The following is a 115,343-nucleotide window of genomic DNA, read 5'->3' as shown; positions in this document are numbered from 1 at the left end:
TTTATTTTTAAAAAAGTGTATACCCTATTATCAATGAGAAAGAATTATAATTAGAAACATCAGATGGATAATCACTAAGAACATCTCTTTTCGTTTGATATCTCAGTTCAAGTATATACTTATCATCATATTTATACCCTAAACCAAAAGCTGAATTAATTTTTGATTTGATATCTAAAGATTCTAAATCAAACCCATCTCCTCTCTCATAATCTATTGAAGAATTGAAATCAAAATCTGTTACCAAAGAAATATTGGCGAAAAATTTTGATTTATTATTCAAAAACATATAATATCTTATACCAACAGGTATTTCAATTGAGGAATAGTCCACTTTATTATTTAATTCACCACCAAAAGAATCACTAACTTCTTTAGTTTTTTCAGCTTTAAAATTTTGATACGTAGGTTCTATTATTACAGACCATTTATTTTTATTAAAAGATAAAATAAATTCAGCCTCAAGACCTAGACTCAAATTTGTTTTATTACCAAAATCAATATCTCGTAAATCAGAAAAGGTGTCTATTAATAAAGATGAGTTAACTAATCGAGGCCTAATGCTTAGATTAAATAAATCTTTATTTTTTGTTTTTTCAAAATTCGAACTTTCTTCTTCAAAACAATTATTGTTTTCAATAAATAATTTTAATAATTCCTTTTTTTTATAACTTAAATTTTTAAATCTTTTTTCAGTGAATTTTGGACATTTTAAATTATTAAGAAGTTGTTGTCTAAATGTATTATTTTCACCATAATAATTACCAGTTGAAGTAACATATGATTTAAATACTAGTTGTTCAATATTAGAATTTTCGCTACTGAAAAAAAAACGTTTTATACTACTATCAATATATTCGTATAAGGATGATTTACCTTCTATCAATACTTTTAAAAAAAGTTGTTCTTCAGAAAATATAGGGTTTTTATCAGTACTTAATTTATTCACATCAGAACTCGATCTATCAATTTTTAATTTACTTCTGATGTATTTTGAGCTATTATTAATTCCAAATTCTTTTACAGTACCTATCGTAGCTCTTTTAATATCACTTTGATCCGTTAATTTATAATCAAACTCTATTGGATTTTTTCTCCAGTCAATATTTTTAATTAAACAATCAACTTTTTCATTCGCATTATTAATAAAATATCCTTTTTCAAAAGTAATTTGAGCATAAGAATAAGTATTTAAAATTAAGGTTAAAATAATAATTAGTTTCGTTTTCATGTTTAATTTTTATTGGTTGGTTTAGATTTATAATTATACAAAATTATTTTTCAGCAATTGGCATATTTTGGTTCAGTTTATTCCCGTATGTATTTAGTTTGCTCCAAATTTCTTTAAATTGAGGAATTATGGTTTCGTCAAAATCCGAATCCGTGTTTAAAATCAAAATTCTTCCAAGTCCTGTTTTTGGATTAAAAAACATACCAGCAACAACTCCTGGGTCTCCTCCGCTATGTCCAATGGTTTCAAAATCATCTTCCATGAACCCTTTTGAAAAATCTAAGAATATACCAAAATTGGCTTCTGTATCTTTTGGCATTTGTTTTTCTGATAGTTGTTTTGCAAACAACCTTTTGTAACTGTCTTTATTCAAAAGTGTTCCGTTACCATTAAATCCTTTTATGAATTCGGTTAGAAGTTTACTCAAATCACTACTTGTTGTTAGAAGTCCGCCATCTGGATATGAAATCAAAGAATAATCTGCCAATACACTTTCATAGTTCGCATATAATTTTGAGATTTTTGTAGAATCTACTGCTCTGGTTGACCAGCCAGAATTGTTCATTTCTAAAGGTTTTAGAATATTTTCTTTTGTGAATTCATCATAGGAAGTGTTAGTTGCAGATTCTATAACAAAAGCACAAACTGTCGCACCGAGATTTGAATAACTGAATTTTTCACCGGGTTCTTCTTTTGAAAAATTATCGCCAATATATAATTCACCATTGTCAGTCAATAAACTTTTAAGAAAATCTGCTAATGGTACTTTAGAAGCAGGTGGTTTCATATAACCAAAAACGCTTACACTTTTAGGATGGTCCGTTTTTTTGAGAATGTATGTGTTTTCCCAAAAATTGTCCGAGTCCATTATGGTTGATGTATGAGTGGCCAAATGCCTAATTGTGATTGGAATGTTTGGATAAGTTGGGTTAACTATTTTGAATGGTAGATAAATGTTAATTGGATCGTCAAGGTTCAGTTTACCCATTTCTTGTGCTTTTAACAAAGAAATTCCAATTAATGTTTTTGAAATAGATGCAATATTTTGAATAGTATTTTCTGCGTATTCTTTTTGATTTTTAATATCTGAATACCCAAATTCTTGGTTGTACAGTGTTCCGTCTTTACTGACTATTGATGTTGAAAACCCAACAATGTTCTTTCTATCTTTTATTGAATTCAAATCGTCCATTAGTGAATCTTTTAAGTAAGAATAGGCTTTTGATTTCTCTGTTATCTCATTGGTTTTTTCTTTGCACGAAATAATAAATGCAAAAATTAAAATCAGAGGAAGAAAGTTTTTCATTTTATTTATTTTTTTAGGTTGTTGCCAACGGTTTGTGTATGGTTAGTTGCAAATCTTGCTCAACCAATTTAACAAGAAAACCGAACCTTAGGAAAATCCGTAGGATTTTCCTATTACACACAGACCCAAGCAATTAATTATACATTTTGTTACCAGCTTTCATTTATATTTAATTTTAGCATTTTGAAATTTAATTTGCCTGTTGTTTTTTGGGTTATTAAGCCAATAAAATTGATTGTAATATTTAATTAACAAACCAGTTAATCCATCAAACTCTGAATTAGTGTAGAATGATTCTATTCCCGTATCAGTATTCATGCTAGAGCCTCCAAGAAACTGAATCCAGTAGTCTACTGGATCTTTTAATGTATCAATCGTTAAGTCTATGCCTACAAAGAAAGGGAATCCATTATCAATAATATCTCTTTGATAAGTTCTTACTTTAGATAAAACATCAGACGCTAGTTTGCTTATATGTATTTTTGGATTTTTACAGCTATAAGAAAATAACACATGATTCTTAATTTCATTTGCAATACCTATTTCCATACTGAACAGGTTTTCATAGTTAAAAGAGTCACCTTCATTAAGAGTGTTTTGAAGAAGCCATTTCCTTATTACTTCAAATGTTATTTCTAAATCAAAGTCTAATTCCTTTTCTATTTGCTCAAGATGAACGTGATATGGTTTCTCGATCGTTTTTAAACGTTCTACTAAATCATATAATTTTCTATCGTTGGCTTTATCGAGATCGGAGATATTAAATCTTTTGACATCAAAATAAACCAAGTCTTTGGTTGTTAATTCAAATGCAAAGTCCGGTGTTTTTAGTCCAATGGTAGGTTCATATTCATAGATAAATGATTCTCTTTCCAAAAATTGAGCAAATCTAAATTCGGAAAGTAATGATAAGAAGTTCGCTTCTTGCTTTTCATTTTTAAAAAAGCGAATAAACTTCTCTTTGTTCTTGCCAGATAAGCTCTCTAATTCTGAATTGAAATCAGGATGTAGTCCAATATACTTCTCTAACAAGGTCTGTTCCATCTATTCGTTATTAAAATTGCTGGTTACGGTTTAGCTATGAATAGTACGGGAGCAAACTAGCATTTGCTTTCCGCCGAGCACATAGCGAAATTTTTTTTTTGTTTTTTTTCCTTGTTTAAAGCAAAATCCCAAAGATTTCGCGACCTCATAAAAATACGCAAACCTTTCGATTAAGCCCGAAACCCGTATTGTTTATAGGTTAAACTGGCTTTTTATTCAATCGTACCATTAAAAGTTTTTGATTCACTATATACTGTAATTCCGAAAAGATTCCATTTCAAATTTCCTTTAGCAATAAATTCTGACTTTTTATTCGTTTCAAAGTTGTTCGTAGCTATTGAATTAAATTCCCAAACGTAACCGCTTACGAGTCCAGTTAAAGAACTATTACTTTCAATTGGAATATATTGGTCTTGTTCAATCGAATATTTTACAAGCATATTTATGTCAAAAGTCCAATTATCTTCCAACACTACTTGCTTAATTTCAGAGTTGTTTTTTCTGTTATAATCTTCAGTTATTGATATTCGGTTTGAATTTTTATCAGAATCAGAAGCTGAATTTATTTGAACAATTCCGATAACCATTATAAAGATTGAAATAACTTTAAACTGTGGTTTAAATATCTTTTTCCCTTTTGTTATAAATCCAATAATCAGATAGAAAAAGTATAATACAATTATTCCGTTGATTATTGACCAAATTAAATGTATCATAGTTTTTGTTTTTCAGCTTGTTTACAACGGCTAGGCTAAGATTAGAACGGGATTAAATTAACATTTAATTTCGGATTAAGCGATTAGCCAAAACTTTTTATTTTGTTTTATTTTTTTCTTGTTCTAAAGCCAAATCAAAAGATTTGGCGGACTTAGTTTAAAGTTCCAAAATTTGGGTTAAGTACCTAAACCCGTATTAATTATAGCCATTGTTAGCATTAGTTTTGTTCAATCATTAATCCATAATTCTCCAATTTTTCTATTTCTGTTTTTTCCAAACTATTTAATTCTATAATCCCCCAGTTTCCAGAAGGGTTGAATTCAATTATTTTGAATTTATTTTTTTTTGAGGAAATATTTATTTCATTAATTAGTTTTTTCAATCCACTATCAAAGCCATTAAATGCTGAAAAATTAGAAGGGATTAATTCACTTAAATAGTTATCATAATGTGTGAAAAAATTAGAAAAAGAGTTTACGTCAAACTCTTGATTTCCTGATACAAAGGAATTAAAGTTATTTTGAATTTCTGATGGTAAATCTAAATTAGGAAAAACACATTTATGTATTTTATTTTGAATTTTAGAAGAATTAAAAGATTCCTCATACCAAGACCAATATTCAGAATCTCCTCTTTTAACAAAATTCTCTTCAGGGTTATCAATGTTGAATAAATCATATAATGAATTCGAAACTTTAAAACTTTTTTCTCCAAAAAATCTAATTCTAACTTCTTCATTTTCATTTGAGAAAAATAAAGTTTCATAAGGTTCTTGGTCTCCATTAAAATCATTTACTGCAATAATATTATCTCCATATTCTGACTTTTTAATTTCTCCATTGTTGTCAACTAAACTAAAGAAGTTTCTACTCGCAAAATGGAAACAAGTATTTCCATCTTTATAAGTTTTCGTATTAAAAATTCCTTTTAATAACTCTTCATTGGAAATATTGGCGTTATTTTTTTCTGTTTTTTTAGAGAAAATGTTTTTTAAGAAATTCATATTTCACAATTTTTATGGTAATTAATGCTAACGTACGGATATGTGTACCTGTACATCTATATTTTAATCTATTAAACACTTGTGGGGGGAAGTTTAAGCTTACAATATATAAATTTCGTACATATGTTTTATAAAATCTTACAAAAAAGAAAAGGAGCCTTAAAAAAGACTCCTTTGTATAGGCTATTAAAAACAACTGGTTTATTGCAAACCACGTGCTTTTAGCATGGGTGCAATTTGCGGGTCGCTACCACGCCAGTTTTTGTACATTTCTTCTAAATCTTGTGTGTTACCACGTGAGAGTACCATGTCTCTAAAACGTTGTCCGTTTTCACGAGTTAAACCATCATGGTTTTCAAACCAATTGTAGGCATCGTGGTGCAACATTTCAGTCCATAAATACGAATAATACCCTGCTGCATAACCGCTACCAAATATGTGTGCAAAATAAGTTGATCGGTAACGTGGCGGCACTGCACTAACTTCATCAAGCTTTGTTTTATGCAAAGCTTCTTTTTCAAAAGCATTGGCATCATCAATAACTGTAGTTGCTGTAATGGTATGCCATTGCATGTCTAAATTAGAAGCAGCAAGATTTTCGGTTAAGCTATACCCTTGGTTAAACGTACCTGATTTTTTTATTTTAGCTATTAGCGTTTCAGGTATCTGCTCGCCGGTTTTGTAATGCAAGGCATAATTTTTTAATACTTGCGGGTGCAATGCCCAGTTTTCATTAAACTGAGAAGGGAATTCTACAAAATCTCTCGCCACTGAAGTCCCTGATAATGTTGGGTATTCTTGCGAAGCAAAAAAGCCGTGCAAGGCATGACCAAATTCATGAAACATAGTTTCAACCTCATCATAGGTTAATAATGCAGGTTCACCTTCCGCAGGTTTTGGATAATTGCAAACATTGTATATTACCGGTTTTTGATCGTATAGTTTAGACTGTGTTACAAAATTACTCATCCAAGCGCCACCACGTTTGCTAGGTCTTGAAAAATAATCGGCATAAAATAACCCTAATTGCGAGCCATCTTCTTCAAAAAGCTCATACACCATAACATCTTCATGATAAGTTGGTATATCTGTACGCTCTTTAAATGTAATACCGTATAATTTTTCAGCCGCATAAAAAACACCTTTTTCTAATACGGTTTTAGTTTCAAAATAAGGTTTTATTTGGTCTTCATCAAGATCGTATTTTTCTTTACGCACCATTTCTGCATAGCGGTTCCAGTCATAAGCTTCAAGTGTGAAATTGTCACCTGTTTTTTCAATCATTTTCTGAATCTCGGTAGCTTCATTTTTTGCTTTTGCAGTTGCTGCTGGGATTAAACCATTAAATAAATTGAATACATTTTCTGGTTTTTCAGCCATAGTACCTTGCAAACTCCATTCGGCATAATTATCAAAACCTAATAAGGCGCCTTTTTGTGCTCGTAAAGTTGCTATTTCAGTAATCAAATTTTTGGTATCGGTAGCAGAACCATCTGCTCTATACCAAGCGGCTTTAAATATTTTTTCTCTAGTCGCTCTATTTTCTAAACTCTGTAATAAAGGTTGCTGTGTGGTATTCTGTAGCGGAATTTTCCAACCTTCACCCTCTTCATTTTCTAATGATTTTAAAGTAGCATCAGAAAGTCCGGCAAGTTCTTCTTTATTCGTAATAAGTACAGCGCCATCATTATTTGCTTCTAATAAAACCTTATTAAATTTATTTACTAGAGTTGCTATTTTAGTATTGTATTCTTTTAAAATCTCTTTTTTATCGGCTGGTAAATTAGCACCTGCTTTTTCAAAGGCTTCAAAATAGTTTTCAGTCAATTTAACTGCTTCTGCTCCTATAGTAATTTTCTCAAGATTCTCAAACACCGTTTTTACACGTGCAAATAATGTATCGTTCAAATAAATAGCATCTCTAAGTTCCGATAACATTGGTGCCATTTTTTCTTGAACTGCTTGTAATGAATCATTTGTATGTGCACCTGTTAAAGCAAAAAACACATTAGACACACGGTCTAAATCGCCACCGCTTTTTTCTAAAGCAAGAATTGTATTTTCAAAAGTAGCTTCCTCTTTATTGGCTACAATACTAACAATCGCATTTTTTTGAGTCTCAATTGCGCTTACTAATGCAGGTTCAAAATGGCTATTGTTAATTACGGTAAAGTCCGGAGCGCCGTAAGGTAATGTACTTTTTTCTAATAATGGATTGTTTTCTGTTTGCATAGTTTCTTTACTTGTAGCTTGTTTCTGGTCTGTTTTACAGGCGTAAAATGATCCGACCAGCACTGCTAGCATTAATGTCTTTTTCATCAATAATTTTTAAAATAATTAGTCCGTATAAAATTACTCAAAATAGATTGATGCTTTTTTAAAGAATGTTAAATAAAATACAAAAGCTCAACAAACTAAATTGTTGAGCTTTTACTTATTTTCAAAATATAGCTATACCACAAGTAGTATTAATTGTATTCTATTATAAAATATAATGTATTTGTTCTTTGAATATCATTCCAAGTACCAGCCTCTCCATTAGTCCAAGCTACAGGAACAATCCCAGCAGCATCTTGACCACTAGCTCCGTTACTAGGTTCATAACCCCAATTGTTATACAAATTATCTATAGCGACACCTTCTTGTGTGCCTTCCCAAAACTGACTTACATCTTCTCCATCATTATTACCATCCCAAACCCATTCGCCTTCATTATCAAAATCATTTGCTCCTATCCAAAAATGAGTATAATCTCCTCCATCTGGAGCAATAGTATCTTCGTAGTAATCTGATAAGTTCAATAATGCTTCGAAGATACCATCCTGTTCTTCTTCTGAATTTATTTCAGTTAAATAGGCATCTTGTGTAACTGCATATGCAGCAGCTGATTCCCAATCTAAATTTTCTAATACAACTGCGTACGATTGTTCTCCTATCTCAAAAGAATAAATATTAGCGATTGTATCTGTTGAGTCTTCAGTATCATCACTTTCACTTTTGCAAGCAATTAATAAAAGAATAAATGTTATAGCGTATAAAAATATCTTTTTCATTATTTCTTGTTATATTTTTTTAAAAAAGTAGTTAATTAAGCTACATACACGTATAAAATATCTAAATACTAAGTAGATATAAAGTTATTAGAAAATTTACTAATCGTTATAGATAATTCGTTAATTCATTTTATCTTTTTATTTAAAACTCCTTTTTACCAAACTCACTTTCAATAAATTTCGATTTGTTTTTAGTGGCATTAAAGTTATACGATAAGTTTAACGATACCATATCTACTTCATACTTATAATTTGTAGTGGTGAAAAATTCTCCTGTTTTATAGGTTGTAATACGTTGCTCATTGGTTTTTAATAAGCCCATATCAATATTTTGCCATTGTAGTGTTGCCGTTAACTTATCATCAAAAAAGGACTTTCTAAACGCTAAGTTGGGCGAATAAAACCGAGAGTCTTCCCCTTGAGCGGTATTTCTATCAGACAAATAATTTAATGTAAACTGTAGTGATGCATTTTTCCAGAAAGAATACGTAGAATTCATATTAATAGAATAAATAGTAGCCTCAGAATTTACTTCATACGTACGCTCTACGCCGTCTCTATGTTCAAAAGTAAATGCACCTTCAATATCATAGGTATATATATTTGCTCCAATATAGTTAGACCAGTTTTTAGTTGGTTTAATTTGTGCACCTAATTCAATACCAACAGCATTACTTTTACCTACGTTGGAATAAACACGGTTTAAAATAGTATCAATAACCGCTCCGTTAGCCTCGTATGCCAAAGTATTCACTCGGTTGATAACATTATCAACGTGACGGTAATAGGCAGTTACACTCAGGGAATTTCCTCCTTTAAAATTTTTCACCCAACCTAATTCTACCAAATCAATAAATTCGGGTCTCAATTGGTTATCTCCTTGCTCAAAAACTTCAGAATGTTCACGTTCTGCAAAACTGTTCATTTTTAAAGTAGTTGTACGCTCTATTCTTTTACTGTATGCGGCTTTTAATTTTGATTTTTCAGTTACTGCATATTGTAATGATGCAGATGGAAATAGTTTTACATAATCATACGTATAGGTTTCCTCTGGATCGTCGGTTTTTAAATCTTCGGTATATTCACGATCCATAGCTTCTAAACGCAAACCGCCTGCGTAATTCCATTTATCCTTTTCACCTGTCAATTGCCCATAACCTGCATGTACAATTCTTTTTAAACTAATATCACTAGAAAATTCAGGAACCAAAACACCATCGCGCTCATATACAAACTCTCCTTTATGATCTAAAGCTCTAAATTGATATCCAGCTTCAAGCGTACCGAATGATAGTGGCTTAAACAAATAATCAATATTTACACGGTATCCGTTCAAAGGGTTGTCATTTGTATTGTATTCTTCTTGATACACAATACTGCGGTCTGTAATGCCCAAATTGTCATTATAAGTTGGTCCGCCTAAAAAAGTGTATTCATATAATAAAGAAGTTGATAATTTAGATTCGTCTTTAAATTTGTGTGAATAATCAAAACTACCTAAAGCAAAATCACCTTTACGGGTTCTTAAATTATGGTTGAAATATTGAAACGTATAATTTCTGTTGCCAGTACCAATTGGTGTTACGGAATGATTATCATAATATTCAATATCTGCCAAACGATCTACTGTTTTTTTGCCTCCATAAAATCCTAAAGAATACGTATCTGCATCATTGGGAGTAAAATCTACATTAAATCTAGCGTTATAACTCACATCGTCAAAACTACGCTCTCCGTCTGATGGTAAAAAAGTTTGTTTGTTTTCAGCTTCATTAATAATAAACACATCACCTTCTCTTCTACCCGTTTTATCATTACGTTGGTAACTTGCACCTACTGAAAGGTTCCATTTATCAGTACGCTTATTTACAGTAGCATCAACACCATAACGCTGTGCAGGTTCTTGCGTATCATACGGCTCTATTGATGGGAAACCACCACGAACATTTATTTGAGCAAATGTTCCGTTTGTAGCTCCTTTTTTAGTAATAATATTTATAATACCACCTTTACCCTCAGAATCGTATTTAGAAGACGGCGCTGTAATTAATTCTACCGATTCTAAAGCGTTTGCTGGTAACTGTGCTAAAATTGAAGTGACATCACCTTGTGTAGGTTTACCATTTACAAGAATTGCAAAACCACTACTGCCTCTAACACTAATTCCGCCTTGCCCATCAACCGTAACCGACGGTAAATTTTTAATAACATCAACAGCTGTACCTCCTTGACTTGATTGAAACTTTTTAGTGTCGTACACTTCACGGTCAATTTTATGTACTACTGTAGCACGTTCTCCTTGTACTACTACTTCTTCTAACTGATTTCCTAAAGTCAAACCAATGTTGCCTAATTTTTGGGAAGATCTATTTTTAGTGATTGTAATGCTTCCTATTTTTTTAGTATCATAACCCATAAATGAAGCTTCTAAATAATATACTCCAGGTTTTACTTTAGAAATCATAAAAAAACCATCTTCAGAAGTAACCACACCTGTAACCAAAGAACCATCCGATTGTTTAAATAATGCCGCAGTAGCATACTCTAAAGGAGAATTATCTTTAGCATCGGTTATAATCCCTGTTACTACTTGAGACATTGTTGTTTGTGTTACAAAGCATAAAATTAAAATTGTAATAAAGTTCTTAAAATTCATAGATGAGCTTGTATAGGTTTCTATTATCTAAAATAAATAGCTGTAAATATAAATACTTATTATTTCTATAAGATTTTATTAACTCAATATATTTAAAGAACGTATTAATTAGATTTTCACATGACACACTAATTTACTGATAAACAAACCAATAGACTTCACATCTGCATTGGACCTATAAACACTTTCCTACTAATGATAAACTATTGTTAAAGTCGATTTAAAAAAAGAATGAACATTCATTTTTAATATCTTTGTAGTGTAAAACAAATAAATTATGGCTAAACTTCAAAAAAGTATAGAGAAAAAAGAAGCCCTAATAAATGCAACAATAACTTTGGTGAATAATGATGGTTTCCATGCCGCACCAATGTCTAAAATTGCAAAAATGGCAAACGTATCTCCGGCTACAATTTATCTGTATTTTAAAAGCAAGCAAGATTTAGTAAATCAAACCTATTTACAAGTTAAAAACGCATTTACTGCATACGCTTTTGAAACCTATGATGAAAAAATGCCCGTTGAAGATAGTTTTAAAATGATATGGTTCAGAATTGCCGAATTTAAATTCAGAGATTGCGAAAGGGGTTTGTTTTTAGCACAATGTGATAATACACCTATGATTGATGAAAGTAGTAGACAAGAAGGTATAAAAAACTTGAAACCCCTACTCGATTTATGGAAGAAAGGAAAAGAACAAGGAATTATCAAACCAGTATCTGATTACTTATTATATGCATACACAGTAAATCCGCTCTCGTATTTAATGATGATAAAAAAACGAAACGCATTTGTACCTACTGAAGAAAATATTAATGAAGCCTACCAATTAGCGTGGGATAGCATAAAAGTTAACAAAACCAATAAATAAATTATATACAAAATGGAACTATTAGATAAATTAAAATGGAGATACGCTACTAAAGCAATGAATGGTAAAGTAGTACCACAAGAAAAAGTAGATGCTATTATTGAAGCTGCTCGCCTTGCTCCTACTTCAAGTGGTTTACAACCTTTTGAAATTTATGTAGTTAAAAGTCAAGAAGTAAAAGAAAAAATAAAACCAATTGCTTGGAACCAATCTGTAATTACAGACTGTTCTCATCTATTAGTTTTTGCTGCATGGGATACGTACACTCCAGAACGTATAAATTATATGTTTGATTTGACTAATGAAATTCGTGGTTTTAAAAATCAAGGTTGGGAAGACTACCGCAAAATGTTATTAGACTCGTACCCTCAGAGAGATGCAGAAGAGAATTTTAACCATGCGGCTAAGCAAGCTTACATTGCTTTTTCACAAGCAATTACTGCGGCGGCTTTTGAAGGTGTAGATGCTACACCCATTGAAGGTTTTGACCCGAATGCTTTAGATGAAATATTAGGTTTAAGAGAAAAAGGATTGCGTAGTGCTGTAATTCTGCCAATCGGGTATCGCGCAGAAACTGAAGATTGGTTAGTAAACCTTGTTAAGGTTAGAAAAAGTACTGAAGATTTAGTAACTGTAATTGAATAAAAAAAAAGTATTATGATACAGACAATTTTATTAAAAAATAGACCAGTTGGTGAACCTAAAATATCTGATTTTGAGTTTAAAAAAGAGGATATTGATTTAAGTATCACTGACGGAGAACTACTGCTAGAAACAGAATATATATCTGTAGACCCTTATTTAAGAGGGCGAATGAGCAGTGCAAAATCATATGTTCCTCCTTTTGAATTAGATAAACCAATTAGTTCTGGTATTGTAGCAAAAGTTATTGCTACGAAAAACGAGAATTATAAAGAAGGTGATTTTGTTTCTGGACTTTTAGAGTGGAAAACAAAACAGGTTTCTAATGGTGAAAACTTACAGAAAGTTAATAAAGACTTAGCGCCTTTAAGTGCATACCTAGGTATCATAGGCATGACTGGCTTAACTGCCTATTTAGGTTTAAATGAAATAGGAAAACCTAAAAGTGGTGAAACATTAGTAGTTTCTGGTGCAGCAGGTGCAGTTGGATCTGTTGTAGGGCAAATAGGAAAAATTCTTGGATTAAACGTGATTGGTATTGCTGGTTCTGATGAGAAGGTTGACATGTTAACTTCTGAATTTGGTTTCGATCATGGGATAAATTACAAGACCACGGAAAATATGAAAGAAGCCATTGAAAAGGCCGCTCCAAATGGTGTTGATGTTTATTTTGATAATGTTGGTGGTCCTATTTCAGACGCTGTGTTATTTAACATCAACCAATTTGCACGTATTATCATTTGTGGTGCTATTTCCGTTTACAACAAAACAGAAACACCGATGAGTGTTAGCGTTCAACCATTTTTAGTAAAAAACAGTGCTTTAATGCAAGGGTTTATAGTATCTAATTATGCAAAAAAATTCCCTGAAGCTATGAAGCAATTGTCAACTTGGTTAAAAGAAGACAAATTAACATATAGCGAAACTATCGTTGAAGGTTTTGACAATACGCCTCAAGCTTTTCTTGACATGATGAACGGGAAAAATAAAGGTAAAATGATAGTGAAAGCTTAAAAAAAGAAAGAGATGAACAATTTTGAATTTAAAAATCCTACCAAAATTATTTTTGGAAAGGACACGATAGATAAAATAGCAACTGAAATTCCTGAAAACGCTAAAGTACTTTTACTTTACGGTGGCGGGAGTATTAAGAAAAACGGCATCTACGATCAAACTAAAACTGCATTAGCAAAGTTTGAAACTATTGAGTTTGGAGGTATTCCTGCAAATCCGGAATATTCAATTTTAATGGATGCTTTAAAAGTCATTAACGATGAAAATATTACCTATTTATTAGCTGTTGGTGGTGGTTCTGTAATTGATGGTACTAAGTTTTTATCTGCTGCTGCAGTCTATGAAGGTGATACTCCTTGGGATATTCTAACACAGAATATAAAAACAGAAAAAGGAATGCCTTTTGGTACCGTATTAACGTTACCAGCTACGGGATCAGAAATGAATTCTGGCGCTGTAATCACAAGAAAAGAAACACAAGAGAAATTAGCTATGGGCGGACCAGGTTTGTTTCCTGAGTTTTCTGTGCTAGACCCTCAAGTAATAGCTTCTATTCCTGAACGCCAGTTAGTAAATGGTATTACTGATGCTTTTACACATGTGTTAGAACAATATATGACATACCCAATTGGAGCTTTATTACAAGACCGTTTTGCTGAAAGTATTTTACAAACGCTAATTGAAGTTGCCCCTAAGGTTTTAAAAGACCCTACGGATTATAATGCAACAGCAAACTTTATGTGGAGTTGCACTATGGCATTAAACGGTTTGATACAAAAAGGTGTGCCTACTGATTGGGCTGTACATGCTATGGGCCATGAACTTACGGCTATGTTTGGTATTGATCATGCACGCACTCTAGCTGTAATTGCGCCAAGTCATTACAAATTTAATTTTAAAGCTAAAAAAGAGAAATTAGCACAATATGCAACTCGTGTTTGGAATATTACTGAAGGTAGCGTAGACGATAAAGCTTATGCAGCTATTGAGAAAACAGAAAGCTTTTTTCAAGAATTAGGCATTGACACGAAGTTATCTGATTATACAAAAGATTACGATGGCACTGCTGAAAAAATTGCAAAACGTTTTACTGATCGTGGATGGTTAGGTTTGGGTGAACATCAGAACTTATCGCCTGATAAAGTAGAAGAAATTGTAAAAATGGCTTACTAATATATATTTAGATTATTAATTCAAGTTTTAATAAATAAAAAACCTGCAAATTTAATATTTGCAGGTTTTTTTATCGTTATAATTTTACTTGTAATTCTTGTTTCGGATAATCTGTATATCCTTCTTTTCCTGGAGTATAAAATGTATCGTTATCCCATTCTGCTAGAGGCACACTGTACATAAACCTATCTACTAAATCCGGATTAGATATAAAAGGCTTCCCGTAAGCCACTAAATCTGCTTGACCTTTGACTATAACATCATTACCTGTTTCATAAGTAAACCCTGTATTAATCATTAAAGTTCCATCATACAAAGGTCTGAAGTGTCTTGCTATTTCTTTTACAGCATATTTAACTTCTGAAACATCTGTAAATGGTTCCGATAAATGAATATATGCTAAATTGTAATCGTTCAATCTCTTAATAATATATTCAAAAGTTGGTATTGTGTCTTCATCCATAGTAATACCGAACATACCATCTAATGAAGGATTAAACCTAGCCCCTATTTTTTCTTCAGGCACAACCTCTTTTAAAGCATCTAAGGTTTCAAAGAAAAAACGCGCTCTATTTTCAATAGACCCACCGTACTCATCAGTTCTAACATTTGAAGTTCCGTTAAAAAATTGGTGAAACAAATATCCGTTTGAAGAGTGAATTTCGATACCATCAAACCCAGCTTTCATCGCATTTTCTCCTGCTTTCTTAAAATCTTGAACAGTTCTTTTAATATCTTCAACTGTCATTTCTTTAGGAGTAACGGTATCTTTAAAACCATCTGGTGTGTACGATTGTGCATTAGGGTTTAATGCTGAAGGTGCTAATGGTAATTCTCCATTATGAAAATCGGGGTGTGACATTCTGCCCACATGCCATAGTTGAATAAAAATTCGACCACCTGATTTGTGTACTTTATCCACCACTTTTTTCCAACCTTCAACTTGTTCTTCGGTATGAATACCAGGCGTATTTACATAACCTACTGCTTCTTCAGATACTTGTGAACCTTCAGTAATTATTAATCCTGCAGTCGCCCTTTGCTTGTAGTATTCACCTTGTAATTCAGCAGTTGCTACTTTTCCTTTATTAGCAGCCCTTGAACGTGTCATTGGTGCCATTACTATTCTATTTTTCAGAATAATATTGTTTAACTGGTATGCTTCAAATATTTTATTTTTCGTAATCATATTTTTTTTATAAAACTACAAATTGGATGAAATAAACTTAACTCATTTAAGACAATGTTATAACTCAAACCATCATTGATTGTATCTTTACAGCCTATAATGAAAAAGCATCTACATTTTAAACTTTATAAACCATTTGGTGTGCTTAGCCAGTTTTCATCCAATGACAAAAAGGAAGCTCGCAGTAAGTCTTTTTTAGGTGAATTATATGATTTCCCTAAAGGAATTATGCCTATTGGTCGTTTGGATGAAAAGTCAGAAGGTTTACTATTATTAACTACAGATGGAAAATTAAGTGATATTATTAATCAATCAGGGATTGAGAAAGAATATTATGCACAGTTGGATGGTGAAATAACAGCCATTGCTATTGAAATACTTAAAAAAGGAGTTGAAATAGGTTTCTCAGGAAAAAAATACCAAACAAAACCATGTCTTGTCAAAAAAATTGTAGCGCCAAATTTTTCTGATCCTAATAAAAAACTCCGTATTGGTACGCACAGACCAAACTCATGGGTTAGCATCACTATAACCGAAGGTAAGTTTAGACAAGTTAGAAAAATGACTGCCAAAGTAGGGTTTCCTACCTTGCGTTTGGTGCGCGTTAGAATAGGCGAAAATACAATCAAAAATATGCAGCCTAATAGTGTACAAGAATTAGATAAACTACTGTAACTAGTTCTTGTTTCTCACTTTACCTCTAAATCTTGAAAATAGAACTAATTTTTTCTTTGTATTAATAAAAAATACGCCTGTAAGTAATATTACTGCTGCAATCATAGATTGCTGTGTGATATGCTCATCTAAAACATACCAACCTAATAATAAGGCAATTACAGGGTTTACATAACTTGATGTTGCTACTTTTTCGGGTGAAACTGTTTTCAATAAGTAGTTAAAGGCTGTAAAAGCTACAATACTTCCTAACAGAATCAACATACTCATAGAAAGTTGTACCGGAGTTGACCATGTTAAGGGTGAAGACCATTGTTCTCCTAAAATTAAACTTGTACATAAAAGTGTAAAACCTGCGGTCACCATTTGGTATGCTGTATTTACTAGATAACTTGGTGTTAAATCTGCCCTACCTACAAATAAGCTACCACAAGACCAACCTAAAACACAGACAAATATAATACCCATACCTAGTAGTGATTCATCGCTTTGTGTAATTTGATTTTGACTTACTAACAAATAAATACCTATGATACCTAATACGACACCAACTAGTGACATTGGTTGTATTTTTTTACCATCAATTATTCGCATTAGAATAAGAACAATTAATGGCATTGATGCAACTTCAAGTGCAGCAAAACCACTATCAACATATTTTAGTCCCCATACAAAAACGCCATTACCAAAAGTCAAAAATAAAAAACCAACAATTACACAGTTTATAAATTGCTTTTTTGTGATTTTGAGTGATATTTTCATCACTTTACAAATAACAAATATGAGAGAACCCGCAGTCATAAAACGTATAGACGCCAGCATATACGGTGGTAGGTCAGTAACCGCTATTTTATTCATTAAATACGTAGAACCCCAAATAATATAAATGGCAAAAAATGCCAAAACAATAAGAACAGTTTGTGATGATTTAGCCATTTAATATATGTTTTTGAGAAGTGTTATACAAGTTTAAGAATATCTTTTTAAATTGACACAATTGTGCATAAAAAAAGCCTGCAATTTTCATTACAGGCTTGAATATTTGTATATTGAAAATTATGCTTCCTGAAGGTTCTTTTTTGATTTACGGTATAAATAACTATTAAATATACTACGCTTTGCAAAACGGTATTGCTTTGGTGAGTTAATTAACTTTACATAAATGTTTTTTGAAACACCAAAATACTCATATGTACTACCATCTAAAAAAGTAATTTCTAACAACAAACCTTTGTGCTGAAAATCTAATATACCAGATGTTGTCGTTAGTGCCGTATACTCTTCTAAGTTAGCTTCTTTTGTTTCAGGAGCAATACTAACTAAAAAGTGATAACCATCAATAATTTGTCTGCTTTTTAATTCAGCAGCTTCTTTTTGTTCATCACCTTCTTGAAATTTATCAGGGTGCCATTGTTTTACCAAACCACGGTAAGTAGACTTTAATTCTTTTAAATTAATCTCCTTTTCAACTGAAAATAACTTCTTATACTCCTTAATACGTTTCATCTTGCTAACTTTTTCTAAATCAGCCGCAAAACTACATTTTTTAAATTGATTATATGCTTATTTTTTCATTTGTTTCTAAGAAAAAAACAATCATTTTTCAATTGTTAAAATAAGCTTGAAAAGTGTATTTTAACGTAATTTTATGTTTTCTGTCCAATAAAATACTAATCATATTTATATAAATCCCAAATTGCAGTCAACTAATCAATTCAATGAAAATCATGAGAAAGTCAATAGCTTTATTTGTACTTTTAATCGTAACCATTACTATCGCAGCTAATACTATTTCTTAAATTAGCTTTAAATAGCTTGTAATTTCTATTTTTACAGCTACTATTTTTATACACCTTCAATTTGAAAAACCCATTATTCTTATTATTAAGTGTATTTTTACTAAACTCTTGTTCTTCAGATTCTGAATCAATCACAAGTGAAATAATTGAAACACCAAATGATGAGGTTTGGGAAGTTATTTCAATTCCTGAGAGTATACAACGTACAGGTGATATTGAAATAGGAAAAGATTATTTATTTTCTGGTAATTTTATGAGTTCGGGAATTCCTTTTGCGGTTTACAATGCTATTTATGGCGAAAATAGTGAAAACCCTTTAGAACGGACTGGAGTTAATGCTACAATTGCCTATAATTACACTTCAATTACTGCTGCAAACGGTGCTCAAATAGTTGCACCAAATTGCTTAAACTGTCATGCTGCAAAAATTAATGATGAATTGATTGTTGGTTTAGGAAACCACAGTGTTGATTTCACCACTAACAGAGCAGATCTTGAACCTGTACTTACTGCAGGTATTATTCAATTTTATGGTTTAGACAGTCCTGAATACGAAGCTTACGAACAATTTAAAAATAGTATTGTTGCTATTGGTCCTAAAACTATAACAGAATCTATAGGAGTTAACACTGCTAATAAAATTACTGAAGTATTAATTTCTCACAGAGATAAAAATACATTAGCATGGAATGATACACCGTATATTACTGTTGATGAAGAAGTAATACCTGCAGATGTACCAGCTTGGTGGTTATTAAAAAAGAAAAATGCAATGTTTCATACGGCTTTAAACCGAAATGATTTTTGCAAAAGTTTTATAGGAGCGTCACTACTAACTTTAAATGATATTACAAAAGCTGTTGAGGTTGATGCAAAAATGCCCGATGTACTTGCCTATATTGAAAGTATCGAAGCACCAGAATACCCATATGCTATTGATGAAGATTTAGCGACCACAGGAAAAGAATTATTTAATAATACATGTTCTAATTGTCACGGAAATTATGATTCAGATGATTCTTTTTACCCCAATTCATTAGTAAGTTTAGGCACTGTGAATACAGATTCTGAACTATCAAATCATTACACAGAAACTTCATTATTAAACACCTACTTTTTTGATTGGTTTAATACTGGATATTTTGGCACCGGTGAAAATGGTTTGTTGCTGAATGCGGAAGGTGGTTATGTTGCTCCTCCTTTAGATGGTGTCTGGGCTACAGCTCCATATTTTCATAATGCATCTGTACCAACAATTATGGATGTTTTAAATAGTGAAAATAGACCAGAATTGTGGAGTAGAACTTTTGATGATTCTGATTATGATAGTACTAAATTAGGATGGAATTACACTGTTGAAACTTCAAAACAAAATACACAAACCTACGATACAAGCTTAAAAGGTTACGGAAATGGCGGGCATACATTTGGAGATGAACTTACAGATTCTGAACGTCTTGCTGTATTAGAATATCTTAAGACTTTATAAATAATAGTACCAATCTAACTAAAAAAAAGGCTGACAATAATTATTGTCAGCCTTTTTTGATATATCACTATTATAATGTGATTATGCTATAGAAACCAATTCTAAGTCAAAAATTAGCTCTTGACCTGCTAATGGATGATTTGCATCAATAACAATATGATCTTCATTTACAGCTGCAACTTTAAGTTGACGCTCAGTACCGTCAGAATTTTTAGCCATAAGTGCCATACCAACTTCTGGTTTAATTTCTTCTGGTAAATCAGTTAATGGAACTTTTTGAAAAAATTCTTCATTTACTGATCCGTATGCTTCTTCCATTGGAATTACAATCGTTTTTTTATCGTTTACAGCCATATCAATTAAGCCATTTTCAAAACCAGCAATTAAACTTTTTTGACCCAAAGTAACTTTTAAAGGTTCTCTTTCAATTGAACTATCAAAAATTTGACCGTCTTTTAATTTTCCTGTGTAATGCACTTCTACCGTGTCATTTGCTTTAACCTTACTCATAATTGTACTATTTGTAATTATCAATTCGTATAATTATTGCAAACTTATGGCTTGTAAAATGGCTTAACGAATAAGTAGCCGCTTATTATTGACCTATTTACTTAAAAAATGAAAAAACGGCTAAAAAATAAATTTTTTAGCCGTTTTAGTACTTGTGAAATTTACTTTATTATAAAGTATTATAAATACTCTTTTTTTAAAGTCTCAATATCAACTATTAATTGTTTCATTGATGCTCTATTTAAACTATTATAAATACCACGAATATGCTTTTCTTTATCTATCAACAAAAAATTTTCAGAATGTAAAAAATCATTTTGGTCTTTGGGAACACCTAAATCATTTTCTACAAAATATTGATTGCGCCCTAAATCATAAATCTCATTTTTATCACCAGTAACCAAATGCCATTTATTGGCAACCACTCCTCTATCATCTGCATAGTCCTTTAAAACAGACACAGAATCTATTGAAGGTGTCACAGAATGTGATAAAAACATTATCTCATCATCTGCAATGTATTTTTCTTGTAATACAGCCATACTTTCCATCATCTTTGGGCAAATTCCGGGGCATGTTGTAAAAAAGAAATCTGTAACGTATATTTTATCATTAAAAGTATTTTGAGTAATTGTATCTCCTAATTGATTCACCAATTTAAAATTTGGGATTTTATGAAACGATTTAGCCTCTTCACTATTTGGTGTTAACCAGTTTGGTGTAAATGATTCATCTGAATAAAAAGGTAGATTTACTACTCTACTAGACTCCTCTGTTTTTAGTTCTACTTTTTTTACTTCATTTTTACAAGATGAAATAAAAGCAATACCTAAACATAAAAAGTAATACTGTAATTTAATTTCTGGTAACCACTTCATCTTTTAACTGATAACATAGATTAGCACGCTTTAAACCAAAAACTCTTCCGTTTTTAGCTTCATAATTAACATACAAGGTACCGTTTTGTAACCAAGCTTGTTGCAAACCTTGTTCTTTTCCATCAACAAGATTACGCATTTTAGCCAATTGTCCGCTTGAATACCATCTTTTTTCGATGCCTTGCTTTATGCCGTTTACATAAGTAGAATGTTCTGATAGCACTCCGTTTACCCACCAGGTTTTATAAGAGCCAACTAATTTGTTTTGGTTATAATTAAATGATGCTCTCAACACTCCATTTTCAAACCATCTTTTAGCACTACCTTGTCTTTTACCTTTGTAAAATCCAAGCTTTTCTATAACAGTGCCATTTTTATGATATTTTAAAGAGTAACCTTCAAAAGGTTTATCATTTAAATACCATTTGCCTTCAATTTGATTTAAAAATAATTTCTTTTTATCTACTTCTATATTTGCAATTGTAATAGAATCATCAATAATTTCTGTAGTAGTTTTAGATACTACTTTTTTTATTGGATTTTCTTTTTTACAACTATAAAAAATAATAGTTAAAAATAGTAAAAAGTATATTTTTTTCATCTAAAATATAATTTTAATATCCTTGGTAAGGGCCTACAAATGCAAGATATGAGTAACCATATGATGTAGGTACTGAATATTCTTCATTAATTATATGATAGTGATATTCTTCTTCACCATCAGTATATTGTGTTGTTGACGTATGACCACCAGAAACGTCTAAATCATCTGGATAATCACTTGTAGAATCACATTTTCTACCGTATAAGAAGACACCATCTAACAATATACCAACTAAATTTGAATCATCATCACTAAATGCAACTGGCTCTAGGTGGTAATGATAAACACCTGGGCCAATATGTGCTCCTGTCCAATCAAGTGATGTAGCCGCATCATCTAATGTACCTGCACCTTCTTGATCATTAAATATTGATGCGCCACTTACTGCAATACCAATAGTGTCAAAATTTGTATCAACAGAATCACCTGTTAAGTCCGGCGTAGCATCAACAGTTATTGTTACTGCATTATTATTACTTGACATAATACTCGGGGTTAATGCAACCTCAGTTTCTTCTCTATAAAGATCATTACCTTCTCCCCAATAAACAGATTCATGATCAGGTAAACCTGTAGTTTCAATAACTACATTTGAACCATCTAAATATATTGTAGTAGCATCTGTATTAAAAGCTGCATAAGCAGCATGTAATTCGGTTACCGCCTCCTCATCTGCTGAATCTTCAGCCAATTCTTCTGTCGTATCATCATCACTACTAACCGAATCACTACTGCATGAAAAAATTGCAACTGAAGTTGCCACTAATAACAACTTAATTGGTAAATATTTGTTTATTATTAGTTCTTTTTTCATCCTACTAAATATTTAATTTATTAATATTAAAAAATTACTTTCTTGGCCCTTTTGGCTTAGGAGCATTTTCAAATTCTTCTTCTGTAATAAAACCATCTTCATCAGTATCAATTTCAGAAAACATATCTTTTAATGGTCCTTCTACTTCATCTTCTGAAAGTTTACCATCTTCATTTTTATCCATTTTCTCTATTAACTCTTCAAAAGTAGGAGGTGTTTTTTGGTCTCTATTTTGTGCGCTACTTAATGAAAAAGATAATAATGCAACTGCAAAAATTCCTAACTTAATTCCTTTATTAATCATCTGTTCTATTTTTTTTAATATTATTGAATACAAATTTGATAAAAATAATCGTGTTAAAACCTAACAATCAACTAATTAATAAAACTTATCAGTAAAATGTTAAAATGATTCAGCGAGTGTTAACTTTAAAGGAATTTACTAGCTATATTTTTACACTTAATTGATTTTTTTTTACTTTAATTTGTGATATGAAAGCATCAAAAAGATTCTTATTTCAAGTGGTTTTATGGTTTGTAATTTGGGTTATAATATGGTTTGTAGAGGGAAAAAACAACCTGTTTATTGAAAAAAACTATACTGCTTACCTAGTACAAATAGCAGTTTTAGCACTGTTAATTTTCTATGGAGCTCCAAAATTACTTTTCAATAAAAAATACGTTGCTTTTTTTAGCCTTTTCATAGGTATAATAATGCTAAGCTCTATACTTAAACATTTTTTTTCAACACCAAATTTTGATCCTAATATGTTACCTGATCCAATGATTGGGGGTATGGATCATATGCCACAACCAGATCATTCACCAAGACGACTTCCCCCACAAGCTATAGCTGGACCATCTCCACTTTTTATACATTCATTACTATTAACCGTTTCTTTTACTATTGGTACTTTTTTAGAAACCTTAATTTTTGCTCAACAAAAAGAAAGAGAAACTATTAAAAATATTAATGAAAAATTAGCTACGGAATTAAAACTTTTAAAATCTCAAATTAATCCACATTTTTTATTTAATACACTAAATAATATTTATGCTTTATCTGCTATAAATACTAAAAAAACACAAGAGAGTATTAGTTATTTAGCAGCTATGCTTAGATATGTATTGTATGAGTGCGAACAACCAAAAGTACCTTTAAAAAAAGAAATTAATTACATAGAAAATTACATAAAACTATTTACTGTAAAAAGTAGTAAAAAATACCCAATCACTACAGATTTTGATATAGATGATGAAAATGTAGCAATTGCTCCAATGCTTTTAATTCCTTTTTTAGAAAACGCCTTAAAGCATGGTAATATAGAGCATATAAAAGAAGCTTATTTAAGCATACAAATCACGCAAAAAAATAATACTGTAATTTTTAAAATAAAAAACAGTAAAACACAAAAAGTTGTAAATAAAGACGGAATTGGTGGTATTGGATTAGAAAATGTTAAAAAAAGATTGCGTATTTTGTATCCTGACAAACATGAGTTTTTTATTGAAAATAATGATACACTATATAGCGTAAGCTTAAAACTAATTTTAGAATGAAAAAATTGAAATGTTTAGTAATTGATGACGAAGAATTAGCTAGAGCATTAATCAAAAGTTATATTAATGATGTTGATTTTTTAGAACTTGAAGGTGATTTTGAAAATCCTCTTGAAGCTTTACAGGTACTAAAAACCAAAAAGATAGATTTACTATTTTTAGATATTCAAATGCCTGAAATTAAAGGAACTGAATTTGCTAAAATAGTTGGTGGAGACACTAAAATAATTTTTACAACTGCGTATTCTGAGTATGCATTAGAGGGCTATGAATTAAATGTTGTAGACTACTTATTAAAGCCTATTACTTTTACCCGATTTTTAACGGCAGTTCAAAAAGTTAATGTAGAAACTAATGCATTACCTAATGATACTGATGAAAGTATTACTATAAAATCTGGTTACGATTTACATAAGGTTAAATACAGTGACATCAACTACATAAAGAGTGATAGTGAGTATGTAACATTTTATACAGATGGTAAAAAGATAATGAGTTTACAATCACTAAAATCATTAGAGAAAACGATTCCAAGTGAGCTATTTATTCGCGTTCATAGGTCTTATATTGTAAATAAAAGTAAGGTTAATTCACTTACAGGTAGAGATTTAGTTTTAAACGACACTAAAATACCTATTAGTGATAGCTATTATGATAAAGTAAAAGCAGAATTGTTCTAAAACAAAAAAGCAGTAAACTAAATTTTACTGCTTTTTTGTTTTTTATATAAATTTTATTCCTCTGGAGGGTATCCGTGAATTTCTTCAAAAACTTCATCAAAATTCTGACGTAAATAAGTACTTAATTTTGATTTATAATCGTCTTTCAACCATTTTAAAAAGTTAAAAGTACTTCTACTTATACATTTTGCATAACTAGCAATTCTATTATCAATATCAGAATCTAGTACTTTTGATAGTGCTAAGGCATCGTAGACATCTTCACTATTTTCAATACAAATGCGTGCATGTTGTTCAATAGAACGCTCTAAAACTACCTTAGATGATTCTCCTTTAAAAGTAGCGTCAGTATATACTTGTTTTATATCAAAATATACTTCTTCTGATTTTTCAAACTGCACACGAATTTCTTCAGGCATTTCATGTTTGAAAGTACTTTCAATATCTTCATCATTTTGAAGACGTTCCATATAAAAGTTTGGCGATTTAAAAATCATCTGCCAGTCTAAATCTGCTCCCCAAGGACCAAATCTGTGGTAATTGTTTCCTAAATCAATAACTTTAAATGACGATTTATTATTTAAAATACGAGACCCCCTACCAATCATCTGATAGTAAAGCGTAAGTGACTTTGTTGCTCTGTTTAAAATAATAGTATCAATAGTAGGCTCATCAAAACCTGTGGTTAAAATACTTACCGATGTTAAGATAGCATCTGGCGTTTCTTTAAACCATTGTAATATTTGCTTACGTTGCTTTTTTGTAGCCGTATTATCTAAGTGCATAACAGGTAAGCCTGCTGCCTTAAATGTGTAATATATTTGAATTGAAGTATTAATACCATTATTAAATATTAATGCTTTTTTACCTTTAGAATGTTTTAAATAAGCTTGCAATGTTTTATCAAGCATTGCTGGGCTTGTATATAAATCTTCAGAAGATTTTACGGTATAATCACCATTTGAACCAATTTCTAGTGAAGTAAGTCCCATATCATATTGAAAAACTTCAGCACGTGCTAAAAATTCATTTTCAATAAGTGAACCAATTGTTTCACCAGTAATTAACTCATCGTAATTATCTTTCATCGGGAGCTCTTTACTAGAACTCAAAGGTGTTGCAGTAACTCCTAAAACAAAAGACTTTTCAAAAAACTTAAATAATTTAGTAAATGAGTTGTAGTGCGCCTCATCAATAATCACTAAACCGATATCAGAAATATCTAATTTATCATCATTTAAACGATTGTTTAAAGTTTCAACCATTGCAACAAAACAACTGTATCTTTCTTGATCGTCTAAATTTGCTTTACTATTTACTACTTTATTTGGAACTCCAAAACTAGTAAGCATTCCGGAAGTTTGATTACACAGCTCGACCCTGTGTGTCATTACTAAAACCTTTTTGTTGTGGGTTTTAAGGTATTGACGCACCATTTCAGAAAAAATAACCGTTTTTCCACCACCTGTTGGTAATTGATAAAGTAAATGATAATTATCAGGTGCTGTTTCGAACTTTTCAAATATTTTATTGATAGCTCCTTGTTGGTAGCTGTAAAGTTCTTTGTCCGTTTTTCTATCTTGCAGTCCGATTGCTGTCTCCGTCATATGATCCATTTCTAGAATTACAAAATTAACCCCTTTTATAGGGTTTACAAAAAAAATATAACAAAACTAACGGATTTTCACCATTTAAAATTAATTTAAACTTTTAACAAAAATGCTATGTATTAAATACCGATTAAATTATTAAAAAACTTATTTTTTCTTATTCCGTTTATTGTAGTTTTTATCACCTTTTGTTTTGGGCTTTTTATACTTTTTAGCTATAATTCGTTTGTATGAACCACCTTGGTTTGTTTTCTTATTTTTTTCTTTTTTCTCATGAAAACTACCTTCTGATTTTAAGGTTTCTGAATCCGGGTTATCAGGTTCAAAAACTCTAGGGCGCTCTTCAGGTCTTAATTCTTCTGATATTTCAACAGTGTTTGGCAATTCATTAAATGGAATTTTATAATCCATTAATTTTTCAATAGCATCTTTATATGGTTCTTCTTTTTCTGTATAAAATAAGATAGAATTACCTTGGTGCTCTGCCCTACCCGTTCTACCAATACGGTGCATGTAGTTCTCAGGGTAATTTGGCGTATCAAAATTAATTACGTGTGTAATTTTATCTAAATCTAAACCACGAGCCATAACATCAGTAGTTACTAAAATACGGTTTTTACCTTCGTCAAACTGGCGGATAGAACGCATTCTGTAATTCTGTGTTTTATTTGAATGAATTACACAAGCTTCACCTTTAAATATTTCATCAACTACTTCAAAAAGTGCATCAGCACTTCTTTTGTTTGATACAAACACCAAAGCTTTCTTAAACTTGTCTTTATCTTTCAACAAGCGAATTAGTAAGTTTACTTTGGTATAAAAGTTTGGCACCGCATAACATTCTTGAGAAATATTATCTAAAGGTGTACCACTAACTGCAATTGACACTTTTTCCGGACCTGTAAAAAAATCATTGATTAGGTTGTCAACATCTGTAGTCATTGTTGCAGAGAACATAATATTCTGACGCCTAGTTGGCAACAACTCAAAAATATTAATTAGTTGAAAACGAAAGCCTAAATCAAGCATCACATCAACTTCATCAATTACTAATTTTTTAATCTCTTTTAGCTTTACTGCTTTTGAAAGTGCTAAATCATACAAACGACCTGGGGTGGCAACCAAAATATCGGTTCCTTGAGCACAAGCTTGTTTTTGGGTATTTATGTTTGTTCCTCCATAAACACCTAAAACGCGAACATTAATATATTTTGCAAAACTTTCAATATTCTCAACCACTTGCAAAACAAGTTCACGTGTTGGCACCAATACTAAAACACGAGGATGTATTTGTTTTGAAAATTTTAATTCTTGTAGTATTGGTAGCATGTAAGCCATAGTTTTACCTGTACCTGTTTGCGCAATACCAATAATGTCTTTACCAGACATTACTACATTAAATGATTGCTCTTGAATTGGTGTAGGTTTGTTAAAACCTAAATCTTCAATAGCATAATTCAACTGTTTCTTTAAATCAAAATCTTCAAAAGAACTCATGTAATCTTTACTTTATTTCTGCAAAGGTAATGCTATTCTAGTTTGCTATTGCAGTACAAGGCAACATCCTTATCTTTACCGTATAAATTTACAATTTGCACGCTAACAATATACATAACGGTTCTTACGATTTTGAAACACTTATCAAAACACATACGCCATTAGAAAATTTCGTTTTTGTAAATAATTTCAGCACAAAAACTATTGATTTTTCAAATAATTTAGCCGTATTACACCTAAACAAAGCACTTTTAAAGCATTATTACCAAGTAACGGATTGGAACATTCCTAATGGGTATTTGTGTCCACCAATACCTGGCAGAGCGGATTATTTACATCATATTCACGATCTTTTAGACACTACTAAAGTTATTAAAGGTTTAGATATTGGCGTTGGTTCTAATTGTATTTATCCTATTCTGGCAAGTCAACTATTTGATTGGAAAATGGTTGGGGCTGATATTAATGAAACTGCTGTAAATAGTGCGAATGAAAATATTGCTACAACAAAAAAACTGCAAGAAAATATTGAAATAAGGCATCAACAATTAAATGCCAATTTGTTTAAAGGAATTATTAATACCAATGAATATTTTGATTTTACCATGTGTAATCCTCCTTTTCATAGCTCTGAAAAAGAAGCCAACACAGGTTCATTACGTAAAGTAAAAAATCTTGATAATCAAATGAGTAGCAAACTTAATTTTGGGGGGCAAGCAAATGAATTGTGGTGTAATGGTGGTGAAGGTTTATTTATTAAAAGAATGATCAAACAAAGTTGCTCATTCAAAAAACAAGTCGGTTGGTTTACATGTTTGGTTTCAAAAAGTGAAAATTTAAAAAACATATACAAACAGCTAACAAAAGCTGGTGCAACCTACAAAACCATTGATATGAATCAAGGGAATAAAAAAAGTAGGTTTGTTGCATGGCAATTTGTTGATTAATCGTGATTACTTCTTTTAAATAGCCTTTAAAATTCCTGTAATTTTGTACTCCATTAGATTTAATATATGTCCGTAGTAGAATATAAAAAAGAATTAATACCAACCTTAAAAAAATATTTTGGTTACGATAGTTTTAGACCGCAACAAGAAGAAATTATCTCATCGGTTTTAGAACAAAAAGATGGACTTGTAATTATGCCAACAGGTGGTGGTAAATCTATTTGCTTTCAATTACCATCATTATTATTCCCTAAAACTACATTAGTAGTTTCTCCTTTAATTGCTTTAATGAAAGATCAAGTTGATGGTTGTAATGCCAATGGTATTGCAGCAGCGTACTTTAACAGCAGTCAATCGGCAGAAGAGCAACAGGCAATTATTACTAAAATTACTAAGGCTGAATTAAAATTAATCTATGTAGCTCCAGAAAGTATGCCTGCATTAGATAATATTATAAATGAAACGTATATAAGTTGTATAGCTATTGATGAGGCGCATTGTATTTCATCTTGGGGGCATGATTTTAGACCTTCATACCAGCAGTTAGGTTTTTTAAAAAAAACTTTACCCAACACACCAATAATTGCATTAACGGCTACTGCTGATAAAGCTACTAGGCAAGATATTGTTGAACAATTAGGCATTCCGCAGGCAAAACATTTTATTACTTCTTTTGATCGCCAAAACATAAGCTTAACTGTTCGCCCAGCTGATGGTCGTGTAGAACAAATTTTAAGTTTTATAGCAAAAAGACCAAAGTCTTCAGGTATAATTTATTGTTTAAGTAGAAAAACTACAGAACAATTAGTAACTAAATTAAAAGCTAAAAGTTTAAAGGCTGAAGCATACCATGCAGGTTTGAGTTTTGATGAACGTAGCAAAGTACAAGAAGATTTTATTTTTGATATAACTAAAATTGTATGTGCTACCGTTGCTTTTGGTATGGGAATAGATAAATCTAACGTACGTTGGGTTATCCATTACAATATGCCTAAAAATATTGAAGGCTATTACCAAGAAATTGGCCGTGCAGGTCGTGATGGTTTAACCTCAAGTGCCCTACTCTTTCATAGTTATGCCGATGTTATTCAGTTGAGAAAATTTACTGAAGGCGCTACAAATCAAGAGGTGCAAATTGCCAAACTAGAACGTATGAAGCAATTTTCTGAGGCAACTACATGCCGACGAAAAATATTGTTAAGTTATTTTGGTGAATTATTAGCCGAAAATTGTGGTAATTGTGATGTATGCAAAAATCCGCCACAAGTTTTTGACGGTACTATTATTGCTCAAAAAGCACTTTCTACCGTTGCTAGAATTAGAGAAACTGAAGCCATTGGTATTGTTATTGATATTTTAAGAGGTGCTAAAAATGCCACTATCCTTGAAAAAGGATTAGATAAAGTAAAAACCTATAATATTGGTCATGATATTTCATGGAAAGACTGGCAACATTATGTTATTCAGTTAATTAATCAAGGTATTCTTGAAATCTCTTTTCAAAATAATAATGCATTGAAATTAACGGAATTTTCTAAAAATGTACTTTTTAATGGAGCAAAAGTTTCTTTAACAAGACCAATTGAAATTGTTGAGAAAATTGGCAACCCAAAAACTAAAACTACTAAAGCCAGAAAAAGTGGTGGTTTGTATGAACGTTTACGTCAATTACGTCATAAAATTTCATTGGAGGAAAACATACCGGCATATCTAGTTTTTAATGATGCTACGCTACAAGAAATTGAAGCAGAGCGACCACAATCTGATAATGAATTTTTAGAAATTAGCGGAGTTGGTCAACGTAAACTAGAGGTATATGGTGATTTGTTTATGAATGAAATTAAAGCTTTTAATGATGAGAAAAAATCTAAAAAAGCAGACACACATAAAGTCACTTACGAGTTATACCAACAAGGTTTGTCTATTGATGAAATTGCAGAAAAACGAGGTTTAAAATCACCTACTATTTTCTCACATATTGCAAAATTATATACGGAAGGGAAACCTATAAATATTTACGATTTTGTGTCTAAAAGTGAAGTTGAAGCTATTAAAAAAGCTAAAATAGAACTTGATAGTCCGCCTGCTTTAAAACCTTATTTTGATCATTTTGAAGAACAATTAGATTACTTTAAAATCCGCTTAGGTCTTGCTGTTGTTGAAAAGAATGAATAAAGACTATATTAACAAACAAAAAAAGACTGCTAATAAGCAGTCTTTTTTTGTTTTAAGTAATTGGTGAAAACCTAAACTTTTTTAACACGAACGGCATTCATACCTTTCATACCTTTTTCAAGTTCAAATTGTACCATATTATTTTCTCTTATCTCTTCTAAGCAACCGTTAATGTGTACAAAGAATTTTTCTTGAGAATCTGTATCTTTAATAAAACCATAACCTTTAGATTCGTTAAAAAACTCAACGCGTCCTTTACGTACTGGATCTATTTCTTCGTCACTTTCTTCCTTTTTAGGTATACCAAGAACTATGCTTTCAGCATCAACTTTCACTTTCTTTGTTGGATCTGGTGGAGTGTCAACTAAATGACCGTTTTCATCTACGTAAACAAACATGCTATCTTGCTCTCCACTTGCTTTACGCATTTCTTTTTTCTTCGCTTTCTCTTCACGTTTTTTCAAACGCTTTTTTTCTCGTTCTTTTTTACCAAAGGTTTCTTGTGCTCTCGCCATTAAAAATATAAGTTTAAATTATTATTAGACTCGCTTGTGATAAGCTGTCGTGAAGTCATTGAATTATATACTACTAAGATTAGCTTCAACGCTTTGGTTGTCATTTTAATCTTTGGTAGAATTTGCAATAACAGATAGATATAAGAGTTCTTTACTCTTTTCTACTGATACAAAGATAGGTAGCTTTTTTTGATATAAAAAAAAGTTTACGTTAAGCTTGACAAATTAATGTGAATTTAGTAGATAAAATACATTTTTTAGTCAAAAACCGTACTTTTTCACACAAAACAATCTAAAAAATTTCTTATAAATTAACTTTTAGACTACAGAAATAAGTTACAAAATTAATAAAATGTGAAATTATCCTTAACAAAATAACAATACATCGATTAGAAGTTAAATTACAACTAAATTAGCAACGTAAAATACAACATATTTTAAACGACATCGTTTTAATTGAAAAGTAACTATTTATAACAATTCGGATATGACATATTTATCTCCACAAATTGAAGCATTAGCTAAAAGAAAAAAAGAAAACTCATTAATTAAAAAAGAGAATTCTTGCGGTATTTTTCAAGACTACGGGAATGATGAAACTATAAAAGAAGAACAGACAGAAATATAACATACAAATGCTATACTTTGGGTTTTACTTAAAGTATAGCATTAATTCCTCTCTACTATATATAACGTAGTAACTCGTATTTTGTACCCTAAAAAAAGTAAACCTACTACCCTAAATTCAATTTCAATTTATTTTTCATACATAATTTTCAAATGTATTTTGATGGCATAATTGTTGCTTAAACTTCTGTAATTAAAAACAATCAGTATATTACTGATAACATTATTAACAATGTTTAACAGTAAATACCTAAAACAATTATAATTTTACAATCAAAATAGCGTTGTTACGCTTGAACATTAATTTTTATGACTATGAAATTCAATTTAAAATTACCACTATACATTTTAGCGTTGGTAGCATTATTTTCTTGTGGAAATGCAGAAGATGATGTTTTTTTTAAGGACAGTTCTGATTCTAGCAGTACTTCAACAGATTTAGGAGAAGGCGAAACTGTTGATGATTGCCTGGGGCTTGATGAAAGTGAACTTATTTTATCTATACAAGACCAATATACAACATTACCAGGTAAAGTATCTATATTTTTTAGAGTATCAGATACTGATGGCGACCCTGTTTCTGGTTTGACTGCCGATGATTTTACTATTTATGAACAAGGGCAGAATGATGATTGTTTTAATACAATATCAGCATCAGAGTCATATGCGAGAATCTCATCAAACTCACAAATATTTAAAAACAATACTTATTTGGTATTAGACTTAAGTAATAGTGTATTAAGTAGTAGCCTTGATGAATTAAAAACAGGATCAATTAGTTTTATTAATAATGTGATGCCTACAACGGAGAGTGAATCTACCCAAATGGCTATTTATTGGTTTGATGGTGAAGATGAATTACACTTACTAAATGAACTTACCTCTTCTATTGATGATTTAACAACAGCTATTAATTCTATTACAGATGATATTAGTAGTGACCCATCTACTGATTTATATGGTGCTGTAATTAAATCTACTGACATTGCTGAAGATTTTATTGATGAAACTGAAGATGATGAAATTATTGGTGCCGCATCAATAGTAATATTTACTGATGGTACAGACCAAGCTTCACGATATACTGAAGAAGCCGCTCTTGAAGCTGTTGCTGATGCTGATTTAAACATTTCATACTTTACAATTGGTTTAGGTAGTGAGATTGATACTGAGGTTTTAGAAAGTATTGGAAAAACTTCAAGTGTATTTGCAAGTAATACTGCTGAATTAGAAGATACCTTTAATGAAATATCTTTAATAGTATCAGAAAAAGCAAGTAGTTATTATCTTTTTGAATATTGTAGCCCTAAACGTGATGGAAGTGGTGACAATAATTTAGCTATTCAAGTAACTTATAATTCAAAACAAGGTGCAGTCCAGACAAAATTTAATGCGGATGGCTTTACTGGTGGTTGCGAATAACACACAATAAATCAACATATTAAAGGGCTACCAAAATTTGGTAGCCCTTTATTTTTTCAATTAAACGTCTTTTTTAATCTTTTCATCGTAAATAATTACCAAGAATAACAATTGATTATTTTAAACAACTAAAATATAATTAGAATGAAAATGAAGAAATTATCAGTAATTGCAGTTTTATCTATCATGACATTGGGTTCATGTGTTTCTAAGAAAAAATACGTGGCTTTAGAGTCTGACTTAAACGATACAAAAAGCACTTTAGTTAAAACGCAAGTAGAAAAAGAAGAGCTTGAAGATAAAATGTCAAAAATTGAAGCTAGAGTAACTGAGTATAATGAGAAAATTAATTCTCTTAAAGATGTTAATGATTCTCAATACACAAGTGTGGGTGATGTAGCTGTAATGAGCAATAACACAAAAGACAAAATGAGAGAAACTTTAGCTAAAGTTGATCCTGCTCTTTTAGCAAATGCTACTACATTAGAAGATTCTATAAACGTTGCGATATCTTACAACTTAAAAAAATCTATCTCTGACGATGATAATGATGTAAATATTAATGTTGACAAAACTGTTGTTATGATTAACATTTCTGATAAATTATTATTCAATAGTGGTAGTTATAGAGTAAGTACTAAAGCAAATAACATTTTACAAAAAATTGCTGACGTAATTAATTCTGAACCAAGTATGGAAGTTATGGTTGAAGGTCATACAGATTCTAGAACAATCAATACTGAAATGTTCCAAGACAACTGGGATTTAAGTGTAAAAAGAGCGACATCAGTAGTTAGAATTTTACAAGATAAATATAACGTAGCTCCTGAAAAATTGATTGCTTCAGGTAGAAGTAGCTATATGCCTTTAGTAGATAACGATACTAAAGAAAATAGATCTAAAAACAGAAGAACTAAGATAATTATCATTCCTAATCTTGATAAATTCTTTGCCTTATTAGATTCTAACAACTAATAAGAAAATTTTACTAAATTGATTTTTATTAAAGCGAGATACTATTTAGGTATCTCGCTTTTTTATTACAACAATTTTCTATCTAAATATCATTGCGTTTGAAAAATGTCCTTTTTTATCTTTTACATTTATTAGAAAACCATTTATAACAACATATTCTATCTCACCATTCTTTTCAAGATAAAATGTAGGGTTTACACCTATATTTAAGCGTAAATCTGTTGGAGTTTCAAAAGTTGAACTCACTACATTAATAGGTGCTGGCGAAGCCAAAGCTTCTTTCGAGATTGTATTTAAAGTAACATACAAATACCCTTTTTCCAATAAACTATAAATATCAATAGTTGTTAGCTCGTTTAAAGATGAAATTTTAGTAGGGTATAATTTTCCAGGTTTAATAGTATAACCTGAAGCATTAAAAGTTTCATAACCGTAATAGGTAGATAAATCTCCTAAATCCATGATACGACTACTATACCAAAAGTCTGAATGTTTCTTTTTATCAACTTCTGGCCTTTGAATACCAATATCCATCTTATAAATATTTCCTAAAAGCGGATAATTTATATTTTCTATTTTTAAATCGAAAAGCTTTCTGTCATTCTCAGGTATTTTTTCATAGTCATCAATAGCAATTGCTTCATAACTTTTATTTGAAATCGTATAAATTGCCGAAAGTATCGATACATAATTCAACTTTCTAATTTCTTGTTTTTCGGGATCATTTGCATAACCGCCAGATTCAATTAAAATAGCACTTGTACCCCATTTTTGAATATTGTCACCAAAAGCTCTCGGTTCAAAATCATCATTATACCTACCAACTTGTCCTGGTGCGTATTTTTGAATAATTCGATTCATAAAAACAATAATTTTCATTGCATTGCTACGAACCTCATTTATATCTTTTTCATAGTTATATGCTGGTGCTAAATACGAAATTGTTGCGGGTTTAGCTGTTCTTTCTGCATTATAATAAGTACTTTGGTCATGTAAATTAAATCCAAAATCTGCATTTAAACTATCTCGAACTCTTTTTAAAATTTGACCTTCAGGAGATTGTAATTGCAGAGCATCTCTATTAATATCAATACCCAAAGTATTTCTACGTTGAAAAACCTCTGCTCCATCAGGGTTTAGCATTGGTAAAAAATGCAAACGCAAATTACTTAGTATCTCCTCTTTTTCGGTTTTAAAATCATCACTATCAAAAAAAATTAGAATATCAAATATTGCTTGTGTCGCAGTTGGCTCATCTCCATGCATTTGTGACCATAAAAAAACATCAGTTCCTCCTGTACCAATACTTATTAATGATATTGAACGTCCTTCTATTGATTCTCCAACTTTCTTTACTGTATACCCCTCTTTACCTTTATATTGACTAATTAAAGGCTGTATATCTTGATGCTTTATTCTTCTTTTTGTAATTGAAGTTTCTTTATATTTTTCATAAGTATCATACAAAGAAGTTGTTATGTCTTTTTCTTGACTTAATAAAGACATTGAACACAATACTGTAATAATGGTAATTCTTATTTTCATAAATTGAAATATTATTTTTTAGGCACGGACTTAAAATTTAATTGTTTAGTAGCTCTTTTCACTTTTTTCATAAAATTTTCTCCAGGGTCTTCTTTTACGGTTCTATAATTTTCGTCTTTTTCTAACCAGAGTTTATGACCAATAAAATTGGTGTACTCATAATGCCCAATTAAATACTCAATATCATATTTAGATTTTAAATAATTAATTAACCAAACATTCGATTTTAATTGTGCTCTAGTTAAAGGCAAATCGTGAGTGCCACCAACATTTTCAATACCAATAGCACAATGGTTTAAACCTATCACATGCCTAGCCATAGTAGTCTCTGGTAATAATTGATATATTGTACCATCTTGATCAACTAAAAAATGTGAAGACACATTTAAACCACTAACCGAATTTATATCTGGTCGCCAATTGGGCAATGTAGGGTTATAAAACGCTTCAAAAGATTTTTCTAAAGTTGGTATAACTGTCCAATGCAGTACAATCATTTTAGGAATTATCGTAGGGGTATTTTGCTCTAAACCATAACGTTCAGCTAAGTATTCTAAACTTAATTGTTTTCTTTCTTCATTAAAAACAATAGGTTTATCGACTATAGTTTTGGTCGAATTGCATGAGGTAAAAAACACCAACGTACTTATAAACAGCAATAATTTATACATAAATTGAGATTAAAAAAGACACTTAAAAATACAATAATCAGTGAACAGTATCTTTTACTGTAAGACTATCTTTTTTAGGAAAATAAAAAATAGTAAGTTTTCTTCGTCCCCAATCTAATGCTTTTTGTTTGTTCTTTCCCATAAAAATATCAATTTTATTACGGTGTTTAAAATGCATTTTATCTTTAACATAAAATGTATCCGGAATAGTATCAATACGAACCATTGTATTGTAATCCAAACCTTTACGTAGTAAATCTCGGGAAATCGCAATAGCTTTCATTCCAGGTTTTAAAGTGTCACCCCAAGCGGCAATATCAGAATCGTATGCTGTAGTTTGTGACGGGAAAGTATTATATGCAGTTACCGTAACATCTAATGGTATCCAATCTTTTAAATCTAATTGCTCCTTCTCTTTTTGTCCACAACTAATCATAAAAAGAAATAAAACACTAATACAACACCAATTAAACCTCATAAAAAACCTCTAAGACAAAAATTATTGTTTTAAATATACTGTATTAAGTAGTTAACCACAACTATTCAGTAATTGACAACAATAGTTATGTGAATGCGTGTATGAGTACTACATTTATAAAGTAATTAAGAAATAATAATTTTTTTCATTTTCATATAGTGTTCTCGTTTAAAGAGCTTTGTTCACAAGACAAAGCTCTTTTTTATTATATGAACTTGAATGGTGAGATCTATTTTGTTTTTACAATTTGAGCATTGTACATAAAAATATCTTGCATACGCTCCATACGCTCATCAAACTTTGTTGAGAAAACAATATACTGGCATTTATCAAGACTTTCAGGAGTTCTAATCAAATCGGAATATGCACTCGCTTTCACCAAAAACTCAGCATCTTCCACAATAAAAAGTTTCAGCTTTGCTAAATTAATTCCGTTTAAGTAAAATATTTTATTCAATCGTTTTGGAGTTGCGATTACAACATCAACTCCGTCATAAATATCAGCTCTTTGATCTTCTAAACTTTGCTCATCATAAGCACAGTAAACTCTAATATCCATCCTACGAGTAACTTTATCAAACTCATCTTTTAAGGCTAAAGCTGCTTGTTTGTCTTTTACAAAAATTAATGCTCTAGGTGCATCTTCAAAAGCTTTGCATTCTAATTTTTGTAAAGTTGCAATAACAATAGCTGTACTTTTTCCAGCTCCATCAGGTGCAATACCATACAAACTTGCGCCTCCTTTTATTTTAGAAAGTATATTTTTTTGAAAAACAGTAGGCTCTGTAATTTCAACATTTGCTAAAGCTTCTTTTAGTTCTGGATTTAATTTTTTAAACGACATACAAAGTTTTATTCGTAATAATTATTAGTAAAATACACTTTTTAAATATACACCACATCTTTAAGCTTGTTCACAACAATAGTTATAAAACAACGAACAACCGGTGTACCTTAGCAGTGTAATAAAAACGAAATAAAAATTTTCATTTTCATATAGTGTTCTCGTAAAAAGGCCTTTTCTTAATTGAAAAGGTCTTTTTCTATTTATAGCATTTACAATGCGACTAAGGAATCCATTTATTTTTTCCGAAATCTGGCTTACGTTTTTCTAAAAAGGCATTTCTACCCTCTTTTGCTTCATCAGTCATATATGCTAAACGTGTTGCTTCACCTGCAAATACTTGTTGCCCAACCATACCATCATCTGTCAAATTCATAGCGAATTTTAGCATTTTTATTGACGTTGGTGATTTTTCTAAAATCTCTTGAGCCCATTGATAAGCAGTATCTTCTAACTCATCATGAGGAATAATAGCATTTACCATTCCCATTTCATAAGCTTCTTGCGCAGAATAGTTACGTCCTAAAAAGAAAATTTCTCTTGCCTTTTTCTGACCTACCATTTTAGCTAAATAAGCAGAACCATAACCACCATCAAAACTAGTAACATCGGCATCTGTTTGTTTAAAAATAGCATGCTCTTTACTCGCCAAAGTTAAGTCACAAACTACGTGTAACGAATGTCCGCCACCAACTGCCCAACCAGGTACAACAGCTATAACTGCTTTTGGCATAAAACGAATTAAACGTTGAACCTCTAAAATATTCAAACGGTGCATACCATCTTCTCCAACATAACCTTGATGCCCCCTAGCCTTTTGATCGCCACCACTACAGAAAGAATAAATTCCGTCTTTAGTTGAAGGTCCTTCAGCAGAAAGTAATACTACACCTATAGAAGTATCTTCTTGCGCATCATAAAAGGCTTGGTATAACTCACTTGTAGTTTTAGGTCTAAATGCATTTCTGACATTTGGCCTGTTGAAAGCTATACGCGCTACTCCATTAGATTTCTTATAGGTTATATCTTCAAATTCTTTTACCGTTTCCCAATTAATATCGCTCATTGTATATTTTATCTTTATCGGGTTAAAGATAAGTATTCAAAGGGTAAATATGAAGTATGCGTATTGAAGTTGAAAAGAATCTTATTTGTTTTTAGCCTCAATCCAACGAGACATATACTTGGTGCTTTGCATAGATTGATGCATTAATAAAGAACCAATAAAATTTGAATTACGATGCATTTGAAGGTTATTTTGAACTTTATTAATAGTGTTTATTAACTTTTCTGCTAAAAAAGTTCTATTATATTCAGTATTAACAACCTTAAAGCCAACTTGTTGCGCTTTTTTGTATGCTATTTCATCAGTATAAATTTGAACAGCTTTATTTGCAAAATCAACCTCATTACCAAAAGCAAACTCATCAAAATAAGTTGTTTTGCTCATTCCTTCTGCGCCTATTAGCGTTGTAATGCTTGGTGTTCCGAAACGCATTCCATCTAAAAGTTTTCCTTTTAGACCTGCTCCAAATCGTAAAGGAGCCAAATTAATTCGGGCAGCAGTAAACGTTTCTTTCAAATTATCAGCAAATCCTTCTACATAAAAACCTTCAGTGGGTTTATGCATTTGCATAATTTGTTGCGGTAAATAGGAACCATAAATATGTAAATTAACGGTTGAAAGTTGTTTTCTAATTAACGGCCAAATCGTTTTTTTTAACCATAGAACAGCATCAACATTAGGTGCATGTTTACCATTACCAATACAAATAAAATCTTTTCTAGTATCATATGTTGATAGTTCATTATTTTCAACCTCAGAAATAGACTTTTCCATAAAAGGCAAATGCAATAACAAACTTGAATCTAGTTGTACATGTTTTTGCAACAACTGCATTTCAACACTCGAAATAATTAAAGAAATATCACACCTATATATACTTGCAATCTCTCTTTTAGCAACATCACTTTGTAACCAAATAGCTGTAGAAAAAGGAATGTTTTTTTTATACAAATCTGCCCTAACTGTTCTCAAACTATGCAAATCTTCTGTATCTAAAATTCGCAATGCATTTGGTACATTTTCAGCAACACGCCAACCAAATTGTTCTTCGGTTAAAAAACGATCGTAAACAACAATAGTAGGCTGTAATTCTTTTATAAAAACATCAAAACCAGCATCGTTTAATTGAATAGGAACCATTGAGACTCCTAATTTTTCTAAGTCAAAAGATAAATTTGAAGTAGTTGCTGTACTTGAAAAAGTTACTTGAAACTCATTAGTAATAAAGACTTTAATTAACTGCATAATTCGAGAACCCGCAGCTGTTGAAGGTTCTGGCCAATTAACACCTATAAAAAGTACTTTTTGCATTTAATATTATAGCTTATCTGAAAATTTCTGAGAGATTTTCAAACGTAATTTACGTTCATAATCTTCAGCTAACCACTCTTTATAATTTTTGGTATTATTCATTATACAATAGGAATACAAACGTACTCTGTATTCTATCTCGTCTTTTAGTTGTTTAGCCAAAATACGAGCATCAAAAACATCTTCACTATTCTCAAAACATATTTGAGCATGCTGATTGATACTTTTCTCTAATACTAATTTAGATTTTTTACCTGCAGAAAATACTTTTTTGTATTCCGCTTTCACATCAAACTCAAGAGAAGCAGAATTTGAAAATTGCTCTTTTAAAGAATCTGGCATTTCATATACGAAGTTGCGCTCAATTTCTTCATCATTCTTAATATTTTCAAGATAAAAATCTGGAAACAAGAAAATTTCTTTCCAATCTATAGGAGCATCCCACATACCAAAACGCGCAACATTGTTACCCATATCAAGCACTGTAAACTTGTCCTTATTTGGTAAAACGCGAGAGCCTCTACCAATCATTTGAAAGTATAAAGTTAATGATTTTGTTGCCCTATTTAAAATGATTGTTTCTACCGTAGGTTCATCAAAACCAGTTGTTAATATACTCACAGAGGTAAGTATTGCGCCTGGAGTTTCAGAAAACCATTTAAGTATTTCTTTACGCTCCGTAGCATTGTTTTTATTATCTAAATGACGAATGTTATAACCTGCTTTTTTAAAAGTTTCATACACATAAATGGAGGTATTTATACCATTATTAAAAATTAAGGTTTTGGTACCTTTTGCAATATCTTCATAAGCAGAAACAAGCTTACTTAACATGCTAAAATTCCCATATAATTCCTCAGATGATTTTACTGTATAATCACCACCAACTCCTAATTTTAAGGTCTTTAAACTAACATCGCGATTGTAAACTTCTGCTTTTGCTAAAAAGTTTTTATCTATCAACGATTGTATGGATTCACCTATAATAAGTTTCTTATAGTTATCCTTCATAGGAAGTTTAACATTAGAACTTAACGGTGTTGCTGTTACCCCTAAAATTATTGAATTTTCAAAATATTTGAATAGTTTTCGGAATGAATTATAATGTGCTTCATCAATAATAACAAGTCCTATATTATTTATTTCAACTTTTTCTTCTTGTAGCCTATTATTAAGTGTCTCAACCATAGCCACAAAACACTTATATTCATCTTGGTCTTTTAACTCTTTAACATTGCTATTTATAATCTTGTTTTTTACACCAAAACCATTCAACATTCTAGAAGTTTGAGCACCTAATTCGATTCTGTGGGTAAGTACCACAACTTTTTTATTGCGCTCTCTTATAAAACGCCTTGCAATTTCAGAAAACACCACAGTTTTTCCACCACCAGTAGGCAGCTGGTATAACAAATTCACATCATCATTTGATTCGTCAAAATATTTAAAAATCTGATCTAAATCTTTCTGTTGATAATCGTAAAGCTTCTTTTCTTTGATTTTTTGCTGCAAACTTAAAGCGCTTTTAGTTAAAATTTATTCTCAATTTTTACTTAAAAAAATCGAAAATGCCAATTTTACAAAACTAGCGGCTTTTTGTGCCTAAAAGAAATTTTAGCTATTCAAAATATTAAAAAAATAACTATTCTATTTTATCTAAAGTTCTAGAAAAATCTTCAAAGTTAAGCCAGTCTTGCTTTTCAGCTTCATTATAGATTGTAACGACCCTATTTTTAAAATCGGCCAACAAACCATTTTGAGAAATATAAACTACTGCTTGATCAAAAGAATTATGCATGCTTTTGTAAAAAGTATCGGCTACTTTTTTTTCAGAAGAAAATGATTGTGCTATTTCAATATTATACAACATAACATCAGCAACTAAATGAGCCTCAACACCTAATTTTAAAAAATGTTTTATAAATTTTTGTGCAATAGATCTGCGCAATCTTGCTCGTTTTCGCTTTAAAGGATAATACTCATTAGAGATTTTAACTTTAGCGTCTTGAATTAACTTATCTTCTTTAGGATTAAATATAAAATTATAATATTCTTTGACCAACGGAAAACGATCGTAAAGATCTAATAATTGTAATTCCAACTCTTTTTTGGGTAGTTCTGAAACGTACTCCTTTAAGGCTCTTTTGCTCATGCTTACAAAGATAGAGTTTAATGAAAAACTATTGACAATTACACCTATTTCTTAATTTTTTCACAAAAAGCAATCATTTATTCATATTTGTTTTGAAAAGTCAATAAAAAAATGTATTATGTAACTTCGAACAATAAATAGATATATGAGGCAACTAAAGATAATTAAGCAGGTAACCAATAGAGAGTCAAAATCGTTAGATAAATACTTGCAAGATATCAGCAAAATCGATTTAATTACAGCAAATGAAGAAGTTGATTTAGCACAGCGAATTAGAGAAGGAGATCAAGTTGCTTTAGAAAAATTAACCACTGCAAATTTAAGATTCGTAGTTTCCGTAGCAAAACAATATCAGAACCAAGGATTAACATTGCCAGATTTAATTAATGAAGGAAATGTTGGTTTAGTGAAGGCTGCAAAACGTTTTGATGAAACTCGTGGTTTTAAATTTATATCTTATGCTGTATGGTGGATTAGACAATCTATTTTACAAGCACTAGCAGAACAATCACGTATTGTTAGATTACCATTGAACAAAATTGGTTCTATCAATAAAATTAAAAAAGCGTTTTCATACTTAGAACAAGCACATGAAAGACCACCTTCAGCTGAAGAAATTGCTAAGGAATTAGAAATGACTGTTGGTGAAGTACAACAATCGCTTAAAAATACTGGTAGACACGTATCAATGGATGCGCCTCTAAAAGAAGGTGAAGATTCTAACTTGTATAATGTAATTGGTTCTGGAGAATCTCCTAACCCTGATAAAACTTTGTTACAACAATCTCTTAATATTGAAATTAATAGAGCTTTAGAAACATTATCTCAACGTGAAGCTGATGTTGTTAAATTATACTACGGTATTGGTGATCAACATTCTATGACGCTTGAAGAAATTGGTCAGACTTTTGACTTAACGCGTGAACGTGTACGTCAAATTAGAGAAAAAGCTATTCGAAAATTAAAACATAATTCTCGAAGCAAAATTTTAAAGACTTACTTGGGGTAATTTTTACTATCACAATTAATAAAATAATAAAGGCTCACTTATTTAGTGAGCCTTTATTATTTTAAGAGCAGTTGAGCTCATTAATATTATAATTTCCTAAAATTTCATTTAAGCTATTAATGAAATTTACATACGCAGTGTTGTCATTCTTGTTTGCCATAATATTTGTTTTCTATTAAAGGTTGATTCTAAAAAAAATCTAATTCAACTAATTCATTTAAACTTAAAATCTCATTTAGGTCTTGTAAGAAGGTTAGGTATTCTTCTCCGTAAGTATCGTATAACATATGTAGTAAGATTTGGAATAATTATAGTATAAATATATTTGAACAACAGAGTTTCTACAAGATAATGTGGTGTAATGCTTAAAAAGTGTTGTAAAACTTAGTGAAGTTTAAGTTAAATATTTTCAAAACTTAAATTGGTAACTAAAACCTAAAGTTGCCGCGTAGAAAAAATTATTCGCATCAAAACTCAACTCTTGCCTTGTTACACCTAAAAATGCTCTATACGGGTTTGAATTGCCCTTTGTTGTAAATTGATACTCTAAGTTAAGTTGTTGCGACTCCAAATAAAGAATTGTTTCAGCAAGCAAAACATTGTCACTTATAAATTGTTTTAAATCTGAAGAATAACCATAAGTAAAATTTAAGCCCAAATAATTGTACCTATCTTTCAAATATTTTCTGGCCATTAAATTTCCTGATAGATTGAATGTGTTATTTTCTGAAGGTGTTACATAGCCACGTAATAAAAGATAATAATTGCCAGTGTACAAACCGTAAGAACCAGTATAAATAGTTACTTTGTTTGTAATAAAATCTAAAAAACGAACTCCTAAAGAAGCTTCCATGTTTTTAGGTAAACCAGTGTAAACCTCCGCTCCTGCTCTATGTTTAGGATAAATACTAGAATTCGAATATCCGTAATTTAAATACGCATACACCTTATCAGAAAATTGCGGATAGGCATCTACTTCAAATTGAACTCCGTTAGTATTAAAACGATTGCTATAATTTATTTTAGGTATTATTTTACCATATTTAGTAGTTCTACTATACGCAAGACTACCATAATACATAGGATCATATTCAACATCAAAAATATCCATAGCCGCTGTAACTTCTATACCATTTTTAAGCGTATCGTTTTCTACAATGAGTTGTTGTTCAATTTTGGGGTTTTCAATTGCATCAATTGCTTTCTCTTTTAATTTTAAAAAGTTATAATTATCTTTAAAATACAATAATGCTTTATTTGATAACCCTAATGCTGTAGCATAGTTTTCAGCATAAAACTCATTATTGATTGCACTAACCCAAACTTCTCTATTTTCATGATGTTTTGATAAAATTCTATTATATAAAGCACGAGCTGTATCATAATCACCATCCCAACTGTATGTTTTAGCTTTTAAATTTTGTGCATCAATATAGTCTGGATATTTAGTTAAAATTAAATCTAAAGTATCTCTTGCTACATCTCGTTTACCTTCAAAAGCTAAATTTTGAGCTATTAAAAATTTAGATTCTAGGTTTACAATTTCCGGTGGATCTAAATTTAATAACGCTTTGTGGTTTAATTTTAAAAGCTCTTTATCATCTTTAAATATCAATAATGCTTTATTAGACAATCCTATTGCAGTATTATAGTTTTCAGCAAATAATTCATTGTTAATTGCACCAACCCACACTTCTTTATTTTCTTGTTCTCTTAATAAAATTTTATTAAATTCCTCTCGAGCTATATCATAATCGCCATCCCAACTAAAAGTTTTGGCTTTTAAATTATGAGCATCAACATAACTTGGATACCTACTTATAATTACCTCTAAAGTATCTCTGGCTATTTCTCGCTTACCTGAAAATGCTAATTGTCGCGCTGTTTCAAATGAACCATCAGGGTCTTCAACTTTAGGAGGATCAATAAGGTATTGAGCTTTGTTTTTTAATTTCAATAAATCTCTGTCTTTTTTAGCAAACAACAATGCTTTATTCGCTAAACCCAAAGCTATTTCATAATTTCCTGCTGAAAATTCATTTTCAATAGCACTTATCCACACTTCTTTACTATTGTGATCTTTTGTTAAAATTTCATTGAATTCACTGCGAGCAACATCATAATCACCATCCCAACTATGTGTTTTAGCTAATAAACTTTTACCTTCAACATGATTAGGATAATCCTTTAATAGTAAAGCCAAAGTGTCTCTTGCTACCTCTCGCTTACCAGATAAAGCAAGTTCCTCCGCTATTAAAAATGACGTCTGAGGGTCTTCAACATCTCGAGGATTAATTTTAAAAGTTGCTTTATTTTTCAAAGCCAACAAGTCTTCATCATCCTTAAAATGAATTAATGCTTTATTTGACAAACCTAATGCTATTCCATAATTTCCTGCGTAAAATTCATTTTTTATAGCACTAATCCATACTTCTTTAGTATTACGTTCTTTTGATAAGATTTTATTAAATTGACCACGAGCTACATTATAATTACCCTCCCAACTGTAGGTTTTAGCTAATAAATTATGAACATCAATATAATCAGGGTATTCAGTAAGTATTAATACTAAAGTATCTCTCGCTATTTCATTTTCACCTGAAAAAGCAAGTTCTCGCGCCGCAAGAAATGAAGCATCAGGATTACCTTTATAGACATCAACACCTTGTGCATTTACAGCTAAGAAAAACAGACTAAATAATAGTATATGTAGGAATTGTTTTAAATACATGTTATTCTACTGAAGCTAAAAAGACTTCTATTTTAAGATTTGAGATTTTGGGATTTTCAGGATTTTCTTTAACGCGATGATACGCTCTAGCTATTTTTTCAACTAATTCTGGACTATTTATGGTGTTAATTTCAATCTCATCAAAAAGGTAGAGTACTTTCTCATTTTCATCCGACCAGTAACAAACATCTAATAGTGCCTTATAAGTATCATCGTAAGAAGTATTTAATACTAAACATTCTTCAAACACTTGAATTGCTTTTTCGTAGTTGCCATTCCAAGCATATAATCTACCTTCTAAAATTTTTGCATCAATATGATTTGGAATTTCTGATAGAATATATCTTATAAGCAATTGAGCTTTTTCATAATTTTTATCAAATGCAAATTGACGTGCTTTTTTATAAGCATTATCAAAATCATGACCATTAAACTGACTGTTTATCCAGACAATTTCCTCATTAGTAAACTGGCTTTTTTTACCATTTTTAATATCAACATTTTTTTCTATAACAAAAGTGGAAACTAAGTACTGAGTCTTATTCTCATTTATAGGCCTGCCTTCTGTAAATAAAGTAGCTATAAAAACAGTTAAAAAAACAATAGTTAACGGAAACATGTTACTTATATGATGGTAAAATTTCACAGTTAACTTATAGAAATACACAAAAAGAAAAAGTAATGCTATTAGCCCAATTACCCAGTAAAATAAAAAACCAGGTGTGTTATGAACCAAGAAAACACTATCAACAAAATTATTATTGAATATACTTGCCTCATACGGTGTATACTCTAAAATAAAATAAGACATTAATGCACTTTCTACAGACAACAAAACTAATAAGCATCCATAAATAAATTTGAATCCTTTTTTAGGTTTAAAATATTCTATCAATCTAAAAAAAGATACCAAAAGAATACCTATAAAAGAACTATAGCCCAAATGATGAACAACTGACAATACAAAACTTACATTAAAAATACTATCAATAACTCCTTTAAAGTATAGCATTGCATATTGAAAAACAGAGAGTACGACAAGACAAAACAAGAAGGCAATAATTAGCCTCGTGTACTCTCTTAAAGTAGTTTCTTTATTTTTTTCGTTAGTTAACTGCATCTATATTATTATGTTGCTTTGGCAAACCCTTTCCTTGTAATTGTACCCCAACCTGATTTTATTTTAAATAGTTTTTTATAATTACCTCGAACTGCAGCAAAAACCACTATTGGGTGAAAAATAAAGGGTTCAATTAGCGCACAACCTATTAATTTTAAAATATCAGTTGTTTTATTATATTGATTATATGAGAAAACTTCCCATAAAATGGCGTATAAACTAAACATGATTGAGTACATATAAATCACGCTTGTTATTGCTATAAAGAATGGCAAATTTATAATACCTAAATAATAGAATAGTATGATTGAAAAAAAACCAAAAAACTCTAGCAATGGCGCCAACCATTCGTAAAAAAACCAATACGGGTAACTTAACAACCCTAATCTGCCATACTTAGGATTAAAAAACATTTCTTTATGAGTGTACAAAGTTTCTAAATTACCTCTTGACCAGCGATCGCGTTGGTTTATTAATATTTTTCTACTTTCAGGAACCTCTGTCCAACATAATGGATCAGGAATATATTCAATAGTATGCGGTAATTTATTTTCTACCATATACCTGCGCATTCTAAAAATAATTTCCATGTCTTCACCCACAGTATTGGTATCATAACCCCCAACTGCCAAAGCAATTTCACGATCGAAAAAACCAAATGCTCCTGAAATAATAAGTAGACTATCAAGCCAACCAAAAGCCATTCTACCTAGCAAAAAAGATCTTGTATACTCTAATAACTGAAATTTCGCTAATAGGTTTTCTGGTAGATTAATTTGTTCTAAAGCACCACCATTAATAACACATGAGTTAGCTACCCGTATTACACCACCTACCGCTATTACTCTTTTTTCTGTTTGTTGGTAGAATGATTTTACAACATGTAATAATGCATCGGGCAACAACAAGCAATCAACATCAATACAACCAACGTATTGATTAGTTGATAAATACATACCTGTATTTAAAGCATCAGACTTGCCACCATTTTCTTTATCTATGACTGTAAGCTTGGCAAAAGAACGATGTTTAGATTTATATATACCTCGTATAGGTTTTGATTTCCAATTGGGATCAATACGTTGTTCAATCTTCTCTAAATCATAAGCGTCAATCATTTTTTGCATGGTATCATCCTTACTACCATCATTAACAACCATTACTTCATAATCAACATACTTTAACGAAAGTAAAGACCTTATATTTTCAACAATTGTCATTTCTTCATTATATGCGGGCGCAATAATTGTAATGCTTGGTGCTAATGGAGAAGCCATTACTTTTGACAAATCACCAAAGCTGTTTTTGTCTTTATAATGAAGTGAATTACGTGTAGATAAATATCCCATTAATGTAAAAAATGTAAACAGCACGACAGTAAACACAAAAAACACAATGTTTATATAATCTAATATGATATTGAAAACACCGTTATCCATTAAACTTATCTTTTGATGAATTTGGGAATTCTAAATATTTATTAAAAAAATTACGCTCATCTTTAGTCAAACCTCCATTAGCTTCAACAACATTGTTAAACCCTTCTGTCTCTTGCCTCTCTTTAGATATAAAAGGCTTTAAAGTATCCATGTGAAATTCAACTTCTAAAATATCAAAAGGTTTAGGTACTACAACTTCTTCTTTTAGAAAGCAAAACTCTAAAGATTTTAATTGAGTATTATGTATAACTTGTATTTCATTATCACGAAGAAGTACATTTACATTCTCTACAATTTTAACCTCTACATCTTCTTTTTTAGCGGTAGTTTCATTTTGCTCGTAATCAATACCATTCTCTAACAGATCTACACTTTTTTCTAACTGAAGCTTAACCTGTAAAGCTCTTTTACGCACAGCTTTATTTCCATGATCGATAAGAGTTTGTAAAAAAAGTGCTTCTTTCTTAGATCCTATTTCAACCATTTGATCAATCATGAACAATTTGGTTTCTAAATCACAAAAATTGAAAAGTGATTCAAAAACACTGCTTTTACTACCTTTTGTTTGAATAGAGTTATCATCAATAATCCCCACCTCACGTTCCGTTAATATGTGTTCAATTATTTCTTCTTCTTCCTCTGTTAGATCTACCTTTAAAGTTTCTTCTTTAATATTAACTTTAATTGAACTATTTTCTTCAGGTGTTAAAACTTCAATATTCTCTGTAGGAACTACTGTTCCCGGTAAAATTGAATTAATTGAACTTATTGCTTTGCTCTTTACTAAAAAGTTTGATTCTTTATTTTCGACTGTTTCTAAAAATGCGATATCTTCTTCAAAACCAAATTCAGCCAATGTATCTAATATTGCAATTTTAACATCAACCTTATTCTTCCAAAAAACCGCTTTTAATTGTTTTCTTGAATTTGTAAAATTGAATTTTTTTATACAGTGTATTGCTTCTTTTTTAATTTGAGCATCTTTATGTTTTACTAATGTTATGATTGATTTTTCTCCATCATTTTGATCATAATGCTTAATCAACCTTAGCGAAAATAAAACAACATATTTATTTTTTGATGTAAGCCATTTGTAAAATCTTGGAGGATCAAAATTTTCCAAATTGGTAAGCACCTCTAAAATTTTAAGCTGTTGCCATTCAGATATTTTATATTTTGTGTTATCTAAAAAATAAGAGATTCCTTCGTGTAATAAAGTAACTGTAGATATTTCAGCTTGCTCCCTTACAACTGGTCGCCTATCATTAATAAATTTACTTATAAAACCATAATATTCAGTAGCTTGCATTTGTGTAAGCTGAAACATACCTCTAGCAACTTTGACCCATTTAAAACTATGTAAGCATTCAAAAGCATATTCATCAAGATGTAAATCTCTATATAATTTAAAAAGAACCAATCTGGTTTCTCCAGACACATCAATCTTAAGGTCCAGCAAAATCTCAGTTAAAACAGCTTTATTCTTATGATTTTTTAATAATTCTCTAATCTCAATTTTTTTATTTATGTAGCTATTTTTTTCAGGTAGAGAGCCCTCTTTTTCATTATAAAATAAAAATTCACTTACAAGTGGAGTAAGCTCTTTTTTTCGCTTAGCTTTATCTACATTGTGTTTTTTAAGTTTTGATTTATAATAAAATATACACGAAAAATATACTACAGATAAACCTCCAAACAAGAAAGTCAGGTCCCAAATTAAATCTTGATGAATTAATGGGGCCTTTACTAAACTATATATATTTAGAGTCGGGAGCTTCAATTTATAGGTTGATTTATATTACTTTATTGGTTAATTCTTTTTTTAAACGTAAAATTAATTCTGCAGGACTTACAGGTTTAGATAAAAAATCATTAGCCCCTAATTTAAAAGCGTTTAAAATATTTTCTTCATTACCAGCCGATGAAAGAATGATAATAGGAATATCAAGTTTTAAGGTATTTCGAACATAGTCAGTAATTTCTAATCCTGAGAAATAAGGCATCATAATATCACTTACAATAATATCAGGTGTATTATCTTTTAGGTATTCTTTAATTTTTTTTCCATCAGTACAAATAGCTACATCAAATCCTCCTTTTTTTAATCGAAAATTTAATAGAGAAGCTAATAGTTCATCATCTTCAGCTAATAATAATTTAATTGTACTCATAAGGCTGTCTCAATTATTTGTTTTTTAAATCCGTTATAAAACTATCTATAGCTTTTTCTACTAATCCATATTCAGTTAAAAAACAATCATATAGAAAATTTAAATATTTAATATCTTGATCTTGCTTACAAATGGTATTCATTTGTTCAACTATACGATACAAACCAAAGGTTTTCATCAATTTTAAACCTGCTTTAATTTTATGAGTATTAAATCTAATTCCTTCAAAATCAGAGTTTTTTAAATTAATTTTAGTTTTTCCAATAAACTCTACTGCATTATTTTTATATAAACGCACTAACTCTTCAAGAACATCAGTTTCGCCAAAACATTCTTCTAAAACATTTGACAAATCAACATCTAATTGGTCTGTCTCATTCAATCTTGATACTATTGGTTGCGAATCCATACTATCTTTTATATTTAGGGGGTTAATTTGAGTGGTTAGCTTGTGTAATAATTTTTTTGAATCAAATGGTTTTAACATATAGTCATTTATACCACTTTCCTTACACAATTTTTTATCTTGTATTGTTAAATCTGCTGTTAAAGCGATTATAGGTATCGTATTTATTTTTGATATTTTATTCGCCCTTATCCTTTTTGAAACCTCAAACCCTGTGGTTTCTGGCATTCTTAAATCCATAAGAATAACATCAATTTTCTCATTTTCTAAAATGCCCATACCCTTTTCAATCATATCGGTTACATAACATTTACATCCCCAATTTTCTAATCTGTTTTGTATTAGTTTTTGATTTAGTATGTTATCTTCAAACACAAGAATACTCATTGTTTTAATTTGCTCTTCTTGTTTTGATAAGTCTATATCTACTTCTAACGACCTGTCTTTTTGAACGTAACTACTTACTATATAAGGTAATGTGAAATTAAAAGTTGTACCAACACCTAACTCACTATATACATTTATTTTACCTTGTAATGTTTCAATTATATGTTTAACTATACTTAAACCTAAACCTGTGCCTCCGTAATTTTTTTGGGTATCAATTTCTGCTTGTTTGTAATAATCGAATATGGTATTTAGTTTACCTTTTGGTATTCCTATGCCTGTATCTTTTACATAAAAATCTAAGGTTAGATTTTTAACATCTAAAATCTTTACAGCTATTTGTAATTCTATACTTCCTTTATTTACAAACTTTATAGCATTACCTAATAAGTTTAATAATATTTGAGAAAGTTTTGATGGGTCTCCATTTATAATTGAAGGTACATTATCAGCAATGCTAACCTTAAAATCTATTTCAGGGTTAACAATTAATGTTTTGCATAAGTATGAAACATCTGTAATAAGGTTTCTTAAATTGAAATCTACATTTTCAAAATGTGAAGTCCCTGAACTTAATTTTGAATGCTCTAGAAGTTCATTAATTAAATTCAGCAATGTATTTGAAGCTGATTGTATTGCATTTACATGAGTTTGTTGTCTCTCTGATAAATCTTCTTCTGCTAATAAATCTGTAAAACCGATAATACCATTTAAAGGGGTTCTAATTTCATGACTGACTTTTGCAATCAGCATTTCTTGAGAATTATTTAAATGTCTATTTGGTTGAAGTTTAGTGACAGTCTTATTTTTTTCAACTTCAGCATCTCTAGTCTTACTGTCTAAATTATCTTTAAAAGACATTATAGACTTTTTCAATTCAGCAGTTTCTTGTGTACTTAGTTCTTCAAAAGAAAAGCTATTTAGCTTTGACTCAACTTTTGAAAGATAAGAAAGTAGTTCGTTAGACTTCAAATTTATAGTGGTATTTGGTTATGTCACTATAAAAATGCCCTAAAGTGGTTATTTGAACAATAAAATGTTACCTATTGGAGTATTTATGTTGTAAAAACAACTATACGTGAAGTCTAATATCGTTAAAATGTGTATTTTACAGATATAAGCACAATTTTGTACTATTTCTTAAAAATTAAACACAATTTAATAATTAACTGATATACAGCTAATTGATATAACTATTATAAAACACCAATTGAAATAAAAAAATTAGCGTTTTATAATAGAATTTTATTAATACTAAATAGCAATTATAACTTTTCTTGAGACGCTAAACGATCTTTAACATACTCAATTTTAGTTTTACCATGAGCAACTGGCTTGCCGTTTTCACCTAAGTTTACCATAATAATATTATCTACAGTAACAATAGTTTCATGTGTCATTTTATTACGCACCTCACAGTTAAGAGTAAGTGATGATTTACCGAATGATACTACTTCAATACCAATTTCAACCACATCGCCTTTTACAGCACTACTCATAAAGTTAATTTCAGACATGTATTTAGTAACCACTTTTTTGCTCTCAAGCTGTATTATACTATACAATGCCGCTTCTTCATCTATCCAAGCTAATACTCTACCTCCAAAAAGAGTTTCGTTTGCATTTAAATCTCCTGGTTTAACCCATTTTCTAGTATGAAATCGCATATTTTTCTATTTTATGATACAAAATTAGTAAAGAAATTTCAGGATAAATAACAATATTCATAAATCATTTTTCGTTTTTTGAATATGAAAAATGCCTGCTTACAATTTATTGAATTTGATAATATTCGACTATTGAAATAAGTAAGATGTTTAAATATCCTCAAAAATATTGAAAAGGGAAATGTTTATAAACTCGTTAAAAACTATTGTAAGCAAATTAAAAACCAACAATTGATTTCTATATCTTTAAAAAAAATGTACTGATGAACGAACGATCGCATAGTCTTTTAAAAATAAGACCGGAAATTGGAACTGCAAAAATCACTGATAATATGAGCAGTGAAGAGTACTTTCAAAACAAAACATTACGACAAGTTTTAAATATGCAGAATACATTATTATTACATGTATTTAAAAATTACATTGCAAAGCACAAAGATAAATTCTACACGCTTTCTTTAGAAAAAAGGTTTGAATATATTGAAAATGCTATACAAAGAGATATAAAGTTCAGAAACTCATTAAAAGGTATTGTTATAGGGCTTTTTACTGTGGAAGAATACGATTTATACACTCAAAATTCATCAGCATTAAATAAACGTATGATGAAAATGGTTGTTGAAAGGTTAAAAGATCAAATTCAAGCTTTTGAAAAAGAAGAAATCGCTTTAGTCTAAAAGCGATTCTCCATTTAAATCTGTTGTTAAAATATCACTCATTAAATCAAAAAATGGCCTAACCGAAGTAAATGAAGTTATAACCTTTTTTGAGAAATTAGGAGCGACAACTTCTTTATCCGTAAATTTTTTAATAAAAATATATTGCTTCTTTTTAATCAAATCAATGTCTTTATGCTCTTTATCAAAGCCTTTTGGTGAAGTTTTTAATTCATCACCTGTAATTGTACCCCATACTTTTTTAAATGAAGGTTCATTTATAATTTCTCTAAATTCACCGGCATCAAGTTCCAATTCTTTTCTTATTCTGAGTAAATCCTCTTTATTCGGTTCCCAAAAACCAACACCAATTACACTATCATTTGGTTTAATACGCACATAATAACCTCCTCTTAATTTAGCTCCACTCCTACTAAAAGAGCCAGACAAGTGTGTTTTATATGGTGTTTTATCTTTTGAGAATCGCACATCACGATAAATACGGAACATTTTAAATTTTTCAATATCATCATTCACATTTAAGCCTTCTAAAATTTCTTCAAAAAGTGCTTTTACCTCTGCTTGGTGCGCTTTAAAGGTAGGTTTATGGGCATCAAACCACTCTCTATTATTATTTTCTTTTAAATCTTTTAAGAAATTTAATGTTTCTTGTGTTAGTAGCATATTTTTATTCCGACTTAAAAATTGATTATTGTAACGAAAGTTAACCAAATTTTATAAGCCTCTTTTAAAATAATGGTTAATTTTGATAATAACAATTTTATACTATGGACTCAAAATTGATTATTGATAAAATAAATCAACATAAAAAACAGCCTAACTTAAGATTTCGACTTAAAGAGAAGGTTCAACTATTTACAGACAAGCTGTTTTACACCCTTTTTGATATTGATACTCCAGTAGAAGAAAATCTAACTACTTTAGAAGCCTTATTTGATGAGTTAGTAGAGTTAGGTTGTTGGGAAATTGATAAGCCATGTAAAAAAGTTTGGGATAGCTATGTAGTAAAACTCCCTGAGATATTAGAAAAATTAAATTTAGATGCAGAAGCGTTTGTAAACTGCGATCCTGCATCATCTACTATTGAAGAAGTATATATGGCCTACCCTGGTTTTTATGCCATTGCCATATATAGGTTAGCACATGAATTATATGTTGAAGGTTTCCCATTAGTACCAAGACTGATGACAGAATATGCACACCGACAAACTGGTGTTGACATTAATCCTGGAGCACAAATAGGTAAATCATTTTTTATAGATCATGGTACTGGTGTAGTTATTGGTGAAGCGGCAATTATTAAAGAAAATGTACGAATTTATCAAGGTGTTACTCTTGGCGGACTTTATGTTGCTAAAAATTTACGTAAAACTAAAAGACACCCTACTATTGAGGAAAATGTTACCATTTACGCAAATGCAACAATTTTAGGTGGCAAAACAACTATTGGTGCCAACAGTGTTATTGGTGGAAATGCCTTTATTACATCGTCAGTACCACCAAATTCGACAGTATACCATACATCAGAAATAAAAATAAAAACAGCACCAGATGCAAAATAAAATAATAGATTTAATAGGGAATACTCCCTTAGTTGAATCTCGTGTTTTAAACACAAACCCAAATGTTAAATTATATTTTAAATTAGAAGGTCAAAATCCTGGCGGTAGTGTAAAAGATAGAGCTGCATTTAACATGATTAAAAGTGCTTTAGATCGTGGTGATATTACTAAAGAAAGCCAACTTATTGAAGCTACAAGTGGAAATACAGGTATTGCTTTAGCTATGATTGCTGGTATTTATGGCTTAAATATTGAACTTGTAATGCCCGAAAATGCAACTAAAGAACGTGTACAAACAATGCGTGCTTATGGCGCTAAAGTAACTTTAACACCTAAAAATGTTGGTATTGAAGGCGCAAGAGATTATGCTGAAAACAAAGTTGAAAAAGAAGGCTTTCATATGCTAAACCAATTTGGAAATAACGACAATTGGAAAGCACATTACAAAACTACAGGACCTGAAATTTGGAATGATACAGATCATAAAGTAACACATTTTGTTTCATCAATGGGTACTACAGGTACTATTATGGGAACTTCAACATATTTGAAAGAGCAAAGTTCAGGTGTACAAATTGTAGGTGTGCAACCTACGGATGATTCTAGCATACCAGGTATTAGAAAATGGCCACAAGAATACTTACCTAAAATATTTAATGCCTCAAAGGTTGATCAAGTTTTAGAGGTTAGCCAAGAAGAAGCTACTGCTATGACAATTCGTTTAGCAAAAGAAGAGGGTATTTTTGCAGGTATGAGTAGTGGTGGCGCAGCTGCCGCGGCAATCCGTTTAGCAAATACTCTTGAAAATGGAGTTATTGTAAGTATTATTTGTGATCGTGGTGATCGCTATTTATCATCAGGAATTTTTGATAATTAACATTATAACCATTTTTTTCTCTTAAAATAGATTAGCATTACAATAAACATTGTAATCATAACAGCCCAGACAATCGGATAAGCATGCTTATAATGCAACTCTGGCATATGATCAAAATTCATTCCGTAGACACCAGCAATAAATGTTAACGGAATGAATATTGACGCCATAATCGTCAATACCTTCATCACTTCATTCATTTTATTGCTAATATTACTCATATACATTTCCATTAAACTCATAGACATTTCTCTATAAATTTGAAGACTTTCATTAATTTCAACGCAATGATCTTGAATATCTTTTAGGTAAATTTTTGTATCCTTTGATATCAAATGACTTTCAGAGTCAACCAAACGCCCTATTAATTCTCGCATTGGAAAAATATGACGACGTACTCGTAAAACCTCCTTTTTTAATTCTTGAATTCTTTTAGCAACATCTGATGTAGGGTTGTCGTAAACTTCTTCTTCTAAAACTTCTATTTTTAGATTGATATTTTCAAGTACAAGAAAATAATTATCTACTACCGCATCAAGCAACGCAAAAAACAAATAATCTGCGCCACGAGTTCTTATTCTACCAGACGATGCTTTAACTCTTTCACGGACACCATCAAAAACATCATCTTTTAACTCTTGAAATACCAATACTTTTGACTCTAATAATGTAATTGCTAAATGCTCACTGACAATTTCTTGGTTTTGATCTAAATACAACATTTTAAAAACCCCAAAAATATAATTATCATACTCATCAATCTTAGAGCGTTGTTGCGGATTCACAGCATCTTCTAAGACTAATGAATTTAATCCAAAAAGTTTTCCTAAAGTATCAATATAACTTTCATCACTTATTCCAATGACATCTATCCATGAAGTTACAGATACATCTTTGGTAGCTTCAATTTGTTCAAGACTATCAGGTATAACTAAATCATAAGATTCTTGTGCGTAATTAATAATTTTCACTTGAGTCTCCGTGTTTTCACGTTGCCCCATATACGTTATCGTACCAGGAGCCTTCCCCATTTTCTTATGTAAAGTTGATGTCCTTTTAATTTTGAATTTAGTTTTTTTAATTCCCATAATTAAATGTAAAGAATATTACTTGAACTTCAATTTATTTAATAATAAACCCGAACCTGGCGCTACGTAAGGTAGTTGCGTGTCATAATCAAGTTTCAATGACTCTTCAATATCATTTACACTAAGGTTCCCCTTACCTACTTCAACCAAAACACCCATCAACATTCTAATCTGATAACGCATAAAACCCTCACCATTAACGTGCAATGCATATGTTTTTTCAGGAAAAAAACTTGCAGAGATAATCGTATTCTCTTTTATCTCACAAGATTTTATTGTTCGAACAAATTTTTTATTCTCGCTTGCTCTAACCGTATAGGCTTTAAAATTATGGGTACCCTCAAACATTTTGGCTACAACCTTCATCTTATCCAAATCTAAATCACCTAAAAAAGTTACTAAACAAGGTGCGCAAAAAGGGTGACTTTTTTCTCCATATGCAAATAGGTACACATATTCTTTCTCTTTGCTATGCTGTATTATATTAAATTTCTTTTCTGCTTTTGAAACACTCAATATTCGAATATCTGGAGGAAGGTTAATATTAAAAAAATATACAAAATCATCTAAATCTTCAATAGGTTCTCCATCTAAATACAATTCAAATGCCGCTTCAAGAGCCGAAACTTTAGCATCTGTTCTACCCGCTCCTAATATTTTGTATACTCGATCTTCAATAACATACTTCAGTGTTTTGGTTAGCATTCCTTCAATAGTTTTTTGACCTGGTTGCTTTTGCCACCCACTATATCTAAACCCTAAAAACTGAACTTTTACCAAGTAATAATTTCGCTTTTTCTGCATCTATTTTTAAATCTAATGCAAAAATACTACTTAAATAAAAAACATGTAAACCTGTATTATCTACATTTATTTAAACAGACAATTACTCATTTTCTCAACGAAATTAGTATTTCAACGAATTTATTAATTTATAAAAACAAGAGTATGTTTCTTTAAACCACCAGTTTCCCGCGAAATAAACCTAACCAAATGAAATTCATACGTAAACTCTTTAGTTTTAAAAGGCTTTTAATTACTTCTATAATACTTTTACTAGTATTAAATGTTTTTAGTTTTTACGGACTTTACACACACAAATTTTACTTACTAGAATATGATAATTACATATTTCCTATTCTATCAATAGTACACTTTGTGTACTTATATGCGCTGTGGTTTAAAACAAATGAAAATGAGCCGCCAGATTTACCCATGAGAAATACAGAGTACACTCTCTATTTTGTCTTTTTAATTTACGTGTTCAAATTTTTAGAATCGATTTATATATTATCAACATACGATGATTTTAAAAACCATTATATTCCTGATACATTTTTACCCATTGGGATTTCACTTGTTGTTCTTTATTTTTTTCTGCTACTAATTACATTAGTAGCTTTCTATTATAGAAAAGAAAAAATTGGAGGATTTAATTTTGAAGATTATAACGATATTGACTCTTGGAAATAAATGAATTTGTAAGGAAAGTATTAAACTCCGACTATTTTAAAAGTTTTTAAGTATTTGTACTGATTTATCAGATTAAAATATGGGAAAACGAATTGCTATGAAATAAAACCCCTTCAATATTGAAGGGGTTTTGTATTTAAATCAAATTCCATTTATAAAACTACCGTATAAATCTTTAAATTGATAACCTTCTTCAAATCTATGTTTATTCAGTTTTTTATACGCCACTAAACCCCATAGTAAAAGTTCTTTTAAAAAATAAGAATCTTCTTTTGAAACTTCTGGTTGATATTCTTTTAATAATTGATTTAATGCTGGAATATCATCTAAAGCTCTTTTATATTCTTCATCCGTGTATTCATCTAAAAGCTCAAAACCTTCTCCTTGAAAAAACCAATGTAATAATTCATCGTAAGGAGTATCTTCTCCTTTTTTCTCTAATTTATTAATTTTAGGAAAGTATTTTGGGAAAGTTGTTTTTACAGCATCATCAATTAAAATTGCCGCAACACCGTCTGCACCTTCTTGCTCACCTTCGTAAACTAATTCTATCTTACCCGTAATTGCTGGTATAACGCCTAAAAAATCACTTAAACGAACCATTGTTTTATCAACCCCCGTAACTAAAGCTCTACGTTCTGCAGTACTTAGCAAATTCTCAAACGCAGTAATACTTGTACGAGCACTTACACCACTTTTAGCATCAACATACTCACTATCTCTTGCTTCAAAGCTTATTTGCTCTAACAAATCTTTTGCTAGGTCTGGCACATATACTGCATCACTTTGGCGAAGGTCTAATCTAGACTCTTGCTCAGTAATTTTACGAGCCGTTTCAATATCATCAGGATAATGTGTTAAGATTTGAGAGCCTATTCTATCTTTTAATGGAGTTACAATACTCCCCCTATTCGTGTAATCTTCAGGATTTGCAGTGAATACAAATTGTAAATCTAAAGGCAATCTTAATTTAAAGCCACGAATTTGTATGTCTCCTTCTTGCAAAATATTAAATAATGATACCTGAATACGTGCTTGTAAATCTGGCAACTCATTAATTACAAAAATGCAACGGTTTGCTCTTGGTATCATTCCGAAATGAATTACGCGATCATCAGCATACGATAATTTTAAATTCGCTGCTTTAATAGGATCAACATCTCCAATTAAATCTGCAACAGTAACATCTGGCGTTGCCAATTTCTCATAAAAGCGCTCATCACGATGTAACCATGTAATTGGCGCATCATCTCCTTTTTCTTTAATTAACTCAATAGCGTAACGAGACATAGGAATTAAAGGGTCATCATTAATTTCAGAACCTGAAACTACCGGGATAAACTCATCTAATAAGTTCACCATTAAACGTGCTAAACGTGTTTTGGCCTGTCCACGTAAACCTAGTAGGTTTATATTATGACGAGATAAAATAGCACGCTCTAATTGAGGAATAACAGAATTCTCATAGCCCCAAACGCCAGCAAAAGTCTCTTTTCCTGATTTTATACCTTCGACTAAGTTATCCCTAAGTTCGTCTTTTATACTTTTACTTTTATACCCTGAAGCTTTAAGTTGGCCCAAAGTAATTATTTCTTTATAATTCAATTGCATATTTTTTCTTTTGGTTTTGTGTTTTAAAACACAAGTTGTATTCGTATTTTATTTTAACCTTTTCTTTCTATTTGTTTCATAATCTTCAAAAATCATTTCTCCAAGTCCTTGTAATCCTGTAAAAAATGCTTTTCCTTTATTTGCTTCTGTAAACTCACGTATAAATTTCATTAAATATGGGTCTTGAGCAATCATGAAAGTAGTTATAGGTACATGAAGTTTTCTTGCCTGCCTTGCCATGTTATAACATTTTTCAACAATATAATCATCTAAACCAACGCTATTTTTATAATAACTACCATCTGGCATACGCAAACAACTTGGCTTACCATCGGTAATCATAAAAATTTGTTTATTGGTATTTCTTTTTCTTCTAAGAATATCCATAGCTAATTGCAAACCAGCCACCGTATTGGTATGATACGGACCAACTTTTAAATACGGTAAATCTTTAATGGGTATTGGCCAGGCATCATTTCCGAATACCAAAATATCTAAAGTATCTTTTGGGTAACGTGTTGTAATTAACTCTGCAAGAGCCATTGCGACTTTTTTTGCAGGTGTAATTCTATCTTCACCGTAGAGTATCATACTGTGGCTAATATCAATCATTAAAACTGTACTCATTTGTGATTTATGATGCGTATCTTCAACCACTAAATCATCTTCCGTAAGCGAAAAATTACCAATACCGTTATTAATTTGAGCATTTCTTAAGCTCTCTGTCATTGAAATATGCTCTAAACCATCGCCATATCGGTATGATCTAAACTCGCCTGTATGCTCATCACCACTACCCGTTTTTCCGGTTTTATGATTGCCCGCACCACTTCGTTTCAATTTTCCAAAAATTTGATCTAGTGCTCGTTGCCTTATTAAACGTTCCATTTTTGCCGTAATAGATATATCACCATTACTTTTTTCGCCATCAGAACCGTCTCCACCACCATCTTTGAACTCTTCTCGAATATACCCCTTAGCTTTTAAGTCTTCAATAAAGTCTTCAATAGTGTAATTCTCATCTGTTAATTCGTATTCCTTATCCAATTCTCTTAACCAATCAATCGCTTCATCAAAATCACCTGAAGTATGTGTAATGAGTTCTTGAAAAATATCAAAGAGTTTTTCGAAAGGAGTTAGATTTGGCGCTTCATACGTAGCAAACCGAAATCCTTTTCTAATATTCATAGCCATCCTATAAAAATAAGGATTTTTAAAAAGCAAAACGAGCATTTAAGAAACCTTAACGCAACAAAAAGTGTAAATTTACTAGTTATGGAATTACAACAAACTATCGGTTTTTTAAAAACACCTGCACTTTGGGATTCAGAATTGTTAGAGGTTACACAATTTAACTTTCCAGAAATTGATATTTCAAATTTCATTCCAAAACAGATTCCAAATAATTTAAGATTAGGACATCAAATAGAACATATATTTCATCAATTAATCACACAACAAAATGAGTATGAAGTTTTGCTTTTTAACGAACCCATCAGGAACGAAAATAGAACACTTGGCGAGTTAGATTTTATTATAAAAAACACTAAAACAAATATTTATTATCACATTGAATTAACCTATAAATTTTACTTGATAGATTTTTCCAATACTGACCCAATTCATCAACTTATCGGGCCTAATAAAAAAGATTCATTTTATCAAAAATTAACTAAAATAAAAGAGAAACAATTTAAACTATTACATTCAATAGAAGCTTGTAAATTACTGATAAAAAATAATTTAAATAATTTATTGATAAATTCGCAAACCTGTTTTAAAGCACAATTATTCATTCCGTATTTCAACAAAGAAAAACCTATTATTCCTTTCAAAAAAGAAAGTATTTTTGGGTATTGGATTTCTTATACAAATTTTAAACATGATACTTTTTTTGCCCATAAATTTTACATTCCAACAAAGAAAGAATGGGTTGTTAAACCTCATGAAAATGTAGCGTATAAAACACAACAAAATATACACTCTGAAATAGAAGAAATGATAAACAGAAAAAGGTCTCCAATGGTGTGGTTAAAAAGTGAAAATAATGATTATTCAAAATTATTTATTGTTTGGTGGTAGCGCAATATTAAATAATCAGTAGCGTTAATTAGTAAGTAAAAACTTACAAAAACCTCCCAAATGATAAAATTATTACTACCTCTACTATTCTTATTTAGCTTCAATAGTAGTCAAGAAATTGATTGGAACTCTACTTACACTCAAGCAACTTACGCCTTAAATCATTCCAAAAAAGCACTAAAATCGAATAATTTTGATCACCAAAGACATTATTCTGAAAAAGCTTTAGAAGCTTATGATAAAATTGCTAGTTATTTAGAGTTACATAGTGATGAAGAATTAAAATTGAAAATTCAGAATACAATTAATGATTTAGAACACGCCGTAGACGCTCCTGATTGGGACAGAGGTAGATTTTACAGCAAGAGAGTTTACGAAAATACACAAGACTTTATAACCACTTTAGATTTGCGGGCAGAAAAAGAAAGCATCCGAAACAATGCCGAAGTATCTGAAGCTAAGATTATAGAATAACTTTTGGTACTTTTGATATACTTTTTCAATTGTACAAATGAATCATAAGCTTAAAATATTTAAAAGTGTAGCCTACCACTCTAGTTTCACTAAAGCAGCATCACAATTATTTATTTCACAACCTGCTATCTCAAAAGCAATACGAACTTTAGAAGACGAATACAAGACAACATTTTTCTTAAGAAAACGTAATTCTATTGAGCTTACTGCGGACGGCAAAGCTTTTTTAAGTTATGTAAACAGAATACTAGACATACAAACTGAAATGGAAAATCAGTTTTTAAATAAGAAAGAAGCCTTTCCTGATCAAATTACCTTTGGCGTAAGCACAACAGTCGCAAATTATATTATCCCCAAAATAATCGCCTTATTTAACACGCAATTTCCTAAAGTTAATCTTAATATTGAAAGTGAAAATTCAGAAGAGATTGAAAACCTGATTTTAAATCAACAACTAGATTTTGGTATTACTGAAGGTAAAAACACGAATAGAAAATTACAGTTTACTAAATTCATCAAAGACGAGATTGTTTTAGTAACCAACACGAATAACAATACATTGAAAAAAGAAACCATCAACACCAAAATTCTACAAGAAATACCTTTAGTTGAACGCGAAATGGGCTCTGGAACACGTGAAATTATTTATGATGTTTTTAAAACACAAAATATTAAAAAATTAAACACAACTATTACCCTAAACAGCACAGAAGCTATAAAAAACTACTTATACTATAGTAATAGTTACGCTTTACTTTCTATAAATGCGGTTCGAGAAGATCTTATTAATAACAAACTAAAAATAATTGACATTAAAGGCATCTCTATAGAAAGATGGTTTTATTTCGTATCGAGAACTGGTTATAAATCTAGCGTCATGGATTATTTTGAAAAATTTATTAGAACCAACCATAACTTTTAGTTATATATGATAAGTATTTAAATTGCTTAAAAGTTATATTACACAAGTATCTTTACACCATAAAATTTATGGTTATGAAAAATCTTGGTATAAAATTCATATTCTTTTTAATAATAACACTTGCTCTTTTAGGGTTAATTAATAGTCCTACAGCACTAATATTGGGTTTTGCATTTTCTTTAATTTTTCAAAATCCATTCAAATCATACACCCATAAAGCAATTCATTTATTTTTAAAAATAGCGGTAGTTGGTTTAGGTTTCGGAATGTTTATTAACGAAACTCTAAAAACCAGCAAAGAAGGCTTAGGCTTAACATTTTTATCAATAATATCCACACTAACTTTAGGGTATATAATCACAAGGCTACTTAAAATTGACTTGAAGTTAGGGCATTTAATTACCTCAGGAACTTCAATTTGCGGAGGAAGCGCAATTGCAGCAATATCTCCTGTCATAAAAGCAAAAAGCAAAACTATCAGTATTGCTCTAGCTATTGTTTTTTTATTAAACTCGATCGCTTTATTTGTATTTCCTAGTGTAGGACATTTGCTTAATTTAAACCAACATGATTTTGGCTTGTGGTGTGCGGTAGCAATTCATGACACAAGTTCTGTTGTTGGCGCTGCTATGGGGTTTGGTGATGAAGCTTTGCGTATTGCAACAACTGTTAAACTATCTAGAACCTTATGGATTATTCCTCTTTCTATAGTTTCAATGTTTCTTTTTAAAACCAGAGGTGAGAAAATTAAAATTCCTTACTTCATTGGCTTATTTATTTTGACCATTCTTATAAATAGTTATCACATAGTGCCAGAAAGCATAACAAATAATATTGTTTTATACGCAAAAAGACTTCTTGTAATCACTTTATTTTTAGTAGGCGCAACAATATCACTCAAAGACTTTAAAACAACAGGATTCAAGCCAATTTTACTTGCCTTTTGCCTTTGGGTATTTATCTCTATCTTTTCTCTTGTTTACATTATGTACCTATAATTACAAAAACATAAAGCCCCTTTGCAGAAATCTACAAAGGGGCTTTAAACTATAATTTGTTTAACTATGCCGCTAACTCTCTAGTTAACCAACCACTTTTTCCTGCAGTTGCTATAGCATAAGGTGTAATCCAGAATAAACCGAATGTATATAAAATACTATATGAATACGCCCAAAACGCTTCTTTTAAATCATATCTTTTAGCGTAAAACAACACTGGGAAAGATGACATTATTAGAATACTCAATAATGTTGAACTCAAAAATAAAACTGGTTGCGTTATTACAAAAAACAACATAAATAATAAAAAAGGATACGACATAATCATTTTAATAGATTGTGTTAAAAACAACAACCTTGACCCAAATTTATTACCCTCTTTAAAATCTGTGAATACAAATTTAGACATTGCAATGTTTTCACGAACGTTACTTCTACCCCATCTGATAAACATTTTATATAAGCCTGTATAATCTTCAGGAACATTTGTATATGCGTATGCATTTCTTTGAAACAACACACTAAAACCTTGCCTTAATATCATATTAGTTAAAGCTCTATCTTCACCAATATCAGAAGCTTTACCCATAAATTTTTGATCAATCCATTCTTCTAAACAATCAAAAACCGCAGTTGACCTGTATGCTGCTAAAGCCCCTGGCGTACATAAAACAGAATTTAAACTACTTTCCGCTGAACGCTTGAACTCAAAACTCATCACAAAACTAACGTTAAGCATTTTTGGCAATAATGCTTTTTTATTATTCAAGACTTGAATATTACCTGCAACTGCTCCACATTTTTCATCAACTACTAACGGACTTACTAAATTACGTAGTGTATCTTCATTTACAATTGAATCACTATCTACAGTAACAAAAATCTCACCAGTCCCAAGGTGAAAACCACGATATAAAGCATGACGTTTACCCATATTTTTAGGTTGTTGCATTATAGTAACTTGATCCCCTAAAATTCTTTTAGCTTCTTGCATCCAGAACCAAGTATCGTCTTTACTACCGTCATCAATTGAAAGTAATTGTAATTTTTCTTTAGGATAATCACTTTTTGCCAAACTTTTTAAAGTTGCCCAAACTTGTTTTCCTTCATTATACGCAGGTACAATTACTGTTACTGTAGGCAATTCTTCGTCACTTACTGAAGCAATAGGCTTGTATTTAAAATACAAATATAAATCGTAAAGAAACGTTATCGAACTAAATGTAAATATTACAGCGGCAAGGGTAAAAAAAGCAAATCCCCAACTTGAATTCATTCTTTCAAAATTAAATTTCGAAAAATCTTCTTGCAAAAGGTAAACCGAATAAGCAGCTCCTAACATTAACACAAAAGAACTTAATAAAACCACTAATGCTCGATAATTGATATCGCTAGTTTTTTGAGATGCTTTTGCATATTTATTATTTACTGATTTTAAATTAATCGTTCCAGATTTCATATTATAGGCTTGTTTAAATTTTAATGTCATTTTTGAATAGTATTAACAATTTGCATACCATTACCAATTACAACCTAAACACTAGCCTCAAACACTATTCACTATATTTTTTGTGTATAATTTTTACACACAAAATGTATAATTATACACTTTACACATTTATTTGCTTTGAAAAACTCTTCCAATAAAACATAAAAAAATTCGGAACACTATATTTGAATAGCATTCCGAATTTCAATAAAGTATTTTTTTGAACCTAGTTTCTTTTCACTAAAACATCTTCAACATCTTTTAATGTAAAACCTTTAGCCTGCAAAAGTATTAGATAATGAAACAATAAATCTGCACTTTCATCTAAAAACAGTTTGTCATCATTATCTTTTGCTTCAATGACAACCTCTACCGCTTCTTCTCCTACTTTCTGAGCTACTTTATTAATTCCTTTTCTGTATAAAGATGCCACATAGCTATCTTTATTCTCAGGATTTTCTCTACGATCTTTGATAATAGCTTCTAATTTTGTTAGAAAACCAAAATTACTTGAATTCTCTTCACTCCAACAAGTATCTGTACCTGTATGACACGTCGGCCCCGCAGGATTAACAGTCACCAACAATGTATCATTATCACAATCATTTTTAATAGCTACAAGGTTTAAAAAATTTCCACTTTCTTCCCCTTTTGTCCATAAACGATTTTTAGAACGACTAAAAAAAGTAACTTTTTTAGTTTTTTGTGTTTTATCAAAAGCCTCTTGGTTCATATAACCCAACATCAAAACGTTTTTTGTTGTTGCATCTTGGATAATAGCTGGTATTAATCCGTCTGAATTTTTATCAAAATCTATTTTCATACTATCTTATATTCTAACAGGAATCCCGTTATTTTTTAATTCTTCTTTTAAATCTGCTATTTCAATCTCTTTAAAATGAAATACACTTGCAGCAAGTGCCGCATCTGCCTTGCCATCAATAAATGTATCTGTAAAATGTTGCATATTTCCTGCTCCACCTGATGCTATGATTGGAATATTTAATTCCGTTGATAATTTAGCTAAAGCTTCATTTGCAAAACCATCTTTAGTACCATCATTATCCATTGATGTGAATAATATTTCACCTGCACCACGTTCTTCTACTTCTTTTGCCCAATCAAATAAACGAATTTCTGTAGGTACTTTTCCTCCAACTAAATGAACAATCCACTCTCCATCAATTTGTTTTGCATCTATAGCAACTACAATACATTGAGAGCCAAATTTTGCAGACAAATCATTAATTAACTGCGGATTTTTTACTGCTGATGAATTAATTGAGACTTTATCAGCTCCATTTTGAAGTAAAACGTCTACATCTTCAATAGAAGAGATACCACCACCAACAGTAAAGGGAATATTTACCTTTTCTGCAACATGAAACACCAACTCCGCAAGTGTTTTACGTCTTTCTTCAGTTGCTGAAATATCTAAAAAAACTAACTCATCAGCTCCTGAACTCGCATAAAGCGCCGCTAACTCTACAGGATCTCCTGCATCACGCAAATCAACAAAGTTCACCCCTTTTACAGTCCTACCGTTTTTAATATCTAAACAAGGTATAATACGTTTTGTAAGCATTGGTTTTTTATTTATTTAGAATAAACTCTTCTAATTGTTTTAAGCTAATTCTGTTCTCGTAAATTGCTTTTCCGATAATTGTACCTTCACAACCCAACTCAGCTAATTTTGGTAACTCGTCAAAAGTAGAAATACCTCCTGAAGCAATTAAATTTATTCCAGAACCATTAATTCCCTTACCCGTTTGTTCTAGTATTTTTTTATACAAATCAAAAGAAGGGCCCTGCAACATACCGTCTTTACTAATATCAGTACAAATCACAAAAACAATTCCGTTATCTTGATATCCTTTTATAAACGGAATTAACTCTTCTTTCGAATCTTCTTGCCAGCCCGATACTGCAATTTTTTCATTTAAAGCATCAGCTCCAAGTATAATCTTTTCAGCACCGTATGCCTCAATCCAACCCGAGAATGTGTCTCTATCTTTCACAGCAATACTACCACCCGTAATTTGCGAAGCACCACTATTAAAAGCTATTTTTAAATCCTCATTCGTTTTTAAACCTCCACCAAAATCAATTTTTAAACTTGTTTTTGATGCAATTTGCTCTAAAACCTTATGATTTACAATGTGTTTTGATTTTGCACCGTCTAAATCTACTAAATGTAAATATTCAATTCCGTGAGCCTCAAATTCTTTTGCAACCTCTAAAGGGTTCTCGTTATATATTTTTTTGGTATCGTAATCTCCTTTTGAAAGTCGGACACATTTACCATCTATAATATCTATTGCAGGAATTATTCGCATTATAATTTTATTTTATCAATGGACATCCAAAATTTTGAATCTCCAACTTTTTTAAATCCATGACGCTCATACAAACCATGAGCATCTTTCGTTTTTAAGGCTACTGTTTTTACTTTTTTAATTAATTCATGTGTCATCACATAATTAATTAGTTGCTTCCCATAGCCATTACCCTGAAATTCGGTAAATACAATTACATCCATCAAATAAGCAAACAAAATATGGTCTGTAACCACTCTTGTAAATGCTATTTGATTCCCGTTTTCTGCATACAAACCAAAACAGAAGGAATTAGTTATGGTTATTTCAACATCCTCAACAGACCTTCCTTCTCCCCAATAAGATTCATTACTAATGTATTGTTGAATCTTATGAACATCAAGTTTACTTTTATCTGTTGAAAATACTAAGGACATATTATTTCATTTTCAAAAAATTCAATAGAATTTTCTCTCCGATACTACTACTTTTTTCAGGATGAAATTGTGTGCCATAAAAATTATCTTTCTTTAAAGCCGCACTATACTCTACATCATATTCAGATGTAGCTATAGTTTCATCACATTTTGGAGCATAAAAACTATGCACCAAATAAATATATTCTGCTTCTGGAATATCATTGAATAAATCAGCTTTCAAATTCTTAATTTGATTCCAACCTATTTGAGGCACTTTTACTTTGTCTGTAAATTTTATAACATCAACATCAAAAATCCCTAAGCCTTTAGTAGCGCCTTCTTCAGTAGAATTACACATCAATTGCATTCCTAAACAAATTCCTAAAACTGGTTGCTTTAACTTAGGAACCAAAGTATCTAAACCACTATCACGTAATTTTTGCATAGCACTACTCGCTTCACCTACACCAGGAAAAATTACTTTGTCAGCATTTAATATTTCATTCACATCATTTGACAAAACAGCCTCAAAACCAAGTCTTTGAATTGCAAATTTTATGCTTTGAATATTACCAGCCCCGTAATTTATTATTACAATTTTCATTCTATATTTTTATAACATTCCTTTTGTAGATGGCAAAACCATTTTATCTACATCCCGTTTTACCGCCATTTTAATTGCTTTTGCAAAAGCTTTAAATATCGCTTCTATTTTATGATGCTCATTTGCACCTTCAGCTTTTACATTTAAGTTCGCTTTTGCTCCATCAGTAAATGATTTAAAGAAATGTAAAAACATTTCTGTTGGCATATCTCCTACCATTTCACGATTAAATTCAGCATCCCAAACCAGCCAATTTCTACCACCAAAATCGATAGCTACTTGCGCTAAACAATCATCCATAGGCAAGCAGAATCCATAACGCTCTATACCTAATTTTGTTCCTAAAGCTTTATGAAACACTTCACCCAAAGCTATTGCAGTATCTTCAATCGTGTGGTGCTCATCAACTTCTAAATCACCATTTACTTTAATATCCAAGTCCATTTGACCATGACGTGCCAATTGGTCTAACATATGATCAAAGAAAGCCAAACCTGTTTTGATGTCGCTTTTTCCTGTTCCATCAAGGTTTACTTTTATTTGAATATCCGTTTCGTTCGTTTTTCTACTAATTGATGAGACTCTATCTTTTAACTTTAAAAACTCATATATTTTTTCCCAATCATTAGTTTCAGTTGCAATAAAAGCATCTAATTCATCACGCTTTACCGTAATTTCACCTGTGCCTAAATTGGTTTCATCATTTATAAAAATACCTTGTGCACCAAGGTTTTTAGCTAATTCCATATCTGTTAATCGATCACCTATTACAAAAGAATTTGCTAAATCATATTCATCAGAAAAATATTCTCTTAATAAACCTGTACCTGGTTTACGCGTATTGGCATTTTCATGTGGAAAGGTACGGTCTAAAAATACCTTATCAAATACAACACCTTCATTTTCAAAAGAATTCATGATAAAGTTATGTACTGGCCAAAAAGTATCCTCAGGAAAAACATCAGTACCTAAACCATCTTGGTTGGTAATCATCACCAATTCATAATCTAGCTCTTTAGCTATTTTACCCAAAAATGTAAACGCTTTTGGATAAAAAGTCATTTTATCAAATGCATCAATTTGCTCGTCTACCGTTTCCTTAATGATCGTACCATCTCTATCTATAAAAAGTACTTTTTTCATACTATTGAATTTCTTTTAAAACTTGAATTAGTCTCTGATTTTCTTCTTTTGTACCCACTGTAAACCTAAGTGTATTTTCACATAAAGGCTGTGTTGTTCTATTACGAACTACAATACCTTTTTTTAACAACTGTTTGTATCGCTCTGTAGCATTATCAAGCTTTGCTAAAACAAAATTAGCATCTGTATCATAAACTTTTGACACAAATTTAAGTTGAAGTAATGCTTTAGATAGCAAATCTCTTTCCACTAATATATCAGCTACTTCACTTTTTACTTTATCTAAATTCAATACACGTTCTAAAGCTCTTTTTTGAGTCAGCTCATTAACGTTATATGGTGGCTTAATTTTATTTAAAACAGCAATTATTTCTTCTGACGCATAACAAACACCCAACCTAATACCTGCCATACCGTAAGCTTTAGATAATGTTTGTGTCACTATTAAATTAGAATAACTTGATAATTCAGATAACCAAGATTCTTCTTTTGAAAAATCAATATATGCCTCATCAATTACTACTACTCCATTAAATTTTTCTAACAACTCAATAATTTTATTTCTAGAAAAACTATTTGCAGTTGGGTTATTTGGCGAACATAAAAACAACAGCTTTGAATTTGAATTAGCCGCTGAAAGAATCTGTTCAACATCAGGTTCAAAATCAGAAGTTAATAAAACCTCCTTGTTTTCAATATTATTAATCCCAGACAGTACTTTATACATGCCATATGTTGGTGGTAATGTGATAATATTGTCTTGTTTAGGCTCACAAAATGTTCTAAAAATAAAATCTAAAACTTCATCACTACCATTACCAAAAAGAATGTTTGATGAGTTTAATCCTTTTTGAGAAGCTAAAACCTCTTTTAAACCACGCTGTTGTGGATCAGGATATCTATTTACACCATTTTCAAACGGATTTTCATTAGCATCTAAAAACACCATTTCAGAACCATCAGAGACATACTCGTCACGTGCTGACGAATACGGACTTAAGCCATTTACGTTTTCACGAACTAGGGCTTGTATATTCACTTTACTCATCATCAAGATTATTTAAACGTAATGTAACAGCGTTTTTATGCGCTTGCAAACCTTCAGCTTCTGCCATTAATTCAATCGCATTTCCAATTTCTTGCAAACCTTCTCGTGATATTTTCTGAAAAGTCATACTTTTCATGAAGCTATCTAAATTAACTCCACTATATTGTTTCGCGTAACCATTTGTTGGCAACGTATGGTTTGTTCCTGATGCATAATCTCCCGCACTTTCTGGTGTATAATTTCCAATAAATACAGAGCCAGCATTGGTAATTGCACGTAAATATGATTCTTCATCTGATACACAAACTATATAATGTTCTGGGCCATATTCATTAATTAATTCTTGTGCCGTTTCATCATCCTCTACAAAAATTAACTTGCTGTTATCTATCGCTTTTTGAGCAATTTCTTTACGAGGTAAATCATTAATTTGCAACACAATCTCTTTTTCAACTTCTTCAAGTAATTGTTTAGATAATGACACTAATATTACTTGACTATCAATACCATGCTCTGCTTGGCTTAATAAATCTGAAGCTACAAAAGAAGCATTGGCACTATCATCAGCAACGACCAACAACTCACTTGGCCCTGCAGGCATATCAATAGCAACTCCATACTTTGTAGCAATCTGTTTTGCAACGGTTACATATTGATTTCCTGGTCCAAAAATCTTATATACCTGAGGAATTGTTTGCGTACCAAATGTCATTCCTGCGATTGCTTGAATACCTCCTACTTTAAATATTTTTGTTACTCCACAAAGGTTAGCTGTATATAATATAGCTGGATGTATTTTTCCTTCTTTATTTGGTGGCGAACACAAAACAATTTCCGTACAACCTGCAATATTTGCAGGAACAGCCAACATTAAAATTGTAGAAAACAAAGGTGCTGTACCTCCAGGAATATACAAACCCACTTTTTCAATTGGTCTTTTTACCTGCCAACAATCTACACCTGTTACCGTTTCAACATGAACACTTTCAGTTTGTTGTGCAGCATGAAACTTTTCTATATTGTCTTTTGCTAATAAAATTGCTTCTTTTAATTCAACAGAAACAAGGCTATTTGCTTCAACAATTTCATCATCAGAAACTAAAAGATTTTCAACAGCAACAGCAACACCATCAAATTTTTCTGTATATTTTTTAATAACAGAATCTCCTTCATTCAAAACTTCACCAAAGACTTGATCAACAGTACTTTCAATATCTGCAACTGTTTTTGTAGGTCGCTTAAGAAGCGTTTTCCAATCTTTTTTTTCAGGATTATATATCTTATTCATAACAACTACTCCTCAAATTTCTTAATCATGTGATAACCTAAAGGCTCAAAACCTTTGCGTTCCCAGAATTTTTTTCCTTTTTCATTATGCTGATAACAGTTTACTTCTGCACCAATGCAATCGATACTTTTCGCATAATCAAATAACCAATTCATCATTAATTCTCCAATACCCGCACTGCGGTATGCTTCTTCTACAAAAACATTATCTGGCTCAACATGCTTACCCGCATATAGTTTATTTAACACCCAAAACCCACAACAAGCTATCAATTTACCTGCATCGTAAACTCCAATACATTGGTACGTTCCCATTTCAAGTATACTTTTTAATCTGCTTTTCAGAATTTCACCTGAAAATTTACCTTTATTTAACTGAATAACCAAAGGAATTATCAATTCCATTTCATCGTATGGAATCAACGTTATTTTAAAATTGTTCTTCATAACAAAACAATGTTATAAAACCATTTTCTCTATAGGGCAAACCAAGATTCCTTCAGCTCCTGCTTGCTTTAATTCATCAATAACTTCCCAGAAAGAATCTTTTGCAATTACGGTATGAACCGAACTCCATCCCTCCTCCGCTAAAGGCAAAACAGTTGGACTACGCATACCAGGCAACAATTCTAAAATCTTAGGCAACTTATCATTTGGTGCGTTTAACAACACATATTTAGATTGTCTTGCGCGTAAAACAGATTGTATTCTAAATCGTAATTTTTCAAGTATTTCTTTTCTCTCCTCAGAAATTTTAGATGAAACCGCTAAAACAGCTTCACTCTTCAACATCACTTCTACCTCTTTAAGGTTATTCTTAAAAAGCGTACTACCGCTTGAAACGATATCACAAATACCATCTGCCAAACCAATATTTGGTGCAATTTCCACAGAACCATTTATAATGTGAATTTCTGCTGTAACACCTTTATCTTTTAAATAATTTGTTACTGTGTTCGGGTATGATGTTGCAATACGCTTTCCTTGGAAATCTTTTACAGAAGTATACTCAACTCCTTTAGGTACAGCTAAAGAAACTTTGCATTTTGAAAAACCTAACTTTTCTGCTATTGAAATATCTTCCCCCTTTTCTATCAATACATTTTCACCAATAATAGCTATATCAACTACACCATCTCTTAAGTATTGAGGAATATCACCATTACGCAAGTAAAAAACTTCCATTGGAAAGTTGCGAGACGATGCTTTTAACTGATCTTTTCCGTTATCAATAGAAATACCACAATCTTTTAAGATTCCGATAGAATCATCATTTAAACGTCCTGATTTCTGAATAGCAATTCTAATTTTTGTCATTTCTTTTTGTTTGTTGTTTGGCAATCAAAAAAAGCTTAAAAATAAAACCCGTTTGATTGCTCAAACGGGTTTAAAATATGTTGCACTACTACAATACATTTCTACCTCGCTTGAAAGCAAGTATAAAAATGATGATGATGTGTAGTTTGATTTCTCATTATACTGTAAAAGTAAAATTATTTTTAGATTGAAAAAATAAAAAATCACTTTTTTAACAACAATTTGCCTTTTATTGTAAAACCTAACAATAAATTAATTATTTCCTAAAATCAATGGCAGTCCTGAATCACCACTACCTACTACTACTATTTTTGAGTTTGGTGATTCTGCTAATTTTAAAGTAGCATCAATACCTTTATCTTTTAAAATTTGATCATTTAATGACGCACTTAAAATACGGTTAGCATCAGCCTTACCTTGAGCTTCAATAGTTACCTTCTCTGCTTCTTTCTTAGCTGTAACAAGTCTAAACTCATATTCTAAAGATTCTTGCTCTTGTCTAAGCTTACGTTCAATTGCTTCTTTAATAGTTGGTGGTAATGTTACATCACGAACTAAAATTTCATTTAACTGAATGTATTCATCTTTTACGATTTTTTGAGTTTCATCAAAAATCTCTTGCTGAATAGCATCTCGCTTACTTGAATATAATTGTTCTGGCGTATAACGACCAACTACTGAACGTGCCGCAGATCTTATTGTTGGTAACAAAACTCTTTGAACATAATCTTCTCCTTTTTCTTGGTGTAGTTTTCCTAACTCTCCGCGAATAGGTTCAAACCAAGCGGAAGCCTCTAATTTTATATCAAGACCATTACTAGATAAGACATTCATTTTCTCTAACACTTCTTGCTGTCTTACTTCGTAAACAAAAACTTTATTCCATGGTGCTACAACATGAAAACCTTCTCCTAATGGCGGTTCATCTGTTACAACTCCGTTTCCGAATGTTTTATACAACACTCCTGCCTCACCAGAATTTATTGTTACTGCTGATTTTGATATAAGAATTACGACAGCTACAAAAGCGAAAACTATTGGTAATGCAATTTTTGGTAATTTGTCCATTTTATTATTTATTTTTAATGTAATGTGTGAGTTATTTATATTAATCCGTTATATTTTCTGATAAACCATTCTAAAGAAAAAGAAAGTATTATTAAAGCTAACAACAATCGGAAATCGACCAAAGAACTTACTTTACCTGTACTTTTTTGTGTGGGTAGATATTTTGAACCTAATGTTAATTCGCTAATTAGCTCTCCAATTTTTTCAGGGTAAAATACTTTACCTGCTGTATTGGTCGCTAAATTTTCCAATTTGTTATTGTTTGATGCTAAAAACTGCTGTTCCACATCAAAATCAAGAATTTTAAATTTACCTGACTTGTTAATTTTCTGACCTTCAACCGAAACTGTGAAGTTATAATCACCTGCTTCTAAATCACTTAAATCAGCTTGATAAAAATTACCTTTTAACAACATCGGAATTTCTTTTGTGTTGTTTAATTTCAAAACTAATTTTGCTTTAGAATCAAAAACAAAAGTCTCATCAAAATAAGTTGCATTCACCTTAGCATTACCAACACCCTCATAAACAGATTTATACTCAATATTTAATCTGTTTTTAGTTGTAGTTTCAGATAAAAATAATATTAGCTTTCCTATAAATTGATCAAAATTTTCAAAATTTTGATGATTTCGATAGTCTTGCAAACGCCATTTCCAGATACCTTCACCAAATAACACCGCATTCTTAACATCATCAGGTTCTGTGATTGCCAATAATGAATTAGACAAATCTACCCCTCTAATATTCATACTTAATAAAGACTCATGAATACCCGAAAAAATTGCTTCACCAGAACTATTTAACAATGGCGGATAATTATCAGCCTGAAAATTTGAAACATCGTATCGCGAAAATGAAGTATTCAAAACCCCCAAAACTTCTTGAGTAGGATAATCTGTATTTACATTAAATTTTGACTGTATTTTATTCAAAAACACCAAATCCGTATTAGTACCTACTATAGTAAATACACCTACTTTTTTATTGTTTACGAAATCATACACTGTAGTAAAAGAAGCTGTTGGCTGATAGAATACAAAAACATCAAAATCATCAAGAACATCTTGCTTTGCATTTGGTTTAATAATTACTGCAGACCGTTGTTCATTACTTTCTATCGCTTTTTTCAAAGCACCTATATCTGGATGATTTAATGTAGATACAATTGCAACTTTAGTTTTTTCATCTATTACCTCTACCGCAATTGTTTTTTTATTGTTAACTATATTCTTTTCGTTTTCTAAACTACCTACATTAATCGAAATTGTCTTTACTCCTACTTCTGTAGCACTTATAAGTGTATTTATTTTTTTTGAAGAAACAGAATTTGACAATTTTACTTGTTCTTTATATACATTTTTTCCATTAACAGCTATATTTACTGGCAGGCTTACATTTTTATTCCCTTGATAAGAAACATAGAACTCAATAGGAAACTTATTCTTTAAGAATGCATACTTATTTGCATTAACCTGACTAATCCGAACATCTTCAAATTTGGTAGTATCACCAACTATAATTGGATAAATTGGAAAATTTAATTGTTCACTGTAAAACTCATAATCCTGACCAATGGTTTGATTTCCATCTGAAAGTAATACAGCAACAGTATTTGATTTTGAATAAACTTCAGAGATAGATTTTAATGCATTTGAAATATCCGTCTTTTTATCAGAAAAACTTAACGAATCAAAACTTCGAATACTTTCTCCAAATTGATAAGTTTTAATAGCAAACTTATCCGCTAATTCATCATTACTTTTTAACTGATCTATAGCTTTTTGAATTGAAGCCTTATTTTTTGCTACAGAACTTGAATTATCAACCAAAATAGTAAGATTAACTTTTTCTACACTTAAGCTCTTACTTTTAAATTTAGGGTTAATTAGCAACAAAAAGAGTGAAAACACCCCTGTAAAACGTAAAAAAGAGAGTAAAACAGTTGTTTTATCTCTCTTCTTGTTTTTATAAAAATATTGAAACCATACTATTACCAAAGCAATAATTACTGCTAATATGATAAGTAATAGGGTTTGTATTTGCATAATTAAATTTAGTGAATATTAATTTTATTCACGATTTAGGTTAACATACCACCATCAACATTTAATACTTGACCAGTAACATATGCCGATAAATCTGATGCAAAAAACAGACAAGCGTTTGCTATATCTTCAGTACTCCCACCTCTTTTTAATGGAATACCATTTCTCCACCCTTGAACAACTTTCTCATCTAACTTTTCAGTCATTTCAGTTTCAATAAAACCAGGAGCAATTGCATTACAACGAATGTTTCTCGAGCCTAACTCTAACGCTACAGATTTTGTAAACCCAATCATACCGGCTTTTGAAGCCGCATAATTTGTTTGACCAGCGTTACCTTTTACACCAACAACACTACTCATGTTAATAATAGAACCTTTACGTTGTTTCAACATTGTACGCTGAACAGCTTTAGTCATATTAAAGACAGACTTTAAATTGATTTCAATAACAGAATCAAAATCTTCTTCAGCCATACGCATTAAAAGATTGTCTTTTGTAATACCCGCATTATTAATTAATACATCAATAGCACCACCAAAATCTTCTAATACTTTTGCAACTAAAGCTTCTGATTCACTAAAACTAGCTGCATTACTTTTATATGCCTTTGCTTTAACACCTTTAGCTTCTAATTCTTTTTCCAACGCTAAAGCTGGAGCCTCACTAGAACTATATGTAAAAGCTACATTTGCACCATTTTCTGCAAAAACTTGAGCAATTCCGGTACCAATCCCTCTACTTGCACCTGTTATAATTACGTTTTTACCTTCTAATAATTTCATAAGTTACTTTTTGCACTGTTGTTATTCAAATATAAGTTTTGTTTAATTTATTAACGAAAAAAAACCGCTTAAACTGAAATAACTTCAGAACAAGCGGAATTTAATTTCATGTATAAAAGGATTTTATTATCCCATTACCTCTTTAACTTTTTTACCTATTTCAGCAGGAGAATCTACAACGTGAATTCCACATTCTTTCATAATTACTTTCTTAGCTTGTGCAGTATCATCGCTACCACCAACAATAGCACCAGCATGACCCATTGTTCTACCTGCAGGAGCAGTTTCACCAGCAATAAAACCTACAATAGGTTTTTTACTACCGCTTTCTTTGTACCATTTAGCTGCATCAGCTTCTAATTGACCACCTATCTCACCGATCATAACAACACATTCTGTTTCTGGATCGTTGATTAATAACTCAACAGCTTCCTTAGTAGTTGTTCCAATAATTGGATCACCACCAATACCAATAGCTGTAGTTATACCTAAACCTTGACGAACTACTTGATCAGCAGCTTCATATGTTAATGTTCCTGATTTAGAAACAATACCTACATTTCCTTTTTTGAATACAAAACCTGGCATAATACCAACTTTAGCTTCACCCGGAGTAATAACACCTGGACAGTTAGGGCCAATTAAACGACAATCCATATTTTTTATATAGTTTGAAGCTTTTACCATATCAGCTACAGGAATACCCTCTGTAATTGTAATAATAACTTTAATACCTGCATTTGCAGCTTCCATAATTGCATCGGCAGCAAAAGCTGGCGGAACAAATATAATAGTAGTGTCTGCTCCTGCTTTTTCAACAGCCTCTAAAACAGTATTAAAAACTGGTTTTCCTAAGTGTTCTTGTCCACCTTTACCTGGCGTAACACCACCTACGATGTTTGTACCATATTCAATCATTTGTTCAGCATGAAAGGTACCTTCACTACCTGTAAAACCTTGAACAATTATTTTGGAATCTTTATTGACTAAAACACTCATTTTATATCTATATTAATTATTGCTGTTACAAAAATATGGCTTTGAAAACAATTTCTAAAGTATTTCTTATGCTTATTTTTGTTGAATTTTGTTTAAAATTTTAGGGATTTGTTTAATATAAGCTAATTGCTTTAATTTTTCTCTAGCCTCTTCTACAGGACTACCAAAATAGGTTTTGTGACCTTCAATAGATTTAGAAATACCTGTTTGCGCTAATACTACCGCTTTTTCACCAATAGTAATTGCACTTGTTACACCAACTTGACCCCAAAGTGTTACTTCATCTTCAATAACAACACAACCAGCAATACCTGTTTGCGAAGCTATTAAACATTTTTCACCTATTACAGTATCATGCCCAATATGAACTTGATTGTCAATTTTAGTTCCTTTTTTTACTCTGGTATCACCAGTAACACCTTTATCTAAAGTACAAAGCGCCCCTATATCAACATTGTCTTCTATTACTACACGACCACCCGATAATAACTTATCAAAACCTTCAGGTCTGTTTTTATAATAAAACGCATCGGAACCTAAAACAGTACCTGAATGAATGGTAACATTATTACCAATAATACAATTATCATAAATAGAAACATTTGCATGAATAGTGCAATTATCTCCTATTATCACGTTATTACCAACAAAGGTATTTGGCTGAATAACCGTGTTCTTTCCTATTTTAGCTGTTACAGCTATGTTCTTATTTGCTTTTTGAAAAGGCTTAAAGTAATTTGTTAATTTATTGAAATCACGAAAAGGATCATCTGATATCAACAACCCTTTACCTTCCGGACAAGCTACATTTTTGTTAATCAAAATTGTAGTTGCTTTTGATTGTAAAGCTTTATCATAATATTTTGGATGATCTACAAAAACAATATCACCAGCTTCTACTACATGAATTTCATTCATACCCAAAACCTGAAAACCTGAGTCTCCAATATATTCAGATTGAATAATACTTGCAATTTGTTCTAGCGTATGCGGAACTGGAAATTTCATTACCTTAAATTTTATAAAGAATAGCTTTATTCTTTTACACGCTCCATGTAAGAGCTAGATGAAGTATCTATTTTAATTTTATCACCTTCATTTATAAATAAAGGAACATTAATTTCTGCTCCAGTTTCCACTTTTGCAGGTTTAGTAGCATTAGTAGCTGTGTTACCCTTTACTCCTGGCTCCGTATAAGTTACTTCTAAAATAACACTAGCAGGCATATCTACAGATAGAGGCATACTATCTTCCGTATTAAAAAGGATTGTTACAACTTCACCTTCTTTTAATAAACCTGGTGCATCTAATGAGCTTTCTTCAAGAGTAATTTGATTATAATCTTGCGTGTTCATAAAATGGTAAGTTTGTCCTTCAGGATATAAATATTGATATGAACGAGTTTCAACGCGTACATCCTCAATCTTACTACCTCCTGAAAACGTATTATCTAAAACTTTTCCAGAAGTTACACTCTTTAATTTTGTACGTACAAACGCTGGGCCTTTACCTGGTTTTACATGTAAAAATTCAATAATTTTAAAAATATCGTTGTTATAACGGATGCAAAGACCTTTTCTAATATCTGATGTAGATGCCATATTTTTTTATTTTTTGTTAGTTCAAAAAAAACTAACCTTAATTTTTCTTAATTTATTGATTAGTTAGTACTAAAATACCCTTTCATAATTCCTCTTTGCGAGTCTCTAATAAACTGGAGAATTTCATCTCTTTCAGGAGTTGCCTCCATTTCAGCTTCAATAATTTGAACTGCTTGGGAGTTATTGTAGTTCTTTTGATAAAGTATTCTATAAATATTTTGCACCTCTCTAATTTTTTCTGATGGTATACCTCTTCTTCTAAGGCCCACAGAATTAATCCCTACATAAGAAAGAGGCTCACGTGCAGCTTTTACATACGGTGGAACATCTTTACGAACTAAAGAGCCTCCTGTAACAAAAGCATGTTGTCCTATTGATACAAATTGGTGTACCGCAACTAAACCTGCAAGAATTACATTGTCTCCAATAGTAACATGACCTGCTAATGTTGAATTATTAGAAAAAATACAGTTATCACCAACTAAGCAATCGTGGGCTACATGGCAATAAGCCATTATTAGGCAGTTTTTACCAATAACCGTTTTCATACGGTCTGAAGTTCCTTTGTGAATTGTTGCACACTCCCTAATTGTAGTATTGTCACCAATTACGACTGTAGTTTCTTCGCCTTGATATTTTAAATCTTGTGGAGATCCTGAAATAACCGCACCTGGAAAAATATTGCAATTTTTACCAATTCGTGCGCCTTCCATTATAGTTACATTTGAACCAATCCAAGTTCCTTCACCAATAATTACATTATTGTGAATTGTCGTAAAAGGCTCAACAACAACATTTTTAGCGATTTTAGCTCCTGGATGAATATATGCCAGTGGTTGATTCATTCTATTTCTTTTTAGCTATTTGCGCCATTAATTCTGCTTCACATACTACTTTATTATTTGCATAAGCATAAGCTTGCATGTGACATATACCTCTTCTTATTGGCGTAATAAGGCTACAGTGAAAAGTTAAAGTATCACCCGGAAGTACTTTTTGTTTAAATTTAACATTATCCATTTTCATGAAAAATGTCAAGTAATTTTCTGGATCAGGTACAGTACTTAAAACTAAGATACCGCCCGTTTGTGCCATTGCTTCAACTTGTAAAACACCTGGCATTACTGGAGCTCCTGGAAAATGACCAACAAAGAAATTTTCATTCATTGTTACATTTTTCATTCCTACGACATGCGTATCAGATAATTCTAAAATACGATCAATCAACAAAAATGGAGGTCTATGTGGCAACATATCCATAATTTGATGAATATCCATCAAAGGTGGTTGCGTTAAATCATATTGAGGAACTTTATTACGCTTCTCTAATTTTATGATTTTAGCTATTTTTTTAGCAAACTGCGTGTTCACAAAATGTCCAGGCTTATTAGCAATAACTTTACCTTTAATGCGAATACCTGCTAATGCCAAATCTCCAATAACATCAAGTAATTTATGACGTGCTGCCTCATTGGGGTGATGTAAAGTCAAATTATCTAATATTCCGTTAGGTTTAATTGATAGTTTCTCTTTATTAAAAGCTGTTTCAAGCTTTTTCATTGTCTCGTCAGAAATTTCTTTATCTACATAAACAATCGCATTATTAAGGTCCCCACCTTTTATAAGACCATTTTCTAATAACATTTCTAATTCATGTAAAAAACTAAAAGTTCTCGCTTCAGATATTTGTTCTTTAAAGTCCGACAAATGCTCTAAAGTTGCATTTTGAGTACCTAAAACTTTAGTACCAAAATCTACCATTGTTGTAACTTGGTATTCCTCTGAAGGAATAACAGTAATTTCACTTCCTGTTTCTTCATCTCTATATGAAATAACCTCTTTTACAACATATATTTCTCTATCTGCTTCTTGCTCAACATAACCTGCTTTTTCAATAGCTTCTACAAAGAATTTTGACGAACCGTCCATAATTGGAGGTTCTGGAGCATTTAATTCTATTAAAACATTATCAACTTCAAGACCAACTAATGCAGCCAAAACATGCTCAGATGTTTGAATTTTAACGCCTCTTTTTTCAAGATTTGTACCTCTTTGTGTATTTACTACATAAGTAGCATCTGCCTCAATAATTGGTTCCCCTTCTAAATCTGTACGTTTAAATGCATACCCATGATTTTCTGGTGCTGGTACAAATTTCATAGTTACATTTTCCCCTGTATGCAACCCTACTCCTGAAAGTGTGACTTCTTTCGCAATTGTTCGTTGTTTGTTATTACTCACGGCCAATTTTTTTTTCTAATTCGTTAATCCTCGTTATTATTTTCGGTAAATTTTTAAAATGTACGTATGATTTATTATAATCACCATAATTTAGAGCTGGTGAACCTTGAATAGCTTCTCCATCTTTTATATTTCTTCCGATACCTGATTGTGCTTGTATTCGAACATTATTGCCTATTGAAATATGACCAACAATACCTACTTGACCACCAATCATACAATGCTTTCCTATTTTGGTAGAACCTGCAATACCAGACTGTGCAGCAATTACAGTATGCTCACCAATTTCAACATTATGAGCAATTTGTATTTGATTATCAAGCTTGACTCCTCTTCTTATAATTGTAGAACCAAGTGTCGCTCTATCAATCGTAGTTCCTGCTCCAATATCAACATTATCTTCAAGAATAACATTTCCTGTCTGTGGAATTTTACTAAATTCACCTTCTGCATTTGGCGCAAAACCAAATCCATCAGAACCAACAATTGACCCACTGTTTATAATGCAATTATTACCAATAATACATTCTGAATAAATCTTTGCACCTGCAAAAACTACAACATTATCAGCTATTGTAACATTGTCCCCTACATATGCATTAGGGTAAATCTTTACATTATTACCAATAGTGACATTTTCACCTATATAAGCAAAAGCACCTATATAACAGTCTTTACCATACTTAGCACTTTCTGAAATAAAAGAAGGATTTTCAACACCTGTTTTATTATTTTTTGCTTCGTGGTAGTAACTCAACAACTTAGTGAAAGACTCGTAAGCATCATCAACCTTTATTAGGGTAGTCGTTATGTTTTGTTCTGGCACAAAATCTTTATTAACTATCGTGATAGACGATTTTGTGGTATATATATGCGATTTGTATTTCGGATTTGCTAAAAAAGTAAGAGAACCTTGCTCCCCTTCTTCAATTTTAGCCAATTTATTAACTGTAATCTCTGGATCACCATCAATATCTCCTTCCAAAATTCCCGCAATTTGACTAGCTGTAAATTTCATAAAAGCAAAAGTAACAAAAATAGTTAAACCTTAAGTTTTGGGTAACACATATAATATTTAGTGCTAATTTTTGACATAGTTTTAGAACTTAATTGCTCCGAAGCCTTTACTACATCAATCATTTTCCCGTTTTCTCTTAAAATATTTATATTTTGTTTACGAGGGTTATATGCCTGATTTTTAATAACTCCTGTAAAAACAAAATAACTTATTTCGTATTCAGAAAGTTTATATTCTTTCATAAAATGATTACGATAACGTTCAAATTTTTCGTCATCAATAGGATTGTTCTTAATTTTAATATGCAGTAACTCTCTGTTAATTATCATACTACATAACTTAGCTAAAACAAAATCAGAAGAATTTTGCCACTGCTTTATAGCTGATAATATATCAACATCATCAAGCTGACCAAAAATTGCTAGATGCTCTTCTGTAAAATTATTTATACTGATTTTATTCTTCATAAAAAACAGTAAAGCTTCACTACAATTTAACTCTTCTCCCCTTGCTAACAGCTCTTTAGCTCTTTTTAATACATTTACCAATAGTTCTTCTGCTACTAATCCTGTTTTATGAAAGTAGACTTGCCAATACATAAACCTACGAGCCATCAAGAACTTTTCAACTGAATAAATACCTTTTCTTTCAACAACTAATTTATCGCCAATTACATTTAGGGTACTTAATAATCGGTCAGAATTAATATTACCTTCAGCTACTCCAGTGTAGAAACTATCACGCTTTAAATAATCAAGTCTATCTATATCTAACTGACTTGAAACCAAATGATTTAAAAACTTTTTAGGGTATTCTCCCTTAAAAATTTGAATGGTAGTAGTTAAACTTCCGTTAAACTTTTTATTCAACATTTCCATATACAACATAGAAATATGCTCATGACTTACACCTTCAACAATACTATGTTCCATTGCATGAGAAAAAGGACCATGACCAATATCATGCAAAAGTATTGCGCAATACAAACCAACTTCTTCATCTTCAGTAATCTCGACATCTTTAGCTCTAAGTACTTCTACAGCATGTTGCATTAAGTGCATACACCCAATAGCATGCTGAAACCGCGTATGGTGCGCACCTGGATACACCAAATAAGACAGTCCCATTTGAGAAATACGTCTTAACCGTTGAAAACTCGAATCTTGAATTAAGTTGAATACTAAAGAATTTGGTATATTAATTAATCCGTAAATTGGATCATTAAAAATTTCAAGTTTTTTGGATTTTATCAAATTATAAATATTTAATCTTGATACTAACTTTGCCAAAGTTATGCAAATGAATTAACTGAAGCATTTTTAAAATTATATTTTTGAATAGCTTTACAGAATAATTAAGAGAATACACATTATATATGAGCAAAATAACAATACTTTGGGTTGACGATGAAATAGACTTACTCAAATCACATATATTATTTTTAGAAAGTAAAAATTACAATGTAGTTACCTGCAAAAGCGGACAAGAAGCGCTTGAAGAAATTGCTGAAACACGTTTTGATATTGTTTTTTTAGATGAAAACATGCCTGGGATCTCAGGATTAGAGACGCTTACAGAACTAAAAGCTATTGACGCCACTTTACCAGTTGTAATGATTACTAAAAGTGAGGAAGAATATATTATGGATGAAGCAATTGGCTCTAAAATAGCGGATTACTTAATAAAACCCGTTAACCCTAATCAAATATTACTATCATTAAAAAAGAGTCTTGATAATTCTCGTTTAGTTTCTGAAAAAACAACTTCAAATTACCAACAAGAGTTTCGTAAAATAGCAATGGATTTATCAATGGTAAATTCACATCAAGAATGGGCTGATTTATATAAAAAATTAATTTCATGGGAATTGCGTTTAGAAGAAATTGAAGACTCTAGTATGTTTGAAATATTAGAATCTCAAAAAGTTGAAGCAAACAATCAGTTTGGAAAGTTTATCGATAAAAACTACGAAGACTGGTTTACAGACGAAGACGCTCCCGTTCTCTCCCATACTTTATTCAAAGAATTAGTTAAGCCTGAACTTAAAGAAAAACCAACTTTATTAGTCGTTATCGATAATTTGCGATACGACCAATGGTTAGCTTTTGAAGATACAGTGAATCCTTTTTTCAAAAAGAAAAAAGAAACTAATTATTATAGTATTTTACCCACAGCAACACAATACGCTCGTAATGCCATATTTTCAGGTTTAACACCTCTTGACATGGAAAAAAAACATCCTGAATGGTGGAAAAATGATACTGATGAAGGAGGTAAAAATTTATTTGAAGCAGAATTTTTAGGAGCTCAGCTAAAAAGATTAGGTTTAGATTTAACATGGGAATATCACAAAATAAGTAGTTTAAAACAAGGCAAAACCTTATCTCAAAATTATAAATCACAGAAGAAAAATGACTTAACAGTTATTGTCTACAATTTTGTTGATATGCTCTCACATTCCAAAACTGAAATGGAAGTAATAAAAGAACTTGCCTCTAATGACAAGGCTTACAGATCACTTACACAAAGTTGGTTTAAAAATTCACCTTTACTAGAGATTATTCAACAAGCACAAGCTATGGGTCAGAAATTGATAATCACGACAGATCACGGAACTATAAATGTAAAGCAACCTTCAAAAGTTGTAGGTGATAAAGATACTAGCTTAAACTTGCGTTATAAAACTGGCCGTAGCTTAACTTATGAGAAAAAAGATGTTTACGAAGCAACAAAGCCTAGTGATGTATACTTACCTAGCATAAATATGAGTAGCTCATTTATTTTTGCTAAAAACGATCAATTTTTTGCTTACCCTAACAACTACAATCACTATGTTAGTTATTACAGAAATACCTATCAACACGGTGGTGTTTCTCTTGAAGAAATGATTATTCCATTTGTAGTTTTAGAACCTAGATAGCATCACAATGAAAAAAGAATTTACCCAAGAGCAACTTACTGATATTGCAAAAGATATAATTGCCTCCGTTTCAACAAAAAAATTATGCTTTCATGGTGAAATGGGAGCTGGAAAAACTACTTTAATAAAAGCTTTAGTTAAAGAATTAGGTTGCTCTGGCGAAGTAAGTAGCCCTACTTTTGGTATCGTTAATGAATACGAAAAAGACAATGGAGAATTACTAGGTTACCATTTTGATTTTTACAGGCTTAATAACGAAAATGAGGCTTTAGATTTTGGAATCGAAGATTATTTACATTCCGATAACTGGTTATTTATGGAGTGGCCCGAGAAGATAAACAACTTAATTCCTGAAAATACTACAAATGTTTTCTTAAAAATTATAGACCAAAATATCCGTGAAATTTCAATACTATAAATCACACAACAACCTAAACAACAAATAATTAAGATAAAATAATTTTATTGCACAAAATTACTAATTTTCGATTAAGTGCATTACTTTAAGGTTAAAAGTCGTTTTTTTTAGTGTGCTGTGTGAAATGAGGTGCTTTTTTTCCTACATTTGATGTAAATCAATTTTAACCTTTAAATTATTTATTACGATGAACACAAAAAAAACCCTCCTTGCATTCGCAGCGATAGCTACACTTGCTCTATCTTCTTGTACTTCAACTAACGCAGAAGATGATGCTACTTACAATGATTTACAAGCAATTGAAAAAAGTAGAATTACAAAAGTACCAGCTGCTGGATAATTTTCAATAAAAAATTAAAAAAGGATTTCTACATACTAGAAATCCTTTTTTTTTGTTATTAAATTAAGTATTCTACATCAGAAGTATATTATGAAATTAAAAAAAGTAGAACCAGAAAATTCTTCAAATAAAAAAAAATCAAAAAGCATATTGATTGGTAGTCTTGTAGCTTTATTAATAGCTATTACTCCTTACTTATTTTACATATATAATTACATACCAGATCAACCAACTTTCAAATTTTGGCTCTATACATATGAAAGCAAATTCAACAACAGTATTTATGTTACTATGTGGATATTAATGGGTAAGTTAATACCTTTTCTTTTATTGATTTTATGGTTTTTCACATGTAAACATTGGTGGTACCACGTAATTCTTATACCCATAGCAATGTATGCTTTTCAAATCATAAATGTACTAGCACAAGATACCAAAAACATGGATGAAGTTGAAATTTACTGGATTATCCCTATAATGCTATTTATTACTCCATTTGTGTACTTTATAAGAGTTAAACTTTTTGATAAACATGTTTTAGGTATTGATCTAGAAGCTATGGATAAAGAACTTAAAGCTCTTAAAGAACAAGACCAAAAAGTTGAAACGCCTGTAGATAAAAAGTTGTAGATTTGTATTACTATATTACTTAGTAATTTAGACGATTTACACGTATTATGAACCAGCCTACATCTCCGTTTAGCAAACAACAGTTAATTCCTCAAGAAGAAACTCTTGAAGTCCTTAGAAAAAAAGGAGAACTATTTATTGGCATTCCTAAAGAAAATCAATATCAAGAAAAAAGAATTTGCCTAACGCCTGATGCCGTAAATGCAATTACTGCAAACGGACATAGGGTTTTAATTGAATCTGGAGCTGGTGAAGGAGCAAATTTCTCCGATCTTGATTACACTAAAGCTGGAGGTGAAATAACAAGAGATACTAAAAAAGTGTTTGGATGTTCTATTCTACTAAAAGTAGAGCCACCTACCCTAAAAGAACTTGAACTAATAAACCCACAAACTACTATAATTTCTGCACTGCAGTTAAAAACACAATCTAAAAAATATTTTGAAAAATTAGCTCAAAAGCGAATTACCGCTATTGCTTTTGAATATATAATGGATGACGATGGCAAATATCCCGCTGTTCGGTCTTTAAGTGAAATAGCGGGTATTTCTTCAGTTTTAATTGCTTCTGAAATAATGGCAAATACTAATGATGGCAATGGTTTAATGTTTGGAAACATTAGCGGTGTTCCTCCCGTTGAAGTTGTTATTATTGGCGCAGGTACTGTCGGTGAATTTGCTGCGCGTTCTGCTATTGGCTTAGGTGCAAACGTAAAAGTTTTTGACAACTCTTTAACCAAACTTAGAAACATTCAGGCAAACTTAAAACAGACTGTTTACACATCAACTATACAACCCAAAAATTTACTAAAAGCCTTAAAACGTTGTGACGTTGCTATTGGAGCTACACGAGGAAAAGACAGGTCTCCTGTTGTTGTTTCTCAAACTATGGTTGAGCACATGAAAAAGGGTGCTGTAATTATTGATGTCAGTATTGATATGGGCGGTTGTTTTGAAACTAGTGAAGTAACAAATCATGACAAACCTACTCGTGAAAAATTTGGAGTTGTTCACTATGCAGTACCGAATATACCTTCGAGATACCCAAAAACAGCATCAATATCAATAAGTAATATTTTTACACCCTATTTACTTAAAATTGGTGAAGATGGTGGTGTTGAAAATGCCTTACGCTTTGACAAAGGTCTTAGAAGTGGACTTTATTTTTACAGAGGCATACTTACAAAAAAGACCATTGGCGAATGGTTTGATTTATCATATAACGATATAAATTTTCTTATTTTTTAATTTACATATATGTCATTTTTAAAACGATTAGGCTTCTTCATTTTTGGCCTTTCAATAGGTATAGTTTTCCTAACCTTTTTTTTCAAAAATAAAGCAAAAGAAACAGGTTCTGAATTTTGCTATTTACCAAACTGTAGAGTATTAAAAGATTTACGTTCTAAATCCTATTCTTATTCTGATGAAGTAACTGCAATGATGGCAAGTGGAGAAATTGATTCTCTGACCATTAAATCTTTTTTTACTGATGGTGACGTAGATTTTAATAAAAGTGATACAAAATCCAAACCATGTAAAACTTATGTAATTGAACATGAAAACACTAAAAATGAAGTTCAATTCCTTACAGTTACTAATTGTCCTAAAAAAATAGTTATTGAAAAAATAACTGAATAAAAAAACCCGAAGCCAAAACTTCGGGTTTTTACTGTTTATATTTTTCTTCTTTCTCTTTCTTTCTTTAATAAATTAAGTTCTCGACTTGTTTGCCCAGCAACTGAAGTATTTTCTTCTGCTCTTCTAATTAAATATGGCATCACATCTCTAACTGGCCCAAAAGGTAAATACTTTGCTACATTATAGCCTTTTTCTGCTAAATTAAATGATATGTGATCACTCATACCATACAGTTGTCCAAACCATATGTTAGAATTATTAGGGCTTATGCCTTTTTCTTCCATAAGTTTAATTAACTTATAACAGCTTTCTTCATTATGTGTCCCTGCAAATATGGAAACATCGCTTAAATTATCAACCATGAAAGACACAACAGTATCAAAATTTTTATCAGTAGCTTGTTTTGAGATACAAATTGGGGATTTATAACCTTTTTCTTGCGCTCTATTGTTTTCTTTTTCCATGTACGCGCCACGAACAACTTTCATTCCCACTTTAAAACTTTCCAGCTTCGCTTTTTCCAACAAGCCTTTTAAATACTCTAAACGATCCCATCGGTACAATTGCAATGTATTATAAACAACTATTTTCTCTTTATTATATTTTCGCATCATATCTTCAACAAGACTGTCTGCCGCATCTTGTATCCAACTCTCTTCACCATCAATCAATAAAGCAACATCTAAATCGTATGCTTTCTTACAAGTTTTATCAAAGCGAGCAACTACTCTAGCCCATTCTTCTTTCTCTGAATCAGTTAAACCTTTTCCTTCATTTATTTTTTGAAATAAAGCAAATCTTCCATACCCAGTAGGTTTAAAAACAGCAAACGGTATACCATCTTTTTCTTTTACAAAATCTAATACATTCAAAATAGTTTCAAGTGCATTATCAAGAGGATCTTCATCATCTTTACCTTCCACAGAGTAATCTAACACAGAACTTACTCCCTTTGTATACATTTTATCAACAACAGGCATACAATCTTTCTCATTAATACCACCGCAAAAATGATCAAAAACAGTTGCCCTAATTAAACCCTCAACAGGTAAATGGGCTTTAATTGCAAAATTTGTCATTGCAGTACCAATTCTTACCAAAGGTTCATTTGCGATCATTTTAAATAAAAAATAAGCGCGTTCAAGCTCTGCATCCTTTTTAAGTGCAAAAGCTGTTGCCGTATTCTCAAAAATAGAATTCATTTTCAGTAAATTTTATAACTAATCAAATATAAGTACAGAAAATGTATTCTTAGAACTAAAAATAGTCTTTATTTTGTAGCAAATATTTTTTATAATAATGGATTCTATTACATCAGCATCATACGCAGTACATTTTAATGAAATTGCTTTTTTAAAAGTTAATGAGCATTTAGCTAAAGCCAACTATTCAAAAGTTTTTATTTTGGTAGATGAAAATACACATACGTGTTGTTTAGCTCCGTTTATGGCTGCAATTGAAGGTGATTATGATTTTGAAATTATTGAAATTGAATCTGGAGAAGTAAATAAAAACATTGAAACTTGCACTCAAGTATGGGAAGTGCTCTCTGAGCTTGACGCAGATCGTAAAAGTGTTATGATTAATATTGGCGGCGGTGTAATTACGGACTTAGGCGGTTTTGTTGCTTCTACATTTAAAAGGGGCATTGACTTTATAAACGTACCTACTACTCTACTTTCAATGGTTGATGCGTCAGTTGGCGGTAAAACTGGTGTTGATTTAGGTCCGTTAAAAAATCAAGTTGGTGTAATTAACCAACCTGTTATGGTTTTGATTGTTCCAAACTTTTTAAATACTTTAGATGATATACAAATGCGCAGTGGGTTTGCAGAGATGCTGAAGCATGGACTTATAAAAGATGAAAAATATTGGAATGATTTAAAAAAACTAAGCGACCTAAACAATGTTGACAAATTAATACACCATTCTGTAACAATTAAAAATGAAGTTGTTCTAATAGACCCTACAGAACAAAATTTACGTAAAATATTAAATTACGGGCATACTTTGGGTCATGCGGTTGAATCATACTTTCTTGAAAGTGAATCTCATGAATTATTACTACACGGTGAAGCTATTGCTGTTGGTATGATACTCGAAGGATATTTATCTTACAAATTAACAGATTTACCTAAGTCTGCTTTAGAGGATATCAAAGAGACATTTCTAAATTGCTATCCTAAAGTGGCTTTTTCTGATTCTGATATTGAAAATATTCTAAAACTTTTAAAGTTTGATAAGAAAAATTCTCATGGGAATATAAACTTTGTATTACTTAAAAGCATTGGTGAACCAGTTATTGATGTAAAAGTTGCTAACGATTTACTAACTGAAGCTTTTTCTTACTACAAAGAATAAGGTTTTCACGTACAAAAATTTCAATTACACAACTCTATAAATTTTTCTATTGTAAAATGATATAGTTTAGATATGAATTTAAAAACCATCTGAATTATGTTACGTAAACTAGTTAATTACAAGAAGTTAAGTCACGAAGTAGCCGCATTATTAATTGAAACATACCCACATGGTTATGGCGATTCTGATATCATTTCATTTAAAAATATGCATGGCGAAACTGTTGAAGCTGTTGAACTAAAAACAAAAGAAATAATTTACTTAGTAAAAATTAGCAAAAGCCTTTCAAACTTTATTGCAAATTTTGATGATGTTATAGAAAAAGAACTTGAAGCTAAACCAAATGTAAAATCAAAGGAATTAAAACATGCAAACAAATTAGAATTAACAAATAACACCTATAACTCTGAATTAGATTAAAAATATCGTTCTTCTAAAATATTAAAATGATGTTTTAAGTGACCTGATATTACAAAACCAGCGGCCGCAACACTCATAGGTGAATTACTTGCAACACCTTTTTTTATCAAATCTTGTTCACTAAACGAACTAAATAGTGTAATTGTAGCATTTCTAACTGCTATAAATTCATTTAAAATACTCTCTTTGCTTCTACTTTCTGCATTAGAACCAATTACATACGCATCTTGATCAAAACCAGGAAAATGAGATTTATCTCCCCTGGAAAAACATAATGCTCTATACTGAAAAACCCTTTCGGTATCAATAATATGCAACAAAACCTCTGCTACTGACCATTTATTGACTTCATAAGCATAACCCCATTTATCTGTTGGTATTTTTTTTACATAATCTACAAAAACAGTTAAGTCATCATGTAATGAACTAACTAATTCAACATTATTTAGTTTAGAAATATAGGTTTCATAATATGCATTGTAATCTTCTGGTTGTAATTCTGTTGAATTCATAACTTATAATTTTGGTTGATAAACAAAAAATCCTAAACAAGTTTTGTTTAGGATTTTAAATTTTGAAAAAACTTAATGACTATAACTCATTAAAGATTGTATGCATTAAACGTTTCTTATCATTTATGCTTTCCTCTAAAGAAATCATTGTTTCTGTTCTACTAATACCATCAATATCATCTATTTTAAAAATAATGTTTTTTGCATGGTTTGTATCTTTTGCTCTAATTTTACAGAAAATATTAAATTTTCCTGTTGTAATATGCGCAACAGTTACGTTAGGTATTTGATTTAAACGCTCTAAAACAAATTTAGTTTGGTGCGTTTTCTCTAAAAATATACCTACATATGCTATAAATGCATAACCTAATTTCACATAATCTAAAGTTAAAGAAGAACCTTTAATAATACCTGCTTCTTCCATTTTCTTAACGCGAACGTGAACCGTACCTGCTGAAATTAAAAGTTTTTTTGCAATATCTGTAAAAGGTGTTCTGGTGTTATCAATTAACATATCCAGAATTTGGTGATCTATTTCGTCTAATTTTACTTTTCCCATTTGACAATATTATTTACGCAAAAGTAATTAATTAAGAAATTAAATTCAATAAAAGATGTATAATTTTAACAAAAACGTAATCTTTGAACGTAAAATAAAAAAAATATTCATTTTTAGAGAAGTGCCTCTACAAGTTTCTTGTCTGATTTTATTTTATCTAAATCACTATTATTTAAGCAGTTATATACCAAATGCCCAAAAAATCCATTGTTTTTTTCTAAAATATCAACCGTTGGATCAAATGTTAACTTACCCATAATTAGCTTTTCTTTGTACAAAATTCCCATTTTTGAATCTTTTGGTAACGATTTATCAATAATTTGGGCATTTTCAATAAGGATATCATAAAAAAGTTTTCCGTTTTCAGGAATTTCAAAGTATTCTTTTTGAGTATAGTCAGCAATATTTTGATTAGAAATTACTTTTACACCTGTTAACATTGCACAAAAAATTAATGCTCTTGTTTCTTCTCTTTCATAATCACTGGGGTAATGACCAGATTCAAACAAAATTGTTGGTTTATCTAACATCTGAAATGTATCTCCAACGCAATTTGCATTAAAACCATCATCATAACGCCCTACTTGCCCAGGTATATATTGTTGCAACTCTTTATTCATAGCTACAATTAATTGCATACTCTGACCTCTAGTAGATGATATTGAACGTTCTTCATTATAAGCTGGAGCTAAAAATGATACTGTTGCGGGTTTTGGCGTTGCACCAACATTAAATATTGTACGTTGATCATGTAAGTTAAAGCAATAATCTGGCTCAAACTCTTCATAAACACTTCTAAGTACTTTACTTTCTGGTTGTGTTCTTTTTTGAGCATCTCTATTTAAATCAACCTCATTCGCATTTATTCTTGTATAAGCTTCTGCTCCATCAGGATTTAAAATTGGTATTATTTTTATAGTACAATTAGTAGAAATTGAATTTGCTAAATCAGTCCCAGAATCAATAAAGTTTATAAAATCTAAAACAGCTTTTGTCGTAGTAGATTCATTACCGTGCATTTGAGACCACATTAATATTTTGTGTTTACCAGAACCAAATGTAACAGACTTTATAGTTTTACCTAAAACAGATTCGCCTATGGCATCAACTTTAAATTTGTTATTTAAACTATTAAGAAAAGGAAACACGTGTTCGTTTGTTACATATCTTCCTTGAACTTCTGTAACCTTAATATCTTTTTGAATATCTAAAAAACGGATCATAAGACTATATTTTCATAAAATAAAATGCAAATGTACATTCAAATGCAATTACAATTGTAACAATTGTAATTTACAAATGTTACAATTGTGTTATTTTATGTATTTTTAGTAAATTTACATAAATATGAAGTTTTATTAATTAAAGTTAAACTTTAATTAAGGTCATTTAAAAGACAAATTTTTAATTATTTCATACAAATTAATGGTCAAATATCACCTTAGTATTTAAAAGCCTTAAAATTGAAGTTTAAATTAGCTGTTTTTACAATGTTTACATTTATAAACATTAATAGTTACAAAAGTAAAGATGTTGTTTATGATTAATCCAGAAGAATTTATAAATAGAATTGAAAAAATCTTAGATTTTTATAGTTTAACCGCTACTAGCTTTGCCGATAAAATATCAGTACAACGTTCTAGTATATCACACCTACTCTCTGGAAGAAATAAACCGAGCTTAGAGTTTGTCTTAAAAGTTGAAGATGCCTTTCCTGAAATTCAACTTAATTGGCTACTTCATGGCAAAGGAAGTTTTCCTGCTTCAAAAGAAAAAAAAGTAAAACAAGAAAAAAATGTAACTTTCACTACACCTGTTAAACAAACTGAAGCCACTAAAACTCCCCAAGTCATTGAAAAGAAAATTGCTGAAAATCACAGTATTACTAAAGATATAAAAAAAGTCATCTTATTTTATACTGATGGCAGTTTTGAAGCATATGATAATTAACTAAAATTTATATTTCTTCACTTTCAAATAAACCATCACGCAGCAATTTTTATTTACTTTTGTTATCATGAGAAATCACGTTAGTTTATACCTTATTTTTTTATTAGGTTTAGCGTCATGCTACCAACCTGAAAGAAATTGTCAAGATTTTAAAACCGGTTCGTTTTCATTTGAATATGAGTTAAATGGCGAAACAAAAACTAGCACATTCGTGCGTACCAAAGAGTATAGCATTGAAAAATACGAAACGAAGATTGATACTGCTAAAGTTCGATGGATTAACGATTGTGAGTTTATTTTAACACCAAACGACAAACAAACCCCTATCCACTATAAAATACTTTCAACAACTACAGACACTTACACTTTTGAGTATGGTGTTGTTGGTAAAGCTCAAAAATCAAAAGGAACAGCTACTAAAACCAATTAGATATCTATTAACGTTCAGTTTTAATTGCAATACATATTTTACTAAAAGATAACTTTACACAAATAAAAGCGCTTAGAGCCCCTTATTTAACAAGTTCTCATATATATAATGAGCTTATTTAAAAGAATAATTATTATAAAAGCTAAGCTTATAAAAGGCTAATAACTTTTACAATCCAACCAAAAGGGCATACCATAAAAAAAAGAGCAACTAAACTAGTTGCTCTTTTTTAATATTATTTAATTAGGCCTGTGAAACACAGTGCCAGGACTTTCTTTTACATGTTTCTCAAAAAGTCGTTGCTGTTGTTTTACAGTCAATGTACTCCCATCATGACTCCAACCAGGAGGTCCAAATATATACATTAGCTTATGCGAAAGCTTTTTAGACTTTTTCATATCTATCCAAATATCTTTAAACTCATGCGTTAAAATAACAATTGGATTATTTGAATTTGGAGCATGTGTTACTCCAAATTTAACCTCTATTTTATCATCTAACTCTAACCACGTACCAAACATTCTATCAAAAATGTTTAAGAATCCACCATGGTTTTTATCTAAGTACTCTACATTTTGAGCATGATGAACTTGGTGCATTGTATGCGTATTCATGAATTTTTCAAAAATTCCCAATTTAGGCAATAGTACTGTATGCAGTTGAAATTGCCATAAGGCTTCTATTCCTAAACAAAAAACTACCATTTCAGGTGAAAAACCAATAGCAGGCATCCACATGTAAAATAAAGGTTTATACAATAATGTAAACCATCCATTACGAACCGCAGTACCTAAGTTAAAATTATCTGAAGAATGGTGGACAATATGCGCCGCCCATAAAATACGAATTTCATGATTCGCTCTGTGAAACCAGTAATACGTAAAATCATCCGCTAATTGACATAAAAGCCAAACATACCATGCATAACCAAAAGCAGTATATCCTAATATGTTCGTATGTACACCATCAACTAAAGGATTACATACTTCATATACATAGGTAAAAATAACAATTGCTGAAACCACTTTAAGTAAAGCTGCCAGAATTGCAGAACCAACACCCATAAATCCGCTTGCAAAAAGATCTTTCCAATCGTATAAATCATGATGCTCATCGTGATTTTTACTATAAGTAAGTTCTAATAAAATAAATATAATAAAACACGGTGCACCGTAAACAAGAGGGTTTGTTAAATCCATATTTTTATTTTTTTTTCAAATGTACCACTATTCACCTATAAATAACAAACGGTTTAACTTATAAACTAGTACTATTATATTACTTTTATTAATCGGTTTATAGTCAAAATTAATAATTAAGATTCAGATTTTATGAAAATAAAGTTAAATCTATTGAATCAGCCTCTCTATCCTTTCAATTGTCTCATCAGGTAAGTCTCGCAGTGTCATAATATGGGAAGTATTTGTCCTCCAAAACTCTTTAGGTTCTAAAGCATTATTAAACAAATTATTACCATGGTTTATTGAAACATTTAAATCATTTAAACTATGAATTATAAGTTTTGGCGTATTTCTAATCTCTTTAATATCTCTCACCCCAATATAAATCTGATTAAAATCTTCGGGGTGATTTTTTGCTCTATTTTTTAAAAAATCAAATGGAGCATAATCAATAGCTATTTGTTGTGCTGATTCAAATGCACCATCTAATACTAGTGCATCTACATCATTAAGATTATCTTTAGTTATTTTGATGGCAAGTTGCCCTCCTAAAGAAACTCCATAAACAATAGTTTTTAAACTATCACTTTTAATTCTAGTCAAAAAATCATCAAAAGCAACTTCAGTATCTCGCAAAACCCCTCTGTAATTTGGAGAGCCATCAGCCTTACCGTAACCTCGCCAATCAGCAGCATAGACTGAAAAACCAGCATCAATAAGTGTTTTATATAAATTAGAAAGATATATTGCATTACCTCCAGAACCATGGATAAAAAAAACATAACCCTTACATTTTTTTTTAGTTTTGAAGAAATAATTATAAGTTGTTATTGAATCATTAACCTGCAATTGATACTCCTTATAATCATACCCATCTGCCCCAATAGTATCTTTCGAAGGACTATATGCAAGTTTAGATTCATCATGATTAATCATTGCTTTTAAAACTTCATCAGTTTGATATTTATAAATAGCAAACCCGATTATTACGAACACTACCATTAAGATGGCAAAACCTGTGATTTTTAATATTCTTTTCATTTTATTTTTTTTAGTTGAAGCAAACTAAAAACAAAATAAGATGTAGCTGAAATAAAAGGTATTTAATGCGTTTAATAGTGATAAAACACCGGACTTAGGTATGAATTGATTAACCTATAGGTATTAACCGAATAACACTTTCATTGTTTTATACGAAGCCCTTGACACAGGAATTTCCTCTTTAAAAAATTTTGAAATAAGAACAGCCTTCTGAGAATTACCCTTTATTTTAAAGGAGAGATTTGAATTTACTAAATAAGATCGGTGTGTTTGAACCAAGAAAGGGGCTTGATTTAATATATTAGATAATTTTGAACGTAACATTTTTTGACTTAAAATTTCATCTTTGTAATAAACAATAACATAATTATCTTCAGATTTAACATACAATAACTGATCCTCCAAGATAACCAATTCATCTTTAAGATAATCACCCTTTATAAGCAGTGTATTTGAACTGTTTTTTGTTTTATCACCAACACTATGCTCCTTACCGATATTAGATTTTGCAGAAAATAAATATCTAACTACCGTTTTAGTAAAAACAATAAGAGGTAAAACTGGCAAGAATAGGTGATATACAAAAAGTAAAAATCTACTAATTGAAATAGGTTGCTCCTCAAATACTATATCTAAATATATATAACCTATAATAGCCCCAGAAATAGACGATATACAAATGAAAATTATTTCATCCCACACCAACCAACTTCTTCTTTTTAAGAAGAAATAATTTGAAATTAAATATGCTAAAATGTAATTTATGCATTCCGAAAAACCAAATCCTATTAATAGTATTCCGCTATATGGATTATTAAAATTATTAAGATTGAAAGGCTTTAAACTTATCAAAATAAAACTCAACAAAGCGCCCAAAATTACCCCAATTAGTATATGAAGTCTGTAATTGGGGTTATATGGAAATTTTTTATTTAAAACCATAAATTAGCAATCAAACCTAATAGCAAAGACTAAAATAAGGATGCTTGAGAACCATCTTCATCACCTTCTTGTTTACTTTCTTCTTTTTTTGCTTCTTCAGAATCATCCTTAATTTCCTCATCAGGATCAATATACTCTAAAGACTCAAGGTTATTAATGTTTTTTACCTTGTCAGATGTAAGCTGATTACCTAAAGCTTTAATTCCTTTAACCGATATAAAATCCTCAATATCAACTTCTTGATTAGGCTTCACATCCTTACCTCTAGGTTTCACAAATTCAAGCTCAACAACAGGCCTCCAATCTGTAGAAACTAATTCTAAAACTGTTTTTGGATGTTCAGAAATAAACAAATCTTCTCGATTTTCATTCTCAATCAAGAATCTTTTAATGTAATATTTCTCTTTTTCCCCATCGTAATAGATTGCTGAAATTGGCTTTTTAGGATTCCATTTTTCTAAAACAATCATATCTTGATCAAAATGCGCAGAAAGCTCTGGTGAAAATGTTTTCACATATCCTTTTTGAGTAACCACTAGCAAAAGATCTTCACCCTTAAACTCACCAAGCAACTCACCTCTACCATCAACATTTAATCTACGAACAACATCATCGAACCAAATTTTACGAGGTTTTAATGTGGAAACTCCTTTTTCTTTAAGTTCAATACGTTTAACTGGATATTTTGTAACCAAATTACCTTTTGAAGATCGTCCTTTAATAAGAATATTCGCGAAATCTATATCCCATTTCAATTTTTTTATGCTACCTGCTTGTCGAAGAAGCACAGTGACTATTTCAGCTTCACCATTTGGATTTGCAGAAAAATATAAAACATCCGAATTATTTGCTCCATTTGTTAAATCATATATTTTATCTCTAGTCACCGCTGTCACATTAAATCTTTTTATATAACTCGGCCCACCTTTACCATCTTTATATATCATGTTATAGATGGTCCGCTTGTCTTTCTTCTTAAAAACAGCAACATGGAGGATGTTTTTACCAATAAAAGTTTTAGAATCCACCTTAGTAATCATCATTTCACCTTGCTTGGTGATTACTATAATATCATCAATATCAGAACAATCTGTTACATATTCATCACGCTTTAATGATGTACCCACAAAACCCTCTTCTCTATTTACATAAAGCTTCGTGTTACGAATAACCACTTTTGTTGCCTCAATATCATCAAAAATTCTAATTTCAGATTTACGCTCACGACCTGTACCGTATTTAGATTTCAGATTTTTAAAATAATCAATAGCAAAATCAATAATATGCTCTAAATCATACTTGACCTGTGCAATTCTTTCATCAAGACTATCAATAAGCTGTTGTGCTTTATCAATATCAAATTTAGAAATACGTTTAATTCTAATTTCTGTAAGACGAACAATATCATCTTCGGTAACGGCACGTTTTAGATGTTTAATGTGAGGTTTTAAACCTTTATCAATCGCAGCAATTACACCTTCCCAGGTCTCTTCTTCTTCAATATCGCGATAAATACGATTTTCAATAAATATTCTTTCCAATGAAGCAAAATGCCATTGTTCTTCCAACTCTCTAAGTTGCACCTGTAATTCTGCCGTTAACAACTCAACGGTATAATCCGTTGAACGTTTTAACATTTCCGTCACACCAATAAACAACGGTTTATTGTCTTCAATAATACAACCTAATGGCGAAATTGAAGTTTCACAAGCCGTAAATGCATATAAAGCATCAATAGTCTTATCTGGCGACAAACCAGATGGCAAATGCACCAAAATTTCAACATCTGCAGCAGTATTATCTTCAATTTTACGAACTCTAATTTTACCTTTTTCGTTTGCTTTTAATATAGAATCTATTAAACTAGAAGTATTAGTAGAGTAAGGTATTTCACTAATAACCAGTATATTCTTATCTAATTGAGATATTTTTGCCCGAACACGAATTTTACCACCTCTTAAACCGTCATTATAATTACTAACGTCGATAATTCCTGAAGTTGGAAAATCTGGATATATGGTGAATTTTTGCCCCTTCAAATGTTTGATAGAAGCATCAATAAGTTCAATAAAATTATGAGGTAAAACTTTCGTTGACAAACCAACAGCAATACCTTCTGCACCTTGAGCGAGTAATAATGGAAATTTTACAGGAAGATTTACAGGTTCTTTTTTTCTTCCATCATAAGAAGCCTGCCATTCGGTGATTTTAGGACTAAAAACCACTTCAAGTCCAAATTTTGACAATCTGGCCTCGATATATCTTGATGCAGCAGCACTATCACCCGTTAAAATATTCCCCCAGTTACCCTGAGTATCAATCAACAAGTCTTTCTGACCAATTTGCACCATAGCATCAGCAATACTTGCATCACCATGTGGGTGATACTGCATTGTATGCCCTACTACATTTGCTACTTTGTTGTAACGACCATCATCCAGCTCTTTTAAAGCATGCATAATTCGCCTTTGAACTGGCTTAAAACCATCTTCAATTGCAGGCACTGCTCGTTCTAAAATTACATATGAAGCATAATCTAAAAACCAATCTTTATACATTCCCGTTACCTTGGTCAGGGTATCTTGAGAATTTTCTTGGTGATCATTATGTTCTTCGTTCAATTCTTCATTTTCTTCCATTCAAGAATTAATCGTATTATCTTGGTTTCTATTTAGTTATCTTCTACTAAGTCTAACTCTACTTTAAGGTTTTCTATTATAAATTTTTGTCTGTCAGGAGTATTTTTACCCATATAAAATTGCAGTAAGTTCTCTATTGACATGGTCTTATCCAACATAACAGGTTCTAAGCGAATATCACCACCAATGAAGTGCTTAAATTCATCAGGGGAAATTTCACCTAAACCTTTAAATCGTGTAATTTCTGGTTTACCCGTTAAAGCCTCCATTGCTTCTTGCTTTTCTTCTGGGCTATAACAGTAATATGTTTTCTTTTTATTTCGAACTCTAAATAATGGCGTTTGTAAAATATAAAGATGATTCTCTTTTATTAACTCAGGAAAAAACTGAAGAAAGAACGTGATTAACAACAAACGAATATGCATACCATCAACATCTGCATCAGTTGCAATTACTATATTATTATACCTTAAGTCTTCCATTGAATCTTCAATATTCAATGCCGCTTGCAACAAATTAAATTCTTCGTTTTCGTAAACTATCTTTTTACTCATTCCATAAGAATTCAAAGGCTTACCTCTTAAACTAAAAACAGCTTGAGTATTTACATCACGAGATTTTGTAATAGAACCAGATGCAGAATCACCCTCTGTTATAAAAAGTGTACTTTCTAAATATCTATCATTTTTAGTGTCTCCTAAATGCACACGGCAATCTCGAAGCTTTTTATTATGTAAACTTGCTTTCTTAGCTCTATCTTTTGCCAATTTTCGAATACCGGACAGCTCCTTACGTTCTTTTTCAGCTTGCATAATCTTACGCTGCAACTTTTCAGCAGTATCAGGATTTTTATGCAAGTAGTTATCAAGCTTTGTACCTATAAAATCATTTATATACGTACGAACGGTTGGGAATTCACCTCCCATATCTGTTGAACCTAATTTTGTTTTTGTTTGACTTTCAAAAACAGGCTCCATTACTTTTATTGCAATTGCAGATATAATTGACTTCCGAATATCAGATGCATCGTAACTTTTACCATAAAAATCACGAACTGTACGCGCTATTGCTTCGCGAAAAGCCGCTTGATGCGTACCACCTTGTGTAGTATGTTGCCCATTTACAAAAGAATGATATTCTTCACTGTATTGCGTTTTACTGTGCGTAATGGCAACTTCAATATCATCACCCTTTAAATGAATAACAGGATACAACATATCTTCTACATTGTTATTATCCTCTAAAAGATCTTTAAGTCCGTTTTCTGAATAGAATTTTTCGCCATTAAAAACTATAGTCAACCCAGGATTTAGATACACATAGTTTTTAAGCATCCGCTCTATATACTCGTTACGAAACTTATAATTCTTAAAAATAGCTTCATCAGGGATAAAAGAAACTTTGGTTCCTTTTCTCTTTGAAGAATCAATAGGTCCTTCTTCTGCAACCAAATTACCTTGGTGAAATTCTGCAGTTTTTAATTTACTTTCTCGTGAAGATTCTACTTTAAAAAAGGTCGACAAGGCATTAACAGCTTTTGTACCAACACCATTTAAACCTACCGATTTTTTAAATGCTCGCGAATCATACTTACCACCAGTATTCATTTTAGATACTACATCTACAACTTTACCAAGTGGAATACCACGACCGTAATCACGAACAGAAACTAAATTTTCTTTAATATTAATTTCTATGGTACGACCAGAACCCATTACAAATTCATCAATACAGTTATCTATAACCTCTTTTACAAGAATATAAATACCATCATCGGCTGATGAACCATCACCTAACTTACCAATATACATACCAGGACGCATACGAATATGCTCTTTCCAGTCTAATGATCGAATATTATCTTCAGTATATTGTGTATTTGTATTGTCAGCCATAAATAGGTTTGTTCGAAAGCGTTGCTAATATAACAACTGTAATCGAAAGATAAAATAGCAGATGCCGAAAGTAATCAACAATAAACATTTTTATTTTGTTTATATCCCAAAATTGAAGTCTAATTTCAAATTTTCGCATAAAAAAACCTCACTTAAAATAATCAAGTAAGGCTTAATATTTTTTTTAATGACGAAATATATTAGACGTTGAATCTAAAATGCATAACATCGCCATCTTTTACAATATACTCTTTACCTTCTACTTTCATTTTACCAGCCTCTTTTACTTTAGCTTCACTACCAAGTGCTACGTAATCACTATACGCAATAACTTCTGCTCTAATAAAACCTTTTTCAAAATCAGTGTGTATAACACCAGCCGCTTGCGGAGCAGTTGCGCCAACAGGAATTGTCCATGCACGAACTTCTTTAACTCCTGCGGTAAAATAAGTCTCTAAATTCAATAATTTATAAGCACCACGAATCAATTTTCCAGAACCTGGTTCTTCTAAACCTAAATCTTCTAAAAACATTTGTCTTTCTTCATATGTTTCTAACTCTGTAATATCAGCTTCGGTACCAACAGCTAAAAATATAACCTCAGCATTTTCTTGCGCTACAGCCTCTTTAACTTTTTCTACATAGGCATTACCACTTACCGCAGATTCCTCATCTACATTGCACACATACATTACTGGTTTATCTGTAATAAATTGTAATGGATGAACATACTCAGCATGATCTTCAGGTGAAACCTCAACAGCTCTTACCGAAGTACCTGCTTCTAAAGCTTCTTTTATCTTTAATAATACAGCTTCTTCTTTTTGAGCATCTTTATTACCTGTTTTAGCAGTTCTTTTAACTTTCTCTAATTTTTTATCTACAGTCTCTAAATCTTTCAACTGCAATTCCATATCAATAGTCTCTTTATCTCTAATAGGATCAACAGAACCATCAACATGAACAATATTATCATTATCAAAACAACGCAAAACATGTAAAATTGCATCAGTTTCACGAATATTCCCTAAAAACTGATTACCTAAACCCTCGCCCTTACTTGCCCCTTTTACCAAACCAGCAATATCAACAATTTCTACAGTTGCAGGCAAAACACGCTCTGGAACCACCAATTCTTCTAATTTTTGTAATCTTGGGTCTGGTACATTTACCACACCTATATTAGGTTCTATTGTACAAAAAGGAAAGTTTGCACTTTGAGCTTTTGCATTAGACAAACAATTAAATAATGTGGACTTACCCACATTTGGCAATCCTACGATTCCTGCTTTCATCAGTTTATTTTTTTTAACGATACAAATATAGTTTTTACTATGATAATTTATACAATATATAAAAACAAAGATATTTTTTGTGAAATCATCAATTCACCTAATTATTTTCAATATTTTTAAAAAAACTTTAGAAGATTATTAGTAAAATAACTACTTTAACGTTTCGTTAACCAAATTTATATTAATAATCGTAAAACTTTAAGTGCGGATAATGCAAACTAACAAAGAAGAAATATTATGGCGTTTATTTTTAGAAGGTAATGCTGATGCATTTTCTGCTATTTTCAAGCTATATTATTCTCCTTTACATAATTATGGGTTAAAAATTTGCAATAACACTCAAGCTACTGAAGATTGTTTACAAAATTTCTTTATTTACCTATATGAACACAGAAAAGGTATTAAAGAAGTAAAAAGTGTAAAATCGTATTTATTTATTTCATTTAGAAGATCACTATTAACCTATTTGAAAAAGGAACGCACTTATACGGATATTGAAAGCGTTAAAGCTAAATCATTAAATTTTGAATTTTCAGCTGAAGAGTTAAGAATAAATCAGGAATTTACTACCGCAAAAAAAGAAACTGTTACAAAAATACTAAACACACTATCTACTAGAGAAAGAGAAGTTATCTACTTAAAATATTATAGTAAGCTTTCAACTTCTGATATAGCCACTACAATGAGTATTACATACCAAAGCGTATCAAATACACTACAAAAAGCTTTTACTAAACTTAGAAACAACATAGAAAACAACATGTTGGCTGCCGTTTTAAAAAAATAAATGCATTTTTTTTGTTTTTTTAGGGTATAAAATAAAAACTCACCTCTCTTACTTAATATATAGGTATAAAGCCAATATTTTATATTACGCATGGAGAACAATAAACAACATCTTTTAGAAAATCTTTTAAATGATACCTCATTTCAAAATTGGGTATATAAAAAAAATAGAAATGATATTGCTTTTTGGAATAATTGGATACAAGACAACGCTGACCAAGTTGATACTATATATAATGCTAGAGATATTATATTAGGAATTAATTTTGAACACAAAACGCTAGACAAAGCTTTTATCGATAATAAATTAAATTCTGTTTTAGATAAAATTAATATTACTGCTTCACCAAAAAACAACATTAAATCTTCATACAACAAAAAAGCATTAGCATTACCTGCAATATTAGCGAGTGTTTTACTATTGTTCTTCTTGTATTATAATTTCCAAACTAATGAAATAATACACAAAACAGGTTTTGGTGAGATTATTAATTTAAAATTACCTGATGGCACAACTGTGGTCTTAAACGGTAATTCTGAATTAAAATATGAAAAAGAAAACCCTAGAGATGTTATTCTTAAAGGTGAAGCATATTTTAAAGTTAAATCTAAACCTTCTACTAAAGCAAAGTTTTGGGTAACTACAAATGATTTAAAAGTAGAAGTTTTTGGTACACAGTTTAATGTAAATACTCGCAATGAAAAAACCAATGTATTACTCGATGAAGGCTCTATAAGTTTATTGCTTGAAAATGGTGACTCTCAAAAAATGGCGCCTGGAGAAATTGTTTCATATTCAAAGAACAATGAAAACTTCATGCACGAGAAAGTCAGTAATAAAATCAAATATGCACATTGGAAAAATGGAACCTACATATTTAATAACATATCTCTTTTTGAAGTAATGAAATACATAGAAAACACCTATGGTATCACTTCTGAATTTACTGATACTAATTCTAAAAATATTTTAATAACTGGCGGAATTCCTAATGAAAATTTGAAAATATGTATTGATGCAATTGAAAAGTCCGCAGGCATCACAATACAAAAACATGAAAACAAACTCTTAATTACGAACAACTAATTACTAAAACTCACAAATATGAAAAAAAAGCAATTAATTAACACTTTAAGCTCTGTCGTCCTATTCTTAGGTATTATTGGCATTGCTCACGCAGACGTACCGAATAGCAAAGCAAATGATGTGAAAATTACATTATCTGACTTTTTAAATGATGTAAGCAAAAAACACAACGTGTTTTTTACATACAATCCCACATTATTATCAGGTTCTTCATTAGACCCTAAAGATTACAATTATGAAAAATTAGAATCTATCTTATCTAAATTAGAGAAAAGAACAAGTTTTGATTTTGAATACTTAGGTAACAAATACTACGTAGTTTATCATAAAAAAAATAACAAGGTAGAAGTTAGTAAAGTAGGTTCTGTTGGAGCTGCTGATATTAACATGATAAATACCGTATTCAACCTTCAAAACACAGTTTCTGGTACAATTACCGATCAAGATGGAATGCCTTTAGCCGGTGCTAACATTGTTGTTAAAGGTACTTCCACTGGTACAACTACTGATTTTGATGGTAACTATGTTATTGAAGCCGCTAGCGATGCAACCTTAGTATTTAGTTACATTGGTTTTGGTACTGTGGAGAAAAAAGTTAACGGAAATTCAACCCTAAACGTTCAGCTTTCTGAAGGCAATCAGTTAGATGAGTTTATTGTTGTTGGTTCTCGTACTGCTCCAAGAAGTAACGCAGATACACCATTACCTGTTGATGTTGTAGGTGCTAAAGAACTTACTTCAACTGGGCAACCAACTTTTGACAAAGCATTACAATATAAAATACCATCATTTAACACTGTACAAACTCCGGTAAATGATGCAACATCTCTTTTAGATCCTTATGAGATTAGAAACATGGGACCTTCAAGAACATTAATATTAATTAACGGTAAACGTAAAAACTTAAGCGCACTGTTATACACACAAACCTCTCCTGGTCGTGGTGAAACTGGTGCTGATATCTCTGGTATTCCAACAGATGCAATTAAACGTGTTGAAATATTACGTGATGGAGCTTCTGCTCAGTATGGTTCTGATGCGATTGCCGGTGTAATGAATATTATTTTAAAAGATAGTCCTAATGATGGCTCTGCAACTATTAGAACAGGTATCACAAGTGAAGGTGATGGCGAAATGTTTGGCGTTGCCTTAAATAACGGTACTACAATTGGTGATAATAAAGGTTTTGTTAATTATACTATTGATTTATCTAAAGTTAACCAAGCAAACAGACCTGGTACAGTTAGTGCTTTAGGTGAAGCTGCTGATTTTGGTGCTGACTTAGATTTTGTAGAGGAATTTTTAAGTAGAAACCCTGATGCAAATAACGTTAATGGTTCTCCTGAAACTGCTGCTTCTAAATTTGAAGTAAACATGGGATATAAATTAAGTGAAAACACAAACCTTTATGGTAATGCTGCTTACGTTTACAAAAAAGTAAATAGTTTTGCGAATTACAGAACTCCTTACTGGAGAACTTTAGATGATGATAATGATGGTTTTTCTTATTTAGCGGATTTTTACCCTGGAGACAACCCTACTACAGAAAATGGTTATGATGGCTATTTGCCAACATTTGAAGGTTTATTAAGCGATTACAACGCTACAATAGGGTTTAAATCTACTAAAAATGATTGGAATATTGACGCAAGTTTTACAACTGGTGGTAATACTCAAACATATACAGTAAGTAATACCCATAATGGAAATTACGTGTACTCCCCATCAACTTGGATTGATACTAACGGAGACGGTGTTGTCGACGATGGAGAAATTACAGAAGGGTCACAACTATATAGAGAAAATAGCCAACAATCATTTGATCCAGGAGGAACAAAATTCACTCATAATGTAGGTAATATTGATATTTCAAGAATATTATCAGATAAAATTAGCATAGGTTTTGGTGCTGAGTTTAGAAATGAAACATTTGAAGTTATTGAAGGTGAACTAGCTTCTTATGACGGTGGTGGTGCCGATTCGTTTGCGGGTAACAGTCCTGAAAACGCTGGCAAATTTAACCGATACAACATTGGTGGTTACTTCTCTTTAGATTATGATGTATCTGACGCTTTTTTATTAAGTGGTACTGTTAGAACTGAGAACTATTCTGATTTTGGGAATACATTTATTTACAAATTTAGCTCTCGTTTAAAATTAACAGATCAATTAACTGCAAGAGCATCTATATCTTCAGGCTTTAGAGCTCCAACATTACACCAAATTTATACGCAAAAAGCTCAATACAGTTTTGTACCAGGCCAAGGTATTCAAGTCGGTGGTTTAATTAATAATGTATCTACACAAGCTAAACTTTTAGGTATTCCTGAATTAGATGCCGAAACATCGAATAACTTTACAATTGGTTTTGGTGGTAAATTTGATAACAGCTTTAGTTTTACTTTAGATTATTATAATATTGCTGTAAAAGACAGAATTGTTTTAGGATCTGAAATCACTGGAACTGATGCAGGAGATACAGCTTTAGATCAAATTTTAACAGACAACAACTTAACTGATGTAAGTTTCTTCTCTAATGCTATTGATACTAAAACATCTGGTATTGATGTAGTTTTAAGTAAAAAAAATATAGCTATCGGCGAAGGAAGCTTAAGCTTGAACTTATCTGGTAATTATACTATTACAAACGAACGTGATGGAGATGTAAATGATATTGATTTAGTTGCAGATTCTGGTCAATCAGTTGTAAATGATACGCAAGAAGCTTTATTCTTTACTTCTAGACCAAAAACTAAATGGATTTTAGGAGCTAATTATGATATTAACAAATTCGGTTTCTCTCTAAACAATACTTATTTTGGTAAAACTACCTTTAAGCAACAAGGTTTAGATGAAAACTTAAGAACTGAGTTTACTCCAAAAGTTGTTACAGATTTAGGTGTTAACTTTAGTGCTACTGATAAGTTAACGCTATCATTAAACATCAACAATATATTTGATATTCTACCTGAATGGTCTTTCAAAGCTGAAAACGCGGATGGACAAGCTATTATTGATGATACAACTATTACATCAACTGGCTTAACTGAAATTGAAAACCAATCAAACCTAATTACTTTTAACCAACGTTATTCTCAAATGACTTACGATGGTTATCACTTTAGCCAATTAGGAACTATGATTAACTTTTCAATTAATTATAGATTTTAATTAGTTGCTTTGAAAGCTACCTAACACACTTTTAGGTAGCTTTCTTATATTTTTAATGCTATTAACTTAGAAATACGATGTTAAACAACATCAATGCAACAAAAAACCCGAACCAATAATGGTTCGGGTTTTTTTATAAAATTATTTCTATACTATCCGTTAGGGTGCATAAATTTTTGTTTAGCTAATAGCTCATCTTCCGTTTCTACGTGATCATCATCAGGCACACAACAATCTACAGGACACACAGCAGCACATTGAGGCTCTTCATGGAATCCCATACATTCTGTACATTTATCAGGAGAAATATAATACACCTCATCACTAATAGGCTCTTGAACATCATCAGCATCAACTTCTTTACCATCAGGTAAAACAACACTACCGTTTAATGACGTACCATCACTATATCTCCACTCATCGGCACCTTCATATATTGCAGTATTTGGACACTCTGGTTCACAAGCTCCACAGTTTATACATTCATCAGTTATTATAATTGCCATAATTTTCTTTTCTTTTATGCTGAATTAATTTCAGTATCAATACTTTTGCAAAGGTAAAACCTAATACAATCCTATACAAATATAATGACAGACCTTACGACAAGAAAAGAAGCTTTTGTTAAACTTGGTACTTTTTTCAAAGAATATTGTGTTTATGCTAACAATGATGGGAAAACTCCTGAAACTTCATCGGATTTATTTACGGCTTTTGATGATAAAATAGCTTTAGCAAAACATAAAAATGGATGGTTTAATCGCGAAAACATTTTGTTTAGCATCAAAAGTTGGTCTAAAGAATTAAAAAAAGGTAATTTAGAAAGTTGGTTAGCAAACTATAAATTAACTAATTTAATAGAGTCTAAAACAGTTGCTTTAATCATGGCGGGTAATATTCCTTTAGTAGGGTTTCATGATTTTCTATCAGTTTTGATAACAGGACACAAAGCTATTGTAAAACTATCTTCTAATGATAATATATTATTACCCTTTGTTGCTAAAGTATTAATTGATATTGAACCCACTTTAAAAGATGCTATCGCTTTTGAAGACAATAGATTATCTGATTTTGATTTAGTTATAGCTACCGGAAGTAACAATACTGCACGCTATTTTGAGCATTATTTTAAAAACAAACCTCATATTATAAGAAAAAACAGGAATTCTGTAGCTGTTTTAACAGGTAATGAAACGGAAGAAGAGCTTACCGCTTTAGGGGAAGATATTTTTCAATACTACGGTTTAGGCTGCCGTAGTGTTTCTAAATTATTAGTTCCACAAGATTATGATTTTGATGCTTTTTTTAAAGCCATATTCAAATTTAGCCCTATAGTAGAGCAAATTAAATATGCCAATAATTACGATTACAATAAAGCAGTATACTTAATGAGTGAATTTAAGCTGCTAGATAATGGTTTTTTAATACTAAAAGAAGACGAAAGTTACGCCTCGCCTATTGCCTCGTTATTTTACGAAAAATATGATTCGATTGATAGTGTTAAAAATAAACTCGATAATGACAAAAACAAAATTCAATGCGTGGTATCTAAAGGGGTTTTTGATTATGAAGTGAAATTTGGCAAAACTCAAAAACCAAACATCAGTGATTATGCTGATAATGTTGATACAATTAGCTTCTTGTTAACAAACTCATAGATTTTTAGCGTATTTATTATTTAATCAGCTATATTTTTAAGACCTTTGCAAGCTTAAAAATAATACTACAAAAATGAAAAAGCACAATTTTAGCGCAGGTCCATGTATTTTACCACAAGAAGTTTTACTAAAAGCTTCTGAAGCCGTACAAGATTTTAATGGCTCTGGATTATCTTTAATAGAGATGTCGCACAGAAGCAAAGAATTTGTAGAAGTTATAGAGAATGCTAGAGCTTTAGCTTTAGAAATTTTAGACCTTGAGGATAAAGGATATAAAGCCTTATTTTTAACAGGGGGCGCAAGTATGGAATTCATTAGAGTTGCATACAATCTTTTAGAAACAAAAGCAGGCTATTTAAATACAGGTACTTGGAGTAATAATGCAATTAAAGAAGCAAAATTATTCGGAGAAGTGGTTGAAGTAGCGTCATCTAAAGAGGAAGGTTTTAATCACATTCCTAAAATGTTTGGCGTACCTAATGATTTAGATTATTTACACATTACCTCTAACAATACAATTTACGGAACTCAAATGAAAACGTTCCCTAAAGTGAACATTCCGTTAGTTTGTGATATGAGTTCTGATATTTTCTCAAGACAATTAGATTTTTCTCAGTTTGATTTAATATATGCAGGAGCACAAAAAAACATGGGTCCTTCAGGTACACAATTAGTAATTATAAAAGAAGATATTTTAGGTAAAGTAACTAGAAAAATACCTTCTATACTTGATTACCAAATACAAATAGCAAAAGAGAGTATGTTTAATACTCCTGCTGTTTTTCCTGTATACACTACAATGTTAAATTTAGAATGGCTTAAAGGTTTAGGCGGAATTTCTGTAATTGAAGAACTTAATAATAAGAAAGCGCAATTATTATATTCTGAAATAGATTTAAACCCCGTGTTTAAAGGATACGCTAAAGAAGAAGACAGATCTACAATGAATGCTACCTTCACTTTAACTGATGAAAAATTAAAAGATACTTTTGATGCTATGTGGAAAGAAGCTGGTGTTAGTGGCATTAACGGTCACAGATCAATTGGTGGTTATAGAGCGTCTATGTATAACGCTATGTCTCTTGAGAGCGTAGGTGTTTTAGTAGATGTAATGAGTGAAATGGAAAGAAAAGCATAATTTCAATTTTTTATAAATGCCAAGTTCTATATTATTTAGAACTTGGCATTTTATATTTTAAATAAATATCTAGTTTTAAAATGAGAATATTAGCAAATGATGGAATTGCCCAAGAAGGTGTTGAAGCCTTAAAGGCAAATGGTTTTGAAGTACTAACTGTAAATGTTGCTCAAGAGCAACTGATAAGCTATATAAATACTCGAAATATTGAAGTTCTTTTAGTACGTAGCGCTACACAAGTTCAAAAAGATATAATTGATGAATGTCCTAATTTAAAATTAATAGGTCGTGGTGGCGTTGGTTTAGATAATATTGATGTTGCTTATGCTGAAAAGAAAGGTATTCATGTCATAAATACCCCTGAAGCTTCCTCTGCTTCTGTTGCTGAGTTAGTATTCGCACATTTATATGGTGGTGTTCGTTATTTATATGATTCGAACAGAAATATGCCATTAGATGGTGATAGTAAATTTAAAGAGCTAAAGAAAAGTTACGCTAAGGGTTCTGAATTAAAAGGAAAAACCTTAGGTATTATTGGTTTTGGTAAAATTGGACAAGCTACAGCTAAAATTGCACTAGGTGTGGGTATGAAAGTTATATATCACGATACTGAAGTTGAAAAGATGACTGTTTCTATTCCATTTTTTGACGGACAAGAAGTTTCCTTCAATTTAAGCAATACTCCGAAAGAAGAATTATTAAAAACTTCTGATTTTATTACAATTCATACGCCTAAACAAACTGCTTACGTTATTGGCAAAAGTGAATTTAATAGCATGAAAGATGGCGTTGGTATCATCAACACATCTCGTGGTGGTGCTTTAGATGAAGTTGCTTTAGTTGATGCTTTAAAACAAAGAAAAGTATCTTTTGCAGGTTTAGATGTATTTGAATCTGAACCAAAACCAGAGATTCCAATTTTAATGCACCCAGATATATCATTAACACCACATATTGGTGGAGCTACACAAGAAGCTCAAAGTAGAATTGGATTAGAATTAGCCTCTAAAATTACCAATCTTCTAAAATAAATGACTTTTTTTCAATGATTAGTAACTTTTTTGTAAATTGAACAAAATATTAAACCAAAACTATAAAAATGTCAGGAATATTAGATTTATTAAGCGGGCCTATAGGGCAACAAATTATTAGTGGTGTTGCAGGTCAAGCAAATGAACCACAAGACAAAACTGCAAGCGTATTAACTATGGCTATGCCGTTATTAATGGGTGCAATGAAAAAGAATGCCTCAACACCTGAAGGTGCTGCAGGCTTAATGGGAGCTTTAACAAGTGGAAAACACGATGGAAATATATTAAGTAATCTTGGTGGATTATTTAGTGGCGGTGTTGATGACTCTGTAATGAGTGATGGTGCCGGAATATTAGGCCATGTACTTGGCGGAAAACAAGCTCAAGTAGAAAATGCTTTAAGTCAAAAAACTGGAGTTGATGCTGGTTCTGTTGGTACAATTTTAAAAGTAGCTGCTCCTATTTTAATGGGACTTTTAT

110 protein-coding genes (1 of these 110 cut by a window edge) are annotated in these 115,343 nt (G+C 31.0%); 39 read left to right on the top strand and 71 right to left on the bottom strand.

Features of this window, described 5'->3' with window-relative positions:
• Window positions 1-7 precede the first annotated feature (7 nt).
• From KO500_RS07505 to KO500_RS07470, 8 genes are all read right to left on the bottom strand, one after another.
• Window positions 8-1,231, bottom strand: a complete 1,224-nt coding sequence (locus tag KO500_RS07505) for a porin family protein (RefSeq protein ID WP_215955904.1) — start codon at window positions 1,229-1,231, stop codon at window positions 8-10.
• A 43-nt stretch (window positions 1,232-1,274) separates the two neighbouring features.
• Window positions 1,275-2,537 (bottom strand): serine hydrolase domain-containing protein, encoded by a 1,263-nt coding sequence (locus tag KO500_RS07500; protein ID WP_215955903.1) that lies wholly within the window; start codon window positions 2,535-2,537, stop codon window positions 1,275-1,277.
• A gap of 159 nt (window positions 2,538-2,696) precedes the next feature.
• On the bottom strand, window positions 2,697-3,581 hold the full coding sequence (locus KO500_RS07495) for a hypothetical protein (RefSeq protein ID WP_215955902.1): 885 nt from the start codon (window positions 3,579-3,581) through the stop codon (window positions 2,697-2,699).
• Between the two features lie 212 nt (window positions 3,582-3,793).
• Entirely contained in the window at window positions 3,794-4,297 is a 504-nt protein-coding gene (locus tag KO500_RS07490) for a hypothetical protein (protein ID WP_215955901.1), read from the bottom strand.
• A 218-nt stretch (window positions 4,298-4,515) separates the two neighbouring features.
• The gene (locus tag KO500_RS07485) at window positions 4,516-5,301 is read right to left on the bottom strand and encodes a hypothetical protein (protein WP_215955900.1); all 786 of its coding nucleotides are present in this window, start codon (window positions 5,299-5,301) and stop codon (window positions 4,516-4,518) included.
• 201 nt (window positions 5,302-5,502) lie between these two features.
• The gene (locus KO500_RS07480) at window positions 5,503-7,620 is read right to left on the bottom strand and encodes a M3 family metallopeptidase (protein ID WP_215955899.1); all 2,118 of its coding nucleotides are present in this window, start codon (window positions 7,618-7,620) and stop codon (window positions 5,503-5,505) included.
• Between the two features lie 149 nt (window positions 7,621-7,769).
• Complete coding sequence (locus KO500_RS07475) at window positions 7,770-8,354, bottom strand: C-type lectin domain-containing protein (protein WP_215955898.1); 585 nt, start codon at window positions 8,352-8,354, stop codon at window positions 7,770-7,772.
• A 142-nt stretch (window positions 8,355-8,496) separates the two neighbouring features.
• Window positions 8,497-11,010, bottom strand: a complete 2,514-nt coding sequence (locus KO500_RS07470) for an outer membrane beta-barrel protein (RefSeq protein ID WP_215955897.1) — start codon at window positions 11,008-11,010, stop codon at window positions 8,497-8,499.
• Window positions 11,011-11,287: 277 nt separating this feature from the next.
• Between KO500_RS07470 and KO500_RS07465 the strand changes: the two genes are divergently transcribed.
• The 4 genes from KO500_RS07465 to KO500_RS07450 are packed head-to-tail and all read left to right on the top strand — an operon-like array spanning window position 11,288 to window position 14,710.
• Complete coding sequence (locus KO500_RS07465; protein ID WP_215955896.1) at window positions 11,288-11,881, top strand: TetR/AcrR family transcriptional regulator; 594 nt, start codon at window positions 11,288-11,290, stop codon at window positions 11,879-11,881.
• 12 nt (window positions 11,882-11,893) lie between these two features.
• Window positions 11,894-12,526, top strand: a complete 633-nt coding sequence (locus KO500_RS07460) for an NAD(P)H-dependent oxidoreductase (RefSeq protein ID WP_215955895.1) — start codon at window positions 11,894-11,896, stop codon at window positions 12,524-12,526.
• Between the two features lie 12 nt (window positions 12,527-12,538).
• On the top strand, window positions 12,539-13,537 hold the full coding sequence (locus KO500_RS07455) for an NADP-dependent oxidoreductase (protein WP_215955894.1): 999 nt from the start codon (window positions 12,539-12,541) through the stop codon (window positions 13,535-13,537).
• 12 nt (window positions 13,538-13,549) lie between these two features.
• The gene (locus KO500_RS07450; protein WP_215955893.1) at window positions 13,550-14,710 is read left to right on the top strand and encodes an iron-containing alcohol dehydrogenase; all 1,161 of its coding nucleotides are present in this window, start codon (window positions 13,550-13,552) and stop codon (window positions 14,708-14,710) included.
• A gap of 76 nt (window positions 14,711-14,786) precedes the next feature.
• On the opposite strand, the gene KO500_RS07445 is transcribed toward KO500_RS07450, so the two are convergent.
• Entirely contained in the window at window positions 14,787-15,899 is a 1,113-nt protein-coding gene (locus KO500_RS07445) for an alkene reductase (protein ID WP_215955892.1), read from the bottom strand.
• Between the two features lie 99 nt (window positions 15,900-15,998).
• Between KO500_RS07445 and KO500_RS07440 the strand changes: the two genes are divergently transcribed.
• Window positions 15,999-16,574, top strand: coding sequence for a pseudouridine synthase (locus tag KO500_RS07440; RefSeq protein WP_215955891.1), 576 nt, complete (start codon window positions 15,999-16,001; stop codon window positions 16,572-16,574).
• On the opposite strand, the gene KO500_RS07435 is transcribed toward KO500_RS07440, so the two are convergent.
• On the bottom strand, window positions 16,575-17,510 hold the full coding sequence (locus KO500_RS07435) for an EamA family transporter (protein ID WP_215955890.1): 936 nt from the start codon (window positions 17,508-17,510) through the stop codon (window positions 16,575-16,577).
• 120 nt (window positions 17,511-17,630) lie between these two features.
• Entirely contained in the window at window positions 17,631-18,080 is a 450-nt protein-coding gene (locus KO500_RS07430) for a KTSC domain-containing protein (protein ID WP_215955889.1), read from the bottom strand.
• A 354-nt stretch (window positions 18,081-18,434) separates the two neighbouring features.
• Between KO500_RS07430 and KO500_RS07425 the strand changes: the two genes are divergently transcribed.
• Entirely contained in the window at window positions 18,435-19,862 is a 1,428-nt protein-coding gene (locus tag KO500_RS07425; RefSeq protein WP_215955888.1) for a c-type cytochrome, read from the top strand.
• A gap of 81 nt (window positions 19,863-19,943) precedes the next feature.
• Here the strand turns inward: KO500_RS07425 and KO500_RS07420 are convergent, their stop codons facing one another.
• The 5 genes from KO500_RS07420 to KO500_RS07400 all read right to left on the bottom strand — a co-directional run bounded on the left by KO500_RS07420 (window position 19,944) and on the right by KO500_RS07400 (window position 22,972).
• Entirely contained in the window at window positions 19,944-20,372 is a 429-nt protein-coding gene (locus KO500_RS07420) for an FKBP-type peptidyl-prolyl cis-trans isomerase (protein ID WP_215955887.1), read from the bottom strand.
• A gap of 179 nt (window positions 20,373-20,551) precedes the next feature.
• Window positions 20,552-21,250 (bottom strand): SCO family protein, encoded by a 699-nt coding sequence (locus tag KO500_RS07415; RefSeq protein WP_215955886.1) that lies wholly within the window; start codon window positions 21,248-21,250, stop codon window positions 20,552-20,554.
• Complete coding sequence (locus KO500_RS07410) at window positions 21,228-21,851, bottom strand: toxin-antitoxin system YwqK family antitoxin (protein ID WP_215955885.1); 624 nt, start codon at window positions 21,849-21,851, stop codon at window positions 21,228-21,230. The genes KO500_RS07415 and KO500_RS07410 overlap by 23 nt, the downstream gene beginning before the upstream one ends.
• A gap of 13 nt (window positions 21,852-21,864) precedes the next feature.
• Window positions 21,865-22,668 carry a YHYH protein gene (locus KO500_RS07405; RefSeq protein ID WP_252732444.1) on the bottom strand — a complete coding sequence of 268 codons (804 nt, stop codon included), beginning with the start codon at window positions 22,666-22,668 and terminating at the stop codon, window positions 21,865-21,867.
• A 34-nt stretch (window positions 22,669-22,702) separates the two neighbouring features.
• On the bottom strand, window positions 22,703-22,972 hold the full coding sequence (locus KO500_RS07400; RefSeq protein WP_215955884.1) for an EF-hand domain-containing protein: 270 nt from the start codon (window positions 22,970-22,972) through the stop codon (window positions 22,703-22,705).
• 188 nt (window positions 22,973-23,160) lie between these two features.
• Here KO500_RS07400 and KO500_RS07395 point away from each other — a divergent pair, with 188 nt between their 5' ends.
• Both KO500_RS07395 and KO500_RS07390 read left to right on the top strand, forming a co-directional pair.
• Window positions 23,161-24,228: a sensor histidine kinase gene (locus KO500_RS07395; RefSeq protein ID WP_215955883.1), complete on the top strand. Its 1,068-nt coding sequence runs from the start codon at window positions 23,161-23,163 to the stop codon at window positions 24,226-24,228.
• The gene (locus KO500_RS07390; RefSeq protein ID WP_215955882.1) at window positions 24,225-24,908 is read left to right on the top strand and encodes a LytR/AlgR family response regulator transcription factor; all 684 of its coding nucleotides are present in this window, start codon (window positions 24,225-24,227) and stop codon (window positions 24,906-24,908) included. Before KO500_RS07395 ends, KO500_RS07390 begins: the two co-directional genes overlap by 4 nt.
• A gap of 53 nt (window positions 24,909-24,961) precedes the next feature.
• Here KO500_RS07390 and KO500_RS07385 read toward each other — a convergent pair whose 3' ends face one another.
• Window positions 24,962-26,515, bottom strand: a complete 1,554-nt coding sequence (locus tag KO500_RS07385; RefSeq protein ID WP_215955881.1) for a DEAD/DEAH box helicase — start codon at window positions 26,513-26,515, stop codon at window positions 24,962-24,964.
• Window positions 26,516-26,665: 150 nt separating this feature from the next.
• On the bottom strand, window positions 26,666-28,015 hold the full coding sequence (locus KO500_RS07380) for a DEAD/DEAH box helicase (RefSeq protein ID WP_215955880.1): 1,350 nt from the start codon (window positions 28,013-28,015) through the stop codon (window positions 26,666-26,668).
• A gap of 95 nt (window positions 28,016-28,110) precedes the next feature.
• On the opposite strand from KO500_RS07380, the gene rlmF reads away from it, so the two are divergent.
• Both rlmF and recQ read left to right on the top strand, forming a co-directional pair.
• Entirely contained in the window at window positions 28,111-28,962 is an 852-nt protein-coding gene (rlmF, locus tag KO500_RS07375; RefSeq protein ID WP_215955879.1) for a 23S rRNA (adenine(1618)-N(6))-methyltransferase RlmF, read from the top strand.
• Window positions 28,963-29,028: 66 nt separating this feature from the next.
• Window positions 29,029-31,137: a DNA helicase RecQ gene (gene recQ / locus KO500_RS07370; protein WP_215955878.1), complete on the top strand. Its 2,109-nt coding sequence runs from the start codon at window positions 29,029-29,031 to the stop codon at window positions 31,135-31,137.
• 71 nt (window positions 31,138-31,208) lie between these two features.
• Here the strand turns inward: recQ and KO500_RS07365 are convergent, their stop codons facing one another.
• Window positions 31,209-31,652 (bottom strand): cold-shock protein, encoded by a 444-nt coding sequence (locus KO500_RS07365; RefSeq protein ID WP_215955877.1) that lies wholly within the window; start codon window positions 31,650-31,652, stop codon window positions 31,209-31,211.
• A gap of 487 nt (window positions 31,653-32,139) precedes the next feature.
• Between KO500_RS07365 and KO500_RS07360 the strand changes: the two genes are divergently transcribed.
• From KO500_RS07360 to KO500_RS07350, 3 genes are all read left to right on the top strand, one after another.
• The gene (locus KO500_RS07360; RefSeq protein WP_215955876.1) at window positions 32,140-32,280 is read left to right on the top strand and encodes a hypothetical protein; all 141 of its coding nucleotides are present in this window, start codon (window positions 32,140-32,142) and stop codon (window positions 32,278-32,280) included.
• 314 nt (window positions 32,281-32,594) lie between these two features.
• Window positions 32,595-33,701 carry a VWA domain-containing protein gene (locus KO500_RS07355; protein ID WP_215955875.1) on the top strand — a complete coding sequence of 369 codons (1,107 nt, stop codon included), beginning with the start codon at window positions 32,595-32,597 and terminating at the stop codon, window positions 33,699-33,701.
• Between the two features lie 150 nt (window positions 33,702-33,851).
• Window positions 33,852-34,676: an OmpA/MotB family protein gene (locus tag KO500_RS07350; RefSeq protein ID WP_215956049.1), complete on the top strand. Its 825-nt coding sequence runs from the start codon at window positions 33,852-33,854 to the stop codon at window positions 34,674-34,676.
• Between the two features lie 78 nt (window positions 34,677-34,754).
• Here KO500_RS07350 and KO500_RS07345 read toward each other — a convergent pair whose 3' ends face one another.
• The 8 genes from KO500_RS07345 to KO500_RS07310 form a co-directional block, all read right to left on the bottom strand.
• Window positions 34,755-36,221, bottom strand: a complete 1,467-nt coding sequence (locus tag KO500_RS07345) for a M14 family zinc carboxypeptidase (protein ID WP_215955874.1) — start codon at window positions 36,219-36,221, stop codon at window positions 34,755-34,757.
• An 11-nt stretch (window positions 36,222-36,232) separates the two neighbouring features.
• Window positions 36,233-36,892 carry a peptidoglycan recognition protein family protein gene (locus tag KO500_RS07340; protein WP_215955873.1) on the bottom strand — a complete coding sequence of 220 codons (660 nt, stop codon included), beginning with the start codon at window positions 36,890-36,892 and terminating at the stop codon, window positions 36,233-36,235.
• Window positions 36,893-36,929: 37 nt separating this feature from the next.
• The gene (locus KO500_RS07335) at window positions 36,930-37,328 is read right to left on the bottom strand and encodes a 3D domain-containing protein (RefSeq protein WP_215955872.1); all 399 of its coding nucleotides are present in this window, start codon (window positions 37,326-37,328) and stop codon (window positions 36,930-36,932) included.
• A gap of 271 nt (window positions 37,329-37,599) precedes the next feature.
• Entirely contained in the window at window positions 37,600-38,214 is a 615-nt protein-coding gene (locus tag KO500_RS07330) for a DEAD/DEAH box helicase (protein WP_215955871.1), read from the bottom strand.
• A 223-nt stretch (window positions 38,215-38,437) separates the two neighbouring features.
• The gene (locus tag KO500_RS07325) at window positions 38,438-39,280 is read right to left on the bottom strand and encodes a 1,4-dihydroxy-2-naphthoyl-CoA synthase (RefSeq protein ID WP_215955870.1); all 843 of its coding nucleotides are present in this window, start codon (window positions 39,278-39,280) and stop codon (window positions 38,438-38,440) included.
• Between the two features lie 81 nt (window positions 39,281-39,361).
• A complete protein-coding gene (locus KO500_RS07320; RefSeq protein ID WP_215955869.1) occupies window positions 39,362-40,591 on the bottom strand; it encodes a glycosyltransferase in 1,230 nt (409 codons plus the stop codon).
• A 6-nt stretch (window positions 40,592-40,597) separates the two neighbouring features.
• Window positions 40,598-42,103 (bottom strand): DEAD/DEAH box helicase, encoded by a 1,506-nt coding sequence (locus tag KO500_RS07315; protein ID WP_252732443.1) that lies wholly within the window; start codon window positions 42,101-42,103, stop codon window positions 40,598-40,600.
• A gap of 130 nt (window positions 42,104-42,233) precedes the next feature.
• The gene (locus tag KO500_RS07310; RefSeq protein ID WP_215955868.1) at window positions 42,234-42,743 is read right to left on the bottom strand and encodes a DUF6155 family protein; all 510 of its coding nucleotides are present in this window, start codon (window positions 42,741-42,743) and stop codon (window positions 42,234-42,236) included.
• A gap of 145 nt (window positions 42,744-42,888) precedes the next feature.
• On the opposite strand from KO500_RS07310, the gene KO500_RS07305 reads away from it, so the two are divergent.
• Window positions 42,889-43,752: a sigma-70 family RNA polymerase sigma factor gene (locus KO500_RS07305; RefSeq protein WP_215955867.1), complete on the top strand. Its 864-nt coding sequence runs from the start codon at window positions 42,889-42,891 to the stop codon at window positions 43,750-43,752.
• A gap of 409 nt (window positions 43,753-44,161) precedes the next feature.
• On the opposite strand, the gene KO500_RS07300 is transcribed toward KO500_RS07305, so the two are convergent.
• From KO500_RS07300 to KO500_RS07270, 7 genes are all read right to left on the bottom strand, one after another.
• The gene (locus KO500_RS07300) at window positions 44,162-46,483 is read right to left on the bottom strand and encodes a YaiO family outer membrane beta-barrel protein (protein WP_215955866.1); all 2,322 of its coding nucleotides are present in this window, start codon (window positions 46,481-46,483) and stop codon (window positions 44,162-44,164) included.
• 1 nt (window position 46,484) lies between these two features.
• Complete coding sequence (locus tag KO500_RS07295) at window positions 46,485-47,603, bottom strand: tetratricopeptide repeat protein (protein ID WP_215955865.1); 1,119 nt, start codon at window positions 47,601-47,603, stop codon at window positions 46,485-46,487.
• A gap of 8 nt (window positions 47,604-47,611) precedes the next feature.
• The gene (locus KO500_RS07290) at window positions 47,612-49,042 is read right to left on the bottom strand and encodes a glycosyltransferase family 2 protein (RefSeq protein WP_215955864.1); all 1,431 of its coding nucleotides are present in this window, start codon (window positions 49,040-49,042) and stop codon (window positions 47,612-47,614) included.
• Window positions 49,035-50,822, bottom strand: a complete 1,788-nt coding sequence (locus tag KO500_RS07285) for a HEAT repeat domain-containing protein (protein WP_215955863.1) — start codon at window positions 50,820-50,822, stop codon at window positions 49,035-49,037. Before KO500_RS07285 ends, KO500_RS07290 begins: the two co-directional genes overlap by 8 nt.
• Window positions 50,823-50,835: 13 nt before the next feature.
• Window positions 50,836-51,213: a response regulator gene (locus KO500_RS07280; RefSeq protein WP_215955862.1), complete on the bottom strand. Its 378-nt coding sequence runs from the start codon at window positions 51,211-51,213 to the stop codon at window positions 50,836-50,838.
• A 13-nt stretch (window positions 51,214-51,226) separates the two neighbouring features.
• A complete protein-coding gene (locus tag KO500_RS07275) occupies window positions 51,227-52,978 on the bottom strand; it encodes an ATP-binding protein (protein ID WP_215955861.1) in 1,752 nt (583 codons plus the stop codon).
• A 293-nt stretch (window positions 52,979-53,271) separates the two neighbouring features.
• Window positions 53,272-53,673: an acyl-CoA thioesterase gene (locus KO500_RS07270; protein ID WP_215955860.1), complete on the bottom strand. Its 402-nt coding sequence runs from the start codon at window positions 53,671-53,673 to the stop codon at window positions 53,272-53,274.
• 263 nt (window positions 53,674-53,936) lie between these two features.
• On the opposite strand from KO500_RS07270, the gene KO500_RS07265 reads away from it, so the two are divergent.
• Entirely contained in the window at window positions 53,937-54,350 is a 414-nt protein-coding gene (locus KO500_RS07265) for a glyoxalase (protein ID WP_215955859.1), read from the top strand.
• Here the strand turns inward: KO500_RS07265 and KO500_RS07260 are convergent.
• Window positions 54,342-55,013: a DUF2461 domain-containing protein gene (locus tag KO500_RS07260; RefSeq protein WP_215955858.1), complete on the bottom strand. Its 672-nt coding sequence runs from the start codon at window positions 55,011-55,013 to the stop codon at window positions 54,342-54,344. The genes KO500_RS07265 and KO500_RS07260 overlap by 9 nt on opposite strands.
• Window positions 55,014-55,117: 104 nt before the next feature.
• On the opposite strand from KO500_RS07260, the gene epsC reads away from it, so the two are divergent.
• Both epsC and cysM read left to right on the top strand, forming a co-directional pair.
• Window positions 55,118-55,912, top strand: coding sequence for a serine O-acetyltransferase EpsC (gene epsC / locus KO500_RS07255; RefSeq protein ID WP_215955857.1), 795 nt, complete (start codon window positions 55,118-55,120; stop codon window positions 55,910-55,912).
• Window positions 55,902-56,789: a cysteine synthase CysM gene (gene cysM / locus KO500_RS07250; protein ID WP_215955856.1), complete on the top strand. Its 888-nt coding sequence runs from the start codon at window positions 55,902-55,904 to the stop codon at window positions 56,787-56,789. Before epsC ends, cysM begins: the two co-directional genes overlap by 11 nt.
• Before the next feature lie 2 nt (window positions 56,790-56,791).
• On the opposite strand, the gene corA is transcribed toward cysM, so the two are convergent.
• Entirely contained in the window at window positions 56,792-57,877 is a 1,086-nt protein-coding gene (gene corA, locus KO500_RS07245; protein WP_215955855.1) for a magnesium/cobalt transporter CorA, read from the bottom strand.
• Between the two features lie 18 nt (window positions 57,878-57,895).
• Window positions 57,896-58,681 (bottom strand): tRNA pseudouridine(38-40) synthase TruA, encoded by a 786-nt coding sequence (gene truA, locus KO500_RS07240; RefSeq protein WP_215955854.1) that lies wholly within the window; start codon window positions 58,679-58,681, stop codon window positions 57,896-57,898.
• 189 nt (window positions 58,682-58,870) lie between these two features.
• On the opposite strand from truA, the gene KO500_RS07235 reads away from it, so the two are divergent.
• Complete coding sequence (locus KO500_RS07235; RefSeq protein ID WP_215955853.1) at window positions 58,871-59,350, top strand: hypothetical protein; 480 nt, start codon at window positions 58,871-58,873, stop codon at window positions 59,348-59,350.
• 141 nt (window positions 59,351-59,491) lie between these two features.
• On the opposite strand, the gene KO500_RS07230 is transcribed toward KO500_RS07235, so the two are convergent.
• Together KO500_RS07230 and KO500_RS07225 are read right to left on the bottom strand one after the other, a co-directional pair.
• On the bottom strand, window positions 59,492-60,961 hold the full coding sequence (locus KO500_RS07230) for a magnesium chelatase (RefSeq protein WP_215955852.1): 1,470 nt from the start codon (window positions 60,959-60,961) through the stop codon (window positions 59,492-59,494).
• Window positions 60,962-61,009: 48 nt separating this feature from the next.
• On the bottom strand, window positions 61,010-62,155 hold the full coding sequence (locus tag KO500_RS07225) for a vWA domain-containing protein (RefSeq protein WP_215955851.1): 1,146 nt from the start codon (window positions 62,153-62,155) through the stop codon (window positions 61,010-61,012).
• 81 nt (window positions 62,156-62,236) lie between these two features.
• Here KO500_RS07225 and KO500_RS07220 point away from each other — a divergent pair, with 81 nt between their 5' ends.
• The 4 genes from KO500_RS07220 to KO500_RS07205 all read left to right on the top strand — a co-directional run bounded on the left by KO500_RS07220 (window position 62,237) and on the right by KO500_RS07205 (window position 65,437).
• Window positions 62,237-63,043 carry a DUF1853 family protein gene (locus KO500_RS07220; RefSeq protein WP_215955850.1) on the top strand — a complete coding sequence of 269 codons (807 nt, stop codon included), beginning with the start codon at window positions 62,237-62,239 and terminating at the stop codon, window positions 63,041-63,043.
• Between the two features lie 60 nt (window positions 63,044-63,103).
• A complete protein-coding gene (locus KO500_RS07215) occupies window positions 63,104-63,517 on the top strand; it encodes a hypothetical protein (RefSeq protein ID WP_215955849.1) in 414 nt (137 codons plus the stop codon).
• Between the two features lie 37 nt (window positions 63,518-63,554).
• The gene (locus tag KO500_RS07210; protein WP_215955848.1) at window positions 63,555-64,439 is read left to right on the top strand and encodes a LysR substrate-binding domain-containing protein; all 885 of its coding nucleotides are present in this window, start codon (window positions 63,555-63,557) and stop codon (window positions 64,437-64,439) included.
• A gap of 74 nt (window positions 64,440-64,513) precedes the next feature.
• Window positions 64,514-65,437 (top strand): YeiH family protein, encoded by a 924-nt coding sequence (locus KO500_RS07205; RefSeq protein ID WP_215955847.1) that lies wholly within the window; start codon window positions 64,514-64,516, stop codon window positions 65,435-65,437.
• A 64-nt stretch (window positions 65,438-65,501) separates the two neighbouring features.
• Here the strand turns inward: KO500_RS07205 and KO500_RS07200 are convergent, their stop codons facing one another.
• The 21 genes from KO500_RS07200 to KO500_RS07100 form a co-directional block, all read right to left on the bottom strand.
• Window positions 65,502-66,926, bottom strand: coding sequence for a glycosyltransferase (locus KO500_RS07200; protein WP_252732442.1), 1,425 nt, complete (start codon window positions 66,924-66,926; stop codon window positions 65,502-65,504).
• A gap of 226 nt (window positions 66,927-67,152) precedes the next feature.
• Window positions 67,153-67,749, bottom strand: coding sequence for a bifunctional phosphoribosyl-AMP cyclohydrolase/phosphoribosyl-ATP diphosphatase HisIE (gene hisIE, locus KO500_RS07195; RefSeq protein WP_215955846.1), 597 nt, complete (start codon window positions 67,747-67,749; stop codon window positions 67,153-67,155).
• A 6-nt stretch (window positions 67,750-67,755) separates the two neighbouring features.
• A complete protein-coding gene (hisF, locus tag KO500_RS07190; RefSeq protein WP_215955845.1) occupies window positions 67,756-68,511 on the bottom strand; it encodes an imidazole glycerol phosphate synthase subunit HisF in 756 nt (251 codons plus the stop codon).
• 7 nt (window positions 68,512-68,518) lie between these two features.
• Window positions 68,519-69,262: a 1-(5-phosphoribosyl)-5-[(5-phosphoribosylamino)methylideneamino]imidazole-4-carboxamide isomerase gene (gene hisA, locus KO500_RS07185; RefSeq protein ID WP_215955844.1), complete on the bottom strand. Its 744-nt coding sequence runs from the start codon at window positions 69,260-69,262 to the stop codon at window positions 68,519-68,521.
• Window positions 69,262-69,678, bottom strand: coding sequence for a GNAT family N-acetyltransferase (locus tag KO500_RS07180; RefSeq protein ID WP_215955843.1), 417 nt, complete (start codon window positions 69,676-69,678; stop codon window positions 69,262-69,264). Before KO500_RS07180 ends, hisA begins: the two co-directional genes overlap by 1 nt.
• Before the next feature lies 1 nt (window position 69,679).
• Window positions 69,680-70,264 (bottom strand): imidazole glycerol phosphate synthase subunit HisH, encoded by a 585-nt coding sequence (gene hisH / locus KO500_RS07175; RefSeq protein WP_215955842.1) that lies wholly within the window; start codon window positions 70,262-70,264, stop codon window positions 69,680-69,682.
• Between the two features lie 9 nt (window positions 70,265-70,273).
• Window positions 70,274-71,407: a bifunctional histidinol-phosphatase/imidazoleglycerol-phosphate dehydratase HisB gene (gene hisB, locus KO500_RS07170; RefSeq protein ID WP_215955841.1), complete on the bottom strand. Its 1,134-nt coding sequence runs from the start codon at window positions 71,405-71,407 to the stop codon at window positions 70,274-70,276.
• 1 nt (window position 71,408) lies between these two features.
• Window positions 71,409-72,455, bottom strand: coding sequence for a histidinol-phosphate transaminase (gene hisC / locus KO500_RS07165; protein WP_215956046.1), 1,047 nt, complete (start codon window positions 72,453-72,455; stop codon window positions 71,409-71,411).
• Window positions 72,448-73,743 carry a histidinol dehydrogenase gene (hisD, locus tag KO500_RS07160; RefSeq protein WP_215955840.1) on the bottom strand — a complete coding sequence of 432 codons (1,296 nt, stop codon included), beginning with the start codon at window positions 73,741-73,743 and terminating at the stop codon, window positions 72,448-72,450. The genes hisC and hisD overlap by 8 nt, the downstream gene beginning before the upstream one ends.
• Window positions 73,744-73,748: 5 nt before the next feature.
• Window positions 73,749-74,189 (bottom strand): GNAT family N-acetyltransferase, encoded by a 441-nt coding sequence (locus KO500_RS07155; RefSeq protein WP_215955839.1) that lies wholly within the window; start codon window positions 74,187-74,189, stop codon window positions 73,749-73,751.
• Window positions 74,190-74,201: 12 nt separating this feature from the next.
• Window positions 74,202-75,059 (bottom strand): ATP phosphoribosyltransferase, encoded by an 858-nt coding sequence (hisG, locus tag KO500_RS07150; RefSeq protein WP_215955838.1) that lies wholly within the window; start codon window positions 75,057-75,059, stop codon window positions 74,202-74,204.
• A 252-nt stretch (window positions 75,060-75,311) separates the two neighbouring features.
• Window positions 75,312-76,127: a prohibitin family protein gene (locus KO500_RS07145; RefSeq protein WP_215955837.1), complete on the bottom strand. Its 816-nt coding sequence runs from the start codon at window positions 76,125-76,127 to the stop codon at window positions 75,312-75,314.
• Between the two features lie 35 nt (window positions 76,128-76,162).
• A complete protein-coding gene (locus KO500_RS07140) occupies window positions 76,163-78,175 on the bottom strand; it encodes a vWA domain-containing protein (protein WP_215955836.1) in 2,013 nt (670 codons plus the stop codon).
• 35 nt (window positions 78,176-78,210) lie between these two features.
• Window positions 78,211-78,960: a 3-oxoacyl-[acyl-carrier-protein] reductase gene (gene fabG, locus KO500_RS07135; RefSeq protein ID WP_215955835.1), complete on the bottom strand. Its 750-nt coding sequence runs from the start codon at window positions 78,958-78,960 to the stop codon at window positions 78,211-78,213.
• A gap of 126 nt (window positions 78,961-79,086) precedes the next feature.
• Window positions 79,087-79,959, bottom strand: coding sequence for a succinate--CoA ligase subunit alpha (sucD, locus tag KO500_RS07130; protein ID WP_215955834.1), 873 nt, complete (start codon window positions 79,957-79,959; stop codon window positions 79,087-79,089).
• Between the two features lie 72 nt (window positions 79,960-80,031).
• Complete coding sequence (locus KO500_RS07125; protein ID WP_215955833.1) at window positions 80,032-80,967, bottom strand: UDP-3-O-(3-hydroxymyristoyl)glucosamine N-acyltransferase; 936 nt, start codon at window positions 80,965-80,967, stop codon at window positions 80,032-80,034.
• Window positions 80,968-80,993: 26 nt separating this feature from the next.
• Window positions 80,994-81,560 carry an elongation factor P gene (gene efp, locus KO500_RS07120; protein WP_215955832.1) on the bottom strand — a complete coding sequence of 189 codons (567 nt, stop codon included), beginning with the start codon at window positions 81,558-81,560 and terminating at the stop codon, window positions 80,994-80,996.
• A gap of 59 nt (window positions 81,561-81,619) precedes the next feature.
• Window positions 81,620-82,405, bottom strand: a complete 786-nt coding sequence (gene lpxA / locus KO500_RS07115) for an acyl-ACP--UDP-N-acetylglucosamine O-acyltransferase (RefSeq protein WP_215955831.1) — start codon at window positions 82,403-82,405, stop codon at window positions 81,620-81,622.
• A 1-nt stretch (window position 82,406) separates the two neighbouring features.
• Window positions 82,407-83,801, bottom strand: coding sequence for a bifunctional UDP-3-O-[3-hydroxymyristoyl] N-acetylglucosamine deacetylase/3-hydroxyacyl-ACP dehydratase (locus tag KO500_RS07110; RefSeq protein ID WP_436835710.1), 1,395 nt, complete (start codon window positions 83,799-83,801; stop codon window positions 82,407-82,409).
• Window positions 83,794-84,819 carry a UDP-3-O-(3-hydroxymyristoyl)glucosamine N-acyltransferase gene (gene lpxD / locus KO500_RS07105; protein ID WP_215955829.1) on the bottom strand — a complete coding sequence of 342 codons (1,026 nt, stop codon included), beginning with the start codon at window positions 84,817-84,819 and terminating at the stop codon, window positions 83,794-83,796. The genes KO500_RS07110 and lpxD overlap by 8 nt, the downstream gene beginning before the upstream one ends.
• 23 nt (window positions 84,820-84,842) lie before the next feature.
• Window positions 84,843-86,072, bottom strand: a complete 1,230-nt coding sequence (locus KO500_RS07100; RefSeq protein ID WP_215955828.1) for an HD domain-containing protein — start codon at window positions 86,070-86,072, stop codon at window positions 84,843-84,845.
• A 122-nt stretch (window positions 86,073-86,194) separates the two neighbouring features.
• Here KO500_RS07100 and KO500_RS07095 point away from each other — a divergent pair, with 122 nt between their 5' ends.
• The 6 genes from KO500_RS07095 to KO500_RS07070 all read left to right on the top strand — a co-directional run bounded on the left by KO500_RS07095 (window position 86,195) and on the right by KO500_RS07070 (window position 90,767).
• Entirely contained in the window at window positions 86,195-87,739 is a 1,545-nt protein-coding gene (locus KO500_RS07095) for a bifunctional response regulator/alkaline phosphatase family protein (protein WP_215955827.1), read from the top strand.
• A gap of 7 nt (window positions 87,740-87,746) precedes the next feature.
• Window positions 87,747-88,157: a tRNA (adenosine(37)-N6)-threonylcarbamoyltransferase complex ATPase subunit type 1 TsaE gene (gene tsaE, locus KO500_RS07090; RefSeq protein WP_215955826.1), complete on the top strand. Its 411-nt coding sequence runs from the start codon at window positions 87,747-87,749 to the stop codon at window positions 88,155-88,157.
• A gap of 187 nt (window positions 88,158-88,344) precedes the next feature.
• Window positions 88,345-88,497: a peptidase m28 gene (locus KO500_RS07085; protein WP_215955825.1), complete on the top strand. Its 153-nt coding sequence runs from the start codon at window positions 88,345-88,347 to the stop codon at window positions 88,495-88,497.
• 90 nt (window positions 88,498-88,587) lie between these two features.
• A complete protein-coding gene (locus KO500_RS07080; RefSeq protein ID WP_215955824.1) occupies window positions 88,588-89,127 on the top strand; it encodes a hypothetical protein in 540 nt (179 codons plus the stop codon).
• 47 nt (window positions 89,128-89,174) lie between these two features.
• Window positions 89,175-90,374 (top strand): alanine dehydrogenase, encoded by a 1,200-nt coding sequence (locus KO500_RS07075; RefSeq protein ID WP_215955823.1) that lies wholly within the window; start codon window positions 89,175-89,177, stop codon window positions 90,372-90,374.
• 9 nt (window positions 90,375-90,383) lie between these two features.
• Window positions 90,384-90,767 (top strand): DUF4258 domain-containing protein, encoded by a 384-nt coding sequence (locus KO500_RS07070; protein WP_215955822.1) that lies wholly within the window; start codon window positions 90,384-90,386, stop codon window positions 90,765-90,767.
• Window positions 90,768-90,802: 35 nt separating this feature from the next.
• Here KO500_RS07070 and KO500_RS07065 read toward each other — a convergent pair whose 3' ends face one another.
• On the bottom strand, window positions 90,803-91,969 hold the full coding sequence (locus tag KO500_RS07065) for a proline dehydrogenase family protein (protein ID WP_215955821.1): 1,167 nt from the start codon (window positions 91,967-91,969) through the stop codon (window positions 90,803-90,805).
• Between the two features lie 97 nt (window positions 91,970-92,066).
• Here KO500_RS07065 and aroB point away from each other — a divergent pair, with 97 nt between their 5' ends.
• Window positions 92,067-93,128, top strand: a complete 1,062-nt coding sequence (gene aroB / locus KO500_RS07060; protein WP_215955820.1) for a 3-dehydroquinate synthase — start codon at window positions 92,067-92,069, stop codon at window positions 93,126-93,128.
• Window positions 93,129-93,224: 96 nt separating this feature from the next.
• Window positions 93,225-93,548, top strand: a complete 324-nt coding sequence (locus KO500_RS07055; RefSeq protein ID WP_215955819.1) for a hypothetical protein — start codon at window positions 93,225-93,227, stop codon at window positions 93,546-93,548.
• On the opposite strand, the gene KO500_RS07050 is transcribed toward KO500_RS07055, so the two are convergent.
• The 3 genes from KO500_RS07050 to KO500_RS07040 all read right to left on the bottom strand — a co-directional run bounded on the left by KO500_RS07050 (window position 93,545) and on the right by KO500_RS07040 (window position 95,842).
• Window positions 93,545-94,060: a DinB family protein gene (locus KO500_RS07050; protein ID WP_215955818.1), complete on the bottom strand. Its 516-nt coding sequence runs from the start codon at window positions 94,058-94,060 to the stop codon at window positions 93,545-93,547. The genes KO500_RS07055 and KO500_RS07050 overlap by 4 nt on opposite strands.
• A 79-nt stretch (window positions 94,061-94,139) precedes the next feature.
• On the bottom strand, window positions 94,140-94,619 hold the full coding sequence (locus KO500_RS07045) for an Lrp/AsnC family transcriptional regulator (protein WP_215955817.1): 480 nt from the start codon (window positions 94,617-94,619) through the stop codon (window positions 94,140-94,142).
• A gap of 113 nt (window positions 94,620-94,732) precedes the next feature.
• Complete coding sequence (locus KO500_RS07040; RefSeq protein ID WP_215955816.1) at window positions 94,733-95,842, bottom strand: M14 family metallopeptidase; 1,110 nt, start codon at window positions 95,840-95,842, stop codon at window positions 94,733-94,735.
• Window positions 95,843-96,158: 316 nt separating this feature from the next.
• Here KO500_RS07040 and KO500_RS07035 point away from each other — a divergent pair, with 316 nt between their 5' ends.
• Together KO500_RS07035 and KO500_RS07030 are read left to right on the top strand one after the other, a co-directional pair.
• A complete protein-coding gene (locus KO500_RS07035; RefSeq protein WP_215955815.1) occupies window positions 96,159-96,569 on the top strand; it encodes a helix-turn-helix transcriptional regulator in 411 nt (136 codons plus the stop codon).
• A gap of 67 nt (window positions 96,570-96,636) precedes the next feature.
• A complete protein-coding gene (locus tag KO500_RS07030) occupies window positions 96,637-96,999 on the top strand; it encodes a hypothetical protein (protein WP_215955814.1) in 363 nt (120 codons plus the stop codon).
• Window positions 97,000-97,238: 239 nt separating this feature from the next.
• On the opposite strand, the gene KO500_RS07025 is transcribed toward KO500_RS07030, so the two are convergent.
• The 6 genes from KO500_RS07025 to ychF form a co-directional block, all read right to left on the bottom strand.
• On the bottom strand, window positions 97,239-98,198 hold the full coding sequence (locus KO500_RS07025) for a sterol desaturase family protein (RefSeq protein WP_215955813.1): 960 nt from the start codon (window positions 98,196-98,198) through the stop codon (window positions 97,239-97,241).
• A 150-nt stretch (window positions 98,199-98,348) separates the two neighbouring features.
• Window positions 98,349-99,221: an alpha/beta hydrolase gene (locus KO500_RS07020; RefSeq protein WP_215955812.1), complete on the bottom strand. Its 873-nt coding sequence runs from the start codon at window positions 99,219-99,221 to the stop codon at window positions 98,349-98,351.
• Between the two features lie 123 nt (window positions 99,222-99,344).
• Window positions 99,345-100,163, bottom strand: coding sequence for a LytTR family DNA-binding domain-containing protein (locus tag KO500_RS07015; RefSeq protein WP_215955811.1), 819 nt, complete (start codon window positions 100,161-100,163; stop codon window positions 99,345-99,347).
• A 29-nt stretch (window positions 100,164-100,192) separates the two neighbouring features.
• A complete protein-coding gene (locus KO500_RS07010) occupies window positions 100,193-102,802 on the bottom strand; it encodes a DNA gyrase/topoisomerase IV subunit A (protein WP_215955810.1) in 2,610 nt (869 codons plus the stop codon).
• Window positions 102,803-102,834: 32 nt separating this feature from the next.
• On the bottom strand, window positions 102,835-104,697 hold the full coding sequence (locus tag KO500_RS07005; protein WP_215955809.1) for a DNA topoisomerase IV subunit B: 1,863 nt from the start codon (window positions 104,695-104,697) through the stop codon (window positions 102,835-102,837).
• Between the two features lie 200 nt (window positions 104,698-104,897).
• On the bottom strand, window positions 104,898-105,992 hold the full coding sequence (gene ychF, locus KO500_RS07000) for a redox-regulated ATPase YchF (protein WP_215955808.1): 1,095 nt from the start codon (window positions 105,990-105,992) through the stop codon (window positions 104,898-104,900).
• Window positions 105,993-106,203: 211 nt separating this feature from the next.
• On the opposite strand from ychF, the gene KO500_RS06995 reads away from it, so the two are divergent.
• From KO500_RS06995 to KO500_RS06985, 3 genes are all read left to right on the top strand, one after another.
• Window positions 106,204-106,779, top strand: coding sequence for an RNA polymerase sigma factor (locus KO500_RS06995; RefSeq protein WP_215955807.1), 576 nt, complete (start codon window positions 106,204-106,206; stop codon window positions 106,777-106,779).
• A gap of 90 nt (window positions 106,780-106,869) precedes the next feature.
• Entirely contained in the window at window positions 106,870-107,865 is a 996-nt protein-coding gene (locus KO500_RS06990; RefSeq protein ID WP_215955806.1) for a FecR family protein, read from the top strand.
• A 387-nt stretch (window positions 107,866-108,252) separates the two neighbouring features.
• Window positions 108,253-111,036: a TonB-dependent receptor gene (locus KO500_RS06985; protein WP_215956045.1), complete on the top strand. Its 2,784-nt coding sequence runs from the start codon at window positions 108,253-108,255 to the stop codon at window positions 111,034-111,036.
• 152 nt (window positions 111,037-111,188) lie between these two features.
• Here KO500_RS06985 and KO500_RS06980 read toward each other — a convergent pair whose 3' ends face one another.
• Window positions 111,189-111,542 carry a 4Fe-4S dicluster domain-containing protein gene (locus KO500_RS06980; protein ID WP_215955805.1) on the bottom strand — a complete coding sequence of 118 codons (354 nt, stop codon included), beginning with the start codon at window positions 111,540-111,542 and terminating at the stop codon, window positions 111,189-111,191.
• Window positions 111,543-111,626: 84 nt separating this feature from the next.
• Between KO500_RS06980 and KO500_RS06975 the strand changes: the two genes are divergently transcribed.
• From KO500_RS06975 to KO500_RS06960, 4 genes are all read left to right on the top strand, one after another.
• A complete protein-coding gene (locus KO500_RS06975) occupies window positions 111,627-112,694 on the top strand; it encodes an acyl-CoA reductase (RefSeq protein WP_215955804.1) in 1,068 nt (355 codons plus the stop codon).
• A 73-nt stretch (window positions 112,695-112,767) separates the two neighbouring features.
• Window positions 112,768-113,832, top strand: a complete 1,065-nt coding sequence (serC, locus tag KO500_RS06970; RefSeq protein ID WP_215955803.1) for a 3-phosphoserine/phosphohydroxythreonine transaminase — start codon at window positions 112,768-112,770, stop codon at window positions 113,830-113,832.
• An 80-nt stretch (window positions 113,833-113,912) separates the two neighbouring features.
• Window positions 113,913-114,863: a D-2-hydroxyacid dehydrogenase gene (locus KO500_RS06965; protein WP_215955802.1), complete on the top strand. Its 951-nt coding sequence runs from the start codon at window positions 113,913-113,915 to the stop codon at window positions 114,861-114,863.
• Window positions 114,864-114,931: 68 nt separating this feature from the next.
• Window positions 114,932-115,343, top strand: partial view of a DUF937 domain-containing protein gene (locus KO500_RS06960; RefSeq protein ID WP_215955801.1) — the 5' portion only. The gene runs 236 nt beyond the window's last position; 412 of the gene's 648 nt are visible here — the first part of the coding sequence; it begins with the start codon at window positions 114,932-114,934; the stop codon falls past the right edge of the window.

The sequence above is a fragment of the Cellulophaga baltica genome, from assembly GCF_018861125.1.
Taxonomy (GTDB): Bacteria; Bacteroidota; Bacteroidia; order Flavobacteriales; family Flavobacteriaceae; genus Cellulophaga; species Cellulophaga baltica_A.
This window is presented reverse-complemented; position numbering and strand designations above follow the sequence as displayed.

Coding starts and splice junctions, on each gene's coding strand:
- KO500_RS07505 (WP_215955904.1), bottom strand. CDS start 1,231: ATGAAAACGAAACTAATTATTATTTTAACCTTAATTTTAAATACTTAT.
- KO500_RS07500 (WP_215955903.1), bottom strand. CDS start 2,537: ATGAAAAACTTTCTTCCTCTGATTTTAATTTTTGCATTTATTATTTCG.
- KO500_RS07495 (WP_215955902.1), bottom strand. CDS start 3,581: ATGGAACAGACCTTGTTAGAGAAGTATATTGGACTACATCCTGATTTC.
- KO500_RS07490 (WP_215955901.1), bottom strand. CDS start 4,297: ATGATACATTTAATTTGGTCAATAATCAACGGAATAATTGTATTATAC.
- KO500_RS07485 (WP_215955900.1), bottom strand. CDS start 5,301: ATGAATTTCTTAAAAAACATTTTCTCTAAAAAAACAGAAAAAAATAAC.
- KO500_RS07480 (WP_215955899.1), bottom strand. CDS start 7,620: ATGAAAAAGACATTAATGCTAGCAGTGCTGGTCGGATCATTTTACGCC.
- KO500_RS07475 (WP_215955898.1), bottom strand. CDS start 8,354: ATGAAAAAGATATTTTTATACGCTATAACATTTATTCTTTTATTAATT.
- KO500_RS07470 (WP_215955897.1), bottom strand. CDS start 11,010: ATGAATTTTAAGAACTTTATTACAATTTTAATTTTATGCTTTGTAACA.
- KO500_RS07465 (WP_215955896.1), top strand. CDS start 11,288: ATGGCTAAACTTCAAAAAAGTATAGAGAAAAAAGAAGCCCTAATAAAT.
- KO500_RS07460 (WP_215955895.1), top strand. CDS start 11,894: ATGGAACTATTAGATAAATTAAAATGGAGATACGCTACTAAAGCAATG.
- KO500_RS07455 (WP_215955894.1), top strand. CDS start 12,539: ATGATACAGACAATTTTATTAAAAAATAGACCAGTTGGTGAACCTAAA.
- KO500_RS07450 (WP_215955893.1), top strand. CDS start 13,550: ATGAACAATTTTGAATTTAAAAATCCTACCAAAATTATTTTTGGAAAG.
- KO500_RS07445 (WP_215955892.1), bottom strand. CDS start 15,899: ATGATTACGAAAAATAAAATATTTGAAGCATACCAGTTAAACAATATT.
- KO500_RS07440 (WP_215955891.1), top strand. CDS start 15,999: ATGAAAAAGCATCTACATTTTAAACTTTATAAACCATTTGGTGTGCTT.
- KO500_RS07435 (WP_215955890.1), bottom strand. CDS start 17,510: ATGGCTAAATCATCACAAACTGTTCTTATTGTTTTGGCATTTTTTGCC.
- KO500_RS07430 (WP_215955889.1), bottom strand. CDS start 18,080: ATGAAACGTATTAAGGAGTATAAGAAGTTATTTTCAGTTGAAAAGGAG.
- KO500_RS07420 (WP_215955887.1), bottom strand. CDS start 20,372: ATGAGTAAGGTTAAAGCAAATGACACGGTAGAAGTGCATTACACAGGA.
- KO500_RS07415 (WP_215955886.1), bottom strand. CDS start 21,250: ATGAAGTGGTTACCAGAAATTAAATTACAGTATTACTTTTTATGTTTA.
- KO500_RS07410 (WP_215955885.1), bottom strand. CDS start 21,851: ATGAAAAAAATATACTTTTTACTATTTTTAACTATTATTTTTTATAGT.
- KO500_RS07405 (WP_252732444.1), bottom strand. CDS start 22,668: ATGAAAAAAGAACTAATAATAAACAAATATTTACCAATTAAGTTGTTA.
- KO500_RS07400 (WP_215955884.1), bottom strand. CDS start 22,972: ATGATTAATAAAGGAATTAAGTTAGGAATTTTTGCAGTTGCATTATTA.
- KO500_RS07395 (WP_215955883.1), top strand. CDS start 23,161: ATGAAAGCATCAAAAAGATTCTTATTTCAAGTGGTTTTATGGTTTGTA.
- KO500_RS07390 (WP_215955882.1), top strand. CDS start 24,225: ATGAAAAAATTGAAATGTTTAGTAATTGATGACGAAGAATTAGCTAGA.
- KO500_RS07385 (WP_215955881.1), bottom strand. CDS start 26,515: ATGACGGAGACAGCAATCGGACTGCAAGATAGAAAAACGGACAAAGAA.
- KO500_RS07380 (WP_215955880.1), bottom strand. CDS start 28,015: ATGAGTTCTTTTGAAGATTTTGATTTAAAGAAACAGTTGAATTATGCT.
- recQ (WP_215955878.1), top strand. CDS start 29,029: ATGTCCGTAGTAGAATATAAAAAAGAATTAATACCAACCTTAAAAAAA.
- KO500_RS07365 (WP_215955877.1), bottom strand. CDS start 31,652: ATGGCGAGAGCACAAGAAACCTTTGGTAAAAAAGAACGAGAAAAAAAG.
- KO500_RS07360 (WP_215955876.1), top strand. CDS start 32,140: ATGACATATTTATCTCCACAAATTGAAGCATTAGCTAAAAGAAAAAAA.
- KO500_RS07355 (WP_215955875.1), top strand. CDS start 32,595: ATGAAATTCAATTTAAAATTACCACTATACATTTTAGCGTTGGTAGCA.
- KO500_RS07350 (WP_215956049.1), top strand. CDS start 33,852: ATGAAGAAATTATCAGTAATTGCAGTTTTATCTATCATGACATTGGGT.
- KO500_RS07345 (WP_215955874.1), bottom strand. CDS start 36,221: ATGAAAATAAGAATTACCATTATTACAGTATTGTGTTCAATGTCTTTA.
- KO500_RS07340 (WP_215955873.1), bottom strand. CDS start 36,892: ATGTATAAATTATTGCTGTTTATAAGTACGTTGGTGTTTTTTACCTCA.
- KO500_RS07335 (WP_215955872.1), bottom strand. CDS start 37,328: ATGATTAGTTGTGGACAAAAAGAGAAGGAGCAATTAGATTTAAAAGAT.
- KO500_RS07330 (WP_215955871.1), bottom strand. CDS start 38,214: ATGTCGTTTAAAAAATTAAATCCAGAACTAAAAGAAGCTTTAGCAAAT.
- KO500_RS07325 (WP_215955870.1), bottom strand. CDS start 39,280: ATGAGCGATATTAATTGGGAAACGGTAAAAGAATTTGAAGATATAACC.
- KO500_RS07320 (WP_215955869.1), bottom strand. CDS start 40,591: ATGCAAAAAGTACTTTTTATAGGTGTTAATTGGCCAGAACCTTCAACA.
- KO500_RS07310 (WP_215955868.1), bottom strand. CDS start 42,743: ATGAGCAAAAGAGCCTTAAAGGAGTACGTTTCAGAACTACCCAAAAAA.
- KO500_RS07305 (WP_215955867.1), top strand. CDS start 42,889: ATGAGGCAACTAAAGATAATTAAGCAGGTAACCAATAGAGAGTCAAAA.
- KO500_RS07300 (WP_215955866.1), bottom strand. CDS start 46,483: ATGTATTTAAAACAATTCCTACATATACTATTATTTAGTCTGTTTTTC.
- KO500_RS07295 (WP_215955865.1), bottom strand. CDS start 47,603: ATGCAGTTAACTAACGAAAAAAATAAAGAAACTACTTTAAGAGAGTAC.
- KO500_RS07290 (WP_215955864.1), bottom strand. CDS start 49,042: ATGGATAACGGTGTTTTCAATATCATATTAGATTATATAAACATTGTG.
- KO500_RS07280 (WP_215955862.1), bottom strand. CDS start 51,213: ATGAGTACAATTAAATTATTATTAGCTGAAGATGATGAACTATTAGCT.
- KO500_RS07270 (WP_215955860.1), bottom strand. CDS start 53,673: ATGCGATTTCATACTAGAAAATGGGTTAAACCAGGAGATTTAAATGCA.
- KO500_RS07265 (WP_215955859.1), top strand. CDS start 53,937: ATGAACGAACGATCGCATAGTCTTTTAAAAATAAGACCGGAAATTGGA.
- KO500_RS07260 (WP_215955858.1), bottom strand. CDS start 55,013: ATGCTACTAACACAAGAAACATTAAATTTCTTAAAAGATTTAAAAGAA.
- epsC (WP_215955857.1), top strand. CDS start 55,118: ATGGACTCAAAATTGATTATTGATAAAATAAATCAACATAAAAAACAG.
- cysM (WP_215955856.1), top strand. CDS start 55,902: ATGCAAAATAAAATAATAGATTTAATAGGGAATACTCCCTTAGTTGAA.
- corA (WP_215955855.1), bottom strand. CDS start 57,877: ATGGGAATTAAAAAAACTAAATTCAAAATTAAAAGGACATCAACTTTA.
- truA (WP_215955854.1), bottom strand. CDS start 58,681: ATGCAGAAAAAGCGAAATTATTACTTGGTAAAAGTTCAGTTTTTAGGG.
- KO500_RS07235 (WP_215955853.1), top strand. CDS start 58,871: ATGAAATTCATACGTAAACTCTTTAGTTTTAAAAGGCTTTTAATTACT.
- KO500_RS07230 (WP_215955852.1), bottom strand. CDS start 60,961: ATGCAATTGAATTATAAAGAAATAATTACTTTGGGCCAACTTAAAGCT.
- KO500_RS07225 (WP_215955851.1), bottom strand. CDS start 62,155: ATGGCTATGAATATTAGAAAAGGATTTCGGTTTGCTACGTATGAAGCG.
- KO500_RS07220 (WP_215955850.1), top strand. CDS start 62,237: ATGGAATTACAACAAACTATCGGTTTTTTAAAAACACCTGCACTTTGG.
- KO500_RS07215 (WP_215955849.1), top strand. CDS start 63,104: ATGATAAAATTATTACTACCTCTACTATTCTTATTTAGCTTCAATAGT.
- KO500_RS07210 (WP_215955848.1), top strand. CDS start 63,555: ATGAATCATAAGCTTAAAATATTTAAAAGTGTAGCCTACCACTCTAGT.
- KO500_RS07205 (WP_215955847.1), top strand. CDS start 64,514: ATGAAAAATCTTGGTATAAAATTCATATTCTTTTTAATAATAACACTT.
- KO500_RS07200 (WP_252732442.1), bottom strand. CDS start 66,926: ATGACATTAAAATTTAAACAAGCCTATAATATGAAATCTGGAACGATT.
- hisIE (WP_215955846.1), bottom strand. CDS start 67,749: ATGAAAATAGATTTTGATAAAAATTCAGACGGATTAATACCAGCTATT.
- hisF (WP_215955845.1), bottom strand. CDS start 68,511: ATGCTTACAAAACGTATTATACCTTGTTTAGATATTAAAAACGGTAGG.
- hisA (WP_215955844.1), bottom strand. CDS start 69,262: ATGCGAATAATTCCTGCAATAGATATTATAGATGGTAAATGTGTCCGA.
- KO500_RS07180 (WP_215955843.1), bottom strand. CDS start 69,678: ATGTCCTTAGTATTTTCAACAGATAAAAGTAAACTTGATGTTCATAAG.
- hisH (WP_215955842.1), bottom strand. CDS start 70,264: ATGAAAATTGTAATAATAAATTACGGGGCTGGTAATATTCAAAGCATA.
- hisB (WP_215955841.1), bottom strand. CDS start 71,407: ATGAAAAAAGTACTTTTTATAGATAGAGATGGTACGATCATTAAGGAA.
- hisC (WP_215956046.1), bottom strand. CDS start 72,455: ATGAGTAAAGTGAATATACAAGCCCTAGTTCGTGAAAACGTAAATGGC.
- hisD (WP_215955840.1), bottom strand. CDS start 73,743: ATGAATAAGATATATAATCCTGAAAAAAAAGATTGGAAAACGCTTCTT.
- KO500_RS07155 (WP_215955839.1), bottom strand. CDS start 74,189: ATGAAGAACAATTTTAAAATAACGTTGATTCCATACGATGAAATGGAA.
- hisG (WP_215955838.1), bottom strand. CDS start 75,059: ATGACAAAAATTAGAATTGCTATTCAGAAATCAGGACGTTTAAATGAT.
- KO500_RS07145 (WP_215955837.1), bottom strand. CDS start 76,127: ATGGACAAATTACCAAAAATTGCATTACCAATAGTTTTCGCTTTTGTA.
- KO500_RS07140 (WP_215955836.1), bottom strand. CDS start 78,175: ATGCAAATACAAACCCTATTACTTATCATATTAGCAGTAATTATTGCT.
- fabG (WP_215955835.1), bottom strand. CDS start 78,960: ATGAAATTATTAGAAGGTAAAAACGTAATTATAACAGGTGCAAGTAGA.
- sucD (WP_215955834.1), bottom strand. CDS start 79,959: ATGAGTGTTTTAGTCAATAAAGATTCCAAAATAATTGTTCAAGGTTTT.
- KO500_RS07125 (WP_215955833.1), bottom strand. CDS start 80,967: ATGAAATTTCCAGTTCCGCATACGCTAGAACAAATTGCAAGTATTATT.
- efp (WP_215955832.1), bottom strand. CDS start 81,560: ATGGCATCTACATCAGATATTAGAAAAGGTCTTTGCATCCGTTATAAC.
- lpxA (WP_215955831.1), bottom strand. CDS start 82,405: ATGAATCAACCACTGGCATATATTCATCCAGGAGCTAAAATCGCTAAA.
- lpxD (WP_215955829.1), bottom strand. CDS start 84,819: ATGAAATTTACAGCTAGTCAAATTGCGGGAATTTTGGAAGGAGATATT.
- KO500_RS07095 (WP_215955827.1), top strand. CDS start 86,195: ATGAGCAAAATAACAATACTTTGGGTTGACGATGAAATAGACTTACTC.
- tsaE (WP_215955826.1), top strand. CDS start 87,747: ATGAAAAAAGAATTTACCCAAGAGCAACTTACTGATATTGCAAAAGAT.
- KO500_RS07085 (WP_215955825.1), top strand. CDS start 88,345: ATGAACACAAAAAAAACCCTCCTTGCATTCGCAGCGATAGCTACACTT.
- KO500_RS07080 (WP_215955824.1), top strand. CDS start 88,588: ATGAAATTAAAAAAAGTAGAACCAGAAAATTCTTCAAATAAAAAAAAA.
- KO500_RS07075 (WP_215955823.1), top strand. CDS start 89,175: ATGAACCAGCCTACATCTCCGTTTAGCAAACAACAGTTAATTCCTCAA.
- KO500_RS07070 (WP_215955822.1), top strand. CDS start 90,384: ATGTCATTTTTAAAACGATTAGGCTTCTTCATTTTTGGCCTTTCAATA.
- KO500_RS07065 (WP_215955821.1), bottom strand. CDS start 91,969: ATGAATTCTATTTTTGAGAATACGGCAACAGCTTTTGCACTTAAAAAG.
- aroB (WP_215955820.1), top strand. CDS start 92,067: ATGGATTCTATTACATCAGCATCATACGCAGTACATTTTAATGAAATT.
- KO500_RS07055 (WP_215955819.1), top strand. CDS start 93,225: ATGTTACGTAAACTAGTTAATTACAAGAAGTTAAGTCACGAAGTAGCC.
- KO500_RS07050 (WP_215955818.1), bottom strand. CDS start 94,060: ATGAATTCAACAGAATTACAACCAGAAGATTACAATGCATATTATGAA.
- KO500_RS07045 (WP_215955817.1), bottom strand. CDS start 94,619: ATGGGAAAAGTAAAATTAGACGAAATAGATCACCAAATTCTGGATATG.
- KO500_RS07040 (WP_215955816.1), bottom strand. CDS start 95,842: ATGATCCGTTTTTTAGATATTCAAAAAGATATTAAGGTTACAGAAGTT.
- KO500_RS07035 (WP_215955815.1), top strand. CDS start 96,159: ATGATTAATCCAGAAGAATTTATAAATAGAATTGAAAAAATCTTAGAT.
- KO500_RS07030 (WP_215955814.1), top strand. CDS start 96,637: ATGAGAAATCACGTTAGTTTATACCTTATTTTTTTATTAGGTTTAGCG.
- KO500_RS07025 (WP_215955813.1), bottom strand. CDS start 98,198: ATGGATTTAACAAACCCTCTTGTTTACGGTGCACCGTGTTTTATTATA.
- KO500_RS07020 (WP_215955812.1), bottom strand. CDS start 99,221: ATGAAAAGAATATTAAAAATCACAGGTTTTGCCATCTTAATGGTAGTG.
- KO500_RS07015 (WP_215955811.1), bottom strand. CDS start 100,163: ATGGTTTTAAATAAAAAATTTCCATATAACCCCAATTACAGACTTCAT.
- KO500_RS07010 (WP_215955810.1), bottom strand. CDS start 102,802: ATGGAAGAAAATGAAGAATTGAACGAAGAACATAATGATCACCAAGAA.
- KO500_RS07005 (WP_215955809.1), bottom strand. CDS start 104,697: ATGGCTGACAATACAAATACACAATATACTGAAGATAATATTCGATCA.
- ychF (WP_215955808.1), bottom strand. CDS start 105,992: ATGAAAGCAGGAATCGTAGGATTGCCAAATGTGGGTAAGTCCACATTA.
- KO500_RS06995 (WP_215955807.1), top strand. CDS start 106,204: ATGCAAACTAACAAAGAAGAAATATTATGGCGTTTATTTTTAGAAGGT.
- KO500_RS06990 (WP_215955806.1), top strand. CDS start 106,870: ATGGAGAACAATAAACAACATCTTTTAGAAAATCTTTTAAATGATACC.
- KO500_RS06985 (WP_215956045.1), top strand. CDS start 108,253: ATGATAAATACCGTATTCAACCTTCAAAACACAGTTTCTGGTACAATT.
- KO500_RS06980 (WP_215955805.1), bottom strand. CDS start 111,542: ATGGCAATTATAATAACTGATGAATGTATAAACTGTGGAGCTTGTGAA.
- KO500_RS06975 (WP_215955804.1), top strand. CDS start 111,627: ATGACAGACCTTACGACAAGAAAAGAAGCTTTTGTTAAACTTGGTACT.
- serC (WP_215955803.1), top strand. CDS start 112,768: ATGAAAAAGCACAATTTTAGCGCAGGTCCATGTATTTTACCACAAGAA.
- KO500_RS06965 (WP_215955802.1), top strand. CDS start 113,913: ATGAGAATATTAGCAAATGATGGAATTGCCCAAGAAGGTGTTGAAGCC.